The following is a 115,343-nucleotide window of genomic DNA, read 5'->3' on the forward strand; positions in this document are numbered from 1 at the left end:
AACGCCGTGCCTTGGCCGGTCAGCACGACCGCGCGCGTCGATCCGTTACTGGCCTTCTCGAGCGCTTCCCGCAGTTCTTCGACCAGCTGGGAATTCAACGCGTTGCGTCGCTCGGGGCGCTGCAACTCGATGGTCATCACGGCTTCGGTCTGAGTGATACCGATCATGGGGGCCAGGATATATAGCCTCACTCCTGTGAGCCGTATCACGACCGACGAACTGCGGGAAGCGGTGCTCGACGAAGGATCCTTCGTCAGCTGGGACAACGACCCGGTGACGCTGCCGATTCCACCCTCGTATGCCCGCGAGTTGGCCGCCGCCCGGGAGGCCACCGGACGGGATGAATCGGTCTCAACCGGTGAGGGTCGCATCCACGGCCGCCGGGTCGCCGTGGTGGTCTGCGACTTCAAATTCCTGGCCGGCTCGATCGGGGTGGCGGCCGCCGAACGGATCACCGCCGCCGTCGAACGCGCGACCGCCGAGCGGCTGCCGTTGCTGGCCTCACCCAGCTCCGGCGGCACCCGCATGCAGGAGGGCACTGTCGCGTTCCTGCAGATGGTCAAGATCGCCGCGGCCGTCAAGCTGCACCGACAGGCACGTCTGCCTTACCTGGTCTACCTGCGCAACCCCACCACCGGCGGCGTGTTCGCGTCGTGGGGTTCGCTGGGCCACGTCACCGTTGCCGAACCGGGTGCCCTGATCGGATTTCTGGGACCACGGGTCTATGAGTTGCTCTACGGCGAGCCGTTCCCGGCGGGCGTGCAGACCGCCGAGAACCTGCAGCGCTACGGGGTGATCGACGGCGTCATCCCGCTCGAGGAGTTGCGCGCGACGCTGGAACGCGCGCTGACGGTCATCGCCGACGCCCCCGCACCGCCGCCGGACGCCCCGCACGCCGAGCCCGTCCCGGACGTGCCCGCCTGGGACTCGGTGATCGCCTCGCGGCGCCCCGACCGGCCCGATGTACGCCAGTTGTTGCGCCATGGCGCGACCCATCGGGTGCTGCTCTCGGGCACCGGTCAGGGCGAGGCGGCGACCACGCTGCTCGCGTTGGCACGCTTCTACGGCCAACCGGTCGTCGTGCTCGGTCAACAACGAATCGAGCCAGGCGGCGGCAACGCCGTCGGACCTGGTGCGCTGCGCGAGGCCCGTCGGGGTATGGCCCTGGCCGCCGAACTGCGGTTGCCGCTGGTACTGGTGATCGACACCGCCGGCCCCGCGCTGACCGCCGAGGCCGAGCAGGGCGGATTCGCCGGACAGATAGCCCAATGCCTGGCCGAGCTCGTCACGCTGGACACCCCGACAGTCTCGGTGCTGCTGGGCCAGGGCAGCGGGGGGCCTGCGCTGGCGATGGTGCCCGCGGACCGGGTGTTGGCCGCGCTGCACGGCTGGCTGGCACCACTGCCGCCCGAAGGGGCCAGCGCGATCGTGTTCCGGGATATCGCTCATGCGGCTGAACTCGCTGTGGCACAGGGAATTCGGTCGGCCGACCTGCTCGCGTCGGGGATCGTCGACGCTATCGTGCCCGAGCATCCCGACGCCGCCGACGAGCCGGTGGAATTCTGCCGTCGGCTTTCGGCTGCCATCGCCACCGAAGTTCACGGCTTGCGGACAATACCCGACCCGCAGCGCCTGGCCGCGCGGCTGCGGCGCTACCGCCGCATCGGCCTTCCGTCCGGCTAGCTGTACTGACCATCCAGATACCGCTGGATCGTCGGCCCGACCCACTCCACCACCTCGGCACGGCTCATTCCGACGACCGGCGGCAGCCGCAACACATAGCGGCACAGCGCCAACCCCAGGATCTGCGTCGCGATCAGCCCGGCCCGCTTCGGGGCCTGACCTGCCGGCGCCCAGTTCGCGACCAACGGCCGCAGCTGCTTTCCGAAGATCTCCCGCATTCGTTGCGCCGCTTCGGCATTCGTCGCACCTGAGCGCAATAGGATAATAAGCGCGTCGTCATCACCCTCCCAGCGCCGCAGGAAGTGCTCGACGAGTAGCCAGCCCAGCCGGTGTGGGTCGGCGTCGGCGAAATCGGGGAACCGCAGATCGAACTCTGCGGCCGCGGCGAAGAGTTGATCCTTATTGCCGAAGTATCGCATCACCATCGCGGGATCCACCCCGGCGTCGGCGGCGATCCCGCGGATCGTGGCGGCCTGAAACCCGGCCGTGCGGAACCGTTCCCGGGCCGCGGCCAGGATGACGGCTTTGGTGTCCTCCGACGATCGCCTCATGTCAACAATTGTAGGCCAACAAGTGTTGACATACGAGGCCGCCACGCGCATGCTGGTGCTATGCCAACAAGCGTTGACTAAGTGGCTATCAGAGAGGAAAAGCCATGAACGACACCGATGTCCTGGTCGTAGGGGCCGGCCCCACCGGGCTCACGCTTGCCGCTTCGCTGCACACACGCGGCATCAACGCACTGGTGGTCGACAGATTGCCCGCGGGCGCCAACACCTCGCGCGCGGCCGCGATGAACGCCCGCAGCCTCGAGGTGCTCGAAGAACTCGACGTGTCCTGGCGCCTGGTGAAAGCCGGGTTGATCGCGCCACGATTCACGATGCGCCAGGGGTCTCGGCTGCTGATTCCGGTCGACTTCAGCGGCTTGCCGACCCGTTATCAATACACGCTGATGATCTCACAAGCCGAGACCGAACGGGTGCTGGAGCAACGATTGAACGAGTTGGGCGCCAAAGTGATCCGGCCCAAGACGTTGACCGGCCTCAGCCAGGACGATGACGGCGTCACCGCGGTGTTCGAAGACGGCCAAACCATTCGGGCGGCCTATGTCGTGGGCGCCGACGGCATGCACAGCACTGTGCGACAGCAAGCCGGAATAGGTTTTGCCGGTGGGGAATTCGCCGAATCCTTCGCGCTGGCAGATGTGCGGGTGGTAGGCGAGGCTCCGGTTGACGAGGTGATTTTGTTCTACGGCAATGAAGGCCTGAACGTCCTGGCGCCGTTGCCCGACGGGGTCTACCGGATCGTGGCCCCGGCGACCGACATTCCCAAAGTCCCGACGATGGAGTTTGCCCAAATGTTGTTGGATACCCGGGGATTCGGCCCCGGCCGCACACTGGTTACCGAACTGCTCTGGGGATCACGTTTCCGGATCCAGCACCGCGTTGCCGTCAGTTACCGGGACGGGCGGTTCCTGCTAGCCGGTGACGCCGCGCACGTACACAGTCCCGCGGGCGGCCAGGGCATGAACCTGGGCATCACCGATGCGATTGCGTTGTCCGGTGCGCTCAGCGAAGCGCTGGGCGGCGGCTCCGACGCCGCGCTCGACGCCTACAGCGCGAAGCAACGGGCCCGGGCGCTGGAGGTACTGAAACTCACCGGTCGCCTGACCAAGGTGTCGACGTTGCCGCGTCCGTTGCGGCCGATCCGCAACTCGGCCCTGCAACTTGCCGCCCACCTGCCCGCGGCGCGACGACAATTCGCGTGGCGACTCAGCGGCCTGGTTTACCGCTGAAACAGGTGCGGTGTAGCGGCCCGATCACACACCGATCCGGGGAATCACGCTGGGCCGCGATTGCACGACGTGTGAACCCCCACCGCCGCCCATCATGCGCCCAGACGGCTGGCCTGCTCCGGCTCCCGTCGGCATCGGCATCATCGGCATTCCCGCCCCGGCTGCCGCCGCCGACTCGCCGCCGGCCAGCGCGGCGGCGGTGGGCAGGCCCACGCTTCCCGACCCCGTCAGCGCCGAATTGCCAAGCGCGGCGGGGGTCGAGCCGGTCCAACTCTGCGGCACCGACAGCCCTCCGATCGTGCGCGCTTGTCCAAGTCCGGCCGAAGCACCCAAACCCGCTCCGCCCAAGGACCTTAACGCCGCCGATGCACCCGCGCCGGGCAGCTCCGCCGGTGCGGCGACGCTTGCCAATTCCGCGCTGCCCTGCGCCCCGCCGCCCATCGCGCTGCTCAACGGGGACAGGGCCATGCTGACCGGTGTCGACAGCATCTGCACACCCTGAGCCACCGCATCCAGGGGAAAGGACTGCACGGCCGACACCACCTGCGGAGCCGCCGCCGCCACGGCGGTTCCGGCCGACTCGGCCCAGCCCACCGCCTGCGTCGCGATACCCGCGAAATCCAGGGGCAGCGTGCTGAACGGAATCAGCATGGATGCCACCGCGATCGCGCCGGCGTGATAGGTCAGCATCGCGGCCACATCCTGGGCCCACATCTCGATGTACTCGAATTCCGAGGCGGCGATCGCCGGTGCGTTCAACCCGAGGAAATTGGTTGCCACCAACGTGAGCAGGTGCGTGCGGTTGGCGGTGACCTCCGCTGGATGCACGGTCGCGGTACGCGCCGCCTCGAAGGCCGTCGCCGCCGCGCGAGCTTGCACCGCGGAACTCTCGGCGAGTCCCGCTGACGCGGTCAGCCAAGCCACATAGCCACCGGCGATGCCGGCCATCGCAGTGGCCGCCGGACCCGCCCATGACCCATTGGCCAATCCGGAGATCACCGAGTCGAACGACGAAGCTGAGGCACGCAGGTCCGCGCCCAGGCCATCCCAGAACGATGCGGCAGAGAACAGTGGAGCGGATCCCGCACCGCTGTACATCCGCGCCGAATTGAGTTCTGGCGGAAGCATTTCGAAGCTCCACATGTCCAATCCCGCCTTTCCGATTCTGCGCTGGGAACTCGCAGCCGATCACCGCACTACCGCGGCCTGCCGAACTAAAGATACATATATGTATTCGATGCGAACACCCATCCGATGTGTGCTCTACATCTCATTCGTATCAGCATCTTATGTATTGACGCATCCGATACATATTCGTATTGTTCTTCGCGTAACACACGGCGAAGCGTCGACGGATCAGCGGCGGTTTCCCCAGCTCCCCGGCTTAAGAAAGGCACTGGCATGTCATTTGTCATCACGTCCCCGGAGATGGTGTCGGCGGCAGCTTCAGACTTGGCCCGCATCGGGTCGGCGATCAGCGAAGCCAACCTGGCCGCCGCATTTCCCACCTCGGCGCTGCTGCCGGCCGCTGAAGACGAGATCTCGGCGGCGATCGCGGCCCTGTTCGGCAACCACGCGCAGCAATACCAGTCGATCAGCGCTCAGGTGGCGGCCTTTCACACCCAGTTCGTCGAGAGCATCAGCGCCGGCAGCAAGGCCTACGCCAGCGCGGAATCCGTCAACGTGCTGCAGGCAATGGAGCAGGGCGTTCTCGGGGTGGTGAACGCGCCGACGCAGGCCCTGCTGGGTCGCCCGCTCATCGGTGACGGTGCCAATGGCGCAGCAGGCACTGGACAGGCCGGCGGCGCCGGGGGTCTGCTGATCGGCAACGGCGGCGCCGGTGGTTCCGGGGCGGCCGGCCGAAGCGGTGGCGCGGGCGGAGCCGCCGGCTTGATCGGCAACGGCGGCGCAGGTGGCGTCGGCGGCGCCGCGATCGCCGGCGGAATTGGCGGCAGCGGCGGCGCGGGTGGCCAGGGCGGTTGGCTCTACGGCAACGGCGGGACCGGCGGCGCGGGGACTGCGGGCGGTGCCGGCGGGATCGGCGGCAATGCCGGACTGTGGGGCACCGGGGGTGCGGGCGGAACCGGCGGACTCAGCACCGCGCGAGCGATCACCGGCGGCGCCGGGGGTGCCGGCGGCGCGGGCGGCCTGCTCTACGGCAACGGCGGCGCGGGCGGTGCCGGTGGTAACGGCGCTGCGGGCATTGCCGGCGGCGCCGGAGTCGACGGTACGTCCGGTGGCGACGGCGGGGTCGGCGGCGCGGGCGGGCAAGCGTCACGGTTGTTCGGCACGGGCGGCGTCGGCGGCGCGGGCGGCCAGGGCGGGCAGGGCGGCGCCGGCGGCAGCGGTCTGGGCGACCTCGGCGCAGGTGTGAACGGACAGGCGGGCGGCAACGGCGGAAATGGCGGCGTCGGCGGGTCCGGCGGCGCCGGCGGCACCGGCGGTCTGCTCAACAGCCTCTTCACCCCGACCGGCGGTCAGGGCGCCGGTGGTGCCGGCGGTAACGGCGGCACCGGCGGCGTTGCGGGCAATGGCGGCAACGGCGGCGCCGGAAACTGGGCGGCGAACAACGGAGTCGGCGGCGCTGGCGGTAACGGCGGCAACCCGGGAGTCGGCGGAGCGGGCGGCGCCGGCGGTTTCGGCGGCAAAGCCGGCAACGGTGCCTACGGTGCGACCGGACTGACCCCGCACGGCGGAAACGGTGGCGACGGCGGCGCAGGTGCCGACGCGTTCTGGACGGGCGGCAGCGGGGCCCGCGGTGGCGCCGGCGGCAACGGCGGGACGCACGGCGATGGTGGCGCCGGGGGCCGGGGTGGCAACGGGTACCAGGGCAGCCCGGCCTTCTCCAGCACGATTCCGGGTAATGGCGGCGACGGAGGTGCCGGCGGTGCAGGCGGTGCCGGCGGCAACGGTGGTGCCATTGCCGGAGACGGTGGTGCCGGCGGTGCCGGCGGTGCCGGCGGCAAGGGCGCCGACGGCGGCAACGCATTTGCCGCTTCCAACGGCAACACACAGCATCTTGATGGTTACGACGGGGCGAAAGGCGGCAACGGCGGAGCCGGTGGGGCTGGCGGTGACGGCGGCGTCGGTGGCAGTGCGACAGCCGGCCAGGCCGGCGCCCACGGCGCCGGCGGTAGGGGTGGCGACGGCGGCAACGCCGGCGCAGGCGGCAACGGTGGCAACGGCGCCGACGGCAGCTGGGACGTCAAGAACGGCGTCGGCGGCAAGGGCGGCAACGGCGGCGATGTCGGCAATGTCGGGACCGGTGGCAAGGGCGGCTCCAGCGGCGGCAATTCCTACGCCGCCGACGGGTGGGACGGCGTTCGGCCCACCACCGGCGGCAACGGCGGCAACGGCGGTCGAGGAGCGGACGCCTTCGCACCCCACGGCACCGGCGCCTCCGGCGGCGACGGGGGCAACGGCGGAAACTTCGGCAACGGCGGCAACGGTGGGGCCGGCGGCAACGGGGCTGGTGGCGGCGACCCCACCCGATCCGGCGGCGACGGCGGCGCCGGCGGCAACGGCGGCAACGCCGGAGCGTACGGCAAAGGCGGAAATGGCGGGACCGGCGGCAACGGGGCGATCGGCACCAACGGATCGGTGCCCCGGACTGGCGGCGGCGATGGTGGCACCGGCGGCTCCGGCGGCAGGGGCGGGTCCGGTGGAATCGGCGGAAATGGTGGATCCGTTAAGGGCGACGCCGGCAACGGCGGCGCCGGCGGCACCGGTGGCGACGGCGGCAACGGGGGTAACGGCACCCGCGGCGACCACGGGTCCTCTATGGGGCCGAACGGTCGTGACGGCGGCGACGGCGGTGCCGGCGGTAAGGGCGGAGACGGCGGCAACGGCGGAAAGGGCGGCACCGCGCACGTGGGCAAGGCGGGAACTCAGGGCGCGGGCGGCGCCGGTGGCAATGGCGGTGACGGGGGCTATGCCGGAGACGGTGGCGATGGCGCCAACGGCTCGTTCGACAAGGGTGGAAACGGCAACGGCGGCAACGGCGGCAACGGCGGGAGCCGCGGCGCCGGCGGGCAGGGCGGCGCGGGCGGCGAGGGCCCCAACGGCACCCGCGGCGCCCAGGGCGCCTGGGGTGAGACCCCGACCAGCGGTGGCAACGGCGGCAACGGCGGCCACGGCGCGGACGCGACCACACCCAACACGGTTGGCGGTAGGGGCGGTAACGGAGGCAATGGGGGCCTCGACGGCAACGGCGGCAACGGCGGCAACGGCGGCAAAGGCGGCATAGGCACCACCGGCTCCAACAGCAACAACCCCAGCGGTACGGGGGGCACCGGCGGCACCGGCGCGACCGGAGGTGCCGGCGGTGCCGGCGGCGACAGCGGCCTCTTCCACGGCAACGGGGGCAATGGGGGCAAGGGCGGCACGGGCGGGACCGGCGGCAACGGCGGTACCGGTGGCAATGGCTTCAACGGCACCCCGGGCAACGGAAACGGGACCGGTGGCGACGGCAGTACCGGCGGCACCGGCGGGACGGGCGGCGCCGGCGGTAAGGGCGGTGATGGTGGCGCCGCCGGCCAGGCGCGGAACCTCAACGGCGGCAAGAACGGAACCCAAGGCGCCGGGGGCACTGGCGGGGTCGGCGGCAACGGCGGCACCGGTGGCACCGGCGGAAACGGCGGCAACGGCGCCGAAGCGACCGCTGGCAAGCCCCAAGCAGGTTACGGCGGCAACGGCGGCACGGGCGGCACGGGCGGCAAGGCTGGTGTCGGAGGCCAGGGCGGTGCGGGCGCCGGTACCAGCTCGTCCGGCGCGAACGGGATGCAGGGAGCCGGTGGAAACGGCGGTCGAGGCGGCAACGGTGGCAACGGTGACGTCGGAGGCGTGATCCACCCTGCCGGCGGCGCGGGTGGCCGAGGCGGCAGCGGCGGCGAAGGGAGCACCGGCGGACACGGTGGGGCTGGCGGCAACGGAGGCAACGGAGGCGTCGGCAACAATGCCAACGGCGCGGCGGGCGGCTTCGGCGGTGTCGGCGGGAAGGGCCTGCAAGGCGCCGGTGGCAACGGCGGCAATGGCGGTAACGGCGGTGACGGCGCCGACGCATCCGTCCTGTTCAGCCCGGGCAGGGGTGGTCACGCCGGCGGCGGCGGCGGTGGCGGCGAAGGCAACGGCGGTCCGGGGGGCGACGGCGGGAACGGCGGTCGCGGCGGTGCCGGTGGGGACGGCATCGCGCCGCCATTCGGCTCCGGCACCGGCGCGGCGGGTGGCACCGGCGGCACCGGCGGCAAGGGCGGCACGGGAAGGTACGGGACTATCAGCATCTCCGGCCAGTCCGGTAACAACGGTAGCGGCGGCACCAACCCGAACGGCACCACCGGCGGTGGCGGCGGTGGCGGCGGAAAGGGCGGTGACGGCGGCGGCATCTAGGACCCGGCCCAACACAGCAACCCCGGCAGCTAACTCAGCGCCGGGGTTTCTGGGTGTCGGTCACGATCAGGCTCCGAGGCTGGCACCGAGGTAGCCATCGCGTATCCGATGTGGCAATGTATCGGTTTATAAGGGGAATGGGAGGAACAGCATGCCACCGTCTACGACACCTACGGCAGAAAAGCCGGTGCGAGTCACCAAACGCCGCGCGGAGACGCGCGCCAGGCTGATCACGGCCGCCTTTCAGGTATTCGCCGAGAAGGGCTACGGGCACGTGACGATCGAGGATGTGTGCGAAGCGGCCGGGTACACGCGGGGCGCCTTTTACTCCCAGTTCGAAAGCCTGGAGGAATTGTTCTTCCTGCTCTATGACGAGTGGGCTGTGCGAACCGCCGATCAAGTCCGGACGGCGATGGAAAACAGCGATCCCGCGACCGACCTCACCGGCGCCGTCGAGCGGATAGTGGACACCCTGCTGCTCGAACGCGACTGGCTGTTGATCAAGTTCGACTTCCTGCTGTACGCCGCGCGCAAACCCGAACTGGCGCACCGCTGGGAAATCCACCGCGCGCAGTTGCGCAAAGTCATCGAGGAGCGGCTGACCGCGAGCGGCATCGACTTTCACCCCGCAGTGGGAAGTGTCACCGACACCGCCCGTGCCATCATCGCCGCCTACGACGGGGTCAGCGTCCAGTTGCTCCTCGACAGCGATCAGGTTGCCGCACGCGCCTGGCTCACCCAACTGATGAGTGTGGTGCTGACCCGCTGAACCAGTGATCGCCACGGGTCCCGCAATAGGCTTTCAATACGTTCATGTATATGATACGCTGACGTATCGATAGAATGAACTCTCGCAGAGAGGCTGTCACATGGACGCTGACGTCATCGTCATCGGTGCGGGATTGTCCGGCTTGGTCGCCACGCATGAACTGACCCGGAGCGGCAAAAGGGTCGCAGTAATCGATCAGGAGAACGAAGCAAACCTGGGTGGTCAGGCATTCTGGTCGTTCGGCGGACTCTTCCTCGTCGACACCCCCGAACAGCGGCGCCTAGGCATCAAAGACTCTTTCGAGCTGGCCTGGAACGACTGGTCCGGCAGTGCGGGGTTCGACCGGCTCGACGACGAGGACGCTTGGGCCGCGAAATGGGCCCGCTCCTACGTCGAATTCGCCGCCGGCGAGAAGCGCTCCTACCTGACCGACCTCGGCATCAAGCTGATGCCCACCGTCGGGTGGGCCGAGCGCGGGGATCTGCGCGCCGAAGGGCACGGCAACTCGGTCCCGCGGTTCCACATCGCCTGGGGCACCGGCACGGGCGTCGTCGAACCGTTCGTCAACTCAGCCCTACAGGCCGCTAAGGACGGTCTGGTGAAGTTCTATCACCGGCATCGGGTGGACGAGCTGGTCTACACCGACGGCGCGGTCACCGGGGTTAAAGGTGCCGTCCTGGCATCCGATGACGCGGTACGGGGCGCCCCCTCCAATCGCGACGAGGTCGGTGAGTTCGAGCTGTCAGCGCAAGCGGTGATCATCACCAGCGGCGGCATCGGCGCCAATCACGAGATGGTGCGCCGTTACTGGCCGGACCGGTTGGGCACCCCGCCTTCCTCGATGATCACCGGCGTGCCCGCATATGTCGACGGACGCATGCTTGACATCGCGAAAGACAGCGGTGTTCGGCTGGTCAACCGGGACCGGATGTGGCATTACGTCGAAGGCGTCAACAACTGGGATCCGATCTGGCCCAAGCACGCCATCCGAATCATTCCCGGCCCGTCGTCGATGTGGTTCGACGCGCTCGGCCGGCGCCTGCCGGCCCCCTTCCTGCCCGGCTACGACACCCTGGGCACTCTGAAGCATCTGCGCACCGACCCAGACATCGCGAAATACGACTACTCCTGGTTCATCCTGACCCAACGGATCATCAAGAAGGAGTTCGCACTCTCGGGCTCGGAACAAAACCCCGACATCACCGGCAAGAGCCTGATGGCCGTTCTCCAGGAGCGGTTCTTCAACCGGGACGCCACGGGTCCGGTGGAGGCATTCAAGAGCCATGGTGCCGACTTCCTTGTCGCCGACGATCTCGATGACCTCGTCAAGCAAATGAACGCACTGACCGGCGAATCCCTGCTCGATCCCGCGCACATCCGCGCGCAGATCGAAGCCCGGGACCTCCAGGTCGCCAACCCGTTCTGCAAGGACGTGCAGGTGCAAGGCATCCGCAACGCTCGGCGCGCGCTCGGCGACCGGTTGGGCCGGGTCGCCACGCCGCACCGTATCCTGGATCCCAAAGCTGGACCCTTGATTGCGGCCCGGCTGCACATTCTGACGCGGAAAACGTTGGGCGGCATACAGACTGACCTGTCATCGCGGGCGATCGGTAACGACGGTCAGCCCATCCCCGGTCTGTACGCGGCGGGCGAGGTGGCAGGATTCGGCGGCGGAGGCGTGCACGGTTACAACGCGCTGGAGGGAACGTTCCTTGGCGGCTGCATCTTCTCCGGGCGCGCCGCCGGGCGTGGTGCCGCCCAGGACATCTGAGCAGTCAGGCACCTACGTCCTGGTTAAAAACCGCACTGTGGCAATCGAACTCGTGATCGCCAGACCGCTCGAATGGTGAATGCCGCTCTGCGCCATTTGATTTCGATGCGGGAGCGTCGTCAACGGCAGGGCGGTAGCACCACTGCGTCGGACACGTGGCCTTTTCGCACAGGCCCGTTTACCGTGCGCGTATCACCACCGACCTCGCGCCTCCCACCGGCGCCGCCGAGAATCAGGCAAGATAGGCGCATGGACACTGGTGTGAACTCACCTCGGGTCTTGGTTGTCGACGATGACTCCGACGTGCTCGCCTCGCTGGAGCGCGGTCTGCGGCTCTCCGGATTCGAGGTATCAACGGCGGTCGACGGCGCCGAGGCCCTCCGCAGCGCGACCGAGACCAGGCCGGACGCGATTGTGCTGGACATCAACATGCCGGTGCTGGACGGCGTGAGCGTTGTCACGGCACTGCGCGCCATGGACAACGACGTGCCGGTGTGCGTGCTCAGCGCGCGCAGTTCGGTCGACGACCGGGTAGCCGGGTTGGAAGCCGGTGCCGACGATTACCTGGTCAAACCGTTCGTGCTGGCCGAGCTGGTGGCCCGGGTGCGCGCGCTGCTCCGTCGCCGCGGCGCTACCGCGACGTCGTCGTCGGAAACCATCACGGTCGGGCCGCTGGAAGTGGATATTCCGGGGCGCCGCGCGCGGGTCAACGGCGTCGACGTCGACCTGACCAAGCGGGAGTTCGACCTGCTCGCCGTGTTGGCCGAGCACAAGACGGCGGTCTTGTCCCGCGCACAGTTGCTTGAATTGGTGTGGGGCTACGACTTCGCCGCCGACACCAACGTCGTCGACGTCTTCATCGGATATCTGCGGCGCAAGCTGGAGGCCAACGGTGGCCCGCGGCTGCTGCACACCGTCCGGGGAGTCGGGTTCGTGCTCAGAATGCAATGAGTGCGCGGGGTGCCACATGGTGGCGATGAATTTTTTGTCCAGGGTCTTCGCCCGGACGCCCTCGCTGCGGACGCGGGTCGTGGTGGCGACGGTGATCGGTGCCGCGATCCCGGTGCTGATCGTCGGCGTCGTGGTGTGGGTCGGTATCACCAAGGACCGCAAAGAGCGGCTGGACCGCCGGCTGGATGAGGCAGCCGGCTTCGCCATCCCGTTCGTGCCCCGCGGCCTTGATGAGATCCCGCGCTCGCCCAACGACCAGGACGCCCTGATCACGGTCCGCCGCGGCAACGTCATCAAGTCGAATTCGGACATCACGCTTCCCAGGCTGCAAGCCGATTACGCCGATACGTTTATTCACGGCGTGCGGTACCGGGTACGCACGGTGGAAATTCCCGGTCCAGAACCCACCTCGCTTGCCGTCGGCGCGACCTATGACGCAACCTATGCCGAGACCAACAATCTGCATCGACGAGTGCTGTTGATCTGTGGTTTCGCCATCAGCGCGGCGGCAGTGTTCGCATGGTTGCTGGCCGCGTTCGCCGTGCGCCCGTTCAAACAGCTCGCCGAACAGACCCGGTCGATCGACGCCGGCGACGAGGCGCCCCGGGTCGAAGTGCACGGTGCCAGCGAGGCCGTTGAGATCGCCGAGGCGATGCGAGGCATGCTGCAGCGGATCTGGAATGAGCAGAACCGGACCCAGGAGGCGCTGGCGTCGGCGCGGGACTTCGCGGCGGTTTCATCGCACGAGTTGCGCACGCCGCTCACCGCGATGAGGACCAATCTCGAGGTGCTCTCTACCCTCGACATGCCTGATGACCAGCGCAAAGAGGTGCTCAACGACGTGATCCGCACCCAGTCGCGTATCGAGGCCACACTGAGCGCGCTCGAGCGCCTGGCCCAGGGCGAATTGTCGACCTCCGACGACCACGTACCCGTCGACATCACCGACCTGCTCGACCGGGCCGCCCACGACGCCACCCGCATCTACCCCGACCTGGATGTCTCGCTGGTGCCGTCCCCGACCTGCATCATCGTCGGGATGCCAGCCGGGCTGCGCCTGGCGGTGGACAACGCGATCGCCAATGCCGTCAAGCACGGCGGCGCGACCCGGGTCCAGCTGTCGGCCGTCAGTTCGCGCGCGGGCGTGGAGATCGCGATCGACGACGACGGCTCCGGGGTGCCCGAAGAGGAACGGCAGGTGGTCTTCGAGCGATTCTCCCGGGGGTCGACAGCCTCGCACTCGGGCTCCGGGCTGGGGCTGGCGCTAGTGGCCCAACAAGCCCATTTGCACGGCGGGACAGCGTCATTGGAGAACAGCCCGATGGGCGGGGCGCGCCTGGTGCTGCGCCTGCCCGGCCCGAGCTGACGTTTCCGCGGCTAGTTCTTGCGGGTGCTTCTGCTCCACGGTGTGAAGAACGCCCGCTTGGCGAACTCTTCGTTCTCGAACCAGACTTGGGCTTCGATGCTGTCGTAGTCCGGATCTTCGGGCGTGTAGAACAGGCGCGAATCTGTGCGTCCCTTCACCGGCCAATCCTCCGGTCCGCTGCCATCCGGGTTGGCGCGCATGGAGCCAGGGCCGTAGGGCGCGTACGGCATCAGCGGCGGCAATACCGTGGTGGGTGCGTCGTCACCGACCGAAATCTTCTTCGTGGCAGTGCCTTTGGCGCCTGGGACACGCTTGGTCGCGGTGCCTCTCGGTCCTTTCGGCCGCGCCTTGGCGGGGACACCCTTCTTGGCGGGCGCCCTCTTCGCCGGGGGCTTCTTTACCACCGGGATACGTTGCGTCGCAGCATCTTCGGAGATCGGGATGCGTTCGGTCGGCGCATCCCTGATCATCTTGATTCGCTCCGTGACGGCTTCTCCCGAACCGGCTCTCAGCCGCGCATCTCCGGCGGCGGGAGGTCTGCGCCTCTTCGGCGGCGCTTTCGCGACGGCCTTCTTGGCCGGCGGACCCGTCGTGACGACGGGCATCTGCTGTGTCGGCGCCTCGGCCAGGCTGACTTCCGCAACCGACGGCGCGGGCTCGGCGGCCTGCTGCGGACTCGGTCCAGCGGAAACCCACGCGGGCATCTCCGCATTAGCGGGTCGGCTCAGCGTGAACGTCAACACCATTCCCAGCGCGAAGGACAGGGCGGCCAGCCACCAATGCACGTGGGCGCTCACCTTCGCACCCCGATCCCCGGCCATTGTGATGGCGGTCCGGGCCACTGCGGCCGTACCAGCTGGGGCTCGGGCTCCGGGATGGGCTCTGGTTCGGGCTCGGGCTCGGGCTCGGGCTCGGGCTCCGGTTCCGGCTCGACGGCCTCGGGCTCTGGTTCAGGCTCGGGTTCAGGCTCCGGCCTGGCCGCCGCGTGCTCGGGCTCGGGCTGATCCGCGATCGGATCGAATCCGTGCCATTGCGACGGCGGGCCGGGCCACTGGGGTTGCGGCAGGTCCGGCACAACCTCGTCCTCCCCCGCCTCCGCAACCTCCGTTAGCTCTGCCGACGCAGGCTCCGGCTCCGGTTCGGGCTCCGGCTCCGGTTCGGGCTCCGGCTCGGGCGCGGGTGCAGGGTCGGGGATCTGCTCGACCTCGGGCTCGGCGCTGCCGAGATCGAAACCATGCCACTGCGCCGGAGCACCGGGCCACTGGGGCTGCGACGCATCAGCCACCGGCTCGTCCTGGGCCACTGGGGGCTCGGCAGCCTCGGGCTCGACGACGAGCTCGGCGGCCACCGGCTCGGGCTCAATCTCGGGCTCGAGCTTGGGCTCGGGCTCAATCTCGAGCTCGGGCTCGGCGTCGCCAGCAGGCGCGGTCTCGGCTTCGGGTCGCCCAAGATCGAAGCCATGCCACTGAGCCGGAGCACCGGGCCATTGGGGCTCTGACGCGTCAGCCACCGGCTCATCCTCAGCCAATGGTGACTCGGCAAACTCCGGCTCGACTTCGAGCTCACCGGCCGCCGGCTCGGGTTCCGGTTCGGGTTCGGGCTCCGGTTCCGGCTGCGGCTCGGCGGCCACAGGGTCGGGCTCGGCTTCGGGCTCTGGCTGCGCCTCGGCGACCACCAGCTCTGGCTCCGGCTCCGGTTCCGGCTCATCCTCCTCAACGGGCACAACCTCCGGCTCCGGGTCGGCCACCGGCTCTGGTTCGGCCTCTTCAGCGGGCACGACCTTCGGCTCCGCTTCCGCCTGGAGCTCGACGGCCGCCGGTTCAGCTTCGGGCTCAGGCTCTGGCTCGGCCGCCACCGGCTCCGTCAACCCCTGCTCAGACTCCACAACGTCGGGCGCGGTCTCAGACCACTGCGCTGCAGACACCGGCCAGTGCGGTACCTCCGCTTCCGGCTCATCCGCACCCAGCTCGGGAGGGGGCTCCGAAACCTTCAGCTCGGACGCGGGCGACTCGACCGCAGCCAGAGCGGTTCTGTCAGCCCGGCCGTCGACCCTCCGCTTCAGCGCGACGATCCCGTAGGCAGTGGCCGACCCGGCCACGAACGCGGCCAGGTACACCACCCACTGGATCACGAAACCCATGCCCGTCCCCCTAGCTGACCACGATCTCGACGCGGCGGTTCTTGGCGCGACCCTCGACCGTGTCGTTGCTGGCGATCGGGTTGGCAGATCCGAGACCCTTGGCGACGACGTGGTCGCGAGCCACACCGTTGGCGATGAGGTATTCGGCGACCGAGGTTGCTCGCTGGGTAGTGAGTGGCATGTTCATGGCTTCGCTGCTGCTGTTGTCGGAGTACCCGTTGATGGATACCCGCGCGTTGGGGCATGCCTTCAGCTTGTCGGCCACCTTGATCAGGATTTGCTTGTCTTGGGGGGTCAGGGCCACCCCGTCGTTGCCGAAGGCGAGTGGCCCTCCCGTCATGGCGTTGATCGCGGCCTGCAGGTCGTTGCAGGAGGCGGCCGCCGGCGCGGCGGAGGGCGGAGCGCCGGGCGTGATCTGTGCCCGCATGGCGATTTTGCTGTTCACAGCCAGGTCCGGCCAGGCGCTGACCGCCGCGTGCTCAACCGCGGTCTTCTGATCCGGCGAGGGAGCGGTGCCGGTCAAGGTGACGGTGTCCTGCTCGACTCGAAGCGTGAAGTCGGGGATCGGCGCTCCGGCAGCAAAGACGGGTTCTGCGGCGGCGAAATCAAGCGCGCGCACCAGGGGATCGATGCGGATCTGGTCGACGACGACGACGCCTTGCGTCGTCATCGCCCGGAGCGATTTCATCAGCGCCGCCTTGGCGGCCTCGTTGGGGAAGTCACCGATCAACGTGAGGGTGTTGCCGTTGCGGCTGATCGACAGCAGCGATAACGGCCGCATCGCGGCGCTGGGGCCAGCCGTGGGACTCGCCAAAGTCGGCAGGTTACCGGTCGGTTCGTTCACCCCGGTGGGCCGCTCGTAGGCGCCATAGCCGATCATCGCGATCAGGAACGGGATCACCGCCGCCGCGATCAACCAGGTACGGGCGGTCTGCTGTCGATCATTCGCCGGTGCCGGTGGCCCGCTCATTTGCTCGGCAGCGGGCGCGGGTGGTTCCTCCACACCAACATCTGCCCCCACCGTCGCTCCTCACTCTTTGACGCGTTGTTGCGCTTCCAGGCGATATGCAGCCTACCGAGTCCGGGCAGGTGTCCTGGTGATTGTCGGGCACACTGGAGCAATGGGTGACGGCAGGAAATCAGCAGACAACGAGACCTTTGCGCACATCCAGGACCTGGTTGCCCAGGAGAAGGCGCTGCGGGCGGCCCTGCAGGACGGCGAGATCAGTGAGTCTGAAGAACACCAGCAACTGCGCCGCATCGAGGTCGAGCTCGACCAGTGCTGGGACTTGCTGCGGCAGCGACGGGCCCTGCGGGAAACCGGCGGCGACCCGAGTGACGCGGCCGTGCGGCCGGCCGACGAGGTCGAGGGCTACCTCAACTGACGCAGGTCGATCACGACGTGATCGTCGTGGGCGGCGGTCACAACGGCCTGGTCGCTGCCGCTTATTTGGCCCGCGCGGGCCTTCGGGTCCGGTTACTCGAGCGCCTGGGACACATCGGCGGGGCCACGGTCTCGACGCCGCTGTTCGCGGGCGTGGACGTGCGTCTGTCGCGCTATTCGTATCTGGTCAGCCTGCTGCCGTCGCGCATCCTGGCCGACCTGGGAGCCCCGGTGCGTTTGCTGCAGCGGAGCTACTCGTCCTACACCCCCAATCCCGTAACCGCCGGGCGCACCGGCCTGCTGATCGGTGCTTCGAACACATTCGCCGCAGTCGAGGCCGCGCCCGACGAGCAGGGCTTCACCGCGTTCTACCGGCGCTGCCAATCGGTGACCCGTCCGCTGTGGCCCACGCTGCTCGAACCGCTGCGCAGCCGCGAACAGGCGCGTCGACTCGTGGTGGCCAACGCAGATCCGGACGCGGCTGCCGCCTGGCATGCCATGGTCGAGGAGCCGATCGGGCACGCGATCACCAGCGCCGTGCGCAACGACCTGGTTCGCGGGGTAATCGCCACCGATGCGCTGATCGGCACCTTCGCTCGCCTGGACGAGCCGTCACTGATACAGAACAGATGCTTCCTGTACCACGTGCTCGGCGGCGGCACCGGCGACTGGAATGTGCCCGTCGGCGGGATGGGAGCGGTCTCCTCGGCGCTGGCAGCCGCCGCAATCCGACAGGGCGCCGAGATCATCACGGACGCAGACGTTTTCGGCGTCACCCCCGACGGCGAGGTGCGCTACCGCAGCGGGGGTGACGAGCGCCTGGTCCGCGGCCGGTTCGTCCTCGCCGGCGTGGGGCCCGCAGTGCTGGCCGACTTGCTGGGCGAGCCGCCGCCCACGGTGGCCCCCGGCGCCCAGATCAAGGTCAACATGGTGCTGCGCCGGCTCCCCCGCCTCCGGGATGGCAATGTCCGTCCGGAACAAGCGTTCGGCGGGACGTTCCACGTCAACCAGACCTGGTCCCAGCTCGACGCCGGCTACACGCAAGCGGGGGCCGGGCGCATCCCGAATCCGATGCCGTGCGAGGCGTACTGCCACTCACTCACCGACCCGAGCATCGTCGGCGTGCAGGCAGCGGGTGTGCAGACCATGACGGTGTTCGGTTTGCACGCCCCGCACTCCGTATTCGGCACCGCGGATCCCGCCGACTTGCGTCAACGATTCACCGACATGGTGTTTGAGTCGCTGAATTCCGTTCTGGCCGAACCTATTCAAGATGTGCTACTGACCGACGCGGACGGCCGTCCCTGCCGGGAGACGACGACCACCCTGGACCTCGAACGCACGCTGCGGATGACGGCGGGCAACATCTTTCATGGTGCGCTCGCCTGGCCGTTTGTTGACGACGATGAGCCGCTGGACACACCGGCGCGTCAGTGGGGAGTCGCCACTGAGCACCCGCGGATCATGCTGTGCGGCTCCGCCGCCCGCCGCGGGGGCGGCGTGTCGGGCGTCGGCGGCCACAACGCCGCGATGGCGGTGCTCGCCACCCTGCGCGAGCAGACGCAAAAGCCCCCGGATCGGGTCTGATCCAGGGGCTTTTGCGTCTGCTCGCGGAAGGAATCTCGCGTCGGGAAAGTTAGCGACCGTCGATGCCGACGTAATCGCGCTCGGTGTAGCCGGTGTAGATCTGGCGCGGACGGCCGATCTTGCTGTCGCCCTCGTCGTGCATTTCGCGCCAGTGCGCGATCCAGCCCGGCAACCGGCCCAGCGCGAACAGGACGGTGAACATCCGCACCGGGAAGCCCAGCGCCCGGTAGATCAGACCGGTGTAGAAGTCGACGTTCGGGTAGAGCTTGCGCTCCACGAAGTAGTCGTCGGTCAGCGCCGCCTCTTCGAGCTGCTTGGCGATGTCCAGCAGCGGGTCGCCGCCCAGCTTGGCCAGGATCTTGTCGGCCTGTTCTTTGACGATGCGGGCGCGCGGATCGTAGTTCTTGTAGACGCGGTGGCCGAAGCCCATCAGCTTGACGCCCTCTTCGCGGTTCTTCACCTTGCGGACGAATTCGCCGACGTCGTCGCCGCTCTCGCGGATCTGCTCGAGCATTTCCAGCACCGCCTGGTTGGCGCCGCCGTGCAGCGGCCCCCACAGCGCGTTGATGCCGCCGGAGATCGAAGTGAACAGGTTCGCACGCGATGAGCCCACCAGGCGCACGGTGGAGGTCGAACAGTTCTGCTCGTGGTCGGCGTGCAGGATGAACAGCATGTCCAGCGCACGCACCACTTCCGGGTCGGGCTGGTAGGGCTCGGCCGGGAAACCGAACGTCATCCGCAGGAAGTTCTCCACCAGCGAAAGCGAGTTGTCGGGGTAGAGGAACGGCTGGCCGACGGACTTCTTGTATGCGTACGCGGCGATGGTCGGCAGCTTGGCGAGCAGCCGGATGGTCGACAGCTCGACCTGGTTGTTGTCCATCGGGTCCAGGGCGTCCTGGTAGTACGCCGAAAGGGCGTTGACCACACTGGACAGCACCGGCATCGGGTGGGCGTTGCGCGGGAAGCCGTCGAAGAACCGCTTGAGGTCCTCGTGCAGCATGGTGTGGCGCTGGATCCGGCCGGTGAACTCGGCAAGCTGGTCGGTGGTGGGCAGCTCGCCATAGATCAGCAGGTAACTGACCTCGATGAAGGTTGACTTCTCCGCAAGCTGGTCGATCGGGTAGCCGCGGTAGCGCAGAATGCCCGCATCACCGTCGATGTAGGTGATGGCACTCTTGCACGCCGCGGTGTTGACGAAGCCGTTGTCGAAGGTGGTGTGCCCCGTCTTCGACAGCAGCGGACCGAGCGCAATGCCGTCGGCACCTTCGGTGGCGTGCGTGATCTGCAGGTCGATCTCGCCCCCCGGGTACTTCAGAGTTGCGGTGTCGTCGGTGTCGCCCACGAGAACCCCTTTGCGCTCAGGCTTGATATGGCTGCCCGCCCTAGGTGCGACAGAGGTGCACTAGGTACGTATAGGTGAAGGTAGTCGTTATTGCGACGGCGTGCCTGCGCGGGGTCAGGTCTGCGTGCCCGCCGGGCGACCGAGGAGCCGTTACTGGGGTTAACGCACTGGTCATCAGCCTATCCTCGACCGATTGGGGCGGTCGGGACTTCCTCGATCCCGGTAGCCAGGGATGACGCCGTGTGGGGCAGCGGCCCGCCGGGCTGATTGAACGGCGACGAAGTGATGGCGCTGTTGGCGACGGCGTCGGCCGGCACTCGATTAAGTAGTTCGCTACTTACACAAGCGACGCCGCCACGCGTGAGGCTGATTACGCGATGTTCAGCCACCTTGATAGCGGGGGTACTCATGTCCTACCTGATCGCGGCACCGGAGTTGATCAGCGCCGCGGCATCGAATTTGGCGATGCTTGAAGCGGCGATCGCGGCAGCTAGTACCGCAGTCACCGCTCCTACCACGGCAGTGCTGGCCGCTGGGGGCGACGAGGTGTCGGCGGCCATCGCCGCGTTGTTCTCCACGCACGGCAGGGTCTACCAGGTGCTGAGTGCCCAGGCGGCTGCTTTCCACCAACAGTTCGTGCGGGCTTTGGTTGCGGGCGTGGATTCCTACATCGGCGCCGACGCTGCCGCCGCACGATCTCTGCCCGCCGCCAGCCTGCAGGAGACGCTGATGAATCTCGGCCTCGGGAACAGGGGCACGATGAATCTCGGCGGCGGAAACAACGGCAGCGGCAACGTGGGCAACGGGAACATCGGCAATCGGAATTTCGGGGGTGGGAATGCCGGCGACGGAAACGTCGGCAGCGGAAATACCGGCAGCGGCAACGTTGGTTCAGGCAACTACGGCAGCGGCAACATCGGCTTCGGGAACATCGGCAACGGTGCCTTTCAACCGGGCAATAACAATGTCGGCATAGGTAACACCGGTAACGACAACGTCGGGCTCGGCAACACCGGCATCGGCAACCGTGGCGGTGGAAATTCGGGGAGTTTCAACACCGGGGCGGGCAATACCGGCAATGGGAATTTCGGCTTCGGGAACACTGGGAACAACAACATCGGAATCGGGCTCACCGGCAACAACCAGGTGGGCGTGAACCTGCTCGGCCTGCTGAACTCGGGTGATGGCAACATCGGTTTCGGGAACTCCGGGACCAACAATGTCGGCCTCTTCAACTCGGGCACTGGGAATGTCGGCATCTTCAACAGCGGAGTGCACCCCGCGGAACTCCCCGGGATGCACAATAACTTCGGCATCGGCAATTCCGGAGTGGGCAATTTCGGCATCGGCAATGCGGGTGTACTCAACACCGGCGCCGGGAATTCCGGTTCGGTCAACACCGGTTTCGCAAACTCGGGCAGTTACAACACCGGCACGGGTAACGCCGGCTATGTCAACTCCGGTTCCTGGAATGCGGGCTACTACAACACCGGGGACGGCAACTCGGGCGACACAAACACCGGCTGGTGGAACTCAGGCAGCACAAACACCGCGATCGGCTCGTCGACGGATACCGGGCTGGCCAACTCGGGCTTCAACAATTCGGGAAACAAGGTCTCGGGCATCGGGAACACCGGAGAGCAAATATCCGGCCTCTTCAATACCGCCAAAGGCGGCGGGGTGATCAACCACGCCGTCTCGGGAATCTCCAACCTGGCCGTCGGCGGCTCGGGCCTCAACGGTCGCGTCTCGGGCTTCTTCAACACCACCGTCACGGCGCCGATCCTTGGCCAACCAATCGGCTATTACAGTGCGTTCGCCTCAGGGTTCCTGAACATGGCCTCCGGCGTGGCCGGTCTGTTCAACATCGGGCGCCTTTAATCGTCAGAATCGGCCGAGGAGCAATGGTTTTCCACGGCTGCAGTGGCGTTCAATGAATGTGTCTCGGCCGCACCGAACTCAACGACCGACCGTGAGGCCATCGCGGGACGCCCCACGGCGCGGTAGCAGCGCAGCCAACTCTTCGCGAGTCGTTGTTCCGGTCTTTGCCATCGCCCGATAGATGTGGCTTTCCACGGTGCGAACGGACAGAGTGAGCCGCTCAGCGACGGCGCGGTTGGACAGCCCCTCCCCGAGCAGCATGACAATCTCGCGTTCGCGATCCGTGAACGGCACGGGCTCACTGACCTGGCGTAGCGCCGGAGTCGTGATCCCTCCGCATTGCTCGGCCAGCACTCCGGCACGGGTTGCGCATCCCAGGGCCGACCCCCGTAAACCCTGGGAGCGATACACAGTGGCGGCGTGGGCGGCGGCATCAAGGGCCGCGACTATATCGCCCATCGACTCGAATGCCGTTGAGATCTCGTTCAATTGAGCGCCATCACCGTCGGCCAAAGCAGCTGAAAAGCGCGCCGCGAGACCAGCGCGCGGTCCTTCCACGACTCGCTCGAGCTCCCGTAACCTGGCCGTCCCGGACCGGTCACCGAACTGCGCAGCGGTCTGTAGGCACAGCACCTCGGCAGCGAATTGCCCCTTCGCGCGGGCATTTTCAGCGCCGACGGACAAATTCGCGATGGCTTGGCTGACGGCACCCCGTCCAGCGCACACCCACGCCCGGGCCAAAGTCCGTTCATAAGCCAGCGAGCGGAACGGGCGTTGCTGCTCGTCGATGGCATCCAGGATGTCGGTTGCCTCGGCCAGGGAGCCGCGCATTCCGAGCGCCATCGCAAGCGAGATCTGATAGCGGTACCCCCAACCCAGGGCATGCGTAGCGGACAGACCCACCGCTGTCTGTTGGAGCCACTCGCTCGCGGAGTTCAGCTGCCCGCCGGCCAGGGCAGCGCGACCGGCGACCGCAGCGCCGAGCAATTGAGCCGCCCCTGGCAGGTCGGCCGCCTGGCGACGCACCTCCTCGGCGACATCGAAGACCTCGGCAATACGCCCGGACAGCATGAGCGCGGTGACGTGTGAATCGGCGATGTTGAAACCCATGTGCGGCGGATCAAGTGAGCGCGCGACCGCGCGATACCCCGACTCCGCCACCGCGACGGCGTCCGTGGTGCGTCCGGCATCGGCGGCGATGGTGGCAAGTACCCAGGCGATCTCGGCGCCGACGACGGCGGGAAGTTCTTCCAGGACGAGGCTTTTCGACGCTTGCTCCGCGCGCTCCGGCTGATCGGTGGCGAACCAGTAGATGGTGAGAAACGCGTCGACGTAGCGACGGCCCTGCGGCGCGGTGATGTGCGATGCCTCGTCGATGATCACTTTGGCGCCCGTGGGATCGCCGAGTGCCCACAGCAGGTTGCTGGCCCGAAGGAACGCAAGCTGGGCACGCTCGGTCTCCGTCAACATTCCTTGGTCCAGCGCAGCCAGTACTGAGTCGGCTTCGTCCCCCCGGCCCGACCACGACAGTGCATGTGCGCGTATGAAACTCGCCTCGACTCCCGCTCCCGCCCGAACCGCCGCATCGGCAAGACGATCCGCAAGTGGGAGGTTCGCCAGCCACACGGCGCCGTGTGCCGCCCTCACCATAAGTTCCGCGTCCGCGTTCAAATCGGAGTCCAGCATCAGCGTCGCGCGTCGCACTACGAGGTGGATGTCGTCAAGATCGTGGCCGGCAGCGAGTTCGGCAGCGATCAGTCCACGCAACCGGCGCAGGCGGGTGGGTGCGGCGCGCCGTCGCCGCACCTCGCCGTACAGCGGATGCGCCAGGCGCACTTGGACACCACCGTCTGATGGCTCGAGGGTGATCAGGGCACGCGTGTCGGCCTCCTCGATAGCCGCCGGCTCGGCGAGACGTCTCAGACAACCCAATTCGACGGGTTCCGCCACTGCCACCGCGTCGACGACGTCGCTCAGCGCTGTGGGCAGGGCTCCGATACGACACTCGATCAGCTCGACTAGGCCCGGAGGCATTTCGGGATCGCCGATCCACCGCCAATATCCATGGCGCTGCGCGAGTCGGCCGTCGGCGACTGCCTGTTCGACGATGTTCCGCAGGTACAACGTATTGCCCCGAGTGAGTTCCCAAAGCCGTTGGTTTGCACTGGGTTCCACTGGCCCGGCTAAGGCGGCCGAAAGCAGGGCCCCGGATTGGTCGAGGGTCAGCGGTTGCAGGTCTAGCCGGTCGAATTCGCCACGGGTCCATATCTCCTGTGCTGCAGTAGAGATGGGGTCGCCATCGCGGGCGGTGAGTATCACCTTCGTCCCGCCTCGCTGCACGATCTGGTGCAAGACAAAGATCGACAAGTCGTCGAGCAGCTGCACGTCGTCAACGGCCAGCACCACGCTGACACCGGGAGGGGCGGCGGTCACCGCGTCGATCACTCCGCGCAGCAGCGGCAGGGTGCCGCTCACCCCCGCTGGCGCCCACTCGGTGAAAGCCCCCAGCGGTATCGCGCGCGCGGTCGATGTACCGACCACCCAACGGCCTTCGCAGCCCCGGGCGACCGCCGCCGCTAAAGCGTCCCGGGCGATCCGGCTCTTACCCACACCGGCTACACCGAAAATAACGACCCCGGCAACGTCCGAAGCCGCGAGCGCAGCCTCGATGATCTTGATTTCCTTCGAGCGGCCCACCAGTGGCCACGACAAGCGCACGTCCGCAGCGTACTGGCGATCAGCTCACGTGCTGGGCATATCGCAGGAAACGATCAAAGGGCGCTACCCAGGAATCATCCCGATGGCCTCCAAAACGATTGCTGCGAATAGCGCATGCCCGAGCGCACCAAGCAAAGCCAGAAGTATGGGGGCATAGACGTAGGTTCGCAGGGGGCCGGGTACGAACGTTATCCAGGATTCTGACCAGACCAAGTACGCGGTCAATGCGTTGAGAATGGCGTTTTGCCCCTGCTGAAAAAACGCCTCGAAGCCCTGCAGCAACGCGCCGTTGACACTTTCGGCGCTGGCATAGGTCATCGCGCTTGTACTCAGAGTTTGAGCGAATTGCTCCTGATACGCTGCGGCCTGCCGCGCCGTCGCGAAATAGTCCTGGGCGTGGCCGGAGAACAGGTGCGCGATGTTCACCGACACCTCGTCGGCGGCCGCCGGTGCAACTGTAAGAGTCATCGGCGCCGTTGCGAGATGGGCCGCGTCGACCGTATCCGCCAGAGTTTCCAGATCCGCTACCGCGGCGACCACCACATCGGGCACAACTTTCACGTGAGACACATTCGTCCCCTCCCCGCTGTCCAGGCGAAACCGGCAAGTAGCTCGCCGGCACCTTGAGGGTGGCCCGAATCTCGGGATGAGACTGCAGTAAGTGCCTACGTAATCCGATCCGATTTCGCTATGGCCGGGATTATGGCACTTTTACTCGACCTTGACTGTGCGTTGAATCTTTTCCCCGACGATTGCGGACGTGGTTACCCTTCAAGACGTGGAACTGGGGGTTTTGGGACCTCTCCAAGTTCGGCAACGCGGCGCGCCCGTTTCAATACCGGGCGCCAAGCCGCGGGCCCTCCTCACCATGCTCGGCCTGCACGGCGGCTCGGTGGTTTCGGCTGAATCGCTCGCCGAGATGCTCTGGGGTGAAAATCCCCCACGCACCGCCGCGAAGGCCCTGCAGACGCACATCTCCCTGTTGCGCCGCATCTTGGGCGACGGCTTCGTGTTAACCGAAGGGGCGGGATGGATCCTTTTGGGCAGCGAGATCGACGCCGTACGGCACCGAGCGGCCGCACGCAAGGGACGCGAGGCCGTCGCCGCCGGTGACATCCGGCAAGCGGTTACCCACTTCGATGAAGCCGTGGCGCTGTGGCGCGCAATCCCGGAACTGCCCGATAGCCCACGGGGAACGGCCGAGAAGACGCGATGGATCGAGGCCCACGCCGCACTGGTGGAGGACCGTGCCGATGCGCTGCTCGCGACCGGCCGTGCCGCGGAGATCGTCGGCGAGCTCGAGGCCGCGGTGGCGGAAGCACCGCTGCGCGAGAGGCGTTGGGCACATCTGATGTTGGCGCTGTACCGGGCCGGGCGGCAGGGCGAAGCACTAGGCGCCTTCCAGAGAGCGCGCGCGTTGCTGGCCGATGAGTTGGGAGTCGACCCCGGGCCCAACCTCCGGCGCCTCGAAGCTGCGATCGTTGCTCAGGATCCCGCCCTGGAGATCCTCGCGACGCAGCACTCTTCAGCGGTGCCGCGGACGGTGACGTTCCTGCTGACCGACATCGAAGGGTCAACCGCTGCCTGGGAGGCACAACCCGACGCGATGGCACTAGCACTGGCCCGACACGACGAACTGGTCGAACAAGTCGTCACCGCACGCGGCGGACGTTTGATCAAGACGCGCGGCGAGGGCGATGCCACGTTCTCAGTGTTCGACCGCCCATCAGCGGCGGCAGCCGCCGCGATCGAACTGCAGGAAGCTATCGCCCACGAGCCGTGGGCGCTGGCCGAGCCCCTGCGGATCCGGGTGGCATTGCACACCGGAGAAGTCGAACTCCGCGACGGCGACTACTTCGGTCGGGCGGTCAACCGCGCCGCCCGACTGCGGTCGCTGGCGGTAGGTGGGCAGATTCTGTGCTCGGGTGCCAGCGCGGAACTCGTCGTCGACTCACTGCCAGAGGACGTGGCGCTAACCGACCTCGGCATGCGCCAGCTACGCAATCTGGCGCGACCGGAGCACGTTTTCGAACTTCGGCTGGACCTCGATCGCTGCGAGGAAACCATTTCCGACGCGCCGATAGAGCGGCCCGCCCTGCCACCCGTGTTGATCGGACCCGGGCCATTCGTCGGCCGCGGTCCGGAACTGGAACACCTAGTTTCCGCTGGGCAGATTGCTGGTGCGCATGCGGTCCTCATCGCTGGCGAACCGGGCGTCGGCAAGACACGCCTGGCCGGCGAATGGTCCCAACGGGCCTACGCCCAGGGCGCGACCGTGCTCTACGGCCGGTGCGACTAGGACCTCGGCGCGCCCTATCAACCCTTCGCGGAATCCCTGCGTGCCCTGGTGCCGTGCGTCGGCGCGGACCGGCTGCGAGGGTTGCGCGGCGTGGAAGCACTCCTGCCGTTGGTCCCCGGATTGCCGGACGTCGTACCGGATTTGGCCTCGCCTGCCCGCGCCGATCCCGACACCGAACGCTACGCGTTGTTCGACGCGGTCGTCGCGCTGCTCGAAATCGCCTCCGCCGCTTCGCAGGTCGTTCTGGTTCTTGATGACCTGCATTGGGCGGCCAAACCGACGCTGCTCCTCTTGCGGCATCTGCTGCGCTTCGGCGACCGCACCCGGGTGCAGGTCGTCGGTACCTACCGCAGCACTGATCTGGATCGCTCCCACCCACTGGCGGCGATGCTGGCTGATTTGCACCGTGACGGTACGGCCGACCGCGTGCACCTCAACGGACTCGACGCAGACGATGTGACCGCGTACGTCACCGAGGCCGGCTACGACGACGAAGAACTGGCGCATGCGTTGGCTTCGGTTACGGGCGGAAACCCGTTCTTTTTGATCGAGGCCCTGCGCCACGTCGATGAAAGCGGCGGTGTGTGGGATCAGAGCACCCTACCGCAGGGTGTGCGAGAGGCGGTGAGCCGCAGGCTCTCTCGGCTTTCCCCGGAGGCCAACACGGCCCTGTCCGCGGCTGCGGTCGTCGGCAGCCGCTTCGGGCTGCAACTGGTCGAAGAGGTGATCGGCAGCGACCTCGTCGACGCGTTCGACGAGGCCCGCCAAGCCGGACTGGTGCTCGAAGAGCACGGTGGCCGTTACCGATTCAACCACGCTATCGTCCGTCAGTCGCTGTTGGCCGAGCTCGCGTCGGTACGCCGGATGCGGCTACACCAGCGGATCGCCACGACGCTGGAGGCCTTGCCTGGCGCGCAGGACGAGCTACTGGCGGAACTCGCGCACCACTACTTCGAATGCGCCTGGGCCGGCAACGCGGCCAAGGCCGTCGAGCACTGTCGTCGCGCCGCGGACCAGGCGATGGCCCGCCTGGCCTATGAGGGCGCGGCCGACCTGTACGACCGTGCTCTGCACGCGCTGGAAGAGCTCGACGATGAGTTGTCCGATCGGGCGGATCACGCCACGGCATTGCTTGTCGCCCGCTGCGAGGCGCTGCTCGCCGCGGGTGACGTGACGTCGGCCGCCGGAGCCGTCACCCAATTGCACCGGGCAACGATCAATTCGGCCCGACTGCGCGCATGGGCGACGTGTTTCGATGGCCAGCTGTCAATGCTGATTCACCCTGATCGACTCGACGAAATCGAGGTAGCGCTGAGTACGGCCGCCGAGGAACTCGCCGACTTGGATGATGCCGCCGGCGAAGCCAAGGCGCACACCGTCCGCGCCGGATGTCTTGCCCGCCTTGGCCGTATCGGTGACTGTGAGGCGGCACTGGATGAGGCGTTGACGGCGGCGCGGCGTGCACGTGACCACCGCCGGGTGAACGCCGTCCTTGCCAATGCGCCACTGGCGGCGCTCTGGGGACCGAACCCGGTGCCGCGCGCCGGTGGGCGGTGCCTCGATGTCGTACGGCTGCTGCGGATCACGACCGACTCACCCTCGGTAGAGGCCACCTCGACGCGATGTCAGGCCGTGCTGGAGGCCTTCCGTGGTCGCGCGCCCGCGGCCCGGCGGATGATCGATTCGGCCAGGCGCACGGTCACCGAGCTCGGCCTGCGTCACGCGCTGCTCGAGGTCGAGCAGTTCGCAGGCATCGTCGAGCTCGTCGCCGACAATGCCGCCGGCGCCGAGCCGCACCTTCGTCAGGCCTACAACGGTTTCCGGCGAATGCACCTCGACGCGGACACCGCCGAGACGGCGGCGCTGCTCGGACGGACCTGCCTGATGCTCGATCGCGACGCCGAGGCGGACGAATTATGCGCCGAGAGTGAACGTCTCGCGGGTCACGCACTGAAGCCCTCGATCGCATGGCGCACCCTGCGCGGACACCTATTGTCACGCCGTCACGAACACGATGAGGCCCGACGGGTCGCCAAGGACGCGGTCCGCCTCGCCGAACGCACCGACTTGCTCGTCGACCACGCCGACGCATGTCTTGGCCTGGCAACGGTTCTGGACGCCGCCGGTGATGCCGTGGCGGCACGTGCCGCCGGAGCCCAAGCGGCGAGCCTGTACGAACAGAAGGGGGCCGCTGTACTGGCCGAGATGGCCCGCGCGGTTATCGGCGAACGTGCCTTCAGACCGTCAATGACACTGCCGGAACCGCCGAGCGAAGCCTTGGAGAACGCGTGCGTGCAGGTGGGCAAACGCCTCGCGGCTGCGATCCAGTACGAAGACTGGGACGAGTTCGAACGGCTCTTCGCGCCGGGGGTATACGTCGAAAGTCGCCGCAAGATTGTGCGATTCACGCAGGCCGACCTCCCGGCGGCGAACTGGACCGACGTACAGAGACGCATGCTCGAGCGGGGCGCCATACGATTCGACCACCTGGTATTGGCTGTGCGCGGTGAGCGGCTGGCGCTCGCTCGCCTGACGGCGAGGAGTACTGACATCAGCCCCGGAGCACCGACGGACGAATTCCTGTTGGTCTACGGCATCAATAAGGACGGCCGGTTGGCGCTGCAAGTGTCATTCGACCTCGCGGACATCGACGCCGCATACGCCGAACTCGATGCCGCACAAAGCCGTTTCGGGGAGCCTCAGCCGTACAAGCTCGAGAACGCAGCGAGCGTCGTAAGCCGACGCGTCGCGTCGTATTTCGTCGCCGGCGACTGGGCCGCCGTCGCCGAGGCGCTGGCCGACGACATCATCCAGGATGACCGCCGGAAGGTGGTGGGCTCGGGACGTCGACGGGGCCGCAACGCCGTGATGACCGAAATCTCGGTAGTGGCCAGAGCTGGCGTCAAGAGCATGGTTCCCGACACGATGGCGGTCCGCGGAGGAAGGCTCGCCATGAACCGCGTCCAATCCTCGTTCCGCGACGGAGATACAGATGCTTTCGGCATCGATGTGCTGGACGTCGTCGAAGTCGATGCCGCCGAACGAGTCACGGCACGTGTGGTGTTCGACCTTGAGGATTTCGATGCCGCAGTCACCGAACTCGATCGCCGGTACCTGTCCGGCGAAGCCGCCGCCCACGCACACACGTGGGCCGTGATCATTGCCGGTCCCGCCGCGCTCAACCGGGGCGAGACACCTGCGACCATGACAGACTGCGTCAGCGTCGACCACCGCCGGGGTGCGGCGACCTTCGCGCCCGGCGACCTGATCCCGTTCCTCCGCGATGCGGTGAACCACGACCGCAACGTCCGGATCTACCTGGAGACGGTACATCGACTCAGTGGGCGAGGAGCGGTGTGCACCCATGTGGCACAGAGCGTTTCGTCGCAGGGTTTCAACGCCGAGTGGCGCAGCGTCGATCTGCAGCTCGTCGATGGCGACCGCGTCAAGCGCTTCGAGATCTTCGATGAGGCAGAACTCGACGTCGCGCTTGCCATTTTCGATCAGCTCGGGCATCAGTCGCTGCGACTTCACAATGCGGCAAGCCTGGCGGTTGCCCGCTTCTTCGCGCTTTTCCGGCATCGCGATTGGGCCGCGATCGCCGAGATGCTGACCGAGGACAGCTTCATCGACGATCGTCATGACCTCATGAATTCCGGCTTGTGGGTGGGCCGCGATCCCGTGATCGCGAACCTGAAGGCTTTCACGGAGGAAGCGCCGACGACCACGGACGTGATTGCCACCCGCGGGGAACGCCTCGTTCTCACCCGGATCTGTTCTCCCAACCGCGATCCGCGGCAGGGAGGGTTCAGCGTTGAGATGCTCCTCGTGGCCGAAATCGGCGCAGACGGGGGTATTGCGGCGCAGGTAGCGTTCAATCCCGACGACTTCGCCGCGGCTTTGGAAGAACTGGAAGCCCGGTACCTGGCCGGCGAGGCGGCACCGTACGCCGACACCTGGCGGGTCATCGTGGGAAGTTATGCATCTATCGGGCTCGACGAACTCCCCTGTCTGGCAGCCGATCTTGTAGCGGTTGACCATCGCCGGGTGACAGCGTTCGCGCCCGGCGAGATGGTCACGTACATGCGCGCCGGGTGGGATCTAGATCAGCATGTTCGACCCTACGTCGAGACCGTGCACCGGCTGAGCAATCTCGGCGCGGTGGTCGGCTATACAGCCCAGGGAACTTCGCACGACGGCTTCGAGGGCGAGTGGCGGGGAGTCGTCGTTTCAACGGTCGACGGCGAAATGGTGAATCGTTTCGAGCTATTCGACGAGGCAGACCTCGACATCGCTCTGAAGAGATTCGACGAACTGCATCCATGTCGGCCGCAGAACCTGGCAACCCGAGCTGCCAAGCGCTACTTGCAACACATTGCGACAGGCGACTTGGCTGCCATCGCGGAAATCATGACCGACGACATCTCTACCGATGACCAACGCCGTGTCGTAGGCGCTGGCGTCCGACAAGGTAAGTACGCCTTATTCGCTGACATGCGGGCCACACGAATGCCCGCCATGGACGTGACGTCGACCGTCATTGCAACGCGCGGGACACGGCTGGCCCTCTTGCGCGCCACCTACTCAGGCCGCAGTTCCGGGACGGAGACATTTTCGTCAGACGTACTGGGAATCTTCGAACTCAACTCCAATGAACAACTTGTTGCAGCGGTTTCATTTGACCTCGACCACATCGACGCCGCGTTCACCGAACTCGATGCCCGCTACCTCGCGGGTGAAGCCGCCTTGCACGCGCACACCTGGTCGCTCACCACGAATTGCATCGCCGCGCTGAGGCGACACGTGTTGCCATCCACTACGCGAGACTTCACGAGCCTTGACCAACGGCACGGCACCACGTTCGCGCCCGGTGAATTGATCAGCTATCTCCAGTCCGCGTTGAACCTGATGCCTGAGCTCACGTTCTACATCGAGGCCGTGCATCGACTAACGGACTTCGGAGTGGTCCTCACGTATGCAGCGCAAGGACTTCGCGGGAGGGTTTCGACGCCGAGTGGCGGTCCCTCGCCGTCCTCACATTCGACGGTGATCTACTCGGCCACGCAGAGGTCTTCGACGACAACGACATCGGGGCCGCTCTCGCGCGGCTCGACGAATTGCACTTCCCGACAAGGCGGCTGGACAATGCCGCCAGCCGGTTGGCCGAGCGGTTCCGCACCAGCTTCGTTACCCGTGACTGGGCTGCCATGACCGACCTGCTGGACGAAGACATCCGCACCGACGATCGCCGTCAGGTGGTAGGAGCTGGAGGCGAGCGAGGTCGAGATGTGGTGATGCGGCAGATGATGTCTGGATATACCGACCTCGGCAATGGACAGGAATCGGCCGACGTCGCCATTACCGATATGGCCTCCACGGTTATCGCAGCCCGCGGAGATCATCTCGCCCTGAGCCGATCTCGAATGTCGGGCCAGGATCAAGGACCCGGCGCCTTCCACACCGATCTACTGCACATCGTCCAGAGCAACGACGACAACCAGATCACCGCGCTCGCAATATTCGATATCGACGACATCGGCGCCGCCCTAGCGGAACTCGACGCCCGTTACCTGGCCGGCGAGGCGGCGGCTCACGCGCAAACGTGGTTGGTGATCGCTCGGGCATATGCCAATCTCAACCGGCGTGAAATCCCCGTGGTGGCAACCGACTGCTTAGAGGTCGACCATCGCTCACTCAGCATGATCGGGCCCCATGACCTCACGTCATACTTGCAAGCCACGTTTGAGCAATTGACGGATACCACCGTCTACGTAGAGGCCGTTCACCAACTGACCGACATCGGTGCGGTGATAACTCATATTGCCAAAGGGACTTCGCGCGATGGCTTCGATGGCGAGTGGCGGATGCTTGTCGTCTTTACTGTCAACAACGGCCTGATCGCTAGCTGCGAAATGTTCGACGAAACTGACCTCGACACAGCGCTAGCCCGTCTCGCGCGGTTGCAGCCGCAGACACCGCAACTGCAGAACGCGGCAAGTCGGGCGAATGACCGCCTCGCAGCATATTTCGCCGCTCGCGACTGGCCCGCGGCGGCACAGATGATGACCGAAAACATCCGGATGGAGGATCGCCAGCGGGTGGTGAATTCCGGGATCCGGCAGGGTCGTGACACAGCGATCGCGGACATGCAAGCGACCGCGGACCTCGGGACAAGGATTGTCACGACGACCGTCCTTGCCACCCGAGGGCAGCGCCTCATCCTCGGGCGAGCACGCTACACAGGCCGCGATACGGGAACGGACGAGTTCTTCACCGAGGTGCTCGGCGTCTTGGAGATCGACGCGGACGAGCGGGTCGTGGCGGTAGTCACCTTCAGCCCCGACGACATGGACGCCGCGTTCGAAGAGCTGGACGCGCGCTACCTGGCAGGCGAAGCTGCCGCCCACGCGCACGCATGGTCAGTCATCGCCCGCTTGTACGCCGGATTCAACCGACACGAATTGCCCGCAATGACACCGGGCTGGACCTACATCGACCATCGGCGAGTCGTCAGCATCGAAGAGCACGACTTGCCCGCATCCATCAATGCCCTCTGGGAGCAGATGCCCGAAATCAGCATCCATATGGAAGCCGTGCACCGGCTGAACGACTCGGGGGCGGTCGTCACTCACACCGCGCGGGGCACGGACGGTGACGGCTCCGACGTCGAGTGGCGGGCAATCAACGTCTACACCGTCATCGACGAGATGATCAGCCGCAACGAGATGTTCGACGAACCAGACCTCGGCGCAGCGCTCGCCCGCTTCGACGAGCTCACCGCTAGGCAGGCGAGCCCGGTCCCCGATAACGGATGAAAGCCGGCGCAATGAGCGCCGCCACCACCTCCCCGATCACGACCAGCACTCCACCACCGGCCGCGGCCGCCGAGGTACCCACGACGGCAGCGGCGGCACCGTGCAATGTGTCGGCCAGCCGCGGACCGCCGCCGACCACCACGGCAAATACGCCTTGCAACCGTCCGATGACATCGTCGGAGGCTGCCGTCTGCAAGATCGTGGACCGGAACGCAGCGGACACCATGTCCGCTGCACCACCAAATGCCAAGAACGCCAATGCAATCCACAATATTGGGCCCGCGCGACCGTGCGCCATGCCGCTGACCAGTCCAAAACCCACCATCGCCAGACCCCACGCCACGATCGCGACGACGATGGTCAGACCCTGCCGCCGAATTCTGGGGAGCCACCCGGAGAACACCCCGCCGGCTACCGCGCCGACGGCAATGGCCGCCGACAACAGCGCCATCGCCGAGCCACCTTCGATCGGACCACCGAAGCTCTGATGCGCCATCTGGGGGAACAACGCCCGCGGCATGCCCAGAATCATCGCGATTAGATCGACGACGAACGACATCAACACCACCGTGTTGCCGGCCAGGTAGCGGAAGCCCTCCAGCACCGCACCAATCCCCCACCGCCTGCCCTCGTCGGACTCCACAGCAGGCATCGGTGTCAGCCGCACGGTCGCCCAGATCGGCAACAGGCACGTCAGCGCGTCGAGCAGGTACAACGTGGACAGGTCCACCCAGTTCAGCAGCACCCCGGCCAGCAAGGGGCCGGCGATCGCACCGAACTGGCCCACGGTCATGTTCAGCGCGTTAGCGGCCGGCAGTTGTTCGCCGGGCACCATGCGCGGGATCGCCGCGGAGCGCGCGGGTGAGTTGACGGCGAAGAACGCCTGCTGAACCGCCAGCAGGCAGAGCACCACCCACACGTCGTTCACCTTCAGCACGGCCTGCAACCACAACAGCAGGGACGCCAGCGCCAGCCCGCAGGAGGCGATGATCAACAACGTCCGCCGATCCATGGCGTCCGCCCAGGCGCCACCCAGCAGGCCGAACACCACCAGCGGAAGCAGCGAGAACAACCCCGCCAGACCGACATAGCCCGAGTTCTGGGTCAGCGCGTAGATCTGCACGGGAACCGCGAAGATCGTCAGATTGGCACCGATGACGGTCGGAATGCCGGCGATCCAGAGCCTGCGGAAATCGGGTGTGCGCAGCGGAGTGGTATCCGCGAAGAGAGACATCCCCGACGAGGGTAGTGGCCGCCGGTGCGGACCGAGGGTCAGGGCTGCAGGCGCTCTACCTGGCCACCGATCACCCGAATCCGGTTGTGCACCCGGTCTTCCCGGCCCTGCCAGAACTCCACGACCTCGGGGGCGATCATATAGCCACCCCAGTTCGGCGGCACCGGCACCTGCTCGGAGTCGGCGAAGCGAGCGGTCACCTCGGCCAGTTGCTCGAGTAGCGCCGCGCGTGAGGCGATCACCCGGGACTGGTGTGACGCCCAGGCACCCAGCTGCGAGCCCCGCGGACGCTTGGACCAGTAGTCCTCGGTGACCTGACGATCGACCCGGCTGACCGGTCCCCGGATATGTATCTGGCGGCCGAGCAGGTACCACGGAAAGGTCACCGCCGCGTACGGCGTCGCCGCCAGCTCGAGCCCCTTGGCCGAGTCGTAGTTGGTGAAAAACGTGATGCCGGTTTCGTCCGCGTTCTTGCACAACACCGTGCGGCTGACGGGTCTGCCTTCTGCGACGGTGGCCAGCACCATGGCGTTGGGTTCGGCGATGCCGGCCCGCTCGGCGTCGGCCATCCAGGCCCGGAACAGCGCAAGCCAGCCGTGGGCCAGCCAGTCCGCGTCGAGGTCGGGGCTGCCGTCTTTCTCGACGGATCCGTACTCGACCCGCATCCCGGCCAGGTGGCGCGCGTCAGGTCCCGTCACCGTCCCTACGCTACTCGGCGGTCGGTTACCGGCCGGTAGCAGACGCTCCAGGGCCGGGTGCAACAATCTGCCCATGACTGTGGTCCCGGAGGATTTTGTCCCAGGCCTGGAAGGCGTGGTGGCGTTCACCACCAAGATCGCCGAGCCCGACAAGGACGGCGGCGCGCTGCGCTATCGGGGCGTCGACATCGAGGACTTGATAGGTCGCGGCGTCACGTTCGGCGATGTGTGGGCGCTTTTGGTCGACGGTGATTTTGGTCGCGGCTTGCCGCCGGCCGAGCCGTTCCCGTTGCCGATCCACACCGGCGATGTGCGGGTCGACGTGCAGGCCGGCCTGGCCATGCTGGCACCCATCTGGGGTTACAAGCCGTTGCTGGACACCAACGAACCCACTGCCCGCGACCAGCTCGCCCGCGCTTCGGTGATGGCGCTGTCCTATGTCGCGCAGTCCGGACGCGGCATTTACCAGCCCGCCGTCCCGCAGCGCATGATCGACGAGTGTCCCACCGTGACAGCACGTTTCATGACCCGCTGGAAGGGTGAGCCGAACCCCAAGCACATCGAGGCGATCGACGCCTACTGGGTGTCGGCGGCCGAGCACGGGATGAACGCCTCGACCTTCACCGCGCGGGTGATCGCCTCGACCGGTGCCGACGTGGCCGCGGCCCTGTCCGGGGCGATCGGGGCGATGAGCGGCCCGCTGCACGGCGGGGCTCCGGCACGTGTGCTGCCGATGATCGAAGAGGTGGAGCGCACCGACGATGCCCGCGGTCTGGTCAAGGGCATCTTGGACCGTAAAGAGAAGCTGATGGGCTTCGGGCACCGGGTTTATCGCGCCGAAGACCCGCGCGCCCGGGTGCTGCGGGCGACCGCCAAGCGGCTGGGCGCGCCGCGCTACGAGGTCGCTGCCGCCGTCGAGCAGGCCGCCCTGGCCGAGTTGCGGGAGCGACGTCCGGACCGCGCGATCGAGACCAACGTCGAGTTCTGGGCCGCGGTCATCCTGGACTTCGCCGGGGTGCCGGCCAGCATGATGCCGGCCATGTTCACCTGTGGACGCACCGCCGGATGGTGTGCACACATCCTGGAACAGAAGCGCCTCGGCAAGCTGGTGCGCCCATCGGCGATCTACGTCGGCCCGGGTCCGCGTAGCCCGGAGTCCGTTTCGGGCTGGGACCACGTGGTCACTTCTGCGTAACTACCGCCATCGGCCGCTTGTAGGTGCCAAACAGCTTGTCGCCGTAGGTCATTACCACCGATAGGTTAGTGGGCCGCTTCTCGCAGTGGTGCAGTTCGTGACCGGACGCCGCGGGCAGCAGCCAGCGCGGGTAGAGCTTCATGTCGTATCCGCTGTGCGTGATCACCATGGCCGTCGTGTTCAACACCGCGTACGCGACCACCACCAGCGGGTGTGCCCCGACGACCAACGGCGGAACGTAGAGGCACAGCATCACCATCAAACCCTCGACGGGATGCACGACGAAGTTGGTCCAGATGGTCAGTGGCGACTGGACGCGATGATGCATGAAGTGCACCTTCTGGAAAACCCAGCGGCTGCCGTGCTCCAGCCGGTGCCACCAGTAGGTCAGGAACTCACCGATAACCATGAAGCAGACAAGCTGAGTGACGAAGGCGACCAGGGTGGGCGCCGCGATGGGAACCTCGGCGACCCATGGCCGAAACACGCGGTGCAGCACAAAGAACGCGACCGCGGCGCCGACATATGTCGACATGATGCGCAGGCCGAGTTTGGTAGCCACTCTTGCCGAGATCCGTTGATAGACAGCGATGTCGAAGATCGAGTAGATGACGCCGGTCACCAGGACGACCGCGACGACGACGGGCAGGAAATATAACGGGAATTCGAAGAACCCAACCCCGAGGGTATCCCGCATCCAGTCCCAAACCGGTTGCAGCGCTGTTTGATTCATTGTTCCTCCTGGTGGTCCCGGAACGGCAGCAGGCGCGACGCGGCCAGCCGAAGCTCGGTGATGCATTGTTCGACGGTGATGTCGCCGACTCCGAGCAACGCCAGATCGGCGAAGAAAACCCGCCCCAGCACCGTCAGCGCCGGGTCGAGGGACAGCGTCGGCGGCGCGTCGTCGACCGCACCGCCGACGAGGTCCAGGAACATCTGACGCACACCCATGCGGAACTGCTCGGCGACTGGACCCTGGGCCAGGACCGAGGCCATGGTGGCACGGACCATCGCCAGATCCGACGCCGCTTCCCGCACCACCTGCTCGATGGCCACGTCGATGGCCGCCGCTGGCCCCGCTGAGGCGATCGCTTGCGGAATGCGCTGGGCAACCTGCCGCCCCCAGGCCAGGGCCGCTTCGCAGACCACGTGTTCCTTCGAGGCGAAATAGCGGTATGTGGTGGCCCTGGAAACCCCGGCCGCCCCGGCGATCTGCTCCATCCGCACCACCTCGTGACCGTGTTCGCGGATCAGCTGGCGCGCAGCCTCCAGCAGCCGCTCACGCACATCGCGCTGGCGCGCGTCCAGCGTGCGGTGAATCGTCAGCGTCGTCCCACTCACGCGAACTCCTTCACGATCGGTATCGAGACAGTTGATGCGACAGCTGTCTCATCATTAGTCGAGACGACTGTATCAGCCGCCATATCGCTGCACAATGCCCGCCGAGATGAGTGATCTGCCGCCTGTCGGTGGGTGGGTCTACCGTCCCCGGTGTACGGCCGAGTGCCGGTCCGCGATGAGAAATGCGGCCGGCCCCAGTCAGTACTCGTGAGCCCTGGGCGGGCACCACCAACAACAGAGGAGTGATGATGGCCATCAACGTCGAACCCGCACTGTCCCCGCACCTCGTGGTCGACAATGCCGCGGCTGCGATCGACTTCTACGTCAAGGCGTTCGACGCCGTCGAGATGGGCCGGGTGCCCGGCCCGGACGGAAGGCTCATCCATGCCGCGGTGCAAATCAACGGCTTCACGGTGATGCTCAACGACGACTTCCCGGAGATGTGCAACGGCCAGTCGATGACGCCGAAGGCGCTCGGGGGCACGCCGGTCACCATCCACCTCACGGTCACCGACGTCGAGACCAAGTTTCAACGCGCGATCGATGCCGGAGCTACGGTTGTCATGCCGCTGGAGGACCAGTTCTGGGGTGACCGCTACGGCGTGCTCGCCGATCCCTTCGGACACAACTGGTCGCTGGGTCAGCCGGTGCGCGAAGTCAGCATGGAGGAATTGCGCGAGGCGATGTCCGCCCAGGCCGGCTAAACCAGGTCGCGCAGCCGCGCCAGCAGGCGTCGTCCCTTGGGTGGCGCCTGCCGGGCGGTGGCCGCGACGGCAAGCATCTCGGCGGTGTCGCTGAACTTGTTGCGTGGGCGGCCGGCGATAGCGCCGCGCACAACTTCGGCGGAGTCGATGGCGCGCCAGCCCGCGGAATCGACGACGTCGGGTTGGCGGGCGGCGATCAGTTCGGCCAGGTCCGCCGGCTTGGCCACCGGGTCGGTCAGTTTGCCCGTGTTAAAGTCGGCGACCAGCGCTTGAACGGTCTCGAAGGAGCACGACTTGTTGGTGCCGATGAAACCGGTCGGCCCGCGTTTGATCCAGCCGGCGACATAGGCGCCGGTGACCGGTTCGCCGGTGCCGGGGTCGATGACGCGACCGCCATCGTTCGGGACGACGGCTGCCGACTCGTCGAACGGTAGATCACCAATGGCCTTGCCGCGGTAGCCGATCGAGGTCAGCACCAGGCCGGCGTCGATCCGGTGCAACTCGTCGGTGCCGGTGACCGAGAACTCCACGCCGCTGGCCCGATGACCGCCCAGCACCCGCTGCGGTGTCAGTTCGAAGGCCAGCCGGATGCGTGGGCGCGTCACCGGTGCCGAACCGTCGCCCAGCGTGCTGAGGATCTCCAGCTTCTTCTTGCACAACGGGTCCGACACCGTCGCCAGGTTCCGACGCACGCGCTGATGATCTTCGGGATCCAGCACCACGTCGGCGACACCCGTAAGCCCGATCAATTCGGGCAAGGTGAAGGCCGCGTGCACCGGACCACGGCGCGCGGCGATCACCACCTCACGTACCGCCGACTTGTGGAATGCCTTGAGGGCGTGATCGGCAATGTCGCTGCGCGCCAGAGCATCCGGGTCGGCGGTCAGCATGCGTGCGACATCGAGGGCGACGTTGCCGTTGCCGATGACCACGACCCGCTCGTGGCTGAGATCGACCGCCAGCCCGGCATAGTCGGGGTGACCGTTGATCCAGGCGACCAGCTCGGTGGCCGTACCAGTGCCCGGCATTCCCATGCCGTCGACTTCGAGCCGCCGGTCGTCGGGGGCGCCGACCGCGTACAGCACGGCGTGGTGATGAGCCAACAACTCGGCGTGCGTCACGTGCTTGCCGACTTCGACGTTGAGGTAGAACCGGAACCGGCGGTGGCCGATCACCCGATCGAACAGCTGGGTGACCTTCTTGGTGTGCTGGTGATCGGGGGCCACCCCCGCGCGCACCAAACCATAAGGCGTCGGCAGTTTTTCGAAGACATTGACCCACACATCGTGTTGAATGAGCAGCTCGTCGGCGGCGTACATCGCCGCCGGGCCCGAGCCCACAATCGCCACCGTCAGCGGATGGCGGTGCGGACGCAGCTCGGCGGCCGGGATCACCGGTGCAAGTTTCGATGTCGGCGGCAGCTTGGAACCGGCCGGCCGCTCCGGGTAGAAAGACGCATTGATCTCGACGAACGGCAGTTGCCGGATGTCCAGTCGGCTGTCGGGAACGATCGCGCCGACAGGGCAGGCGCTCACGCACGCGCCGCAGTCCACGCACGCGACCGGATCGATATACAGCATCTCCGATGTGGCATAGCCCGGTTCGTCCGGTGACGGATGGATGCAATTGACCGGACACGCGAAGACGCAGGACCCGTCATTGCAGCACGACTGAGTTATCACGTGCGGCATGTGAACTAACCCCTCAAGGCCCGCAGGGGCCGATTGACGTTACGCCGCGCTGACCGGAGCCAGGTGCTGGCGCTGCGGCTCGCTGCGGTAACGCGACGGCTTGCCGTTGATCTTGCACAGCCGCCACATCAGCCGAGCCGAGCGGTTTTCCATCAGCCCGGTGTCGTAGGCCAGCATGCGGACATCGGAAAACATGTCGCGCAGCCACTTTCGTGATTCCGGCGACCGGAAGAACAGCTCCTTCTTAACTGAGCGTGGGATGTCGAACTCGTCCCAGAAAGCTTTGGGCGGGATCAGGATCGCGTTGCACAACATCCGCATCGTCAGCGGGAAGTACAGCGAAACCCAGAATCGCTGCCATTTGGTCAAGTGCGGCAACCGCTTTCGAAGGAACTCGTGGGCAAAGGAGATGTGTCGCGCTTCCTCGGCTACGTGAATGGCCATGACCCGCTCCATGATCGGGTGCAACGACTTGCCTTCGCGCAGAACCTGTTTCTGGGTGTGATCGATCGGCTCCTCACCGGCGAGCACACCGATGAAGAACGCCACCGGCAACGGCCCGGCCACCAGCGGAACCAGCGGCGAGACCCAGCGCAGCCGCCGCGGCATCCCCGGCACGTCGGCCCCCACCCGGTTCACCATCTCCTGGAACATCATGGTGTGGTTGCACTCTTCAACCGATTCGTGCAGGCAGTACCGGTACTCCGGCGACCCGTTGGGCACCCAGAAGGTGTAATTCATCAGTCCGCGGATCAGGATGGACTCGAAATGCAGCCCAACCTTGGCGACGTTGGCCTGCCGCCACATCCCGATCTTGATCTTCTTCTCATCTGATTGCGCCTGGTACCACGGGTGCCGGCCCAGCGGGTCGGTCGCCGGCAGGATCCACCGCGGATCGTCGTCGGTGACCGCAAACTCCGTTGCATCCCAGTCGATGTCGGTGTACGGGTTGAAATTGCGCCGCACCGACCCCTCAGACAGCGTGGCAAGCATCTCCACGTATTCGGTGTCGTCCCGCACTTCCATGTTGCGGCGCCACCGTCGAACCATGCGCGTCCTGGCCATTCAGAGCCTCCCCAGTGAGGTGTACATCGGACGGTTGAGAAATACGGTACCGGCGGTACTGGGAATTATCTAGACCTCCGGCCACGGCTGTGGCCTGCGCAGCATCCAGGCGGCGTGTGTGGTCCAGGTCACAGCACCGGCCCGTTCAGCTATCGCGCAGCGTGGCTCACTACCCTGATCACCATGGCTGACCAGCTCCAGATCCCCGCCGACCTGAAACCTCGTGATGGCCGCTTCGGCTGCGGTCCCTCGAAGGTCCGACCCGAACAGCTGCAGGCGCTGACCACCACCGCTGCCGAGCTGTTCGGCACCTCGCATCGGCAAGCGCCGGTGAAGAACCTGGTAGGACGGGTTCGCTCGGGGCTTGCTGAGCTGTTTTCGACGCCGGACGGCTACGAGGTGGTACTGGGCAACGGCGGGGCGACCGCCTTCTGGGACGCGGCCGCCTTCGGCTTGATCGACAAGCGATCGCTGCACCTGACCTACGGCGAATTCAGCTCGAAGTTCGCTTCGGGCGTCGCCAAGAACCCCTTCGTCGGCGACCCGATCATCGTCAAGGCGGACCCCGGCAGCGCGCCCGAACCGCAGTCGGACCCGTCGGTCGACGTGATCGCGTGGGCGCACAACGAGACGTCGACCGGGGTCGCCGTTCCGGTGCGCCGCCCCGCCGACTCCGGCGATGCGTTGGTCGTCATCGACGCCACGTCGGGCGCGGGCGGCTTGCCGGTCGACATCACCGACGTCGACGCGTATTACTTCGCCCCGCAGAAGAACTTCGCCAGTGACGGCGGGCTGTGGCTGGCCGTCATGAGCCCGGCGGCGCTGGCCCGCGTCGAGGCCATCGCGGCCTCGGGACGTTGGGTGCCCGACTTTTTGTCGCTCCCGATCGCGATCGAGAACAGCGTGAAGAACCAGACGTACAACACGCCGGCGATCGCCACGCTGGCGCTGATGGCCGAGCAGGTCGACTGGCTGCTCAGCAACGGCGGCCTGGACTGGGCGGTCAAGCGGACGGCGGATTCGTCGCAGCGGTTGTATTCGTGGGCCGAGGAGCGGTCCTACACCACGCCGTTCGTCGCCGACCCGGCGCTGCGCTCGCAGGTGGTGGGCACCATCGACTTCGTCGACGACGTCGACGCCGGCGCCGTCGCCAAGACGCTGCGGGCAAACGGCATCGTCGACACCGAGCCCTACCGAAAGCTGGGCCGCAACCAGTTGCGGATCGCCATGTTCCCGGCCGTCGACCCCGATGACATCAGTGCGCTCATCGCTTGCATCGACTGGGTGGTCGAGCGGCTTTAACCGGCCCGTTATCAGCCCGCAACCATCCAGCGTGTCAGCACGGGTTGCGGGGGTTTGCTGCATTAAAGTGCGCACGTAATGGGTCCGGCGCTGATTGCTCGGAGCCTGCGAGGAGAAGCCATGCGGGAACTCAAAGTGGTTGGGCTCGACCCCGACGGCAAATACGTCCTCTGCGAGGGTGCCAGCTCGGCCGAAAAGTTCCGGTTACCGAACGACGATCGGTTGCGGGCCGTGCTGGCCGGCGAGCCGATCCCGCCGGAGCAACCGGCGCTGGACATCGTCGTCACGAATATGCTCAGCCCCAAAGAGATCCAAGCCAAGATCCGGGCCGGCGCTTCGGTCGAACAGGTGGCGGCCGCATCGGGATCGGATGTGGCCCGCATCCAGCGGTTCGCCAACCCGGTACTGCTCGAACGTTTTCGGGCTGCCGAGCTCGCGACCGCCGCGCACCCCGTCCTGGCGGACGGTCCGGCGGTGCTGACCCTGCTGGAAACGGTCACCGCGGCGCTGGTGGCGCGCGGTCTGAGCGGCGACAAGCTCAGTTGGGACGCCTGGCGCAACGAGGACAGCCGGTGGACGGTGCAGCTGGGATGGCAGGCCGGACGCTCGGACAACGTCGCGCATTTCCGGTTCACCCCGGGCGCGCACGGCGGCACGGTCACCGCGATCGACGACGCCGCCACCGAACTGATCGACCCCGACTTCAAGCCCCGGCAACTGGCACCGGTGGCACGGCTGGCCTTCGAAACCCCGCACGACGTCGCGGAACCCGCACCGCCGGCCGCGGCCCCGGCACCGGCCGCTGCCACCCCGCCTCCCCCGCCGGCCCAGCCCGAGCAGCCCGCCGGCCGGCGCGGCAAGCCCGCCATCCCCGCGTGGGAGGACGTGCTGCTCGGGGTGCGCTCAAGCGGTCAGCGTTAACCGCCCACCAGCGTCAACGAGAGCAGGGCCAGCCACGCCCCGGCGACGCCGACCCCGGCGCCCAGCACAAACCACCGCAGCACCAATTTGCGTCGCCAGCCCCAGAAAGTAGGCGCCAACCCTCCGACCGCCACGACGTTGAGGCCCACCGCCAGCAGCGGGTGCACTCGGATCAGGCCGAGACTCAACACCACGATCGCCGCGCCGGTGACCGCGGCGACGAAGGCGGCCACCGCCAAACCCGTTGCCCAAGGGACGGACTCGTCGTTCACCACACCCGACCCTAACCCGCCATCAGCGAGCGGGCCCGCTCGTAGAACGCGACCGCGGCCGCGGTCGCGACATTGAGCGAGTCGGTGCCACGTGACATCGGGATGCGTACCCGCATGTCGCTGATCCGCAGCGCGGCCCGGCTCAAGCCTGGGCCCTCCGCGCCGACCAACAACGCGATGGGCTCATCCCGGACGGCGGCCACCGCCTGCGAGAGATCCCGGGCGTCGCCCTGCGGGGTCATCGCCAGGAGCCGAAACCCCCGGTCTTTCAGCAGCACCAGATCAGCGGGCCAGTCGCCGGCCCGGGCGTAGGGCACCAGCAAAGCGTGACCCATGGACACCCGTACGGCACGGCGGTACAGCGGATCGGCGCAGCCGCTGCCGAACACCACGGCGTCCACCCCGAGGCCCGCGGCGTTGCGGAAGATCGAACCCAGATTCTCGTGGTCGTTGACGCCCTCGAGCACGGCGACGGTGCGGGCACCCTCGATCACTTCGGCGACGCTGGGCTCCGGCACCCGACTCGCGGCGGCCAACACACCCCTGTTGAGGTGGAATCCCACCGCCTGCGCCATCACCTCGGCCGAGGTCCGGTAGTAGGGCAGCGGTGTGCCGGCCAGGTCGTCCCTGAGCTCTTGCAGCCTGCGATCGGTTCCCAACAGCGCGCGCGGGGTGAACCTCGACGCCAGCATGCGCTGCACCACCAGCACACCCTCGGCAATCACCAGCCCCTTGCCGGTCGGCAGGTCGGGCCGACGGTCGACGCTGTTCAGGTCTCGGAAATCGTCGAGGCGTGGGTCGTCGGGATCGGTGACGTCCTGAACGTCGAGGTCGGGAGTAGGTGCGGTCACGGGCTTTCGTCGACCAGGGCCGAGATCAGGTCGGCCGCATTGCGCAGGATGTCGCGCTGCTCGTCGTTCAAGGTCCCCAGCCGTTCGGCCAGCCACTCCTGCCGGGCCCGGCGGGCGGCTTTGACCAACTCGGCTCCCGCTTCGGACACCGAGACCAGCACCTGCCGGCCATCGACGGGGTGCGGGGCGCGATCGACCAAACCCTCGTCGGCCAGCGAGGCGATCACTCGCGTCATCGACGGCGGTCGCACCCGCTCGCGGATCGCCAGCGCGCCGGGGGTCATGGCGCCTTCGTTGGCCAGCGTCGTCAACGCCGACAACTGCGACAACGACACGGGCGCCGAGGGGTTGCGGAACCGGAGTTGGCGGGCCAACCGCATGACCGCCAACGACAAATCGGCAGCTAACCGCGCATCGCTGTCAGGCACAGCGCGAATCTACAACGGAAATTCGGAAACTTGGCTAAGAAACGGCGAACACCGCCGCTGTCGGCGCTGCCGGGCATCAGCTCGCTGCGTTGCGGCGGCGGGCTATGTTGAAACGCGATGAGTGACCAGCCCGCGCCCGAACCACCGCCACTGCCGCCCGCCCTGCTGGCGGTGTGGCCGGTCATCGCGGTCGGTGCGCTGGGTTGGTTGGTCGCCGTGGCCGCCGCGTTCCTGATCCCGAGCTTGCAGACGTGGCGACCGGTGTCGATCGCCGGACTCGGGGTGGGCGTGCTGGGTACCAGCATCTTCGTCTGGCAGCTCGCCGCCGCCCGGCGCGGAGCCCGCGGCGCGCAGTCCGGACTGGAAACGTATCTCGACAAGAAATGACATCCAGCAACGCGTAGGAGGACGCATGGCAGCCCCGCTGCTTCAGGCTTCGATCGATATCGACGCACCACCCGCGAAGGTCTGGGAGTTGATATCGGACCTGCAGCGCATGCCGGAGTGGAGCCCGCAGTGCCGCTGGCTGCGCCAGTTCGGCCCGCTGCGCACCGGCACGCGGACGCTGAACATGAACCGGCGCAACCGGTTGTTCTGGCCCACCACCAGCACCGTCGTGGAGGTGATCCCCGAGCAAAGGCTGGCGTTCCGGGTGGACATCAACCGGACCATCTGGAGCTATGACCTCGAACCTCACGGCGAGGGCACCCGGGTGACCGAGAGCCGTCATGCCGAGAACGGAGTGAGCGCCTTCTCCAGCATGTCGGTCAATGCGCTGATGGGCGGGACCGAAAGCTTTGAGCGCGAATTGGTCGAGGGTATGAACGCGTCGCTGGCGCGGATCAAGGCCGCCGCCGAGCGGAGTTAGTCGCCGGAGTCGGCGGCGTCGGCGGAGTCGACGGCCTCAGCCGAGTCGACAGCCTCAGCCGAGTCGACGGCCTCAGCCGATTCGCCGACGTCAGCCGAGTCGACGACGTCAACAGCCGGTTCGACAGCCTCAACAGTCTCGGCCGATTCACCGGCGTTAGCCGGCTCGGCCGGCTTGGCGACCGGCTCCGCCACGACGTCGAGAACGCCATCGTCGTACGGCTCGTACATCGGCGATCCGGTGCCCGCCGGGGCCGGGGTATCGGAGTGCGCACCGCAGCCGTAGTGCTTGTCGACGACATGGCCGTCCGCGGACAGCTCATTGCCGCAGACCCCGAACATCGCACCCAGCGATCCGGCCAGCGGAAGGAAGAACCCGCAATCGCGGCACACCCGCTTGGTCGAGCGCGACATCGCCGAGTGAGGGCCGAAATCGCCTTCGTGCCAGCGCTCGGCCGCATCGGCGCGGCCCCAGGCGCTCATCACCCAACGACGGCCCAGCCCAAGCTCGGCCGCGACGTCATCGACCGCCGGGTCACCGCTGGCGGTGTAACCGGGCACCAGTCGCGGGTCGTCCTTCACGGGAGCCAACAGGTCGCCCGGGCTGAGGTCCCCGGCCCGCACCCGCTGCTCCCACGGCACCCATTCGGGCGCCAACAGCGCGGTCGGTCCCGGGATCAGCACCACCTCACTGATCGTGGCGTGGTCAGCGCCGGCGTACCCGGCAACGACGACGGCCCATTGCCAGCCCTGGTAGCCCGGCACATGCGCCAGGAACCGATGGGTGGCGGCGTTCGGATCCTCATAGGTGACGCCCAGGTAGTCACCAACGGCGTCGGCCCCACTGAACTCCGCCACGGCGGCGCGGGCCTGCTCGGCCGCACCGGTCAGCACGCCCGCCAACTCCTCAGGCCACTCGGCCACCGTCACGGTGCCGCCCTCCTGGGCGGTCTCGTCACTGGGTCCGGTCACGGTCACAGCTTAACGTCACCACACTCGCTGCCTTTCCCTGATGCACCGGTCTTCCGAGAGACACGGAGGTCGAGCCACACCCGGTTTCCTCCGCAGCGAGGCGGCATAGGACAGAATTGAATGGTGTCCGCACGGCGAGGTGACCATCCGGGCCGAATGGCCCCACCGCCGGGCCGCCGACCCCCCAAGGGACCACCGAGGTCCCACCAAGAGCATCCGGGTATGGCGAACTACCCGGCCCACGACGATCGCGACGGCGACTATCGGCGCCGCCGGCCCCCACCGATGCCCAGCGCCAACCGCTACCTGCCCCCGCTGGGTGAGGAGCCGCCGCCGGAGCGCTCCAGCGAGCCGCCACCGCAGCGTGCTTACACCAACGGTGAGCGGATCACCGTCACCCGGGCTGCCGCCATGCGCAGCCGCGAAATGGGATCGCGGATGTACTGGATGGTGCAGCGCGCCGCCACCGCCGACGGCGCCGACAAGTCGGGGCTCACGGCCCTGACCTGGCCGGTGATGGCCAACTTCGCCGTCGACTCCGCGATGGCGGTGGCCCTGGCCAACACACTGTTCTTCGCGGCGGCCAGCGGCGAAAGCAAATCCAAAGTCGCGCTCTACCTGTTGATCACCATCGCACCGTTCGCCATCATCGCCCCGCTGATCGGGCCGGCGCTGGACAAACTGCAGCATGGCCGGCGGGTGGCGCTCGCCTTGTCCTTCGCTCTGCGCACGGCGTTGGCCTTGATCCTGGTCATGAATTACGACGGTGCCAGCGGCAGCTTCCCGCCCTGGGTGCTGTATCCCTGCGCCCTGGCCATGATGGTTTTCTCGAAGTCATTCAGCGTGCTGCGCAGCGCGGTGACGCCGCGGGTCATGCCGCCGAGCATCGACCTGGTCCGGGTCAATTCGCGGCTGACCGTCTTCGGCCTGCTCGGTGGGACCATCGCCGGCGGAGCCATCGCCGCCGGTGTCGAGTTCGCCTGCACCCATCTGTTCAAGCTGCCCGGCGCCCTGTTCGTCGTCGTCGGCATCACCATCGTCGGCGCCCTGCTGTCCATGCGGATCCCGAGCTGGGTGGAGGTGACCGCGGGCGAAGTGCCGGCAACATTGAGCTATCACCGCCACAGCGACGCGCTCCACCTCAGCTGGCAGGAGGAACCCAAGCAGGTCGGCGGCAAGCTGCGGCAGCCGTTGGGCCGCAACATCATCACCTCGTTGTGGGGCAACTGCACCATCAAGGTGATGGTCGGCTTCCTGTTCCTGTATCCGGCATTCGTCGCCAAGGCCCACGACGCCGACGGCTGGGTGCAGTTGGCCATGCTCGGGATCATCGGCGCCGCCGCGGCGATCGGTAACTTCGCCGGTAACTTCGCCAGCGCCCGGCTCAAACTGGGCCGCCCGGCCGTGCTGGTGGTCCGCTGCACCGTGGTGGTCACGGCTTTCGCGCTGGCCGCCGCGGTGGCCGGCAATTTGGTCCTCACCGCGGTGGCCACCCTGATCACGTCTGGATCGAGCGCCATCGCCAAGGCATCGCTGGATGCCTCGCTGCAGCACGATCTGCCCGAGGAGTCCCGCGCCTCCGGTTTCGGGCGGTCGGAATCCACCCTGCAGCTGGCCTGGGTACTGGGCGGCGCGGTCGGGGTGTTGGTGTACACCGAGTTGTGGGTTGGGTTCACCGCGGTCAGCGCGCTGTTGATTCTCGGCCTGGCCCAGACGATCGTCAGTTTCCGGGGTGACTCGCTCATTCCTGGCCTCGGCGGCAACCGGCCGGTGATGGTCGAGCAGGAGGGCCAGCGCCGCGGCGCTTCGACGAGCGCGATGCCACGGTGAAACGCTCTGGGGCCGTGCTGCTTACGGTCGTCGTGCTGGTGCTGACCATCGGGGCGGGGATCGCGACGTGGCTGGTGCTGCGGCCCTCAGGTCCGCACTGGCCGACGATCAGCGCCTACTCACACGGCCACTCCACCCGGGTGGGCCCCTACATGTACTGCAACGTGCTCAACCTCAACGACTGCCAAACCCCGCAGTCACAGGGCGAACTCCGGATCAGCGAGCGTTATCCCGTGCAGCTGTCGGTGCCCGACGCCATCGGCCGGGCACCCTGGCGGTTGCTGCAGATCTACGACGATCCCACCAACACCGCGACGACATTCTTTCGCCCCAATTCCCGCTTGGCTCTTACCGTTCCGACCGTCGACCCGCATCGGGGACGGCTGGCGGGGCTGGTGGTGCAGTTGCTGACGCTGGTTGTCGACAACGGCGAACTCCGCGAGGCTCCGCATGCGGAATGGTCGGTGCGCCTGACGTTTTGACGCCGGGCCAAGGCACGCCTACGCGCCCTGTCCGGGCGGTACCCGTTCCCCTTCGCGAGTGGGCCCGGGCGGGGTGCCGTCGCCGAACGGCCTGCCACCCAGTTCCTCTCGACCGTGCGGAGTCCGCCAGCCCGCCAGGTCCGGCCCGTTGGGCACGATGCCGGTCGGGTTGATGTCGGCGTGCACGATGTAGTAGTGCTGCTTGATCTGCACGAAATCGATGGTGTCGCCGAAACCCGGAGTTTGGAACAGATCCCGGGCATAGGCCCACAGCACCGGCATCTCCGTCAGCTTGGTGCGATTGCACTTGAAGTGACCGTGATACACCGGGTCGAAGCGCGCCAGCGTGGTGAACAGGCGCACGTCCGCCTCGGTAATGGTGTCTCCCACCAGGAACCGCTGGCGGGCCAGCCGGTCACTCACCCAGTCCAGCGCGGTGAACAATCGGTCGTAGGCCTTGCCGTAGGCGTCCTGTGAGCCGGCGAAGCCACACCGGTAGACACCGTTGTTGATCTCGGTGTAGATCCGGGTGCTCACCTCGTCGATCTCGTCCCGCAACTCCTCCGGATACAACTGCGGCGCACCGTCGCGGTGGTACGCGGTCCACTCGGTGGAGAAGTCGAGGGTCATCTGCGCGAAGTCGTTGGTGACCACCGCCCCGGTCGGGATGTCGACGATCGCCGGCACCGTGATCCCCTTCTCGTAGTTGGGGATCCGCTTGAAGAAGGCGTCCTGCAACCGCGGAATCTTGAGCACCGGATCCACGCCACCTGGGTCGAGATCGAATGTCCAGCTCCGCTCGTCGTGGGTGGGTCCGCAAAACCCAATGGAGAGCACGGATTCCAGACCCAACAGTCGGCGAACGATGATGGTGCGATTGGCCCACGGGCAAGCCCGGGCGACCACCAGCCGGTAGCGGTCCGGCTCCACCGGGTAGCCGTCGCGGCCGTCGGCCGTGATGCGGGTGGTGATGTAGTTGGTGTCACGGTTGAATTCGCCGGTACCGGCAACGTAGCTACCCATCAAGCCGCCTTACACGCTCGCCGCGGTCGGTTCTGAGCCGCTGGTGAATCGCCGGGCCAGATTCGTTTCGGTCGACGGGCCCGGCTCCCACGCTGCAATCCATGGCCCTGTCCCCTCCGATTGGTCGAGGATGCCGTCTTCCAGCCAGCTGTAGCGACCCTCCAGTACATCGTTGGTCAACCGTACATCGCCGCTGTCGGTGTTGCTCCACAAGGCTTCGAACAGCGCTTCAACCCGTAAAGTCGCTTGTTCGCAGAACAATTCGGCCAACTCGTAGGCCTGCTCACCGACCACCGGATCCGCTGCCCGCTGCGCTTCCGCGCGGACGCACACTGCAGCCATCGCGAACAACTCGGCACCGACGTCGACGATGCGACCCAGGAAACCCTGCTTCTGCTCCAGCTTGGCCTGCCAGCGTGCCATTCCGTAGAAGGTGTTGCGGGCCAGTTTCCGGCTGGAACGTTCGATGAACCGTAGGTGTGACGCCAACGGTCCGAATTCGCCGTACGCCGTGGGTCGCTGGCCCTCACCGAATACCAACTTGGGCAACCACTTTGCGTAGAACCCGCTCGCACCAACGGCGGCCGCGGCCTTCTGGCGCAGGTCGGCGTCGGGCTTGGCCAGGTCACCGGCTGCGGCCAGGTGCGCATCGACGGCTTCGCGGGCGATGAGCAGCCGCATGATCTCACTGGCGCCTTCGAATATGCGGTTGATCCGCAGGTCGCGCAGGGACTGCTCCACCGGCGCGGCACGCTCGCCGCGCGCCGCGAGCGACTCGGCCGTCTCATACCCGCGCCCGCCGCGGACCTGCATCAGGTCATCGGCGATGACACAGGCCATTTCGCTGCACCACAGCTTCGCCAGTGCCGCCTCGATCCGAATGTCGTTGCGTCCTTCGTCGGCCATCTGACCGGACAGCTCCACCACCGCGTCGAGGGCATAGGTGGTCGCCGCCATGAACGCGATCTTGCGGGCCACCGCTTCGTGTTTGCCGACCGGCTTGCCCCACTGCACGCGCTCGCGCGACCATTCGCGCGCAATTTTCAACGACCACTTGGCCGAACCGGTCACCATGGCGGGCAACGCCAGCCGCCCGACGTTGAGGGTGGTCAACGCGATCCGCAACCCGTCGCCTTCCCGGCCGATCAGATTCTCGGCCGGAACACGCACCTTGTGCATCCGGGTCACGCCGTTCTCGATGCCGCGCAGACCCATGAACTGGTTACGCCGCTCGACGGTGATTCCGGGTGAATCGGCCTCCACCACAAAGGCACTGATGCCGCCGCGATGCCCGTCGCTCTTGGGCACGCGAGCCATCACCACGAGCAGATCGGCGACCACCCCGTTGGTGGTCCACAGTTTCACGCCTTCGAGTTCGTAGGCCCGACCGTCGTCCACCGGTGTCGCCGTGGAACCCAACCGGGCGGGGTCGGAACCCACGTCCGGTTCGGTGAGCAGGAACGCCGACACCGCGCCGGCGGCGCACCGCGGCAGGAACTTTCGCTTCTGCTCTTCACTCCCGGCCAGCTTGAGCGGCTCGGGCACACCGATCGACTGGTGCGCCGACAGCAACGCCCCCAGGCTGGGGTGCACGGTCGTCACCAGCATCAGCGCGCGGTTGTAAGCAACCTGCGACATGCCGAGACCGCCGTACTCGTTCGGGATCTTCATGCCGAAGCAGCCCAGATCGGCCAGGCCCTTGACGTATTCGTCGGGAATCCGTGCCTCGCGCTCGATGACGCTACCCTCGATGCCGCTAAGAAACTCCTTGAGCTTGCCCAGGAACTCCTTGGTGCTTGCCTCCTCGTCGGCTGCTGGCATGGGGAACGGGTGAATGAGCTCCAGCGGGAAGCGTCCCAGGAACAACTCTTTGGCAAAAGATGGCTTGTCCCAACCACTTTCGCGGGATTCCTCGGCGACGGCTCGCGCTTGTTCCTCGGTGACCTCTTGCTGTGCCATTGCCGCCTCCTCGCCGATACATCCCGACTAAACCGGGATACCCGCTTCGGGTGAGGATACGCCGAGCCAGGCGCGCTACGCCTCGAACTCCCGGGCGACCGCCTTCACCACTTCGGAGACCTGGCGCGCGGTTTTGCGGTCCGGGTAGCGGCCCTTGCGCAACTCGGGCTGCACCTTGTCCTCGAGGAAGGTGATCAGATCCGCGAGCATGCCGTGCAGTTCGTCGGGGCTGTGCTTGTGTTCGGCCGGCGCCTGACGCGCTGCCTCGCGACGGGTCCTGGTGAGGCTCGGCGGCGGGTCGATCAGCTTGAGGCTGAGCGCCTGCGGTCCGCGCCGACCGGACGCGATGCCGAACTCGACGCGCTGACCAGCTTTGAGGCCTTCGACACCTTCGGGCAACGCCGAAGAGCGGACGTAAACGTCTTCGCCGTCCTCCTGCGACAGGAAGCCGAACCCCTTTTCGGGGTCGTACCACTTCACTTTGCCGGTCGGCACTGCTCTCACCTGCTTGTCTGACGGATCACTGGGTATGCAACATAAAACGCGTCCCGCATGCACAGGACGCGATGACGATCTCAGATCCTACTCGCGCGGTTCACCACCGAGCACCCCGGTTTACCCGCCACTCGGTACGCTGGTCTTACCGCTGGAGGAGATATGCGCCTGATCCTGAATGTCATCTGGTTGGTTTTCGGTGGCCTCTGGTTGGCCCTCGGATACCTGCTCGCTGCGCTTGTCTGCTTCCTGCTCATCGTCACCATCCCGTTCGGCTTCGCGTCGCTGCGCATCGCGTCCTATGCGCTGTGGCCGTTCGGCCGGACGATCGTTGAGAAGCCGCGCGCTGGGGCGGGCGCGTTGATCGGCAACGTCATCTGGGTGCTGCTGTTCGGAATCTGGCTGGCGATCGGGCATCTGGCGAGCGCGCTGGCGATGGCCATCACGATCATCGGGATTCCCTTGGCGCTGGCGAACCTCAAACTGATCCCGGTGTCGCTGGTGCCGCTGGGCAAGGAAATCGTTCCCGCCGATGCGCCGGGTCGGTACGGGGTATCGGCATGACCATGACCGCACTGGGCCTGCCCACAGTGCCGGGTCCGCGTTCAAGTGGGTCGGCGCAGGGTGCCCCCGCGGAAGGCCCGTTGATAGATACCTACGGCCGGGTCGCGACCGATCTGCGGGTGTCCCTCACCGACCGCTGCAATCTGCGGTGCACGTACTGCATGCCCGAGCAGGGTCTGGATTGGTTGCCCGGCGACGAGCTGCTCACCCCCGAGGAACTGACCCGGCTGATGCGCATCGCTGTGACCCGGCTGGGCGTCACCAGCGTGCGGTTCACCGGCGGTGAGCCGCTACTGGTGCGCCACCTCGAAGAGGTCATTGCCGGAGCCGCGAGCCTGGATCCCCGCCCGGAGATCTCCCTGACCACCAACGGGGTGGGGCTTGCGCGACGTGCGGCGGCATTGGCCGCGTCCGGTCTGGACCGGGTCAACGTGTCGCTGGACAGCATCAACCCCGACCACTTCGCCGCCATCACCCGCCGCAATCGCCTCGACGACGTGCTGGCGGGGCTGACGGCCGCCAGGGCGGCCGGCCTCGGACCGGTCAAGGTGAACGCGGTGCTGGACCCCGCCACCGGCCGCGAGGACGTCGTCGAACTATTGCGGTACTGCCTCGAGCTGGGCTATCAGTTGCGCGTCATCGAGCAGATGCCGCTCGACGCCGGTCATCAGTGGCGCCGTGGTGCCGGGCTGAGCGCCGACGATGTCCTAGCAGCCTTGCGACCGCATTTCCGGCTCCGGCCCGACCCGGCGCCGCGGGGTTCGGCGCCCGCCGAGCTGTGGCTGGTCGACACTGGCCCGAACACCCCGTCCGGAAAGTTCGGCGTCATCGCCTCGGTGTCGCACGCGTTCTGTTCGGCTTGTGACCGCACCCGGCTGACCGCCGACGGACAGATTCGCAGCTGCCTGTTCGCCACCGAAGAGACCGACCTCCGCGGGCTGCTGCGCGGCGGCGCCGACGATCACGCTATCGAGGCGACTTGGCGCGCGGCGATGTGGGGAAAGCCCGCCGGCCACGGCATCAACGACCCCGACTTCGTTCAGCCCGACCGACCGATGAGTGCGATCGGTGGCTGAGACATTGGGCGCGGATCAGATCGCGGTGACCGTTCGCTATTTCGCGGCTGCCCGCGCGGCGGCAGGTATCGAGTCGGAAACGCTGGCGTTGCGGACAGGTACCACGGTGGCCGAGTTGATTAAGGAACTTGCGAATCGGGGTACTCCGCTCGCGACGGTGTTGGGCCGCTGCTCGTATCTCCTGGACGGAATTGCCGTTCGAGATGAGACGTCGACGTTATCCGCCGGAAACACGGTTGACGTACTTCCGCCCTTCGCCGGCGGTTAAAACTGTGACATATCTCACGTAACAGAAAGATAACAACGCGGCCACGCTCCGATATCGGGTGCTATGAGCTGGGCAAACGTCGACTGTTCCTGGCGTTTTGCGGGGCGGCTATGACCAAAACGCCCGTTTTTCCCAGACGTGACGAGATCGCTTGAACCCGCTAGCGTCTCGGGGGGTTCGTCAAACCAACCCGAATGACGAGCTCTCCCTTATCTATAACGCGCCTAGCTCCATCCAGTAGGTGAGGGATTCCGACCCGCGGATGGAGGCGGGGGACCCACCAGGTCCGCCGAGATCGGACCGGGCCGTAGGGCCCTAGGGGTGAAGCCGACGTTGCGTCAACGGTGACCGATGCGGCCGGGTGACCTCTCCCACCCGAACCCGACAGCTGACCTCGCAGGCGTGCACACGAGAGGAATTTCCGAGCGTATGAGTGGACGGCACCGTAAGCCCACTACCTCTAGCGTCAGCGTCGCCAAAGTCGCCTTCACCGGCGCCGTGCTGGGCGGCGGCAGCATCGCCATGGCCGCCCAGGCAGCAGCCGCGACCGACCAGGAATGGGATCGGGTCGCTGCTTGCGAGTCCGGCGGCAACTGGTCGATCAACACCGGTAACGGCTTCTACGGCGGCGTCCAGTTCGCGGCCGGCACCTGGGCCTCGCACGGCGGCAGTGAGTTCGCACCGTCGGCTCAGCTGGCCACCAAGGACCAGCAGATCGCCATCGCCGAGCGCGTGCTGGCCAGCCAGGGCCGCGGCGCCTGGCCGGTGTGTGGCACCGGCCTGTCGGCTCCATCGCCCCGCAACGTGCTTCCCCAGCCGGCCGGCCTCGACCAGCCGCTGGACGCCCCTGGCCTGAACGGCGAACTAGCCCCTCCGCCGGGAGACGTGCCCCCGCCCGCAGAGGCGCCCGCCCCCGAGGTGCAGCTGGCCGGCAACGACCTGCCCGCTCCCGTCCAGGTGACCCCCGCGTCGGTCGAACTGGCACCGGCCCCGGCCGAACTGCCGCCAGCGCCTGCCGAACTCCCGCCCGCGCCCGCCGAACTCGCGCCGGCTCCCGCCGAGCTGCCGCCCGCGCCCGCCGAGGAGCTTCCGCCGGCGCCTGCCGAGCTGCCGCCGGCCCCCGAGGAATTCGCACCGGCGCCCGGCGACGTGCCCCCCGCCCCGGAGGTCGCTCCCCCGGTCATCGAGGCCGGCTTCCAGCCCGCCGAGGTGCCGCCGGCGCCCGCCGAGGCCCCGGCGCCCGTCACGATCCACGAGGTCTCGACCGTCGGCTACACCCAGCAGCTGTGGCAGGCGATCGTTGACCAGGGCGTTGCCGGGAACGACGCGCTCGACGCGTTCGCCGCGGGCCCGATCAGCTGAGGTGGCGGCCTGAGCCCAGCCGGTTCAGGCCGAACCCACCCACTCCTCGCCGCCGTCATCGAAGAACTGGTGCTTCCACACCGGTAGTCGTTCCTTGATGGTGTCCACCAGCTCCGCGCAGGTGCTGAAGGCCGCCTTTCGATGGTCTGCGGCGACCGCGGCCACCAACGCGGCCTCCCCGATGTGCAGCACCCCGATACGGTGGCTGGCCGCGACCGCGCGCACACCGCTGGCACGCTCGGCAACGTCGGCGACCACCTCGGCGAACACTTGCTGAGCCGACGGGTGCGCGGAGTACTCGAGCCGCACCACCTGCCGTCCGTCGTCGTGGTCGCGGATCATGCCGACGAAGCCGACGACGGCACCCGCGGACTGGTGGCCGACCAGGGCCTCATGTTCGGCGAGCGAGATCGGCTGCTCGGTCACTGCGGCGCGCAGGACCAGCGTCATCGTCGGTGATCTTTGCCGGCGAGCTGATCCAGCGCGTGGTGGAGCACCTCGGCGAGCACCCCGAGGCCGTCCCGAACGCCGCCGGGTGAACCCGGCAGGTTGATGATCAACGTTTGGCCCGCCACCCCGCACACCCCGCGCGACAACGCGGACGTCGGCACCTTCGACTCGCCCGCGCGCCGGATGGCATCGGCCAGCCCGGGAATGACGAAATCCAGCACGGCCACAGTCTGTTCCGGGGTGCTGTCGGTGGGCGAGATGCCGGTGCCGCCGGAGGTGATCACCAACTCGACACCGTCGTCGAGGGCGTCGTTCAACGCCTCGCCGACCGGGTTGCCGTCGGCGACCACCTGAGGCTGAACGGGCAGAAATCCCTGCTGCTCCAGCCATGCCGCGATGATCGGCCCGGTTTCGTCGGCGTAGGTACCACTGGCGGCTCGGGTGCTGGCGATGATGACCCGCGCGGTGCGGCTCACGGCCGCGCCCAGCTTCCGCTGCGGCCGCCTTCTTTGCGGAGCACCCGGATTTCGTCGATACGCGCGGCCGGGTCGACCGCCTTGATCATGTCGTACAGGGTCAGGGCCGCCACACTCACCGCGGTCAACGCCTCCATCTCCACCCCCGTTCGGTCGGTGCTGCGCACCATAGCAGTGATGTCGATCTCCGCTTTGCCGACGGTGAAATCTACATCTACACCGGTGAGGGCCAGCTGATGGCACAAGGGGATCAGGTCACTGGTGCGCTTGGCGGCCAGAATGCCCGCTACCCGGGCGGTGGCCAGCGCATCGCCCTTGGGCAGACCACCACTGGAGATCAGGCCCACCACCTCCGCAGAGGTGCGCAAGACCCCGGCCGCCACGGCGGTACGTCGCGTCGTTCCCTTTTCGGTGACGTCGACCATGTGCGCTGCCCCTCGCTCGTCGAGGTGAGACAGCGCGTTCACCGGGGCTTCAGACGGCCCCGCCGCCCCGGACATGCCGATGACCTACCAGGTCGCGTCGGTCACCGGATGGACATAGGGCAGCTCGTCGACGGGCACCGGGAACACCACTTCACCAAAGGGTGAGAGCGCACCGGTGCGGTCTGTGACGAGTTCGCTCACCGCGTGGTCGTCCGGGTCGGTGGTCGGCCAGCCGTTGTCCACGTACTTTGCTTTGCCTCTGTCAGCCACGCGCTCCATTCTGACAGGTCGTCGCACCGTCTGCGGCGGAAGGCTGCCCCTCGCGCCTAGGCTTGATCAGCAATGACCGAACATTCCCCGGATATTCCGCTGGGGTCCTGGCTGGCCGACTTGCCCGACGAGCGGCTGATCCTGCTGCTGGAGCTGCGACCGGACCTCGCTCAGCCGCCGCCCGGCAGCATCGCGGCGCTGGCCGCGCGCGCTCAGGCGCGTCAGTCGGTCAAGGCTGCCACCGACGATCTCGATTTCCTGCGGCTGGCTGTGCTCGACGCGCTACTGGTTCTGCAGGCCGACGCCGAACCGGTGCCGGTCTCGAAGTTGCTGACGTTGCTCGGGGATCACGCAGCCGAAGACGACGTGGCCGCGGCGCTGGACGACCTTCGGGACCGTGCGCTGGCGTGGGGCGAGAACACCGTGCGCGTGGCCGCCGACGCGGGTACGGCCCTGCCGTGGCACCCCGGCCAGGTCACGCTCGAGGACCGCACCCATACCGGGGATGAGATCGCCGCCCTGATCGCATCGGTCGACGATGCGCAACGCGAGGTCCTCGAGAAGCTGCTCGAAGGGTCGCCGATGGGACGCACCCGCGATGCGGCGCCTGGGGCTCCGCCGGACCGGCCGGTACCCCGGTTGCTGGCGACGGGCCTGCTGCGACGCATCGATGCCGAGACGGTGATCCTGCCGCGCCACGTGGCGCAGGTGTTGCGCGGTGAGAGTCCGGGCCCGATGCGGCTCACCCAGCCAGACCCGACCGTCTCGAAAACCAAAGTCGCCGACGTCGACGCGGCGGCCGCCGGAGCGGTCATCGATCTGCTGCGCGAGGTCGACGTGCTGCTCGAAAACCTGGGTACCGCACCGGTTGCCGAGCTGCGCAGCGGCGGCTTGGGGGTTCGCGATCTCAAACGACTCGCGAAGACGACCGGAATCGACGAGCCACGCCTCGGGCTGGTGCTGGAACTCTCGGCCGCGGCGGGACTGATCGCCAGCGGCCTCCCGGACCCCGAACCCTCGCACGGTGACGGGCCGTACTGGGCGCCGACGACCACGGCCGACCGGTTCACCACGCTCGGCGCCGCCGACCGCTGGTACCTGCTGGCCAGCACCTGGCTGGAGCTGCCGGGCCGGCCCGCGCTGATCGGAAGCAGAGGCCCCGACGCCAAACCGTATGGCGCCCTGTCGGATTCGCTGTTCTCCACCGCCGCACCGTTGGACCGGCGGCTGTTGCTGGGCATGCTGGCCGCACTGCCGCCGGGCGCCGGGGTCGACGCGAACAGCGCGTCGGCAGCTTTGATCTGGCGCCGCCCGCGCTGGGCCCGTCGGCTGCAGCCCGACCCGATGGCCGATCTGCTCGCCGAAAGCCACGCGCTGGGCCTGGTGGGGCGCGGAGCGATCAGCACGCCCGGTCGCGCCCTGCTCGCAGACGACGCCAATCCCGGTGCCGTCGTCGACGCGATGACGCGTGCGTTGCCCGAACCGATCGACCACTTCCTGGTCCAAGCCGACCTCACCGTTGTGGTGCCGGGGCCGCTGGAGCGTGACCTCGCCGATGAATTGGCAGCCGTCGCCACCGTCGAATCCGCCGGCGCGGCAATGGTTTACCGGGTCAGCGAGCAGTCGATCCGGCATGCACTCGACATCGGCAAGACCCGCGATTGGATGCACGCGTTCTTTGCCCATCACTCGAAAACTCCAGTGCCGCAAGGACTCACCTACCTGATTGACGACGTGGCCCGCCGCCACGGCCAGCTGCGCATCGGCATGGCCGCATCGTTTGTGCGCTGTGAGGATCCGGCGCTGCTGGCTCAGGCGATAGCGGCACCGGCGGCCGAAGGGCTGCATTTGCGGGCGCTGGCGCCGACCGTGGCGGTCTCGCCGGCCCCGATCGCCGATGTATTGGTGGCGTTGCGTTCGGCGGGGTTCGCGCCCGCCGCCGAGGATTCCACCGGAGCGATCGTGGACATGCGCAGCCGCGGCGCCCGGGTGCCCGTGCCTCAGCAACGCCGGCCGTACCGGCCCGCGCAGCGGCCCAGCGCCGAGACGCTGCACGCCGTGGTCGCGGTGTTGCGCAAGGTGACCGCGGCGCCGTTCGGGAATAACCGCGTGGACCCGGCGGTTGCAATGTCGTTGCTGCAGCGAGCCGCCCAGGACCAGGAGACGGTGCTGATCGGATATCTGGACGCCGCGGGGGTGGCCACCCAGCGGGTGGTGGCTCCAGTCGTCGTCAAGGGCGGTCAGCTGGTGGCGTTTGATTCGGCTTCGGGGCGGATGCGTGATTTCGCGATCCACCGCATCACGTCGGTAATGGCGGCCGAGGACTAGTGGAGAGGAGTTGCAGGTGCCTGACGGGCCGTTGATCGTGCAGTCGGACAAGACCGTGCTGCTCGAGGTGGACCATGAACTGGCCGGTGCCGCGCGCGCCGCCATCGCGCCGTTCGCCGAGCTGGAGCGCGCGCCCGAGCATGTCCACACCTACCGCATCACGCCGCTGGCGCTGTGGAATGCGCGCGCCGCGGGCCACGACGCCGAACAGGTTGTGGACGCGCTGGTCAGCTTCTCCCGCTACGCTGTCCCGCAGCCGTTGCTGGTCGACATCGTCGACACCATGGCCCGTTACGGCCGCCTGCAATTGGTCAAGCATCCCGCGCACGGGCTGACATTGGTGAGCCTGGACCGCGCGGTGCTCGAGGAAGTGCTGCGCAACAAGAAGATCGCTCCGATGCTGGGTGCCCGCATTGACGACGACACCGTCGTGGTCCATCCCAGCGAGCGGGGCCGGGTCAAGCAGATGCTGCTCAAAATCAGTTGGCCCGCTGAGGACCTCGCCGGCTACGTGGACGGCGAGGCGCACCCGATCAGTCTGCAGCCCGACGGCTGGGAACTACGCGACTACCAGCAGCTGGCCACCGAGTCGTTCTGGGCGGGTGGTTCGGGCGTGGTGGTGCTCCCCTGCGGCGCCGGCAAGACGCTGGTCGGCGCGGCCGCGATGGCCAAAGCTCAAGCCACCACGCTGATCCTGGTCACCAACATCGTCGCCGCGCGGCAGTGGAAGCGTGAACTGGTGGCGCGTACTTCGCTGACCGAGGACGAGATCGGCGAATACTCCGGAGAGCGCAAGGAGATTCGACCCGTCACCATCTCGACGTACCAGATGGTCACTCGGCGCACCAAGGGCGAATACCGCCACCTGGAGCTCTTCGACAGCCGCGACTGGGGCCTGATCATCTACGACGAGGTTCACCTGTTGCCGGCGCCGGTGTTCCGGATGACCGCCGACCTGCAATCCAAACGGCGACTTGGGCTGACCGCCACGCTGATCCGCGAAGACGGCCGCGAGGGCGACGTCTTTTCGTTGATCGGACCGAAACGCTATGACGCGCCGTGGAAGGACATCGAGGCGCAGGGCTGGATCGCCCCGGCCGAGTGTGTGGAAGTACGCGTCACGATGACCGACAACGAGCGGATGATGTACGCCACCGCCGAGCCGGAGGAACGCTACCGGCTGTGCTCGACCGTGCACACCAAAATCGCTGTGGTCAAATCGATTCTGAAGAATCACCCGGGTGAACAGACGTTGGTGATCGGCGCGTACCTCGACCAGCTCGACGAGCTCGGCGCCGAGCTGGACGCGCCGGTGATTCAGGGCGCCACCAAGACCAAGGAACGCGAAGCGCTGTTCGATGCCTTCCGTCGGGGTGAGATCTCCACCCTGGTGGTCTCGAAGGTGGCCAACTTCTCCATTGACCTTCCGGAAGCCTCTGTAGCAGTTCAGGTTTCAGGAACCTTCGGCTCCCGGCAGGAGGAGGCCCAGCGGTTGGGCCGGCTATTGCGGCCCAAAGCCGACGGTGGCGGCGCCATCTTCTATTCGGTGGTGGCGCGCGACAGCCTCGACGCCGAATACGCCGCGCACCGCCAGCGCTTCCTCGCCGAACAAGGCTACGGTTACATCATCCGCGACGCCGACGACCTACTGGGCCCGGCCATCTGATTGTGGCGAGCAGGAACTAGAGGGACAAGATCGTCGCCGACGCGGTGCCAGGTGCACCGTAGACCTGCGCCAAGCCGACCCGTGGGTTGCCCGGCACCTGACGTTCGCCGGCCTCGCCCCGCAGTTGCCGCACCAGCTCATGCATCTGCCGCAATCCGGAGGCGCCGATCGGCTCGCCATTGGCGATCAAACCACCGTCGGTGTTGACCGGCAGCGAGCCGTGAATCTCAGTGGCGCCGTCGGCAAGCAGCTTTTCCTGCTCACCGTCGGCACACAGGCCAGTCTCGGCCATGTGGATCACCTCGTTGCCGGCGTCGGTGTCCTGCAACTGCGCGACATCGACGTCCTCTGGCCCGATGCCCGCCGCCTCGTAGGCCGCCTTCGCGGCATAGACGGTCGGCGAGACGTCCTCGTCCAGTGGGGCGAAGGTGGCATGCACTTCGTAGGCGCCGTAACGGCGGGTGCGGATCTCGCAGGCACGCACGTACACCGGCTTGTCGGTGAACTTGTGCGCCATGTCGGCCCGGCACATGACGACCGCCGCGGCCCCTTCGTCGGGCGCACAGAACATGTACTGCGTCAGGGGATAGTTCAGCACGGCTGAGTTTAGGATCTCTTCCTCGGAAATCGCTTTGCGCCGGAAGGCATTCGGGTTCAGCGCACCATTGCGGAAGTTCTTGGCCGCCACCTTGGCCAGGGTGGCCTGGGAGATGTTGTGGTCGTGCAGATACTTGTTGGCCTTCATGCCGAAGAACTTGGTCGTGACGAACTGGCCGTTCTCGGCATACCACTGCGGCAGCGCCAACTTGGCGGGGTCGTCGGTGAACGCACCGCGCGGGTGCTTGTCCAGACCGATCGCAATGCCGAGATCGTACTTGCCCAGCCGGATCGTGTCCGCCGTCTGCTGGATGGCGCTGGCGGCGGTGGCACAGGCATTGAACACGTTGGTGAACGTGATGCCCGTCAACCCGACCAGGCGGGTCACGGCGTCGGGGTTGGACACCTCGTGGCTGCCGCCGAAGCCGAACTGGATGTCCTTCCACTGGACTCCGGCGTCGGTCAGCGCGGCCTGGATCGCCTCTGCGCCCATTTGCATCGCGGTCTTTTCGAACCGACCGAACGGGTGCAGTCCGACGCCGATGATCGCCACATCATTGGTCATCTCACGCCCCCTCGGAGACCGGTTCGAAGGCGAAGGTCAAGATCTCGTTGCCTTCTTCGTCGGTGGTCAGCGGGATGAACGTCAGGTCCACCTGTTGGCCGAATTGCAGCTTGGCCGGGTCGTTCTCGGTAAGGCGGCCTTCGACGCGGATGATGTCACCCAGCTGGACCAGGCCGACCCCGAACGGGACGAAGGCCTTGCCCGTCGGGCCGGCATAGGGGGCGCCCGGCGGAAATCCCTGGGTTGTCCATGCCACCAGACTGCCGCGCCGCGGCAATAGCACCTCACTCATCTCTCCGAGGCTGCAGCGCGGACACCACTGCTGTACCGGGAACGTCGTGGCCCCACAACTGCCGCAGCGACTACCGATGAGCTGCGGGTTCTCGTCCGGCCAGGTCGAGATATCGGGGGCAAGTACCTTCTGCATCGAGGTCCTCCATCGGGCACGAGAAAAGTGCGACTCACCAAACGGTACAACAGCGTTCCAGAAAAGCGGAAATTGCATTCTCGCTCCTGATTGCGGGTCCGTGACGTACATAGGGTCCTGCCCTATTGAGAGCAATTACGATTTGGCCATGTCCCTCAAGGTTGGCCAGGTGTTCGCCGGATACACGATCCTGCGGATACTGGGTGCCGGCGGCATGGGCCGGGTGTATTTGGCGACGCACCCACGGCTGCCGCGTGACGACGCACTGAAGGTGCTGCCCGCGGAGTTCACCGACGATCCCGAATACCGGGCCCGGTTCGCCCGCGAAGCCGACCTGGCGGCGGGCCTTTCCCACCCGCATATCGTGCGCATCTACGACCGCGGTGAGAATGACAGCCTGCTGTGGATTTCGATGGACTACGTGGCCGGCACCGACGTCGCCAATCTGCTGGCCGAGCGTTATCAGGGCGGCATGCCCGTCGACGAAGTGGTTTCGACCATCAGCGCCGTCGCCTCGGCGCTGGATTACGCCCATCACCGTGGCCTGCTGCACCGCGACGTCAAACCTGCCAACATCCTGCTCACCCATCCAGACGGCGGGCAGGACCGACGCATCTATCTGGCCGATTTCGGCATCGCGCGACGCATGGACGACGGGACGGGTATCACTGCAGCCGATGTGGCCGTGGGCACGGTTGCCTACGCCGCTCCCGAGCAACTCAAGGGCGGGCCGATCGATGGGCGCGCTGACCAATACGCGTTGGCCTGCACCGCTTTTCACCTGCTGACCGGCGCTCCGCCATTCGACCACACCAATCCCACAGTGGTGATCACCCAGCACATCGGCACCCCGCCGCCCTCGATCGGCGACCGTCGCCCCGAACTCGCCGGACTGAACCCCGTGTTTGCCAGAGCATTGGCAAAGGAACCGTCCGACCGGTTCGCGAACTGCGGCGAGTTCGCGTTGGCACTGAGCAAGCACCTCACCCCATATCAGTACGACACTCCAATTGCGTTGCACGCCCAGCACACTCAGCCCTCAATCCCCCTGCCGGAGCCGACCCACGAGCCCCGGAGGGGCTGGGCTCAGCGGCCCGCGGTTCTGATCGGCGCACTCGTCGCCGTAGCGTTGCTGCTGGTCGGCGCGGTATTCGCCGGCGTCAAACTCACCCAATCCTCGCGCCAGCCCACCAGCCCCGCCGCGCCCCAACCGGCCACCCCCGGGCCGTCCAAATCGTCGGCCGCGCCGGCGGGTCCGTTCACCGGTACCTATCGCGCCGACTTCGGGCCCCTCACCGATCTAGACGGCAACCAGGCTCCCGATGCCGAGCCGTCTACCGGCACCTACGCCGTGCGGTCGGTGTGCGGAGGGACTGGGTGCGTGGCGACGGCATCGCGACTGAAGGGTGAACCGCACTTCGCCTCGACCATGGTGTTCGACCAGGTCGGCGGAATCTGGCTGGCAGTGGCGCTTTCGGCGAGTCCGTGCAGGAACAGCACCGGGGAGATCTGGGAGGTGTTCCGGCTGCAAGCCCGTCCGGACGGCACGCTGAGCGGCGAGCAAACGCGCACCGCCCGCAACAACTGCCAGGAAAAGCGGACCGTGACATTCACCCGGACGGGCGACGTCGCCCCCGGTCTCCCTGATCCGGCCACCCTGCCACCGCGGGTGATATCGGTGGCGGAGGGACTGCGGGGTCATTACCAGCTGACGCGGAAATTCGTCGGCGGCGACCCCCAGCAGATGGGCAGCTCCGAGATCATCACGAATTGTCTGCGCACCGGCGATCGATGCATGAGCTACTTCCACGTCAAAACCGGCGACGTGCCACTGATTTTCGCCGCTGGTATGTGGACATGGGTCGACACGAACAGCGGCAAGTGCCCGGACGGCAGTCCCGCCACGCTCAAAGCCAACGCCCAGTTTCCGCTGCCGCAACCGGTGCAGGACCCGGTACCGACTCTTAACGGGAACGGGCACTGGACGCAGACGGGGTCGTGTGCGGTGGATATCGACTTCAGCGAAGTGTTCACGCGCACCGGCGATTAACTCAGTGCGGGAATCACTTCCCGTTCAAACAACTCGATACCGGAGCGGTCGTAGGCGGCCTCGGGGAAGTAGCAGATCGCGTATTCGCAGCCAAGCTCGCGGATCTTGGTCAGCCGTTGGATGACCTGCTCCGGAGTGCCTGTCGCCGAGTCCGGGATACCCGCGACCATGGATTCCGCCACAGCCTCGGGCACATAACCGGACATCCGGTCGCGCACCCGCTGCTGCCGGTCCTTGACCTCCGCTTCCGACGTACCCACGATGGCGGTGAAGTTGGCTGACCGCACGATGGCGTCGAAGTCGGTGCCGACGTTGCGGCAGTGCTCGGCAAGCACTTCGGATTTGTGGGCGAATGCCTCGGGTTCAGGGGTGAAGTTGGTGCACTGCGCGTACTGCGCGGCGATCCGCAACGTGACCTTCTCGCCGCCACCGGCGATCCACAGCGGAATGCCGTTTTCTTGCAACGGCTTCGGGGACACGATCGCGCCATCGACCTGGTAGTGCTTGCCGTCGAAGCTGACTTTGCCGTCGCGCCAGGCGTCCCGCATGATCTGTACGCCTTCGTCGAGCCGGGCCAGCCGCACACCTGCGGACGGGAATCCGTAGCCGTAGGCCCGCCATTCGTGTTCGTACCAGCCGCCGCCGATGCCCATCTGCACGCGGCCGCCGGAGATGATGTCGGTGGTGGCCGCGACCTTGGCCAGATAGACCGGGTTGCGGTAGCTCATGGCGGTGCACATCTGGCCCAGCTTGATCCGCGAGGTGACGGCGGCATAGGCCGCCATCAACGACCACGCCTCGTGCGTCGCTTCGTCGCTCGGCAGCGGCACGGTGTGGAAGTGGTCGTAGACCCAGAGGGAATCCCAGGCGCCGCCATCGGCGTACGTGGCCAGATCGCGCATCACCGCCCAGTGCCGCTCGGGTTCGATGCCGACGAGGTCCATTCGCCAGCCTTGCGGGATGAAGAGACCAAAGCGCATGCGGTGACTTTAGCCCGGCGACGATGCGGGCCGGTACGGGCCGCTGAGGAGCCGGGCAGCCGGGCAACGACGCACCGGCCAACACCTATCCTTGACAGACGCGAAGTAAGGGGTCGCAGTGCGCGTTCTGATCTCCGGGGCCAGCATCTCCGGGCCAGTGCTCGCCTACTGGCTCAACCGGTACGGCTTCGAGGTCACCGTCGTGGAGCGCGCGCCGACACTGCGCAAGACCGGCGGCCACGCGGTCGACCTGTTTCGGCCGGCGATGGAAATCTCGGAGAAGATGGGCGTGCTCCCCCAGATCGAGACGTTGGCCACGGGCACATCGCGCTTGACCATCCACCCCCAGGGCGCCAAGCGCCCCGTCGCCGTCGACGTCTCGAAGCTCGTCGCGGCCGCCTCGGATCGGCACGTCGAGATCATGCGCGACGACCTCAGCGAGGCGTACTACGGCGCCGGGCGGGACCACGTCGAGTACCTGTTCGGAGACTCGATCACCGCCATCTCTCCCGACGGCGAGGTGACATTCCAACATGAGGCCCGGCGGAGCTTCGATGTCATCGTTGGTGCCGACGGATTGCACTCCAATGTGCGACGACTTGTCTTCGGCACAGACGTGGGTCGCACTCGATTCCTCGGTGGCTACCTGGCCGTCCACTCGGCGCCGAAAGACCTCGCGCAAGACGGAGAATCGACCGCGCATTTCGGACCGGGGCGCATGGCGATGATCTACACAGCCAAACCGCTGGACGATGCGCGGGTGGTTTATCTGTTCGGCAGCAAGGCCGAACTTCAATACCACTATCGAGATGTGCTGCGGCAGAAGGACTTGCTGCGGCAGCGATTCGCCGGGATGCACCCCGAAGTGGGCGTTTGGCTGGGCGAAGTCGACCGCACCCCGGCTTTCTACTTCGACTCGATCACCCAGTTACAACTAGACACCTGGTCGCGTGGCCGGGTGACGCTGGTCGGGGACGCAGGATATTGCCCGGGGCCCGCCGTCGGCGGCAGCACCAGCTTGTCGGTCTTCGGCGCCTACGTCCTCGCCGGTGAAATGGCTCAGGCCCGCGGCGATTACACGCGTGCATTCGCCGAATACGAGCGGCAGCTGGCCGATCCGGTGCGGCGTAGCCGGGCCTTCGCGCGAGTCACTGCCAAACGTCTGATTCCAGACTCGACAAGAGGCATGTGGGTTCTGACGCGCGCGGCACAGTTGATGTCGGTGCTACCCACCGGCGTCACCCGGGCAATCACCAGGTTGAACTCCAAGGGCGTGCGGGTATTCGACTCGATGCAGTTCAAGGATTACTCGCGCGACTGACGGCGTTTCGCAAAGTGGTCCCAAAGCATCGAACGAGAGGAAAGATCTGCATGGAGCTCACTGGTATCGGCGTGTGGAGTGGCCAGCTACGCTACAACGACGCATCCGAAGCCGCCGATGCCGCAGCCGAATTGGACGAACTCGGTTACACCGCCCTGTGGATTCCCGATGTGGGTGGGCGGTCGGTGCTCGACGCCGTGGGCAACCTGCTCGGCGCGACGAAGCGTGCCGTTATCGCCACCGGCATCCTGAACCTCTGGATGCACGAACCGCAGGACGTGGCGGCCGAGTTCGCCGCACTGACCGATCGGCACGGTGATCGATTCCTGCTCGGCATCGGAGTCAGCCATGCACCGCTGATCGACTCCCGCGAGCCCGGCCGGTACCGCAAACCGCTCGCGGCCACGGCGTCATTTCTGGACGGATTGGACGCCGCCGAGCGGCCGGTACCGACCGAGAGCCGGGTGCTGGCGGCGCTGGGCCCAAAGATGTTGCAACTGTCGGCGACCCGCGCCCGCGGCGCCCACCCCTACCTCGTCACCACGGAGCACACCGCCTCGGCCCGAGAGACATTGGGCGAGGGCCCATTGCTGCTGCCCGAGCAGACCGCCATCCTCACCGATGACGCCGACGAAGCGCGCCGCATCGGAACTGACTGGCTGCGTTCTTATTTGGCCTTGCCCAACTACGCCAACAACCTGTTGCGCAGCGGTTTCACCGAAGACGATGTGCAGCAGGTGAGCCAGCGTCTCTTCGACGCGATCATCGCATGGGGCGACGAGGGCGCGATCCTGCGCAGGGTCGCCGAGCATCACGAAGCCGGCGCCGACCATGTCTGCGTTCAGGTGCTCACCGAGGACCCGAAACAGTTTCCGCGCGAGCAATGGCGGCGCATCGCCGCCGCTTGGTAACCGGGGATTGGCAACAGGCAACGCAAAAGCCCCCGAAACCACGCTGTTTCGGGGGCTATTGCGTAACGCCGAACAGACGCGTACGCACCTCATTTCGGCACGAAATGGGGGCTTTCGCGTCTGCTCGCGCTCGCTACGTGAGTGAGTCCGGGGGCAGGAATCGGTCGCCGTACTTCTCGGCCAGCTCCTGGGCCCGGGCCACGAAGGCTTCCTTACCCCTGCCGAGCGGTCCCTCGTAGCCCACGATGAACTGCGCGCTACCTCCGGTCCACGGCGGGAAACCGATGCCCATGATGGAACCGATATTGGCGTCGGCCGTCGACGTGAGTACGCCTTCGTCCAGGCACTTCTGCGTCTCGAGCGCCTCGGCGAACAGCATCCGGTCGATCATGTCCTGCAACGGCGGCTCGGACGAACCGGACTTGAACGCCTCCCGCAGGCCCGGCCACAACCCGGACCGCTTGCCGTCGGGGTATTCGTAGAAGCCGGCGCCCTTCAAGCGTCCTGACCGGCCGAGCTCAATCATCTTCTCCACCACGGCTTCTGCCGGATGCGGCTCGTAGGTTCCGCCGGCCTCCTCGACACCCTTGCGGGTAGCGACGGCGATCTTGTGCATCAGCTCCAGGTTGAGCTCATCGGACAGCTGCAGCGGCGGTGCGGGGTAACCGGCCTGCGAACCGGCCTGCTCGATGCTGGCCGGTTCCACACCCTCGCCGAGCATCGCCAGCGCTTCGTTGACGAAGGTGCCGATGACCCGCGAGGTGAAGAAACCGCGGCTGTCGTTGACCACGATCGGGGTCTTGCCGATGGCCAGGGTGTAGTCGAACACCCGGGCCAGCGCCTCGTCAGATGTCTTCTCGCCCTTGATGATTTCCACTAGCGGCATCTTGTCGACCGGGGAGAAGAAGTGGATCCCGATGAAGTCCTCCTGCCGCTTGACCCCGGTCGCCAGACCGGTGATCGGCAAGGTGGAAGTGTTGGATCCCAGCACCGCGTTGGGCTCGACGACGTCCTCGATCTCCTGGAACACCTTGTGCTTGAGTTCCTGGTTCTCGAACACCGCCTCGATGACGAAGTCGACGCCCTTGAGGTCAGCCGGATCAGCCGTCGGGGTGATACGCCCCAGCAGGGCGTCACTCTTCTCCTGCGTGGTGCGACCCCGCTCCAGCGCTTTGGCTTCGAGCTTTTCGGAGTAGCCCTTGCCCTTCTGAGCCGCTTCGATCGAAACATCCTTGAGCACCACGTCGTAACCCGCCTTGGCGGAGACGTACGCGATGCCCGCGCCCATCATGCCGGCGCCGAGCACACCGATCTTGTTGATCTTCACCGGCTCGATGCCCTCGGGCCGCGATCCACCGTTGTTGATGGTCTGCAGGTCGAAGAAGAACGCCTGGATCATGTTCTTCGAGACCTGGCCGGTGACCAGCGTGGTGAAGTAACGGCTTTCGATGCGGCTGGCAGTGTCGAAGTCGACCTGTGCGCCCTCCACCGCAGCCGACAGGATGGCCTTCGGCGCCGGCATCGGCGCGCCCTTGATCTGCTTGCGCAGCAAGGCGGGGAACGACGGCAGGATCGACGCCAGAGCCGGCGACGACGGGGTCCCGCCAGGCATCTTGTAGCCCTTCTTGTCCCACGGCTGCTCGTGCGCGTCCGGGTTGGCCTTGATCCAAGCCTTGGCGGCGGGAACCAATTCCTCAACGGTGGGCAGCAATTCGTCGATCAGGCCCAGTTCCTTGGCCTTGGCCGGCTTGAACCGGGTGCCCTGCGACAGGATGTTTACGAACGCGTTCTGGATGCCGAACATGCGCACCGAGCGGGTGACCCCACCGGCGCCGGGCAGCAGGCCCAGCGTCGCCTCGGGGAAGCCGAACTGCGACCCCTTCACGTCGGCGGCGATGCGGTGATGGCACGCCAGCGCGATCTCTAGGCCACCACCGAGCGCGGCGCCGTTGAGGGCGGCCACCACCGGCTTGCCCAGAGTCTCTAGGGTGCGCAGCTGCTTCTTGACGTTCTCGACCAGATCGAATGCCTCACCAGCGTTTTCCGGCCCGATCTGGATCATGCTCTTGACGTCACCGCCGGCGAAGAAGGTCTTCTTGGCGCTGGTGATCACCACACCGGTGATCGAATCCTTCTCGGCGACAAGACGATCGACGGCCTTGCCCATCGACTCGATATAGGCCTCGTTCATGACGTTCGCCGACCCGGACGGGTCGTCCAACGTCAGCGTGACGATACCGTCGTCGTCCTTGTCCCACTGAATGGTGTTGTCGGCCATTATTTAAACCCTCTCGATGATCGTCGCGACACCCATGCCGCCGCCAATACACAGCGTCACCAACGCGCGCCGGGCGTTGCGCCGCTCCAGCTCGTCGACCATGGTGCCCAGAATCATGGCACCGGTCGCACCCAGCGGGTGGCCCATGGCGATCGCGCCGCCGTTGACGTTCAGCTTCTCGTCCGGGATGTTCAGATCCTTCTGGAACTTGAGCACCACCGACGCGAAGGCCTCGTTGAGCTCGAACAGGTCGATGTCGTCAACGGTCAGGCCCGCACGGTCCAGCACCTTCTTGGTGGCCGGAGTCGGGCCCGTCAGCATGATCACCGGGTCGGCACCGCTGGTAGCGGTGGCGACGATGCGAGCCCGCGGGGTGGCGTTGATGGCCGCGCCCGCCTTTTCCGACCCGATCATCACCAGCGCCGCGCCGTCGACGATCCCGGAGGAGTTACCACCGGTGTGGACGTGGTTGATCTTCTCGACGTAGTGGTACTTCTGCAGCGCCACGTCGTCGAAGCCACCCATCGCGGCGAGGGCCTCGAACGCCGGCTTCAGCTTGCCCAGGCCTTCCTTGGTGGTGTCGGGCCGCATGTGCTCGTCGTGGTCGAGGATCAGCAGACCGTTCTGGTCACGGACCGGCACCACGGACTTGGCGAAGTAGCCGCCCGACCACGCCTCGGCCGCCTTCTCCTGGCTGCGCAGCGCGTAGTTGTCCACGTCGTCACGCGAGAAGCCCTCGATGGTGGCGATCAGGTCGGCGCCGATGCCCTGCGGGACGAACATCACGTCGTAGTTGGTCGCCGGGTCAAGACCCATCGCGCCGCCGTCGGATCCCATCGGTACCCGGCTCATGGACTCAACGCCGCCGGCCAGCACCAGGTCGTCCCAACCCGAGCGCACCTTCTGGGCTGCGGTGTTGACGGCCTCGAGGCCCGACGCGCAGAACCGGTTGAGCTGCACGCCGCCGGAGGTGACCGGCATACCCGAAGCCAGCACCGCAGCCCGGGCGATGTCGCCGCCCTGGTCACCGACCGGCGAGACGCAGCCCAGGATGACATCGCTGATCAGGTTCTCGTCGAGATCGGGGTTGCGCCGCCGGAGCTCGTCTATCAAGCCCACGACCAGGCTCAATGGCTTGACTTCGTTCAGGGAGCCGTTGCGTTGCTTACCGCGGGGCGTACGGATGGCCTCATAGATGAAGGCTTCTTCGGACATGTCGATTTCCTGTTCCAGAAGGGAGGGTTTGGATCCGTCTTACAGACTAGGTCCAGTACAGGCACACTAACAGGGCGCTCGGCCAACCTGTTGGTTGGGAGGGATTTCGCAGGTCAGCCCCCGGTTGGGGCGAATTGTCCGCGAGCGGGTTAGGCCAGATGGCTGTTCTATGGGCAAGGTTTCTCTCGCATACCGCCGTCGAGCGTCACACCAGTGTTGCCCTCGGCGTCCAGCGTCACACCAGCGTGACGTTCGGCGTCCAAGCGGCGCTGCACGGTCCAATACTCAGCAAGTAGTAGGAATCAGCGAACCACCGCCTTAGCCCTAAGCTCGTCCACCATGACGGTGCCGAGGCTGCAGCCCTACGCGACCACGGTGTTCGCCGAGATGTCGGCGCTGGCCGCGCGCATCGGCGCGGTGAACCTCGGGCAGGGTTTTCCCGACGAGGACGGCCCGCCGGAAATGCTCCGCGCCGCCCAGGACGCCATCGCCGAAGGCGTCAACCAGTACCCACCCGGTTTGGGCATCGCTCCGCTGCGCCAGGCCATCGCCGCCCAGCGCCGACGACACTTCGGCATCGACTACGACCCCGACACCGAAGTGCTGGTCACCGTCGGGGCTACCGAGGCCATCGCCAGCGCCGTCCTGGGCTTGGTGGAGCCCGGCTCCGAGGTATTGCTGATCGAGCCGTTCTACGACTCTTACTCACCGGTGGTCGCGATGGCCGGCGCGCACCGGGTCGCGGTGCCCCTGGTCCCGGACGGGCGGGGCTTCGCCCTGGACGCTGACGCACTGCGGCGCGCTGTGACACCCCGAACCAGGGCGCTGATCGTGAACTCGCCGCATAATCCCACCGGGGCGGTGCTCAGCACGCCTGAGCTCCAAGCGATCGCCGACATCGCTATCGAAGCGGACCTGCTGGTGATCACCGACGAGGTGTATGAGCACCTGGTGTATGACGGCCACACCCACCAGCCGCTGGCGGGCTTCGCCGGCATGGCCGAGCGCACCCTGACCATCTCGAGCGCGGCGAAGATGTTCAACTGCACCGGCTGGAAAATCGGATGGGCTTGCGGCCCTGCGGAATTGATTACCGGGGTGCGTGCGGCCAAACAGTACCTGAGCTATGTCGGCGGCGCCCCGTTCCAGCCCGCGGTCGCCCTGGCACTGGACACCCAGGAGAAGTGGGTGTCCGACTTGCGCAACTCGTTGCAGGCACGGCGCGATCGGTTGGCATCCGGCCTCGCCGAGATCGGCTTCTCGGTACACGACAGTCGCGGCACCTACTTCCTGTGCGCCGATCCCCGTCCATTGGGCTACGACGACAGCACCGCCTTCTGTGCGGCTCTGCCGGAGCAGGTCGGTGTGGCCGCCATCCCGATGTCAGCCTTGTGTGACCCGGCCGCCCCCCACGCCGATCTCTGGAATCATCTGGTGCGCTTCACATTCTGCAAACGCGACGACACCCTGGACGAGGCGCTGCGGCGGCTCGCCGCATTGCGCTAATCGCCCATCACGCGCTTACGTAAACCCTCCAGCGCGGAATTGAGTATCTTCTTTCGAGCTAGTTTGACCCAGAATTCGGGCAACGGCGCCGAAGGTTCCACGGTGATGGTGAATCGCACCCGGGTCTTGTTCTCGCCCTCGCGGATGAGGTTGTACTCGCCATGCTGTCCGTGTTGCTGGGCCGTCCTTTTCGCGTCCCACACCATCCAATCGGGACCCCAGTGGTATTCCAACAGCTCGGTGTCGACGATCCCGGTCACCCTGATCCAGACCTTCACATGATGCGGGCGGCCATCGGGGTAGGTGTCGATCACCTCGGCGCGTTTGTGCACCGAGGACCACGAAGGTACCGAGTCCATATCGGCAAGCGCGTCGATTATGACCTCGGGAGAAGCGTCGATGACGATTTCGGACGATGCTTGGACGGCCATTGCTACCAAATTATCAATCCAATGCCGTCCCGGACTATGGCGAAACGCCACGCGCCGAAGCTAAAGCAGACTTGCGGGCACCGCCATGAACAGCACGGCAAGCATCAGTGCCAAAAGGAACCAGCCGATGCCCTGCCAGACCCACCACCGTCCTCGCACCAGCCAGACCCGGTAGGCGCGCACGAATGCGGCGAGACCGCCCAGCAACAAGATCAGCGGTGACCCGAACGCTAAGGCGTTGCGCCGCAACGCGCCGCACTGCTCCAGCGCTTGGTCCCCGGAGCCGGATTTGCAGCCACTGGCCCACATGACGGTCAGGAACAGTACGAGCAGTGCGACCACCACCACCGCACCGGCGAACCGGGCGGCGTTAGCGACTGTCCGCTGATCCCGAGGCCCGGGCGGGCCGGCCGTCGTCGGAGAATCGCTCATCGCCAAGTCGGCTACCCGGCGGCGGCCGAACTAATCGTGGCTAATCCGATGGATCGGAGCGGTCGGCGTCCTCGACCAGCTTGCGCAAGCCTTCGGTAGCCGCCGCCAGTACCGCCTTGCTGGTCCGTTTGACGAGAAAAGCGGGAATGGGTCCGGCCGGTTCGACGGTGATGTCGAACCGCACCCGGGATTTGTCGACGCCTTCGGGCTTTACGGTGTATTCGATGTGTTGCCCGTGCTGCTGGAAGGTCTCTTTGGCGTCCCAGACCACCCAGTCCGGTCCCCAGTGATATTCCAGGATCTCGTTGTCGACGATGCCCAGAATCTTGACCGTCGCCTTTACGTGATGCGGACTGCCGTCGGGATAGCAGTCGAGAACCTCGACCTTCTTGTGCAACGGCGACAGCTGTGGCAGGGCATCGACATCTCGCAGCGCTGCCATGATCTTCTCCGGCGGCGCGTCAATGACGATTTCCCGCGACGCTTGTACGGCCATCCAGGCCAAGCTAGCAACGCTGCCGCGGTTGCGGGCGGTGTTGCGTCAATTATTCGTTACCAGCCGATTTCGGTCAGCGGCGTGGTGGTACCCGGCGGCGGCCCTACAGGATCGGCCGGGGTGCGGGAGAACCGGGGCGCGGGCGCGGCCTGATCGACACCGTGTGCGGTGATCACGGTGGATCGCCCCCGCAGGTGCGCGTCGACGGCCGCCTCCGTCCAGGTCAGCACCGGCGTCACGCATGCGTCCGTACCGGCGAACACCTCGGTCCACTCGTCGCGCGTGCGGCTGGCGAACTTGGCCGTGAACAGCTCGCGCATCCGCGGGAACGCCGCCACGTCAAGCTGATTCGGCACTTCTTCGGTCGACAAGCCGAGACCGGCCAGCAACGCCGCGAAGAACTGCGGTTCGATGGCGCCGACGGCCATGTATTTGCCGTCAGAGGTTTCGTAGCAGCGGTAGAACGGAGCGCCGCCGTCAAGCAGAAACGATTCGCGCTCATCGCGCAGTGCCCCGGTCGATTTCATCGTCCACATCATCTGGGCCAGCACGCTGACCCCGTCAACCATCGCGGCGTCGACGACCTGACCCCGCCCCGAACGCTCGCGCTCGTACAACGCGGTGACAATGCCCAGCAACACCAGCATCGACCCGCCGCCGAAGTCGGCGACCAGGTTCAACGGCGGCGTCGGGGGCCGGTCGCGGTAGCCGAGCGAAGACATCGCGCCGGTCTGCGACAGGTAGTTGATGTCGTGTCCGGCAGTCGACGCGAGCGGTCCGTGCTGTCCCCAACCGGTGATACGGGCATAGATCAGGCTGGGGTTGACGGCCGCGCAGTCCTCCGGGCCAATGCCCAGGCGCTCGCAGGTTCCCGGGCGGAAGCAGTCCAGCAGCACGTCGGCCTTGCCCGCCAACCCCAGCAGCACGCCGGGTTGCGACTTGACATCCAGATCTACGATCCGCTTCCCGCGGTGCAACAGATCGCGATCCTCGGCCGGCATCGTCAGTCCGCCGGGCCGGCGCACCCGCACCACGTCGGCGCCCAGGTCGGCCAGCACCATGCCGGCATGCGGTCCCGGTCCGATACCGCCGAGTTCGATGACCTTGACCCCGGCCAGTGGTCCCCCGCGAACCACGTGAACTACTTGCCCTTCTTGACCTTCAGCACCCGGTTGCGCAGTTCCTTGGTCGCCGAATCGATGGTGCCCTTGACGGCCCGCTTGAGCACGAACCCCGGCAGCGGGACGTTCGGGTCGACGGTGATCTCCATCTTCACCAGCGTCGCCTCTCCGTCCTTGCCGCCCTGCGGCGTTAAGGAGTACTTGCCGTCCTGCGACTTCTGCTGGCCGGAACTGACCAGCGTCCAGGTGACCTCGTTGCCGCTCCAGGTGTAGGCCACCACCTGCTCGTCGGTGATGCCCGCAGTCTTGACCTTCATCTTCACTTTGCTGGGACGCCCGTCGGCTCCCGTCTCGAGGATCTCGGCGCTCTGGTGCGGTTCAGACCACTCCGGCATCGCCTCGAAGTCAGCGATGACATCCAGGATCTCCTCGGGACTGGCTTCGATGACGATGTCGCGGGATTCTTTGATTGCCATGGCCCGCACCATATCGAAACAGTGCCTCGGCGGGAATAGTCTTGTTGCCGAAGCGCCCTTAGCGGGGCGTACCGTCGTTTCCGTGGCTGATCCCGTTTACACCGTCGGTGACTACCTGCTGGACCGCCTCGCCGAACTTGGCGTCTCGGAAATCTTCGGCGTGCCTGGCGACTACAACCTGGCGTTCCTCGACCACATCGTGGCCCACCCGAAGCTCCGGTGGGTCGGAAACGCCAATGAACTCAACGCCGGCTATGCCGCCGACGGCTACGGCCGGTTGCGCGGATTGTCGGCTGTGGTAACGACATTCGGGGTGGGTGAGCTCTCCGCCGCCAACGCGATCGCGGGCAGCTACGCCGAACACGTGCCCGTCGTCCACATCGTCGGCGGCCCATCCAAGGACGCTCAGGCTACCCGCCGGGCCTTGCATCACTCGCTCGGCGACGGCGACTTCGAGCACTTCTACCGCATCAGTCGCGAAATCACCTGTGCCCAAGCCAATCTCATGCCTGCCACGGCATGCCGGGAAATCGACCGGGTGCTCGAGGAGGTGCGGGAGCAGAAGCGCCCGGGATATATCCTGATGTCGACCGACGTGGCACGCTTTCCCACCGAACCGCCGGTCGCGCCCCTGCGCAGCTACTCCGGCGGCACCAGTCCCCGGGCCCTGACGCTGTTCACCGAGGCAGCTGCCAAACTGATCGCCGACCACCAGTTGACGGTGCTCGCCGACCTGTTGGTCCATCGCCTGCAAGCCGTCGAGGAGCTCGAATCGTTGCTGTCGGCCGATGTGGTGCCGCACGCCACGCTGGTGTGGGGCAAGAGTCTGCTCGACGAGAGCTCACCCAACTTCCTGGGTATCTACGCCGGAGCGGCCAGCGCCGAACGGGTCCGCACGGCCATCGAGCAGGCACCGGTACTGGTTACCGCCGGGGTGGTGTTCACCGACATGGTCAGCGGGTTCTTCAGCCAACGGATCGACCCCGCCCGCACCATCGACATCGGGCAGTACCAAAGCAGCGTCGGCGACGAGGTGTTCGCCCCGCTCGAGATGGGTGCCGCCCTCAAGGCTTTGGCCGCGATCCTCACCGAGCGCGGAATCAAGTCGCCGGCGGTGGCGCCGCCACCCACGACGCCGCCACCTCCCACTCCCGCTCGGGACGAGCCGCTCACGCAACGGATGTTGTGGGACCGGTTGTGCTCGGCGCTCACCCCCGGAAATGTCGTGCTGGCCGACCAGGGAACATCGTTCTACGGCATGGCCGACCACGTGCTACCTCAGGGAGTCACCTTTATCGGCCAACCCCTCTGGGGCTCAATCGGTTACACACTGCCCGCCGCTTTCGGCGCCGCGGTGGCACATCCGGAACGCAGGACCGTCCTGCTGATCGGCGACGGAGCAGCGCAACTCACTGTGCAGGAACTGGGCAGCTTTTCCCGGGAAGGGCTGTCACCGGTGATCGTGGTGGTCAACAACGACGGCTATACCGTGGAACGGGCCATCCACGGTGAAACGGCCCCTTACAACGACATTGTGGCCTGGCGATGGACCGACGTTCCCAATACGTTGGGGGTTGACAACCATTTGGCGTTCCGCGCACAAACCTATGGCGAACTCGACGACGCGCTGACGGCTGCCGCCGAACACAAGGACCGGATGGTGTTCGTCGAAGTAGTGTTGCCCCGACTGGAAATCCCGTACCTGCTAGGGCAATTGGTGGGATCCATGTCGCCGCCGCAGGACGCGCACCGGAGCTAGCCGCTCGACACCCGTCCGGTCGACGAGATGATCGCCCGCACCGTGCGCCGGCATCGCCCGCAATCGTCGCCGGCCCCGCACGCGGCGGCAACCTGGTTGCAGGTGGTGGCTCCGGCCGCGACGGCATCGGCCACGGCCTGGCTGGTGATGCCGTTACACAGGCACACGAACATCGGCTGGTCCGGCTATTCCGCGTCGATCCGCATCATGTCGAAGTAACGGCCCACGAATAGCGGCGGATAGGCGCCCGTGCCTGCCCCGCCCGTCATCCACTCGGCGGTGGCATCGGGATGGTCGATCCACCGGCGCGCACCCTCCTCGTCCGGAAACTCCTGCAGGATCAGCACCTCCTGCGAGTCGTCAAAAGCTTGGAACACCCAGGTCTTTCGGATCCCGGCCGCGGCGAACCTGTCCATGGCGAACCCAACCTCCGCGGTGAGTGTGGACACGTCCTCCACCGACGCGAAGGCGGCGAGTACCACGCCCGGCGCCTTGGGCGCGGCGGGCTGGGTGGTGACGAATCGCTCGACGATCTCGCCGGCGAATACCGCCGGAATGTCGTCCACCCCAGCCTCATCGAACCAGTCGAAGAAGACCCGCGATTGCAGCAGTTCGACAATCGGCTCGCGACTGTGCACTCCGATCATCACCAGCACGCGACCGTAATCGTGCGTCGACAGGTAGACCAGGACGTGATGGGCGCCGATGTCGGCCAGGGCCGCCTTGTTGCGCTCGAGCAGCGGCCATACCCGGGTCGGGTCCGGGATCCGGTAGTCCGATGCGATCACCATCGAGTGCAGGTCACCGTTCGTCATTGGCGCCGCTCTCCCCCGCAAGCGGGAGGTGCCCCCACCCCATCGCTGCACTCTGCATCGTCGCCGGCGCAGTCATTGGCGCCGCTCCTTCCCATCGCTGCACTCTGCATCGTCGCCGGCGCAGTCATTGGCGCCGCTCCCTAGGCCGGGTTGAACTGCGAAATCAGCCACTTTCCATCAGCTTTCGTCAGCGTGACCAGCACCGTGCTGGATTTCGTCGCCGGCTCGGGCCGGTCCTGGCTCTGGGTGCTCTGATTGGCGAACACCAACACGGTGGCCGAGTCGGGGTGGAACTCGGTGAGCGCTCCACGCAGTACCACCGCACTCGTCTTCACCTGATTCACCGTGGCGGCCGGTGCGACGACCTGCTTACTGAAATTGTCGTAGTAAGTGAGGAACTCACCGGTCAAATGCGATCTGGCGGTAGTGAAGTCGCGGTCGAGCGTGTCGGGTGAATACGAAAGGATGGCAACCGTTCCCTCGCTGGCCGCGGTGATCGCCGCCTTCGCCGCTTCGCTGTTGACGTCGCGATCCGGTTTGTAGGTGGACCTGTACAGTGCGGCCAACACCGACAAAGAGGTGACCACCAGCAGCATCAGTAGGGCGGCGCCGATTTTGCCCGACCATTTTCCCCGCTTCGGGCCCGCCTTTCGCGCGGTTCTCTCCGGCGTAGCTGATTCAGTGGTCACGGAATGAACTCCACTTTCGACATTTTGAGCTGCCCGCCCTCGCGGGTGACGGTAACGATGAGCCGGTACTTGCGTGGATCCTGTTTGGCGCCGTCAGCATTCGTGACTTCCGAGGAGCTGGCAACCAAAACCACCGCAGACTTGTCCGTCACCGAATCCAGCTCGACCGCCGCGGCCTGAACGGTGCCCTGCAGAATTACCTTTGACTCCCGAACGGTGATGGTGAAGTCTTCCGCCGTCTTCAGGAAGTCGTCCTTGAAAGTGCCGGTGGAGACTTGAAGTATTTGCTGCACGTCCTCGTTGGCGTGTTCGTAGTCCAGTGATGTCAGGGTCACCACGCCGTGCCGCGCGGCCGCGGCATATTCCGCGATCCGCTGACGCTCCCGGACCGCGTTCTTGTGCAACACCATCATCTCCACACCGGCGCCAAGCGCGGCAAGAATCACGATGACGGCGAGCGCTGCGGCAACCGAACCTAGTCTCCGTCGGCTCAGCAGTCCGGGCCCCAGCAGGTCGGGCTCGCCGGTGCGCAAAAAGGTGTCATCGTCGGCCAACTCGCTCGCATCGACGACGACTTCCGGCTCGCCCGTGTCGAGTTCTACTGACTCCGAATACGCCTTCGCTTCCACGGTGACCGGATCGTGGATAACCGGCTCTCCGGTCTTCTTCTCAGCGTCCACAGTTGCGGCTCGGTGGCGTAATCGGATGGCGCGGGCCCGGGCGCGCGCCGCGGTGGCGAGAGCTTCGGCTTCGGTGGCCTCATCCTCGGCCTGATCCGCCAGCGACCGGAATTCGGCCGCCGTCTGGGGCGCGTCGTCCCTTTTCAACGGGAATGATTCCGTCTCGGAAGCATCGAACGAGGCTTATCGTCGCCCAAACCAAACTCCTCTACCACCGCTTGCCCGCCGGTGATGAAGATCGCGCTGGCCGCCTCTTCCAGCGCGGTTTGTGATGCGACGGGCGTCGCCGTTGGCTCACCCTACTCGGCGCGGGCAACGGGGCGCGACTGCTCATCCGGAGACTCCCCCGCTAACGGAGCAGGTCTTTGACCACTTTGCCGGTCGCATTCAGCGGCAGGGCCTCGAGAAACTCCACCGAACGCGGCACCTTGAAGCCCGCCATCCGCTGCCGGCACCAGTCGATCAACTCCTGCTCCTCAACGGGACCCTTCCGGACGACGAATGCCTTGCCCACCTGCCCGAGCCGCTCGTCGGGAACACCGATGACGGCGGCCTGCGCCACGGCCGCGTGGCCGATCAACAGACCCTCGATCTCGGCGGGATACGCATTGAATCCGCCGACGATGAACATGTCCTTCTTGCGGCCCACGATGCGCAGCCGGCCGGCGTCATCGATGTTGCCCAGATCCCCGGTGTGCAGCCAGCCGTCGCTGTCGATCGCCTCTGCCGTGGCCACGGGGTCGTCGAGATATCCCTGCATCACGCCGTAACCCCGGACCAACACCTCGCCGTCGTCGGCGATGCACACCTCGACGCCGGCACAGGGCAGTCCCGCCGTCGTGGCGACGTCTTCGAAGGAGTCGCCGGGTCTGGACAGAGTCACGTTGCCGGCCTCGGTGAGCCCGTACCCGGTCATCAGCGTCTTGAACGGCAACTCGCCATGAATCCGCCGAACCAGCTCGACAGGGATGTCGGCGGCGCCGGTGACCCCGGCCCGCAACGTCAACAGCTTCGACTTGTCGGCGACCGTCAGCAGCGAGTGATACAGCGTCGGCGGTCCCGGCAGCATCGTGATGCGTTCGTGCTCAATTAGATTCACCACGGTGTCGATATCGAACACCGCCACCGGAACCATCGTCGCCCCGCGCAAGAAGGAGGTCACCAGCCCCGCCTTCAGCCCGAATGTATGGAAGTACGGATTGATCTGCAGGTAGCGGTCACCCGGACGCAGGTCGGCCAGGGTCGCCCACTCCTCGTACATCCGCAGCGTCTGACGATGGTTCATCATCGCGCCTTTCGGGCGCCCCGTGGTGCCTGAGGTGAAGATGATGTCGGAGATGTCATCACCGTCCACCCGGCGCTCGAATGGTGAACCGCTGGACAGAAAGTCGGATTTGAAGTCGATGACCGGGATCCCCGCGGGCACCGAGTAGTCCTGATCCAAAAACCCCGACTGGACCAGGACGGCCTTCACCCCGCTGCGGCGCAAAATGTCGCCGGCCTCGGCGGTCTTGAACCGGGTATTGACCGGAACCAGAACGCCGCCCGCCGTGAGCAACCCGAAGGCGGCGACGATCCACTCGGCGCAGTTGGGCGCCCAAATGGCGACCCGGTCGCCCCGGTCGATCCCGAGGTCAGCGAAAGATCCTGCAGCGCAACGTATCCGATCGATAAGCTCACCGAAGGTGCAGCGCAGCGGACCGTCCACGACCGCCTCTGCGTCGCCGAACCGGTCCGCCGCTCTCAAGACCATCTCGGGGATGGTCTGCCATGGCGGCTCGCTCCGATTGGGCGGGGGTCGGGTCACACCGTGACGAGTCGACCGAGGTTGCCGCCCATGATCTTGGCCTGGTCCTCGACGGACAGGTGCGAGAGCGCGTTGACGTAGAAGGTCGGCTCCGCCAGCCCTTCCGGATGCGGCCAGTCCGATCCGTACAAGACCTGGTCCACCCCGACGAGGTTGATCAGGTCGTCGATGCCGTCTTCAAAGAAGGGGCTGACGTGGATACGGTTCTTGACCATCTCAACGGGGTCGCTCGGGAAAGCTTCCGGCGCCTTGCGGAATACCTCGGCCAGTCCGTCCAGCAACGGGGTCATCCACTTCGACCCGGCCTCGACGATCGCGACTTTCAGTTTCGGGTGGCGGTACAGCGCGCCGTGGATGACCCACGAACCCACGGCGTCCTGGATCGGCCGCCACTCGTTGAGGATGCCCATCGCATTGGTCTGGAACGGCAGCATTTCCTGTTCGGCGCCGTCCCACTCGGACGTGTACCGCGAGTAACCGCTGTCGCTGGAGTGCATGCCGACCAACAGGTCGTACTCGACGACCCGCTCCCAGAACGGGTCGAACTCCGGCACCGCGAACGACCGGGGGCCACGGAACCCGGGAACCGGAGCCGGGCGGATCAGGATGGCGCGGGCGCCACGCTTGACCGCCCATTCCAGCTCTTCGATCGCCTTCTCGACGATTGGCAGGGTGATGACCGGGGTGGTAAAGATGCGGTTCTCGTAGTTGAACCCCCAGACCTCATCCAGCCACTCGTTGAGCGCATGGATCAGGACGTGGATGGCGACCGGGTCATCACGCAGCCGTTCCTCGAGCAGGCTGGCCAAGGTTGGGAACATCAGGGTGCGGTCCAGACCCAGCTCGTTCATCTTCTCCAGCCGCGGCCCGGGCTCGAAGAACGCCGGAATCGCGCGCATCGGCTCACCGAACAGCTCGCGCTTGCTCTTGCCGTCCGGATTGCCGAACTTGAAGTACTCCTCCCAGGCACCCGGCCGAGCTACGACCTCGAAGGTGGGGTTGGGAATGTAGTTGCTGATCTGGCCGCGGATGGCGATCTTGGTGCGCCCGTTGACCTGCACGTACTGGATGTGGTTCTTGTACTCCTTTGGCAGGTACTTGGTGAGCGCCTCCGGCGGCTCGTAGAGGTGGTTATCCGCGTCAAAGATCGGGAACGGAACGTCCTCCCGATGCGACAACTGCCCCATGAAATCCTCCTTCGCAATTTGTGAGAATACTATTCTCTTACGCTGACATTAGCAATGAGTGCTGGGGCCCGACGGCGCGGCCCGGTCAGCGCAACGAGCAGCGCGCCGCAGCCGGTCCGTGTGTCGCGGTCAGACCAAAGCCAGCCGGAAGGTCAGCATTTTGCGCTTATCTTGAACTCCGCAGTCGCCGGTTCGGTCGGATTCGCGGTACTGGAGCCTGCCGCCACGCCAGTGATGAGGTAGGTGCTGCCGTCGAAGCGGGTTTCTGCCGCGTCGCCGCCGCCTTGCGAATACATGCCGGTGAAGCCGCCCACATTGTTTATGCGGGCGGACTCGGCGACTGCTTTGGCCGCGCGCCCGTCCACGACGACGGTGGCCCCGGAAAGTTTGTGGCCAATGTGGATCGTTCGGTACCACTGCACCTGGGTGCACGTCACGACATCGAAAGTCGCCTTGACCCCGTTGACCGTGACAGATGCCGTGCTGGCGAGCGGGGTCTGCGGTGGTGATGTGCAAGCGGCCAGTGCGGCGCCACCGAACACCGCAACAGCGGCCACGGTATGGCGACGCATCGAACCCCCCATCCTTGTTTGGAAGCGATTCGGCCTGCGGCGATGATGTTATTCTCCCATTTAGAGAATGCCAATATCAACTGTCTTCGTCCAAGGAGCAATGAGCATGGTGGGCCTGGAGGTCGACGAGTCCGGCGTCGCAATCCTGACCATCGATCGCCCCCACGCGCGCAACGCAATTGCGCTGGACACCATGCAGCAGCTGGAAGAAGCGCTCGATGCGGCCGCGGGTGCCCGGACGCTGGTCATCACGGGCGCCGGTGACCGGGCTTTCGTATCGGGCGGCGACCTGAAAGAGCTCAGCGCACTTCGGACCGAGGAGGACGCCTCGGCGATGGCCAAACGGATGCGGTCAATTTGCGATCAGCTTGCCGACTTCCCGGCTCCGGTGATCGCCGCGCTGAACGGCCACGCCTTCGGGGGCGGCGCCGAAGTCGCCGTCGCCGCCGACATTCGGGTGGCCGCCGACGACATCAAGATTGCTTTCAATCAGGTGGCGCTGGAAATCATGCCGGCCTGGGGCGGAGCCGAACGACTGGCCGCGCTCGTGGGAAAGGGCCGGGCGCTGCTCCTGGCGGGTAGTGGGACTGCCCTGAACGCCGGCGAGGCCGAGCGGATCGGTCTGGTGGATCGAGTGCTGCCCCGTTCATCATTCGACGAGGGCTGGCGATCGATCGCGAGGTCGCTGGCCCGTCAACCGGCAACTGAAATAAAGCGCGTAATCAGGGGAGTCTCGCCCGATGAGGCGATAGCATCCTTTGCGCGGCTCTGGGTTGCCGACGCACACTGGCGGGCCGCAGAGCAGGTAACGAACCGCACGGCCAGTCCGCGCCCTGAGGCTCAAGGAGCGACGTGATGCACAGGTTGGTGGGCGCAGGCTCGGCCATCTTGGTCGCGGCCTTGGTAGGTGGGGCGGGCTCGTCGGTAGGCACCGGACGGGCACACGCCGATGACCCGATCATGCATCACGTCAAATACACCATCACCGCGAAGAATCCGATCTACGCCAACATCTATTACATCGATCAAGAACCGACGATTTTCGCCGATTACAGCCACGATCCCTACCGCTTCACACCCAACGTCCAGGCCGACATCGCCCCGGGCAAACCGTGGAGCTACGAACTGAATCTAGCGAGACCCGAGTACTGGGCGATGGTCGTCGTCAACACCGGCACCGAACCCGGCACGCCGGAGTTTCACTGCGACCTGTCGGTGGATGGGGCTGTCGTCGTGTCCAAGGATGGACCCAGGGGCGTGCTCTGCTCCATCCGGAACTGGTGAACCACCCAGGTCGGCGGGATGTCCGCAATCGGCTGCGGTTCTCCCTCCAGCCGGCGCAACTGGCTCTCGACGAACTCCAGCGTCTCCGGGTGACCGCCGGATACACCCAAAGCCTGCTCAAGCACCAGGAACCGGGACAAACTGGTCATCAGCACGGTGAACACCACCGGCGGGATGAAGTCGGTGTCCACCTGATAACGACGCAGGGCCGTCGCCACCACCTGGCGTTGTTCCTCGCGGAAACGCTCGGCATAGTGGGCAATTTCGGCGCGCATCTCCTTGCGGTGATTGGCCAGCGCCATGAATTCCATCGAGATGCGGGCGAAGGCGGGATCGGTGCCAAATCTCCACAGCGCCCACAACGGCTGCGGCGACTGCAGCAGCTGGGCCTGCGCAAGCAACCCCTCCTCGGCCCGCCGCCGAAAGACCGCGAGGAAAAGCTCCTCCATTTTTCGGAAGTAGTAATGCACCAGCTGAGGCTTGAGTCCGGCCTTCTGGGCCAGCCGGCGCGACGTCACCGCGGCGTAGCCCTCTTCGATCATCAGCTGTTCGGCCGCGTCGAGCAGCAAGCCGCGATTCTTCGCGTCCGGCGCCCCGATCCTGCGGGCCGATGTCATTCCATACCCCGTGCTCTCTGCGTTCCCCTAGCGGTCAGGCCGATCGTAGCCACTGGCCTCGGTCCGGCCGCGTGATCTTGACCACGACAATACCGCCATGCTAAGCAGGTGCTCAGCAGACTTTCTATTTTCAGGCGACGCCAGCTCTCGTCGCCGATTGACCATTTGGCGAACGATTCTGGGGCCGGCTTCGGGAGGAATGCACGATGAGCAGCACCTACGACACCATTGACTTCTTCACCGACGCGTCGCTGGTACCCGACCCCTATGAGTACTTCGACTATTTGCGCGACAAGGGTCCGGTCCTGCGGCTGCCCCACTACGGCGTCGTTGCAGTCACCGGTTACGAGGAGGCGACGGCGGTCTACAAGGACACCGACTCCTTCTCGAACTGCGTGGCGCTCGGCGGCCCCTTCCCGCCGCTGCCGTTTCAGCCCGATGGCGATGACATCAACCACCAGATCGACGAGCACCGACACTGTTTCCCGATGTTCGAGCACATGGTCACGATGGATCCGCCCGACCACAGCCGGGCGCGATCGATCCTGAGCAGGCTGCTGACGCCGAGCCGGCTCAAGCAGAACGAGGAGTTCATGTGGCGCCTCGCCGACCGCCAGCTCGACGAGTTCCTGGTCAATGGCAAGTGCGAGTTCATCAGCGAGTATTCAAAGCCGTTCGCCACGTTGGTGATTGCCGACCTGCTCGGCGTCCCGGAGGAGGACCACAAGGAGTTCCGGGTCGTATTAGGTGCCGACCGCCCAGGGCGCGTCGGGGCGCTGGACCACGAGTCGGTGGGCGTGAATCCACTGGAATGGCTTGACGATAAGTTCAGCTCCTACATCGAGGATCGCCGCGCCCACCCGCGCGAGGATGTCCTGACCGCACTAGCGACGGCCAAGTACCCGGACGGGTCGACGCCGGAGGTCATCGACGTGGTCCGATCGGCGACGTTCCTATTCGCCGCCGGCCAGGAGACAACGGCCAAGCTGCTCAGTGCCGCGCTGCAGGTGATCGGCGACCGCCCCGACATCCAGCAACAGCTCCGCGACGACCGAAGCCTCATTCCCGGGTTCATCGAGGAATCGCTGCGCATGGAGAGTCCCGTCAAGAGCGATTCGCGCCTGGCCCGCCGCAGCACTCAAGTTGGCGGAGTGGACATTCCGGCCGGAACCGTGGTGATGGTGCTTCCGGGCGCAGCCAACCGCGACCCCCGCCGCTTCGAGAACCCGCATGAATTCCGGCTCGACCGCAAAAACGTGCGCGAACACATGGCTTTTGCGCGGGGCGTGCACTCCTGCCCGGGTGGGCCGCTCGCCCGCGTGGAAGGCCGCGTCTCCATCGAGCGCATCCTGGACCGAATGGCCGACATCGCAGCCGACGAGACCGAACACGGTCCGGCCGGCGCACGCCGCTGGTTGTATGAGCCCACCTATATTCTGCGCGGGCTCAACAACTTGCACCTAACGTTCACGCCCCAGGACCCCCCGCCCGGACGCCCTCTCAGTTGATCGCCAGGCCGATAAAGTAGCTGCCAAACAAGCCGGCCGCGATCAACAGCACCCAGGCGTCGGTGAGCCGGCACAGCAGCGCGGGCGCTTGCCGGACTTCCATGAATTCGCGAAAGATGATGCGCACCTTGATGAGTGCGATGACGATCACGCTTGATGTCACTATCGCACTGGCGCTGGTCGCCGACCGGTCGATCACCAGGTAACCGACCGTGAGGGTGGCCAGCACCACCCAGGCAACCAGTAGCCTTTTGTTGAACTTCACTGTCACCTCACCGCGTACAGCAACGCAAAGATGAGCACCCAGAGGAAATCGACTGTGTGCCAATATGTTGCGCAGGTTTCTACGAGCACCTGGGATTCCTGAGACCCACGCCGTGCCCCTTGGAGTCGATACACGATGATGCCGAGGACAACGAAACCGATCAGCAGGTGAATGAAATGTATGCCGGTGAGGAAGAAGTAATACGCGAAGAAGTCGTCGCTGTCCGGCCCATGTCCCGCACCGACCAACCGAACCCACTCAAACACTTTGCAGCACAGAAATACTGCGGCGAATGCGGCGGTGATGAGTACATCCCTGCGGGCTTGCCGATAGGCGCCGGCGCGGGACGACTGAACGCACCGCGCCACCGACCAGGAACTCAACAGCAAGACGAGGGTGTTGACGACGCCGATACGCAGGTCCAACTGCGCCTGCGAGTGCAGGAACAGCTCGGGGCTTCGGGTGCGGTAGAACAGGTAGAAGCCGAAATAGCCGGTGAAGATCAACGTTTCGAACAAGACGAAGGCCCACATGTCCGGCTGACCCGGCACGAAAGGTGCATCCTTATTCTTGTTGGCGAGGTCGGTCATGACGCGGTCATTCCTTTTGACGCCCGTTTGGCAGGGCCGTCGGGCAGTATCCCGGTACCGAAGTCTTCCCGCCGGATCATCTTGAAGAGCATGACAACGAATGTGACCTGGTAGATGCCGAACACGACCATGTCCAGCCACCAGGCGATCTGACCGTTCCAGGCCAGTACGCCACGGCGGAAGATCCAGCAGGGCGCCACGACGACCTCGGTCAGCGCATTGCACAAGTTCAGATAGCCGAACCACTTTGGGAAGACTCTATTCTTGTCGATCAGGATCGCGACCATCCACAGCAACGACCCGATCAGGAACACGCCCATGGTTCCGTCGAAAGACAGGAAGGCGAAGTCGTAGAGCCAACCCATCACCCGAGGATCTCGCTCGGGCCGCAGCGTCCCGACCACCAACGCGATGCACAGCAACAGGAGGCCGGGCACCGCGCTGAACGAGTAGATGAGTAGATACGAATATCCAAAGATGGGGCTGACCGACATGCGCCGCATCGAATACGCAATGAGGGCATTGTTCACCGCGGTCATACCGGTGATTGCGAACACGACGCCCAAGCCGATCGGTATCCCGAGTTGACGTTCGGCGAACCAGTGCGTCTGCGTCGCGAGGTCCCAGGTCGGTTGCGGCGGCGGCTGGGCTCGCGCCAATATGAAGACCATCGGAAAGAACAGGTTGTAGAAGACGACGAGCGTCCACCAGGCCAGCCACAACTCACGTTTGGGGTTGTGCCGCAGGTGCCAGGCGACCCGGCGATGCAATCCACCGGCGGGAGGCCCTGAGACAGGCCCTGAATCGAGTGGGGCCCCGGAATCCGGCGGGGTCGTCAGCGTGCTCATGCGCCGCCCAGTTGTGCTGTGGAACTGTGGATCTCGGCGCGTTCTCGATAAACCGCCCGGCCCAGTACGGCGCCCATTACGACGACCCAGAGACCGATGGCGATGTTTTTCAACCAGAACGACAACACGCCGTCCCACGCCAGCGGGCCGGTCAACGAGACGCCGACGAAAGCCGCCGGCACAAGCGCTGCGGCAACCAGCAGGTTGAAATGGGCCACCCAGCGGCTGAATATCGGTCGCGGCTGATCGTCGAAATAGATTGCCGCAGCCAGAATCACGCTCTGCCCGATTAGAAAGGGAACCACGACGGTGAAGGTGACCCAGGCGAAATCGTTGAGCAGCTGCGTCAGCTCAGCGCTGCGTTCCGGGCGGAACGCGGCCAGCAGCCAGCAGACATCGGCGATCAGAAACAGGGTGGGTCCCCCCGCCGCGCAACCCAGCATCGCGTAGGAGAAGATCGGCGTGCGATGCGCCATCCTGCGGATCTGCACCGCGATGAGGGCCAGGATCGGAATCAGGCACACGCCGAACCAGTTGAAAAGCACCATGCTGTAGCGGATTTGGGGGGTGTGCGCCGGATCGCGATAGAACGCCGCAACCTGCTCCGCGGTCATGGTGGGCGACATGGGCGGGCTGAATCCCGGGAACAAGAAAAATGCGGCGATCCAAATGACCACGGTCACTGGCAGTGTCCACAGCAGGATCAGCTCGCCGTCGATTCGTCTCGGTGAATCGCGCGCGACAGCGGCCTCGGACATCAGCAACTCCCTCCGGTGGCGTGCTCGCTCAGCCCGTGAGCCGAAAGTAGCCGATCGGCTAGGGACGGTCAATAGCCGATCGGCTAGGCTCTCGGTGTGTCGTCAAAGCAGGCTGGCAGTCAGACCCGCAGCCGGTTCCGTTTCATCACGCGTAGCGCCGCGCAGACGCGTGTCCTGGACGCGGCGCTGAAATTGATCGCGGAGCACGGTGTCGGCGGAACCTCGCTGCAGATGATCGCCGATGCGATCGGAGTCACGAAGGCGGCCGTCTACCACCAGTTCAAGACAAAAGAACAGATCGTCGTTGCCCTCACGGAACGTGAACTCGGCGGTCTCGAGGAAGCGTTGGAGGCCGCCGAGGCTCACGACGAATTTCCGCGGGCGCGAGAGGTGCTGCTGGGTCGGGTCATTGACCTGGCTATTGAGCGTCGCGGTGCGGCGAGCACCCTTCAATTCGATCCGGTCATCGTGCGGCTGCTCGCCGAGCAGGAAGAGTTTCAGCAGTTCATCGCCCGGCTCTACGGCGTGCTGGTCGACGACACGTCCGAGGACGCGCGGGTGTCAGCAGCGGTGCTTTCGGGCGCCATCGCGGTCGGTGTCATGCACCCGTTGGTCGCAGATGTCGACGACGACACGCTGCGTGTGCAACTGCGTCGCGTCATCCATCGGCTGATCGGTGCGACGGAGGCGAGCGATGGGGTGCGGCCGTGACTTACGTGTCGGCGCGCACCCAGGTCGTCACAGTGTCGTGGGCTATGCAGATCAGGAACAGACCGTCGGGCGCCTGCGCGACGTAGTTCAGCCATTGGTGGCACTCGGCGCCCTCTTCCTTGACGCCGGCCATCGGAGGTGACCGGAACCATCGCGGTTCGTACCTTCTCGGCGAGCCGCAGAACATCAGCCGACCAGATTCCGGAGAGGTGGGCATACTGTCGGTCCCAAATGCGTAATAGGTGGTGTTCTCACAGGGCGTGCCCAGAACCTGATGCCCCATGATGCCGGGGGTGCACTCGGGATAGTCGCAGACCGTCGGCCCAGCGAAGGACGGTGGCGCGGCCACCAAGCCGACACCAAGCAACGCAGCAAACAACGCCACGATGGATCGCACGCCATAACTTTGCCACACCCGAAAGCTTCTGAAAAGCGAATTCTCCTGGTCGAAGTACATCGCGACCCAGCCCAGCCGCTGACGCCGGGCCGGCCCGAGACGCCACTCCGCCGGCTGTCCAATGCCGGCGTATTTCCGCATTGTGGACCGCGAAGGCAGCTGCCCGATAAGGACGTTCAGGCTATGCCAGAGTGATAGGCTCGTTCTCCGTGCACGATCCGGACGGGCCTGACGCCAACCATGGTGGAGCCCCCGACGGCGCGATCCGCCCCGACGAGCCACGCGCTGGTTCAGTGATCGACGCTGATGCTGAGACCCTCTCGGAGGCGGACCTAGCAGACGAAGTGGCGAAGGCGGAAGCACAGGCCGAGGAAGCTCGTGCACGCCTCGCCCGGCTGCGCCAGGTCGCGGAAATCGAGGCTTCCCATGACGCCGACGAGGCCTCCCAAGACGCCGAGGCGGACGACGCAGACGACGACGCGACCCCCCAAGGCGCCGACGCATCCCGAGAAGTTAAGCGGCGCCGCCCGCAATGGGCACGGTCGTTGGGGCTGCGGCGCTCCCGGCGATCAGAGCGGCGTCGCCGCCCGTGGCGGAAGGCGGTAGCAATCGGCGTGGGCGTCGCGCTTGCCGCGACCTCGCTCGGCGCCATCGGTTACATGGTGCAGCAGCACCACACCATCGCGCACAAACGGCAGCTCTCCCAGGACTATGCCGCGGCGGCCGCGCAGGCAGTCACCACGCTCATGTCGATTGACGCTAACCACGCCAAGGACGACGTCCAGCGAATCATCGATGCCTCCGCCAGCCCGCTCAAAGAGCAGATCTCTGCGATGTCACGCCTTATGGTCGAGCAGGCCCAGGAGTCGAAAACCATCACCAAAGTGAACGTTGAGGCGGTTGCCGTCCAATCGGCGACCGACAGTTCCGCGGTCGCGCTCATCGTGGCGAAATCCGAAGTGACCGAAGCCGATAACAAGAAACGGCCACCGCAACTGTGGCGGCTCAGCATGGACATCGTGCGTGAAGGCGGTCAGTTCAAGATGTCGAAAGTCGAGTTCCTGCAATGAATGTTGAGCAGGACTCGTCGGTCGACACCGCTGGGGAGCACGACGACGGCACGGACGACAGCCTGGAAGCCCCGGCTCGTGACGAGACGGACGCACCCCTCGCGCCACGACGACGGGCACGCGCCACCCGACCAAAGGCCGTCGGCCGATGGACTCGCCGGTGCTTGGCCAGGTGGCGTTCAATACTGGCGACGGCGTTGGTGGTTGTCACCATCGGCGCTGCCGTCGGCTTGTTCTTCGTTCAGTACCGTCCGGATCAGCAGATGAGCGACGCCGCTGCGCGCCAAGCGATCCAGGTGGCTTCGGACGGCGCCGTGGCGCTGCTCTCCTACTCCTTCGACACTCTTGACCGCGATTTCGCCGCGGCGAAGTCACGGCTGACCGGCAATTTCTTGGCTTACTACAGTAAGTTCAGCGAACAGATCGCTGCGGGGGCCATGCAGGGACAACTGACAACCACCGCCAAGGTGATTAGGGCCGCAATTTCGGATTTGCATCCCGATTCGGCGGTCGTGCTGGTGTTCGTCAATCAGACCACCACAAGCAAGCGAAAACCGGAACCCATTGAGGCCCATAGCAGCATCCTGGTCAGGCTGACGAAGATCAACGGTTCTTGGCTGATCGCAAACTTCGACCCCGTCGGGTGAGTGCGCCAATCTTTAGCTCCAATCGGCATTTTTTCGGGACTGCAACGGTGTTAATCTCGTTTCAGAAGCCGAAAATGGGCCGAACTATGTCGGTCGATAATTGCGCGTCGAGGAGCACCTGATGCGTCCAGCTCGAATACTTGCCGCCGCAACCCTGATGGCTGCCACCGTATTCGGCGGTTTGGGCACAGCGGCCACCGCCGGGGCAACCACCAAGGAAGAAGTGGCCATCAACGGCACATTTCGCGTTACCTCAATCGGCGATTGGGCCCAGACCAATGATCAATACCATGGCGAGCCGACGGTCTACCAGACCTGGACCATCAGCTCGTCATGCGTCACCTTCCAGGAATGCCACGGCACGGTGACCAGCGACCAGGGCTGGAGCGCGCCGTTATACATGAACGACGGGACGATGTGGAAGGTCAGACGCAATGTGCCGAATTGGGAGCACTGCGAGGACGGCACCGCGTTCACCGGCGAGCAGACCTACTACTTTTATCCGGTAGACACCAATGGCGAATACAAGCTCGGGTCGCCGGTCATGGCCGGGAAGGACAAGACGTACGGCCCGAGCGGCGCCTGCGGGCAGAACCAGTGGCTCGACATCGCGATGCCACTGCGGTTGGACCGGCTAGCCTGATCGCGCACTCTTAGTCAGTCACGGCGGCGACCCACGCGCCGCCCTCAAATGTTGCGATCGCCACCTAACTGGGGATCATGTCCCGCCATGTCTTGGGCGCCTTCGCGGGCGCGAGATCCGCTTGCTCGTACAGCTTTCCGTCCGGACCGACATATCGGCCCGTATGCGGGTCGTAGTGGGCAATCGCGATCGACGGCGTCCACTTGCCGGCGCCATTACCGAACGAGCTTGGCGCCATTTGTCCGCCGGCACCGGCACCCGCATCGGCTGGGGCGACTTCCGACGGAGGCGTCGGCGCCAAAGGGGCGGGCGGTGACGGAAGCTCCCCCGGCAACGGGACGTCGAGTGGCGCTATCGGCGGAAGGTCAAACGACATCTGCGATGAAGGCGCCCACATCGGTCTTGACGACGGTTCCGGAGGAACAGCGGCACCCACTGTGCCTGGTGGCGCGGTTTCTCCCCGCGGCCCCGGCGGCGTGCCACGCGGCACCGCGCCCGGCGGCAGCGGTGTTCCCTCGACCGGGGCGAAGATCCTGGCGTTGGGGTTGACCCGGTCATCGGGCGGGACGCCCTGGGCGATCAGGTTTGGATCGATCGGGGAAGGACCGAGAACGTGCTGGCGCATTGACAGCGGCATAAACGGCTGGTCGCTGTTGCAGATCTCGACGGTAGGCGCGCGCTTGCCCGGATGACCCATGCACGGATAGTTGCGGGCACCGCGAACCGAGAGCGGGGAGTCTTGCGGCAGTTTGCAATACAACCCGTCCGGTGTGTCGATGTCGGTGAGATCGTCGGGGGATCGCCACTGGCTCTGCGGTATGAAACCGACCGTGCAGATTGGTGGATCGTCGATCGTCAGCGCGAAGTCGCCTTGCGCCGAACCTTCCGGGTGGGATGCCGGTCCAGCCGCCTGCTCGATAGCCACCGCCGATGGCAGCAACACCAGCAACTGCTCCAGTGACGGGTGGTAGGTGACGCCGATCTGCCCGATGGTGGTCAGATTGGCCAGCAACACCGGCAGCGTCGGTTTGAGTTGAGTGAGGAGCCGGGACGCCTCGTTGGCCGCGTCAGGACCGTCCCGCAGCAGGGTGCGAAACTTTGCATCGTCGTTGGCCAGAACGTCCGAAATCCCGGCGAGGCCACGCGCCCACTGCCGGATCGAATCGGTGGTGCGTGCTTGCGAATCCAGCAGCGGCCCACTGTCTTCGGTGAGGGTCTTGGTGCGATCGACGACGCCGTTGGCATCGCGCGACAGAGTCGTTGTGGAGTCGAACAGCGATCCGAGATCGTAGCCGGACCCATTGAAACCCCGGAAGGTCTCGTCGAGCAATTGGCCGAGTTTGGTCTTCGGGATGCTGGTGACCAATGCATTGACCTGCTCCAGCATCGGCCCCACCGGTTGCGGAATCGTCGTGTCGCGCACCGCAATCACCGACCCGTCGTGCAGGTACGGCCCCGAATCGGTTCTGGGCCTTAGGTCCACGTACTGTTCGCCCACCGCGGAGACGCTGAGCACATGCGCACCGCACTGATTTGGCGGGCCAGGGCGCTCTGGACACGGCGACAGGTCCGCCGGGACCTTGGGTGAAGTCGCAAGCGACAGCGTCGCTTTCGCACCTTTCGGCGTCAACTCCACCGCCGTGACCTTGCCCAGTTGAACCCCGCGGTAGGTGACGTTGGAGAACCGGTACAGGCCCCCGGCCGCCGGCAACTCCAGCGTCACCGTGATCCGACCGATGCCCAGCAACATCGGCGCTTGGATGTAGTAGAGCACCATCGCGATCACGCCAACGGTCCCGACGATCGAGAAGATCGCCAGCTGAATCCGAACGAAGCGGGTCAGCATCTATCCGTCACCTTCCGCCGGCAATGGACCGGGACCTGGATTTGGCACCGGTGCCGCAGGTGCAGGCCCGGGCAACTGCGCGGCACCCGGTGCAGGCCCGGGCAACTGCGCGGCACCCGGCGGAGGTCCAGGCAACTGCGCCGCACCCGGAAGTGGCCCAGGCAACGATGCCTGATATGGCGCCGGTCCCGGCAGCGGAGGCAGCGGAAGGGCATCGGGATCGATCCACGGCGGCCGCACCGGGGAATGCAACGGATCGAGCGTGTACCTCAAGTAGTACGGCTCCCCGGGCGTCGGCACCAGCGGCTGGTCCAGCTGCCCGAAGCGGGTTCCCAACAGCAACCCCCGCTTGAGCCGTGGGATCGTGAGGTCCAGCTGCACATGCAGATTGAAGTAATCGCCGCGCACCGCACGGTCGACGAAGTTTTGGGTGAACGGGAACACGAAACCCGCAGCGATCGCCGTGCCGAGCTCCGGCCCGACGTCGGCGAGCGCACGGATGGTCGGCTCCAGGTTCTGCAGATTCTTCACCAGGTCGGCCTGGCTGTCGTTGATCAGCCGGGTGGCGGTGTTGCTGAAGGCGCGCAACTTGTCCAGCGCGGTCGTCAGGCGTGGCCGCTCTCTGATCAGCACGTCGAGCGCGGGAGGTACCTTGCGCAGGGCCTCGGCGAGAACGTCCCGTTGCCCGGCGAATGTGGCGGTGAGCCGGTTCAGCGCTTCGATGGAGTCCACGATGTTGTTGCGCTGTTGGTCGAGTGTTCCGACGAACGTGTCGAGGCGGGTAAGGAGGTCGCGCAGGGTGCCGGCACGCCCAGACACGGCGACGGAGAAATTGTGGATGACCTCCCCGATCTGTCCCAGCCCCCCGCCGTTGACAACAGCGCCCAGCGACGACAGCGTCTGCTCGGTCGACGGGTAGGCAGATGACCGGGCAAGCGGGATGGTGGCTCCCGGCTGCAGCCGTCCACTTCCCGTTTGGCCGAGCGGTGGATTCAGCTCGAGATGCATTGACCCCAACAGGCTGGTCTGACCGACGCTCGCCACCACATTGGCCGGGACCACGACGTCGCGGTTCACGGAAATCTCGACGTCGGCGTGCCAGCCCTTCACCTTCATCGCGCCGACGCTGCCGACTACCACGTCGTTGATCATCACCGGCGAATTCGACTCCATCGTGCCGACATTCGGGACTTCGACGTGGTAGATGACGCCCCCGGGCCCGCGTCCGACCGCGCCGGGCAGCGGTAGCGAGTTCAGGCCGTGGAATGCGCACCCGGTCGCCGTCAACACCACGCATCCACCGATGGCGAACACCCGGCGAGCTCGAGCCCGGGCCATCATTGGCCCGGCCCTTCGGCAGGCAGCAGCATGCCCGACACACCCGGCGGTGGCGGTGGCGCTTGCATCGGTGTCGACGGCGGAGGGGGGAACGGCATCGCCAAGCCCGGTATCCGCGGTGGTGGCTCGGCCCCCGGCGCTCCGACGGGATCACCCGGCAGGCCGGTGTAGGCCGATACCGCGGGGGGGATCTCCGGTGGTCCGGGCTTCGGGCCCTCGCCGCCGGGCGCCAGGCGCGGTTCGGTGTAAAGGATCTTCGAGGGGTCCACCGACTTCTGGATGAAGATGTTGATCGGGATGGGCAGACTGTTGAAGTTGAGCAGCCGCAACCCGGGACCCAGAAACAGCGAGCAGAGCTTGCCCGACTCGGTGGAGGTGACGTTCTCGAGGGCGCCGATTTGAGTGCAGCCTGGAATCGGCAGCGGAATCATCAGGCCCGAAAATGTGGGATTGGCGAAGTTCATGATTCCGAACCCGCCCACGATGGTTCCGGTGTCGGCGTTGTAGTCGTTGAAGAAGTTGCCCAGCGCGTTCGGCGCACCGTGCAGAATATTCTCCAGGGCCATGTGCTGATCCACCAGGACCTGCGTGACGTCGGCCAACCGGGCGACCTGCTCGCTGGTCTGGTCGCGGGAGCCGGCGATGAACCGCTGCACCTCGCCGACCGCCGTCGACAGGTCCGTCAGCGCCGCGTCCAACTCGGACTTGCTGTCGTTGACCACGCTGCTCAGCGTGGCCAGGCGGTCATTGAACTGCACGATCTGGGTGTTGCTGTCGCGCAGCGCGGTGACAAAGGTCTGCAGGTTCTTGATGATGTCGACGATGTTCCCGCTGCCGTTGGCGAGTATCCGACCCACACCGGACAACTGGCCCAGCGCCTGCCGCAGCTTGTCGCCATTGCCCTCGAGCGCATTGGCGGCACTATCGATGAACCGGCCCACCGAAGTGCCCGATACCCCGCTGCGGGGTCCCAAATCCGTTGCCAGCCGCATCAACTGAGTTTTGACTTCGTCCCACTCGACGGGTACCGCGGTGCGGTTGACCGGGATCACCTCGCCGTCCGCCATGACCGGACCGCTGGTCCGGTAGGCGGGGGTGAGCTGCACGTAACGGGCGGCCACCAGGTTGGAGGCGACAATGACCGCTTTCGCATCCGCCGGAATCGGCACGCCGTGGTTGATCTCGAGGGTCATCTTGGTCTGTTGGCCCTGCGGGACTATCGACTTGATGGTGCCGACTTTGACCCCCGACACCCGCACCTCGTCACTGGGGTAGATCGCCGTGGCGGTAGTGAAATACGCCGTAATCGTCTTCGGGGCAAAGAACGTATTCCGGATGACCATGCCCGCACCGGCAACGATGAGGCCGACCAGGACAACCGCGACGACGACCACGAGCCTCTTGCGCCCGACGCGCGAGATCCGAGAAATCACTGCGATCCTCCGACCCTGCCGCCCAGCGTGCAATTGGGGCACTCCGGCATGCCGTTGTACGGCCAGGGGAACAGCGACCGGGGAACAGTCGACGGGAATCCGGGACCGCGACCCGTGTCGAAGTTGCGGAATCCCCAGAGGTAGTCGAGGAACGGCTGGAACAGCGGCGGCTGAAGGAGGTTCGGGACGAACGCCGAGTAGGCATACATGCTCGAGATTGCCTCACCGACGGTGATCTGGAACTTGGCGAGACCCGGCAGGGCCTTGCTGATGTTGTCGCGGTTCCTTTGCAGCATCGCGGTCACCGAATTCAGCCGTTCCAGCGTCGGCGCCAATTTGCTTTCGTTCTCGTGCACCAGCGCCGTCAGCTGCTTCGCCACCGCCGACGTGTTGGCCAGCAGGTCCACGATCTCTTGTCGGCGCGCCACCAAGACTTGCAACAGATCGTCGGCGTTGAGAATCAGCTTGTTGACCTGCTGGCTGCGTTCGGATAGGACCCCGGTGACGTCGCTGGCACTCTTGAACAACTCAGCGAGGCTTTTGTTGCGACCGTTGAGGGTTCGCGATACCCGGGTGAGCGAGTCGAACGCCGGCCCCAACTTGGGTGCGATCTGGTCGAGCGTCGCCGCCAACGTGTCCAACGACTGATTGAGTGTCGCGGTGCTGGTTTCACCTGTGTTCGTGGTTAATTCGCTGACCGCTTCCGTCAACGAGTACGGCGAGGACGTGCGAGAAGTGGGGATGACAGCATTCGGACGCATATTGCCGCTGCCGGCGGAATCCAGCGCCAGCATCCGCGCACCCAGCAACGTGTCGGTACGAATGTGCGCGGTGGTCTCCGACCCGAGCAGGATATTGCCCTTTACCGCGAAGGTCACCAGGGCATCGCCGTTTTGCAACGACACATCCGACACCGTGCCAACCTTGATCCCGGACACTGTCACGGGGTTCCCCGCCGCGAGGCCGCCGGCTTCGGTGAACACCGCCTTGTATCGCACGGCGGTCGCCCACGAGGTCAACCGATCTGGTGCCAGGCCCACCAGGATGACCAGCACGATCAAGATCGCGCCGATGAATCCGGCCTTGACGAGCTCAGCTCCGCGATACTTCAGCATCAGGGTTCAGTGCACCTTCCAGCTTCTGACCTGAAGAACGGCGATATCACCGTCTTGCCCTGAAGATCCGTGCCGCGAATCTCCAACTGACAGAGGTAGTAGGGGATGGTGGCGCCCGCCACTCCGAGTCGCACCAGTTTGCGATAGTTCTTGGGCGCCCTTCCGATTGCGGCGTCGAGGCGGTCCTTGTCGTCATCGAGTATCGGCGCCAGCCGGCTCAACTGGTCAATGGTGCCGGACAGCGACGGTCGCGCACTGCTCAGCAGATCGGCCAGCGAGGCGGTTCCGTTGTCCAACGCCTCGATGGCGGCGCCGATGGTGTTTCGGTCGTCCGAGAGCCCGCTGACAAGCCGCTCCAGGCGATCGACCGCGCCGGAGAACTGCTTGCCGTCCCGGGAGATCGTGGTGACCACGGTGTTGAGGTTGTCGATCAGTTGCTGCACGGTTTCGTCGTTGTCGGCCAACGCGTTTGAGAACGATGTCGTCTTGGCGAACAGCGAGTCGAGCGTTCCGCCCTGACCCTGGAAGACCTGCAGCAACGCCGAGGTCAGCGTGTTGACGTCCTGCGCATTGAGACCTTGGATGACGGGTTTCAGTCCGCCGAGCAGGAGATCGAGATCAAGCGCCGGCGCGGTGCGGTCGACCGGGATTTGCGCGCCGGCCGCCAGACGCTTGGTCGGCCCTGGGCCGTCGACGAGCTCCAGGTAGCGATCACCGACGAGATTGAGGTAGCGGACCGCCGCCCTGGTGCCCTCGGTGAGGACGATGTCGCGGTCGGCGTCGAATTCCACCACGACTTTCTTGTCCGGGCGCAGCGTGATGTCGCTGACGGTGCCCACCCGGATCCCGGCGACCCGCACCGTCTGCCCAACTTTGAGACGCGACACGTCGTTGAACACAGCCGAATACCCGGTCGTCGAGCCGGTCTGGTACTGGCCGAAGATAAAAAACAGACAGGCGGTGAGCACCGTCATCACGGCCGCGAAGATCGCGAACTTGATCAGGGTAGCGCGCGTTCTCATCCGGGCATTCCTATTTGGGCGGAGTTGCGCGGGGGGCCCTGGATCGGGCCGTACAACAGTTGCTTGAGCAGATCGGAGTTGATCAGCAGCTGCTGATTTCCGTACACCACCGGGTTGGCGCCGATATCTGTGATCAATTGCGGCGGAGGGGTGTTGAACGGCAGTTGCGGCAGGCCCAGGCACCGCGGACCGCCCGTCGCCGCCACCTTGGGCAAGTTCGCCGGGTACCGATAGCGTTCGCCGCCCCACGTGAGACTCGCAGTGATATTGATGCTCGGTTCCGACAACGGCGGACCGTGCGCTATCCGGATGAGTCCGCCGAGTGCGCACGTGAACACCTCGTGGTACTCGCTGGTCAGATCGGTCGTCGGCACCAGCAGGTGCAATACATTCGTCAGCGGCTGACGGTTCGTCGACAAGACGTCGTTGCCGATGTCGGCAAGACCAATTGCACTGATCAGCAATGCATCCAGGTTGTGCTGCTCGTCGACGATCGTCTTGCTGATCCGGTTTGCGTTGGACACGGTCCGCACGAGATCCGGCGACGCATCGGCGTAGGCGTTGGACACCACTGGTAACACTGCGAGGTCATGATTCAACGCGGGAAGGCTCGGTTCCAGCCTGGCCAGAAATGAATCCAGGTCACTCAACGACTGACCGAGTTGTGGGCCCCGTCCACTGAATGCTTTTGCCAGCGCGCCCAGTGACTCGTTGAGCTTCGCCGGGTCGATCTGGTCCAGCACCGAAACCAGTTGCTGGAAAACCGTGTTGATCTCGACCATGACGTGCTGGCCCGTCAGCCGCTGGCCCGCATGTAGCCGCTGCGCCGAGGGCTCGGCGGGTTCGATCAGTTGGACGGACTTGGCTCCGAAAACGGTCGAGGACGCGATATCGACGAGCACGTTGGCGGGAATGTATTTCAGCGCCGACGGGAACATCGCCAAGTGGATCGCGGCCTTACCGTCCGGCAGCGGCTCTATCGAGTCAACCTTGCCCACCGGTACGCCGCGTAAGGTGACCCGCGCGTCCGGGTTCATGACCAGGCCCGCGCGTTGCGACACCACCGTCACCGGTACCGATTCGGTGAGTCCACCCTGGAATAGCGTTATGGCGAGAGTGACGATTGCGGTAACCACCAAGATGGTGACCACACCCAGTAACGGACGGACATAGGTACGTGGCTTTGGCCGGCCCGAACCGTGCGCCCGCCCGCGCGCGCTCGGCGCGCCGCGTCCGCTCGGTACCCGCGTGGTCACCTCTTCACCTCCCCACCATTGCTATCCAGACAGATTGAAGTTGCCGTTGGCGCCGTAGACCGACAGTGACACCAGCAGGGTCACGGACACCACGACGATCAAAGAGGTGCGGACCGCGTTGCCGGTTGCGATACCGACACCGGATGGTCCACCCGAGGCGAAGTATCCGTAGTAGGTATGGATCAACAGGATGGTCAGCGCCATCAGAGTGGCCTGCAGGAACGACCACAACAGGTCGTACGGGTTCAAGAAGGTGTCGAAGTAGTGGTTATACAAGCCCGCTGACTGGCCGAGCAGAAACACGGTGGTGAACTGGCTGGCAACAAACGACAACGCCACCGCAATGGCGTACAACGGCGTGATCGCCATCATGCCGGCCAAGATCCTGGTGCTCACCAGGTACGCGACCGGCCGGATCGCCATGGATTCCAGCGCATCCACCTCTTCGTTGATCCGCATGGCACCCAATTGCGCCGTCACCCCGGCGCCGAACGTTGCCGCCAGACCGATTCCCGCAACCACCGGCGCAGCGATACGCACATTGATGAAAGCAGACAGGAAGCCGGTCAGCGCCTCGATGCCGATGTTGCCAAGCGAGCTGTACCCTTGGACGGCCAGCGTGCCGCCGGTCGCCAGCGTCAGGAACCCGACGATCACGACAGTTCCGCCGATCATCGCCAACGTTCCTGCGCCCATGCTGATTTCGGCGATGAGACGGATCACTTCGCGCCGATAACGAGTGGCGGCAAAAGGAATGGCAGCCAGCGCCTTGCCGTAGAACATGGTGTGGTCGCCGAGACGCCCCATCAAAGCGACTGGCTTGTCCAGTTGCCTTGATAATCGCGGGTATACGGCCCTTAGCGCCACCTCTGTGTGCCCCTACTTCCCTGACACCTTGATGCCTATGGCGGTGACGACCACGTTCACGACGAACAGGGACATGAACGCGTACACGACGGTTTCGTTGACGGCGTTGCCGACGGCCTTGGCGCCCCCACCGGTGATCGACAGCCCCCGGTAACAAGCCACGACACCTGCGATCAGACCGAAAAGTGTTGCCTTGACACACGAAATGATGACTTCGGGTACACCGGTCAACAGCGTGATGCCCGCGGCGAATGCACCGGGATTGACGTCTTGGACGAAGACCGAAAAGATGTAGCCGCCCAAGACGCCGATGATGACCACCAGACTGTTCAGCAGCAACGCGACCAGCCCCGAGGCCAGCATCCGCGGCGTCACCAACCGTTGCACCGGGTTGATGCCCAGCACTTCCATCGCGTCAATCTCTTCGCGGATGGTCCGTGAACCCAGGTCCGCACACATCGCCGTAGCACCCGCACCGGCGACGATCAGCACCGTGACCAGTGGCCCCACCTGGGTGACGGCACCGAAAGCCGCACCGGCACCGGACAAGTCCGCGGCGCCCAGTTCGCGCAACAGAATGTTGAGGATGAAGCTGACCAGGACGGTGAACGGGATAGCCACCAACAACGTCGGCGCCAGCGAAACGCGGGCGACAAACCACGACTGTTCAATGAACTCTCGGCCCTGAAAGGGCCGGCGGAACAGGAACCTCACCGCGTCCCGCGTCATCGCGAACAACGCGCCGACGGCCTGCATCGGCCCAGCCAGGCTGCTGGGCAACGCTACGCCCGGCGACCACCGGTCGTTGCCCCCTTTGGGCATCGGCGTCAACCCCTGTCGGCTTCGTGAGCGCTAGACATCTCGCAGCCAGTTATACGAACTGCTTAAACCATTGCCGTAGCTCGGTTTCCAAATGATCTTCCTACTCACGCCACTCCTCCATTCTGTTGCGTGAGTTGGCGCCTCCAGCCACGTCGGCTCCCGAACCTCCATGCCTTGGAGCGCTTGGCGATTATGACTCATATCACGTCCGGTGGGAATGGAAAACGAACAACCGTTATCCGAGAACAGGGGTCTCAAAAGTCGCGGCGAGTGACGCGGGAAACCAGCAGAGGGATGGAGCATCTGGGGCATCGCTAGGTAACCGCACCAGCAGTCTTCAGTTCGATGATGCGATCCCAGTCGAGTCCGAGTTCCAACAGGATCTCATCGGTCTGCTCGGCAAATCCAGGCGCCGGACCGGTCTGCGGTGCGGCGACGTCGAATTGCACCGGGTTGGCCACCAGTTCGAGTTCGCCTGCGCGCACGATGTATTCGTTCGCCCGGATCTGCGGGTCGGCGGCGGCTTGCAGCGTGTCCTGCACTGGGGCCCAGGGACCGGCGAGCGTCGCGAAGCGTTCGCTCCACTCGGCAAGGGTGCGGGTGGCGATGACTTTGGTCAAGATCTCAACCGCTTCAGCCGTATTCGCGGCGATCTTCTCGGCATCGGCAAAGCGCGGGTCATCTGCCAGTTCCGGGCGGTCGATGTGTCGGCATACGTCGGCCCAGAACTTGGTGGGCTGCATCATGACCAGGGATATGTAGCGGTTGTCGGCGGTCGGGTACACGCCCACCAACGGGTTGACCGGCGAGCCGTGGATGCCGGGCGGCGGCGACATCATCAGCTGGCCGAGATGATTCGTCAGCGCGACGGTGTGCCCCAGCGACCACAGCCCGCTGCCCAGCAGCGACACATCGACTACCGAGGGTTCACCGGTGCGCTCGCGTTTGAGCAGTGCCGCCGCGATGCCGCCGGCGAGGTTGGTGCCCGAGATGGTGTCGCCATAAGCCGGCCCGGGCGGATTGATCATGCCGTCGTAGCCCATCGGGGTGATGGTGGCGGCGGTCCCGGCCCGGCACCAGAAGGCGGTCATGTCATAGCCACCCTTGACGGACTCTGCGCCCCGCGGACCGAGTGCGCTACCGCGGGCGTAGATGATGGTCGGGTTGACCGCGCGAATGTGCTCGACGTCGATGCCGAACTTCTGCCGATGCTCGGGTAGGAAGCTGGTCAGAAATACATCGGAGCGGCGGGCAAGCTCATAGAGCACTTCCTTGCCTTCCGGCACCGACATGTCCAGGCCGATGCTGCGCTTGCCGCGATTGGCGTGCTCGATGTTGGGGTTGGGGTCACCCTCGACACGCAGCATTCCGGTCTGGCGCAGTCCGCGCTGCGGGTCCCCAGTGACCGCGTGCTCGACCTTGACCACGTCGGCGCCCCACTCGGCAAGGACCGCGCCGGCTGACGGAACGAAGCCGTACATGGCCACTTCCAGCACCCGCATGCCTTCCAGCGGTTTCATGCGGTCGCCGTCTGCTGCGCTGACATGGTGAGCCCCTCGGGTGTCGAACTGGCTGATTCCGGCGTGGCGTCGGTCACGATAATTTCATTCTCATCCTCGGCGAATCTTACATTCGAATAGCAAGAACTCAAGAAAGTACCCGAACCCGATTGACCCATGGAACAGTTGGGCGGTCGCTTAGCTCGACGCTCGACACACGTCAAAAACCTGGTAGACAGGGTATTCTGATCCGCTTGCAGCCGCCTTCGGCGTGAGAGTACGATTCTCATAAATGCAAGGGAGATTCTTTGTGGCCGAGACGGCGGCGGATCAAGAGCATTTCAAGCTGCTGCGCGAGGGCGCACAGTGAAGACCGCGGTGGTGACGGGTGGCGGATCCGGTATCGGACTGGCCATCGTCAAACGCCTGCGCGCCGACGGCCTCAACGTCGCAGCCATCGATCTCAAACCATCCGAGGATGAGTTGGGTTTCACCGCCGACGTCACCCAACGCTCGCAGGTGGACGACGCGCTCTCGGCAATCCGCGACCGACTGGGCCCGGTGACGATCCTCGTCAACGCCGCCGGCCTGGACGGATTCAAACGCTTCACCAACATCACCTTCGAGGACTGGCAGAAGGTCATCAACGTCAACCTTCATGGCGTGTTCCACACCATCCAGGCGGTACTGCCGGACATGTTGGAAGCCGGGTGGGGACGGATCGTCAATATCTCGTCGTCGAGCACCCATTCGGGCACCGCATATATGTCGCACTACGTGGCGGCGAAATCCGCCGTCAACGGACTCACCAAATCGTTGGCACTCGAGTACGGACCAAGCGGCATCACCGTCAACGCGATACCACCAGGCTTCATCGACACGCCGATGCTGCGCAGCGCGGAGGCGAACGGGTTCCTCGGCGACGTCGAGCAGAACATCGCCAGGACGCCGGTACGCCGCATCGGCAAGCCGGAAGACATCGCCGCCGCTTGTGCCTTTCTGATCTCCGAGGAGGCCGGCTACATCACCGGCCAGATCCTGGGGGTCAACGGTGGCCGGAACACCTGAGCAAGGAGAAGCGATGAAAGTCTGGGTCGATCCCGCACGCTGCCAGGGTCACACGTTGTGCTCGATGATCGCGCCGGACTCGTTTGAACTCAGCGAACTCGACGGCAGCGCGTCGGCAGTCAGTGAAGAGGTACCCGAGGATCAACTTGACCAGGTACGGGAAGCCGCCCAGTCCTGCCCGGAGCAGGCCATCATCCTGACCGACTGAACGCCAAGGGAGACAGCACTTTGAGTGTGGACGACAGCGTGGATGACATGGCCACCACCGAAGATGATCGCAAGAAAAACCGCTATCACTTCGATCGGCACGCCGCTGAGTACCGGTCGCAATTCAAGTCGATCACCGAAGAGATGCACGCCAGGTGCCCGGTGGCATGGACCGACACCTACGGCGGGCACTGGGTAGCTGCCGGCAGCAACGATGTATTCGAACTCGCTCGCTGCCCGGCGGTCTCCAACGACCATGACATTCACGGCGAACGGCGTGGCTACAAAGGCATTTCGATTCCGACGGCAAGCCGCGTGAGCGCGGTGCGGGGCGGCATCCTGGAAATGGACGATCCCGAACACCGCATCTACCGCACCGTGTTGAATCCTTATCTGTCCCCGGCCGCGGTCAAGCGCTGGGCGCCCTTCGTCGACGACGTCACCCGCGCCTGCCTGGATGAGAAGATCGAGTCCGGGCACATCGACTTCGTCGACGATCTGGCCAACATCGTGCCTGCCGTCCTGACCCTGGCGATGCTGGGCATTCCGCTCAAGAAGTGGAAGATGTACAGCGAGCCCGTGCATGCCGCCGTCTACACACCCGAGCACTCCCCAGACATCGAACGCGTCACCGCAATGCACCGGGAGATGGGACTCGACATGGTCAACACCATGCTCGAGATCCGCGAAAACCCGCGCCCCGGCATCGTCAACGGACTGCTGCAGATGCGGATCGACGACCAGCCGGCACCGGATCTGGAGATTCTCGGCAACCTCGGCCTGGTTATCGGCGGCGGCTTCGACACAACGACGGCTTTGACCGCCCATTCACTGGAATGGCTCTCGGAAAACCCCGACGAGCGAAAACGCCTGCGCGACAACCTCGATACGCTGCTCGACCCAGCGACCGAGGAGTTCCTGCGCTTCTTCACCCCGGCCGCCGGTGACGGCCGGACATTCTCCGACGATGTCGAAGTCAACGGACACGAGTTCAAAGAGGGCGAGCGATTGTGGATCTCGTGGGCCATGGCCAATCGTGACCCTGCCGTGTTTGCCGATCCCGACGAGGTCATCCTGGATCGTAAAGGCAACCGCCACTTCAGCTTCGGCATAGGGGTGCACCGCTGCGTCGGATCCAACGTGGCGCGCACGGTGTTCAAGTCGATGCTCACCGCGGTCTTGGACCGGATGCCGGACTACCACTGCGACCCCGACGGTGCGGTCCACTACGAAAGCATCGGTGTCATCCAGGGCATGCGGCACCTGCCGGCCACCTTCACCCCCGGCCGCAAGGTCGGCGCCGGCTTGGACGAGACACTGGACAAGCTGCAACGCATCTGCGAAGAGCAGGAATTGGCCAGGCCGGTCACCGAACGCAAAGAAGCCGCGGTCATCGATTGAGCTGTCTCAGCGTCCGGCATCTCGCTGTCCAGCTGAAAGCGGGACCGTTGACGGGCGCGATTTTTCAGAGTAGGCCTGTGCAGCGTGACCGCGCTCTATATTCAGGTCGAGCGCGTGTACTAGAGATGGGAGAGGATCGGTGAAGACTCCCGCAGCGACCCTTGCGCTCGCCCTGCTGATCGCCGTGGCCGGGTTGACTGGTACACCGACCGCCCATGCGGACATGCAGGTTGGCAACTACATGGCGAATACGGACCGGGATCGCGGCCACAACTGGCTTTGGGCGATTCGGCCGTGCATATCACGCCAACCGGGATGCGTGACCGTCCAATCGGTACCGCAACCCAACGGGCAAGCGGCGTGGTGGCAGGCAGACGCCCACCTCGCCAATGGCCGCTACACCATGGCGGTCGATGTGCCGGATGGCGTGCGGTGTGTGGTCCAGTTCTTCCCCTCACATGACGTCTATTCGTGGGATGCAGTCTCGCTGAGCGGTGAATTGGTCACCACCTACGACACCGGCTGCGGAGGTGGCCCGGGGGGAACCGACTCTTATCCCTTTACGCTCATGCGATGGGGGTAGCCGCGAACACCTTGGTCTGCGGGAACGCTATCCCGTGCTGACTCGCGGCGCGTGCACGCGCCGGCTGGGCCGCTCCGTCGATGCGCACTTTTCGACAGGCGATGCTGATGCAGGAATGGCCAACACCAGTGACACCGGGGTTCAGACGATGATGATGGTGACGGGTAGGAAGCGCGATGAGTGAGACGAAACCACCGCCGGATGATTCGGCCACCTCGAAAGCCGACGCGATGGCGTTGCTGGAAGAAGCCGAGGCGGAGGCCGCCGAAGCCGAGGCGTTAGCTGCTGCGGCTCGGGCGCGGGCCCGCGCCGCCCGGCTCCGACGCGAGATGCTGGCAAAGGCTGAGGTCGAGGCCGAGGCCGCGGAGGCCGAAACAGCCGAGGCTGAGGTCGAGGCCGATGAGGCCATTGATGCCGAGGCCGAAACCACCGAGGCCGAGGTTGAGGCCACTGATGCCGAAGCCGAAACCACCGAGGCTGACGTTGAGGCGACTGACGCCGAGAGCGAGGCCGACCGGGACGCCGATGACGTCGACCAGGACGCGGACGAGGTCGATGAGTCCGAGTCGCTGAGCGACGAGGAGACAGTCGAAGCCGCAGCGCTGCCATCCCGGTCAGCCCGCCGGCGACGCTGGTTGCCGTCCCTGTCCACCACTCTCAAAGTGGCCGCGCTAATCCTCACCTGCGCGTTTGTCGCCGCGAGCGGATACATGCTGTGGTACGAACACAACGCCAACGAGCGACACCAGCGCGCCGCGAACTTCGTCGCCGGTGCCAAGCAGGGCGTCATCAACATGACCTCCTTGGACTTCAACAGGGCCAAGGAAGACGTCCAGCGCTTGCTCGAGAGCTCCACCGGCGAATTCAGGGACGACTTCCAGCAGCGTGCGAAGGATTTCGTGACGGTCGTCGAGCAGTCCAAGGTGGTCACCCAGGGAACGATCACCGCGACCGCCGTCGAATCCATGAACGACAACTCCGCATCGGTATTGGTCACGGCGACATCGCGGATCACCAATGCCGCGGGCGCCAAGGATGAACCACGCGTGTGGCGGCTCCGGGTGACGGTGACCGAAGAAGGCGGACAGTACAAGATGTCGAAGTTGGAGTTCGTAGCGTGACCAAGGAAAGCCGCGTATCCGACGACATCGAAACCGCCGAGACGGCAGATGTTGTCGAGGTTGTCGACGACGATCCGGACGCCGCCGAGGATGAGGTCACCGATTCGGTGACCGAGGCTCCCGCGGCGGATGACTCCGAAGAACCACGTAAGCGCGAGCGTCGTAACCGGTCTCCCAGGCTGGCCAAGGTGAACGTCGTTACCGTAGCCCTGGTCCTGCTGCTGCTGACGTCCGCTGGTGTGGCGACGTGGTTGTACTTTGCGCGCTATCAGCCCAACCGACAGACCGACCCCGGTGTCGCCCAGACCGTCGTCCGCGCGGCATCCGAAGGAACGGTCGCGCTGCTCTCCTACTCACCCGAGTCGCTTGACAAGGACTTTGCCAATGCCAAGCTGCACCTGTCCGGGGATTTCCTGTCGTACTACAACCAGTTCACCGAGCAGATCGTGGCCCCGGCGGCCAAGCAGAAATCGCTGAAAACCACCGCCCACGTGATCCGGGCCGCCGTGTCGGAGTTACACCCGGATTCGGCGGTGGTTCTGGTGTACGTCGACCAGAGCACGACGAGCAAGGACAAGCCGGAGCCCGCCATGACGGCCAGCAGCGTCCTGGTGAGCATGATCCGGTCCGACGGCAACTGGCTGATAACCAAGTTCGACCCGGTCTAGGAGTCAGCGCGAGCAGACGCGAAAGCCCCCGCGCGCACGGCGCGTCGGGGGCTTTCGCGTCTGCTCGCGGGGGGACGGGACGGCCTAGCGGGGCAGGCCGAGCACACGCTGAGCGATGATGTTGCGCTGGATCTCCGACGTGCCGCCGGCGATCGTGCCCGAGAAGCTTCGCGCATAGCGCTCGAACCAGCTGCCGTAGTAGTGGTCCAGGTTCATCGGCTCGTACGGTCCGGTCAGGGCGGGGCTGATCAGACCGTCACCGCCGGCGGACTCCAGCGCGAGTTCGAACGCGCGCAGCTCCGCCTCCGAACCCAACAGCTTGAGCACCGAGATCGCCGCCACATCGTCCTCACCGCGGGCCGCGCGGGCCAGCGCCACCGAACCCAGCAGCCGCAGCGCCTGCTTGTCCATGATGGTGCTGGCGTAGCGATCGCGCTCGAGCTCATTGCTGGGACGAAAATCGGCGATGGCGTTGTCCAGCCGATCGGCGAATCCGAGCCACATCATGGTGCGCTCGTGGCCCAGCGAGCCGTTGGCCACCCGCCAGCCCTGGTTCAACTCGCCGACCAGGTTCTCCGCCGGCACCCGCACGTCGGTGAAGAACACCTCGTTGAAGTCCAGGTCATCGGCCGAACAGATCGACGGAAAGGGCCGCCGCACAACACCTTCGGTGTCGGTCGGGATCACCAGCACGCTGATGCCCTTGTGCTTGGGGGCGTCGGGGTCGGTCCGCACGAACGTCAACAACACATCGGCGTCGTGCGCGCCCGAGGTCCACACCTTCTGCCCGTTGACAACGAAATGGTCACCCTCCAGCACGGCGCGGGTGCGCAACGAGGCCAGGTCGGAGCCCGCGCTCGGCTCGCTCATGCCCAGCGACGCGGTGATCTCGGCGCGCAGGATCGGCACCGCCCACCGGTGCTTCTGCTCCTCGCTTCCGAACGACAGCAGCGATGCCGCAACGATATTCACGCCCTGCGGGTTGAAGCTGTGATAGATGCGCCGGCGGCCCAGCTCAGCCAGGTAGACGAACTGCTGCAGCACCGTCGCATTGCGGCCGCCGAACTCCGGTGGCTGACTCGGCAGCAGCCAGCCGTTGTCGAACAGCAGCCGCTGCCATCGCCGCGCCCACTGCGGCATGTGCGACACCGAGCGCGGACGCTCCTGCAATTCGCTTGCGGAGGGCAGGTTCTCGTCGAGAAATGCCGAGAACTCCGCCCGGAACTCCTCGACGTCGGAATCAAAAGTCAGCTGCACGGTACTCCTCGGCGATCTGCGCCCGGTGCTCCGATGCGCCGCCCAGCATCAACTCCCCCGCCTTGGCCCGCTTCAGCGCGAACTGCAGATCGTTCTCCCAGGTGAATCCCATTGCCCCGTGCAACTGCAGCCCGTGCCGGAACACTAGTGACTGGCACTCACCCGCCGACGCCTTGGCCATCGCGGCGGCCAGCCGGCGTCGAGGATCGTCGGCGGAGATGGTCAGCGCGGCGAAGTAGGCCAGCGCCCGCGCGCGCTGGATCGCGACGTGCATGTCGGCGGCCTTGTGCTGAACGGCCTGGAACGAACCGATCGGTACCCCGAACTGGTGACGACTTCGGACATGCTCGAGCACCAGATCCAGGATGCGCTGGCAAGCGCCCACCATCGTCACGGCCATCCCGGTCAGCGCGATATGGCGGGCGCGCTCGGGATCCACTGCCAAGCGGTCACTTTCGGGCACCCGGACGCCGCCGAAAGACAGGTCCGCCACGTGCAGCACCGGATCGAACACCGATTCCCGACGAGCGGTCAGCGCACTGGTGTCAGTGAGGAACACTCCCGCTGCGGTGACCACCGCGACGCGATCGACGCGATCGCCGTCGAGCACGTGGCGGGCGGTGCCGTCGAGCACCCAGCCGTCGACATCACGACGCGCGGAGACCCCGCCATACACGGCGGTGCCGGACTGGTTCGGGTCGAACCGCTCCCCGACCAGCGGCGCGAACTGACTCATCGTCGCCAAAAACGGCGTCGGGTCGGTGGCGTGGCCGAGTTCCTCGAGCACGATCGCCAGCTCCACCGCACTGGCCGGGTCGTTCAGCTCGGTCCAGCCAAGTTCCACGTACAGCTTCCACAGCGGCTCGGTGTCGGCGCCTTGTTCGGCAACGCTGCGCACCAGCGATGGCGGGCATTGCTTGGTGACGACATCGCGCACCGTGTCCTGCCACAGCCGCTGATCAGCATCGAACTCCAAAAGCATCCGGGGCCGCCTCCCGTCGGGGATTATCAGGCGAGAATAACATTCTCTTTGGCGGAAGTTGTAATCTCAAAACCGGCTATGACTTTATACCGAAGGGGCCACGATGCTGGATACCGCAGCCGCGCTGTGGGAGATCGAGGCGATCAAACAATTGAAGGCCCGATACTGCCGCTACCTGGACACCAAGCAATGGGATGACTGGCGGCAACTGTTCACCGACGACTTCGTCAGCGACACCTCGGGGTCGGGCGGCAAGGTGATCCACGGCGCCGACGAGTTCGTGGCGTTCGTCCGCGGCGCGCTGGGCAAGCCGTCCCAGCCCACGGCGCATCAGGTGCACGCACCGGAGATCACCCTCACCTCCGACACCACCGCGACCGGGATCTGGGCGTTGCAGGACGTCGTGCGCCTGGCGCCCGGCCTCAACCTCGACGGGCGGGGGCACTATCACGAGACCTACGAAAAACTCGACGGCCGATGGTTGATCAAGACCTCCACCCTGACCCGGCTCCGTGAGGATTTCTTCAATCCGCTGTTCTCCGTGCGTATCTCCCCCCGGTTGCGGGACGCCGGGTCCGCGCTTGCACGCAGGTTCACCCGGTGAACACCACCCTGGTCACCGGCGCCTTCGGGCAGGTCGGCAAGCGGTGCGCGGAAATCCTGCTCAGCCGTGGCCACACCGTGGTAGCCATGGACCTGGCCAACGAGGCTTCCGTCGCGGGGGCCGCGGTCCTGTCCGCGGCCGCCGGCCCCGGCACCCTTTTCCCGGAATACACCGACCTGCTGGACGCTGACGCGGTCGCCGCGGTGCTGGCGCGCCACCAACCCGCCGCGATCGTGCACCTGGCGGCCCTCGTCTCGCCGCCTTCGTATCGCAACCCGGCGCTGGCGCGCCGAGTCAACGTCGACGGCACCCGTCACCTGGTGACGGCGGCCCGGGCGTTGCGCGAACCACCGTTGTTCGTATTCGCTTCCAGCGCCGCGGTTTACGGATCCCGCAACCCCTACCGGTACCCGGAGCGCATCACCGGAGACACCCCGGTCAGGCCGGTCGACCAGTACGGGGAGGACAAGGTGCTCGCCGAGGCGGTCATCACCGAGAGCGGGCTTCCCTATGCCATCCTGCGACTGGCCGCGATCGTCTCGCCCGACGGTGCCGCCAACTTCGACGGCGACTACCTCATGCTGGTGCGCGCCACTCCGGTCGATAACCGCATGCACATGACCGACGCCCGAGATGTCGCCCTGGCGTTCGCCAACGCGGTGGATCGGCGCGACCGCGTCGACGGGAAGGTGCTGGTGATCGCCGGCGACGAGACGAACGTCCACCTGATGAGTGATGTGCAGGACGACATGATGGCCGCGGCAGGGCTGGGCCGGCTCGGCCCGTCGATCGGCCTGCCCGGTGATCCCGACGACGACCTCGGGTGGAGCTTCACCGGCTGGTTCGACACCACCGAATCACAAGCGCTGCTTGAGTATCAGGAACACGACTGGGCGCAGACCGTTGCCTGGGTCGGCGACTCGATGGGCCGGCGCCGCCTACTACTGCGCGCCCTCGGGCCGGTGGTCCGCCCGCTGCTGCGGACGGTCCTTGCGTTGCAGCGCCGCATCGAACGCCGCGGCCCGTACGCCGACCCGTGGGCGTTCCTGCGGGCCAAGTACGGTCCCGGCATGCTCGCCGAGGGGGCGCAAGCATGAAGAAACTGGTCATCGGCGCCAGCGGGTTTGTGGGCTCGCACGTCACTCGCCAATTGGTGGCAGCCGGCGAAGACGTGCGGGTGATGATCCGCAAGACCAGCGCGACAAGAGGATTCGATGACCTACCCGTCGAACGCTGCTATGGCGACATCTTCGACGTCGCGGCGTTGCGCGCAGCGATGACCGGTTGTGACGTCGTGTATTACTGCGTGGTCGACGCGCGGATGTGGCTACGTGACCCGGCACCGTTGTTCCGCACCAACGTCGAGGGTCTGCGGCACGTGCTCGACGCCGCGCTCGGCGCGGACTTGCGGAAATTCGTATTCACCAGCAGCACCGGGACACTGGCGATCAACGACCGCCGGCCGGTCACCGAGGACGATCCGCACAACTGGAATGACGGCGGCGCCTACATCGAATCGCGCATCGCCGCCGAAGACCTCGTCCTGCGGTACGCACGCGAGCACGGGCTGCCGGCGGTCGCGATGTGCATCTCGACAACCTATGGCCCGCTGGACTGGGCGCCGACACCGCACGGCGGCCTGCTCGCCCGCGTCGCCAACGGCCGGTTCCCGTTCTACCTGGGCTTCTCCTCCGAGGTCGTCGGGATCGAGGATGCCGCGCGCGCAATGCTTCTGGCGGCAGACAAGGGACGCGCCGGCGAGCGTTACATCGTCTCCGACCGATACATGAGCACCAAGGAGTTGCACGAGATCGCCGCCCGCGCGGTCGGACGGCGTCCACCGCGCATCCCAATCCCGATGGCTGTCCTCCGCGGTGCGGCGCGGGCGAACGACTTCGCCGCCGGTGTGCTGAATCGCGACCTACCCTTCGCCTACGTCGGGGCGCGCATGGCCGAACTGATGTCCCCGTTGGACCATGGCAAGGCCCAACGCGAACTTGGCTGGAAACCCGAGCCTGTCGAGGAATCGATCCGCAAGGCGGCGCGGTTTTTCACCGGCCAGTCAGCTGAGTAGCTCGGTGGCAAGCCGGTCCCAGCGGTCGAGGTTGACCGCCTCGGCGAGGGGACGACGCCGGACCGGCCCGTAATTGCCCTTGGGCCAGCCGACGACGATGTGGCCTGCCAGCATCCAATCGTCCGGCACGCCAACGGCTTCCCGCAGCAGTGGCTCGCCGCCGTAGGACGCCCAGCTGGTCATGCACGCACCCAGCCCCTGGGCGCGCGCCGCCAGCAGAAAGTTCTGCATGGCCGGGAAGATCGACCCGCCCAGGGTCATCACGCTCCTTCCCCAGCGTGACAATATTCGCCAAATATGTAAAGTCAATGGCCACGCAGCAGCCCGTCGTCAGCCAGGATGAATCGTTATGAAAAAGCACCTCATGCAAGCCCTTTCGGTCGCCCGACTGGCCGCGCACCTGGGCCGCGGGGTGGGCCGGGTGGC

Annotated in this window: 106 protein-coding genes, 5 pseudogenes and 1 riboswitch (1 of these 112 running past the window's edge); of the genes and pseudogenes, 48 read left to right on the forward strand and 63 right to left on the reverse strand. The window is 65.9% G+C overall.

Annotated features, from left to right (window positions below; all coding sequences use genetic code 11):
* On the reverse strand, positions 1-167 hold a 167-nt coding region (locus A5645_RS02655), incomplete at its 3' end, for an enoyl-CoA hydratase-related protein (protein ID WP_231122940.1).
* A gap of 28 nt (positions 168-195) precedes the next feature.
* On the opposite strand from A5645_RS02655, the gene A5645_RS02660 reads away from it, so the two are divergent.
* Positions 196-1,683, forward strand: coding sequence for a carboxyl transferase domain-containing protein (locus A5645_RS02660; RefSeq protein WP_065128390.1), 1,488 nt, complete (start codon positions 196-198; stop codon positions 1,681-1,683).
* Here the strand turns inward: A5645_RS02660 and A5645_RS02665 are convergent.
* Positions 1,680-2,234, reverse strand: coding sequence for a TetR/AcrR family transcriptional regulator (locus tag A5645_RS02665; protein ID WP_065128391.1), 555 nt, complete (start codon positions 2,232-2,234; stop codon positions 1,680-1,682). The two genes, A5645_RS02660 and A5645_RS02665, sit on opposite strands and share 4 nt — an antisense overlap.
* A 104-nt stretch (positions 2,235-2,338) precedes the next feature.
* On the opposite strand from A5645_RS02665, the gene A5645_RS02670 reads away from it, so the two are divergent.
* Entirely contained in the window at positions 2,339-3,478 is a 1,140-nt protein-coding gene (locus A5645_RS02670) for an FAD-dependent oxidoreductase (protein WP_065128392.1), read from the forward strand.
* A gap of 24 nt (positions 3,479-3,502) precedes the next feature.
* Here A5645_RS02670 and A5645_RS02675 read toward each other — a convergent pair whose 3' ends face one another.
* Positions 3,503-4,621: a PPE family protein gene (locus A5645_RS02675; RefSeq protein ID WP_065128393.1), complete on the reverse strand. Its 1,119-nt coding sequence runs from the start codon at positions 4,619-4,621 to the stop codon at positions 3,503-3,505.
* Positions 4,622-4,879: 258 nt separating this feature from the next.
* Between A5645_RS02675 and A5645_RS02680 the strand changes: the two genes are divergently transcribed.
* The 5 genes from A5645_RS02680 to prrB all read left to right on the forward strand — a co-directional run bounded on the left by A5645_RS02680 (position 4,880) and on the right by prrB (position 13,720).
* Positions 4,880-8,863, forward strand: coding sequence for a PE family protein (locus tag A5645_RS02680; protein ID WP_065128394.1), 3,984 nt, complete (start codon positions 4,880-4,882; stop codon positions 8,861-8,863).
* Between the two features lie 151 nt (positions 8,864-9,014).
* The gene (locus tag A5645_RS02685) at positions 9,015-9,632 is read left to right on the forward strand and encodes a TetR/AcrR family transcriptional regulator (protein WP_065038377.1); all 618 of its coding nucleotides are present in this window, start codon (positions 9,015-9,017) and stop codon (positions 9,630-9,632) included.
* 100 nt (positions 9,633-9,732) lie between these two features.
* Positions 9,733-11,403 (forward strand): FAD-binding dehydrogenase, encoded by a 1,671-nt coding sequence (locus tag A5645_RS02690; RefSeq protein WP_065128395.1) that lies wholly within the window; start codon positions 9,733-9,735, stop codon positions 11,401-11,403.
* 249 nt (positions 11,404-11,652) lie between these two features.
* Complete coding sequence (prrA, locus tag A5645_RS02695; protein WP_036364553.1) at positions 11,653-12,354, forward strand: two-component system response regulator PrrA; 702 nt, start codon at positions 11,653-11,655, stop codon at positions 12,352-12,354.
* Positions 12,355-12,379: 25 nt separating this feature from the next.
* On the forward strand, positions 12,380-13,720 hold the full coding sequence (gene prrB, locus A5645_RS02700) for a two-component system sensor histidine kinase PrrB (RefSeq protein ID WP_065038383.1): 1,341 nt from the start codon (positions 12,380-12,382) through the stop codon (positions 13,718-13,720).
* Positions 13,721-13,731: 11 nt separating this feature from the next.
* Here prrB and arfC (A5645_RS29365) read toward each other — a convergent pair whose 3' ends face one another.
* The 4 genes and pseudogenes from arfC (A5645_RS29365) to arfA form a co-directional block, all read right to left on the reverse strand.
* Positions 13,732-14,424 (reverse strand): channel accessory protein ArfC, sunset domain variant, encoded by a 693-nt coding sequence (arfC, locus tag A5645_RS29365; RefSeq protein ID WP_436405459.1) that lies wholly within the window; start codon positions 14,422-14,424, stop codon positions 13,732-13,734.
* 3 nt (positions 14,425-14,427) lie between these two features.
* Positions 14,428-14,541, reverse strand: a pseudogene (gene arfC / locus A5645_RS29370) (channel accessory protein ArfC); the annotation flags it as partial.
* Positions 14,514-15,860 (reverse strand): hypothetical protein, encoded by a 1,347-nt coding sequence (locus A5645_RS28030; RefSeq protein ID WP_065128396.1) that lies wholly within the window; start codon positions 15,858-15,860, stop codon positions 14,514-14,516. The pseudogene arfC (A5645_RS29370) and the gene A5645_RS28030, both read right to left, overlap by 28 nt.
* Before the next feature lie 10 nt (positions 15,861-15,870).
* Entirely contained in the window at positions 15,871-16,830 is a 960-nt protein-coding gene (gene arfA, locus A5645_RS02715) for a channel-forming protein ArfA/OmpATb (RefSeq protein ID WP_081288119.1), read from the reverse strand.
* A 151-nt stretch (positions 16,831-16,981) separates the two neighbouring features.
* On the opposite strand from arfA, the gene A5645_RS02720 reads away from it, so the two are divergent.
* Entirely contained in the window at positions 16,982-17,245 is a 264-nt protein-coding gene (locus A5645_RS02720; protein WP_065038381.1) for a DUF2630 family protein, read from the forward strand.
* Positions 17,246-17,265: 20 nt separating this feature from the next.
* A complete protein-coding gene (locus tag A5645_RS02725; RefSeq protein ID WP_065128457.1) occupies positions 17,266-18,831 on the forward strand; it encodes a phytoene desaturase family protein in 1,566 nt (521 codons plus the stop codon).
* A 49-nt stretch (positions 18,832-18,880) separates the two neighbouring features.
* Here the strand turns inward: A5645_RS02725 and A5645_RS02730 are convergent, their stop codons facing one another.
* Entirely contained in the window at positions 18,881-20,173 is a 1,293-nt protein-coding gene (locus A5645_RS02730) for a citrate synthase (protein WP_065038382.1), read from the reverse strand.
* A 408-nt stretch (positions 20,174-20,581) separates the two neighbouring features.
* Between A5645_RS02730 and A5645_RS02735 the strand changes: the two genes are divergently transcribed.
* Positions 20,582-22,054 carry a PE family protein gene (locus tag A5645_RS02735; protein ID WP_065128398.1) on the forward strand — a complete coding sequence of 491 codons (1,473 nt, stop codon included), beginning with the start codon at positions 20,582-20,584 and terminating at the stop codon, positions 22,052-22,054.
* Positions 22,055-22,132: 78 nt separating this feature from the next.
* On the opposite strand, the gene A5645_RS02740 is transcribed toward A5645_RS02735, so the two are convergent.
* Both A5645_RS02740 and A5645_RS02745 read right to left on the reverse strand, forming a co-directional pair.
* Positions 22,133-24,772 carry a helix-turn-helix transcriptional regulator gene (locus tag A5645_RS02740; RefSeq protein WP_065128399.1) on the reverse strand — a complete coding sequence of 880 codons (2,640 nt, stop codon included), beginning with the start codon at positions 24,770-24,772 and terminating at the stop codon, positions 22,133-22,135.
* A gap of 63 nt (positions 24,773-24,835) precedes the next feature.
* The gene (locus A5645_RS02745; protein ID WP_065128400.1) at positions 24,836-25,333 is read right to left on the reverse strand and encodes a PE family protein; all 498 of its coding nucleotides are present in this window, start codon (positions 25,331-25,333) and stop codon (positions 24,836-24,838) included.
* Positions 25,334-25,550: 217 nt separating this feature from the next.
* Between A5645_RS02745 and A5645_RS29375 the strand changes: the two are divergent.
* Both A5645_RS29375 and A5645_RS29380 read left to right on the forward strand, forming a co-directional pair.
* A pseudogene (locus tag A5645_RS29375) lies at positions 25,551-29,996 on the forward strand (ATP-binding protein); the annotation flags it as partial.
* A gap of 2,282 nt (positions 29,997-32,278) precedes the next feature.
* The gene (locus A5645_RS29380) at positions 32,279-33,886 is read left to right on the forward strand and encodes a hypothetical protein (RefSeq protein WP_065128403.1); all 1,608 of its coding nucleotides are present in this window, start codon (positions 32,279-32,281) and stop codon (positions 33,884-33,886) included.
* Here the strand turns inward: A5645_RS29380 and A5645_RS02765 are convergent.
* Both A5645_RS02765 and pdxH read right to left on the reverse strand, forming a co-directional pair.
* Positions 33,852-35,120, reverse strand: coding sequence for an MFS transporter (locus tag A5645_RS02765; protein WP_065128404.1), 1,269 nt, complete (start codon positions 35,118-35,120; stop codon positions 33,852-33,854). The genes A5645_RS29380 and A5645_RS02765 overlap by 35 nt on opposite strands.
* Before the next feature lie 38 nt (positions 35,121-35,158).
* Complete coding sequence (gene pdxH / locus A5645_RS02770) at positions 35,159-35,785, reverse strand: pyridoxamine 5'-phosphate oxidase (protein ID WP_065128458.1); 627 nt, start codon at positions 35,783-35,785, stop codon at positions 35,159-35,161.
* Positions 35,786-35,891: 106 nt separating this feature from the next.
* On the opposite strand from pdxH, the gene A5645_RS02775 reads away from it, so the two are divergent.
* Complete coding sequence (locus A5645_RS02775; RefSeq protein ID WP_065035054.1) at positions 35,892-37,013, forward strand: citrate synthase 2; 1,122 nt, start codon at positions 35,892-35,894, stop codon at positions 37,011-37,013.
* Here the strand turns inward: A5645_RS02775 and A5645_RS02780 are convergent.
* Together A5645_RS02780 and A5645_RS02785 are read right to left on the reverse strand one after the other, a co-directional pair.
* Entirely contained in the window at positions 37,000-37,746 is a 747-nt protein-coding gene (locus tag A5645_RS02780; protein WP_065128405.1) for a sterol desaturase family protein, read from the reverse strand. The genes A5645_RS02775 and A5645_RS02780 overlap by 14 nt on opposite strands.
* The gene (locus A5645_RS02785; protein ID WP_065128406.1) at positions 37,743-38,354 is read right to left on the reverse strand and encodes a TetR/AcrR family transcriptional regulator; all 612 of its coding nucleotides are present in this window, start codon (positions 38,352-38,354) and stop codon (positions 37,743-37,745) included. The genes A5645_RS02780 and A5645_RS02785 overlap by 4 nt, the downstream gene beginning before the upstream one ends.
* 248 nt (positions 38,355-38,602) lie before the next feature.
* Between A5645_RS02785 and A5645_RS02790 the strand changes: the two genes are divergently transcribed.
* Positions 38,603-39,058: a VOC family protein gene (locus tag A5645_RS02790; protein WP_065035051.1), complete on the forward strand. Its 456-nt coding sequence runs from the start codon at positions 38,603-38,605 to the stop codon at positions 39,056-39,058.
* Here A5645_RS02790 and A5645_RS02795 read toward each other — a convergent pair.
* Both A5645_RS02795 and A5645_RS02800 read right to left on the reverse strand, forming a co-directional pair.
* Positions 39,055-40,749: an FAD-dependent oxidoreductase gene (locus tag A5645_RS02795; RefSeq protein ID WP_065128407.1), complete on the reverse strand. Its 1,695-nt coding sequence runs from the start codon at positions 40,747-40,749 to the stop codon at positions 39,055-39,057. The genes A5645_RS02790 and A5645_RS02795 overlap by 4 nt on opposite strands.
* A gap of 39 nt (positions 40,750-40,788) precedes the next feature.
* Positions 40,789-41,814 carry an AurF N-oxygenase family protein gene (locus tag A5645_RS02800; protein WP_065128408.1) on the reverse strand — a complete coding sequence of 342 codons (1,026 nt, stop codon included), beginning with the start codon at positions 41,812-41,814 and terminating at the stop codon, positions 40,789-40,791.
* A 183-nt stretch (positions 41,815-41,997) separates the two neighbouring features.
* Here A5645_RS02800 and serC point away from each other — a divergent pair, with 183 nt between their 5' ends.
* Complete coding sequence (gene serC / locus A5645_RS02805) at positions 41,998-43,116, forward strand: phosphoserine transaminase (RefSeq protein ID WP_065035068.1); 1,119 nt, start codon at positions 41,998-42,000, stop codon at positions 43,114-43,116.
* 120 nt (positions 43,117-43,236) lie between these two features.
* Complete coding sequence (gene sepH, locus A5645_RS02810) at positions 43,237-44,037, forward strand: septation protein SepH (RefSeq protein ID WP_065128409.1); 801 nt, start codon at positions 43,237-43,239, stop codon at positions 44,035-44,037.
* Here sepH and A5645_RS02815 read toward each other — a convergent pair.
* From A5645_RS02815 to A5645_RS02825, 3 genes are read right to left on the reverse strand one after another with little or no spacing between them, the layout of a single operon-like run.
* A complete protein-coding gene (locus tag A5645_RS02815) occupies positions 44,034-44,309 on the reverse strand; it encodes a DUF2537 domain-containing protein (protein ID WP_065035232.1) in 276 nt (91 codons plus the stop codon). The genes sepH and A5645_RS02815 overlap by 4 nt on opposite strands.
* A gap of 11 nt (positions 44,310-44,320) precedes the next feature.
* On the reverse strand, positions 44,321-45,160 hold the full coding sequence (locus A5645_RS02820; RefSeq protein ID WP_065128410.1) for a TrmH family RNA methyltransferase: 840 nt from the start codon (positions 45,158-45,160) through the stop codon (positions 44,321-44,323).
* Positions 45,157-45,588 (reverse strand): Rv0880 family HTH-type transcriptional regulator, encoded by a 432-nt coding sequence (locus A5645_RS02825; RefSeq protein WP_065128411.1) that lies wholly within the window; start codon positions 45,586-45,588, stop codon positions 45,157-45,159. Before A5645_RS02825 ends, A5645_RS02820 begins: the two co-directional genes overlap by 4 nt.
* Positions 45,589-45,705: 117 nt before the next feature.
* Between A5645_RS02825 and A5645_RS02830 the strand changes: the two genes are divergently transcribed.
* Both A5645_RS02830 and A5645_RS02835 read left to right on the forward strand, forming a co-directional pair.
* The gene (locus A5645_RS02830) at positions 45,706-45,975 is read left to right on the forward strand and encodes a DUF2530 domain-containing protein (protein WP_065035223.1); all 270 of its coding nucleotides are present in this window, start codon (positions 45,706-45,708) and stop codon (positions 45,973-45,975) included.
* A 25-nt stretch (positions 45,976-46,000) separates the two neighbouring features.
* Complete coding sequence (locus tag A5645_RS02835; protein ID WP_065128412.1) at positions 46,001-46,456, forward strand: SRPBCC family protein; 456 nt, start codon at positions 46,001-46,003, stop codon at positions 46,454-46,456.
* A 182-nt stretch (positions 46,457-46,638) separates the two neighbouring features.
* On the opposite strand, the pseudogene A5645_RS02840 reads toward A5645_RS02835, so the two are convergent.
* Positions 46,639-47,427, reverse strand: a pseudogene (locus A5645_RS02840) (DUF3027 domain-containing protein); the annotation flags it as partial.
* A 156-nt stretch (positions 47,428-47,583) separates the two neighbouring features.
* On the opposite strand from A5645_RS02840, the gene A5645_RS02845 reads away from it, so the two are divergent.
* On the forward strand, positions 47,584-49,257 hold the full coding sequence (locus tag A5645_RS02845; RefSeq protein ID WP_065035225.1) for an MFS transporter: 1,674 nt from the start codon (positions 47,584-47,586) through the stop codon (positions 49,255-49,257).
* Positions 49,254-49,739, forward strand: coding sequence for a DUF2771 domain-containing protein (locus A5645_RS02850; RefSeq protein WP_065128413.1), 486 nt, complete (start codon positions 49,254-49,256; stop codon positions 49,737-49,739). Before A5645_RS02845 ends, A5645_RS02850 begins: the two co-directional genes overlap by 4 nt.
* A gap of 18 nt (positions 49,740-49,757) precedes the next feature.
* Here A5645_RS02850 and A5645_RS02855 read toward each other — a convergent pair whose 3' ends face one another.
* From A5645_RS02855 to A5645_RS02865, 3 genes are all read right to left on the reverse strand, one after another.
* Positions 49,758-50,762, reverse strand: a complete 1,005-nt coding sequence (locus tag A5645_RS02855) for a glutathione S-transferase family protein (protein WP_065035227.1) — start codon at positions 50,760-50,762, stop codon at positions 49,758-49,760.
* 9 nt (positions 50,763-50,771) lie between these two features.
* A complete protein-coding gene (locus A5645_RS02860; RefSeq protein WP_065128414.1) occupies positions 50,772-52,721 on the reverse strand; it encodes an acyl-CoA dehydrogenase family protein in 1,950 nt (649 codons plus the stop codon).
* A 75-nt stretch (positions 52,722-52,796) separates the two neighbouring features.
* The gene (locus tag A5645_RS02865) at positions 52,797-53,216 is read right to left on the reverse strand and encodes a cold-shock protein (protein ID WP_036364984.1); all 420 of its coding nucleotides are present in this window, start codon (positions 53,214-53,216) and stop codon (positions 52,797-52,799) included.
* Between the two features lie 162 nt (positions 53,217-53,378).
* On the opposite strand from A5645_RS02865, the gene A5645_RS02870 reads away from it, so the two are divergent.
* The 4 genes from A5645_RS02870 to A5645_RS02885 all read left to right on the forward strand — a co-directional run bounded on the left by A5645_RS02870 (position 53,379) and on the right by A5645_RS02885 (position 56,486).
* Positions 53,379-53,780, forward strand: coding sequence for a YccF domain-containing protein (locus A5645_RS02870; protein WP_065035229.1), 402 nt, complete (start codon positions 53,379-53,381; stop codon positions 53,778-53,780).
* Entirely contained in the window at positions 53,777-54,856 is a 1,080-nt protein-coding gene (moaA, locus tag A5645_RS02875) for a GTP 3',8-cyclase MoaA (RefSeq protein WP_065128415.1), read from the forward strand. The genes A5645_RS02870 and moaA overlap by 4 nt, the downstream gene beginning before the upstream one ends.
* Positions 54,849-55,124: a MoaD/ThiS family protein gene (locus A5645_RS02880; protein ID WP_172830446.1), complete on the forward strand. Its 276-nt coding sequence runs from the start codon at positions 54,849-54,851 to the stop codon at positions 55,122-55,124. The genes moaA and A5645_RS02880 overlap by 8 nt, the downstream gene beginning before the upstream one ends.
* Before the next feature lie 239 nt (positions 55,125-55,363).
* Positions 55,364-55,544, forward strand: a riboswitch (cyclic di-AMP (ydaO/yuaA leader).
* A gap of 9 nt (positions 55,545-55,553) precedes the next feature.
* Entirely contained in the window at positions 55,554-56,486 is a 933-nt protein-coding gene (locus A5645_RS02885) for a transglycosylase family protein (RefSeq protein ID WP_065128416.1), read from the forward strand.
* A 24-nt stretch (positions 56,487-56,510) separates the two neighbouring features.
* Here A5645_RS02885 and A5645_RS02890 read toward each other — a convergent pair whose 3' ends face one another.
* The 4 genes from A5645_RS02890 to A5645_RS02905 are packed head-to-tail and all read right to left on the reverse strand — an operon-like array spanning position 56,511 to position 58,116.
* Complete coding sequence (locus A5645_RS02890; RefSeq protein ID WP_065128417.1) at positions 56,511-56,936, reverse strand: molybdenum cofactor biosynthesis protein MoaE; 426 nt, start codon at positions 56,934-56,936, stop codon at positions 56,511-56,513.
* A complete protein-coding gene (locus A5645_RS02895) occupies positions 56,933-57,424 on the reverse strand; it encodes a MogA/MoaB family molybdenum cofactor biosynthesis protein (RefSeq protein ID WP_065128459.1) in 492 nt (163 codons plus the stop codon). Before A5645_RS02895 ends, A5645_RS02890 begins: the two co-directional genes overlap by 4 nt.
* Positions 57,409-57,912 carry a cyclic pyranopterin monophosphate synthase MoaC gene (gene moaC, locus A5645_RS02900; RefSeq protein ID WP_065128418.1) on the reverse strand — a complete coding sequence of 168 codons (504 nt, stop codon included), beginning with the start codon at positions 57,910-57,912 and terminating at the stop codon, positions 57,409-57,411. Before moaC ends, A5645_RS02895 begins: the two co-directional genes overlap by 16 nt.
* A 9-nt stretch (positions 57,913-57,921) precedes the next feature.
* Positions 57,922-58,116 carry a hypothetical protein gene (locus A5645_RS02905; RefSeq protein WP_065037435.1) on the reverse strand — a complete coding sequence of 65 codons (195 nt, stop codon included), beginning with the start codon at positions 58,114-58,116 and terminating at the stop codon, positions 57,922-57,924.
* A gap of 63 nt (positions 58,117-58,179) precedes the next feature.
* On the opposite strand from A5645_RS02905, the gene A5645_RS02910 reads away from it, so the two are divergent.
* Positions 58,180-60,435: a helicase-associated domain-containing protein gene (locus A5645_RS02910; RefSeq protein WP_065128419.1), complete on the forward strand. Its 2,256-nt coding sequence runs from the start codon at positions 58,180-58,182 to the stop codon at positions 60,433-60,435.
* A gap of 16 nt (positions 60,436-60,451) precedes the next feature.
* Positions 60,452-62,101, forward strand: a complete 1,650-nt coding sequence (locus A5645_RS02915) for a DNA repair helicase XPB (protein WP_065128460.1) — start codon at positions 60,452-60,454, stop codon at positions 62,099-62,101.
* Positions 62,102-62,117: 16 nt separating this feature from the next.
* Here A5645_RS02915 and A5645_RS02920 read toward each other — a convergent pair whose 3' ends face one another.
* Both A5645_RS02920 and A5645_RS02925 read right to left on the reverse strand, forming a co-directional pair.
* Complete coding sequence (locus A5645_RS02920) at positions 62,118-63,263, reverse strand: thiolase family protein (RefSeq protein WP_065128420.1); 1,146 nt, start codon at positions 63,261-63,263, stop codon at positions 62,118-62,120.
* Between the two features lies 1 nt (position 63,264).
* Positions 63,265-63,690, reverse strand: coding sequence for a Zn-ribbon domain-containing OB-fold protein (locus A5645_RS02925; RefSeq protein ID WP_065037432.1), 426 nt, complete (start codon positions 63,688-63,690; stop codon positions 63,265-63,267).
* A gap of 148 nt (positions 63,691-63,838) precedes the next feature.
* Between A5645_RS02925 and A5645_RS29015 the strand changes: the two genes are divergently transcribed.
* On the forward strand, positions 63,839-65,740 hold the full coding sequence (locus tag A5645_RS29015; protein WP_065128421.1) for a serine/threonine-protein kinase: 1,902 nt from the start codon (positions 63,839-63,841) through the stop codon (positions 65,738-65,740).
* Here A5645_RS29015 and A5645_RS02935 read toward each other — a convergent pair.
* Positions 65,737-66,720, reverse strand: a complete 984-nt coding sequence (locus A5645_RS02935) for an LLM class F420-dependent oxidoreductase (RefSeq protein ID WP_065128422.1) — start codon at positions 66,718-66,720, stop codon at positions 65,737-65,739. The genes A5645_RS29015 and A5645_RS02935 overlap by 4 nt on opposite strands.
* Positions 66,721-66,838: 118 nt before the next feature.
* Here A5645_RS02935 and A5645_RS02940 point away from each other — a divergent pair, with 118 nt between their 5' ends.
* Complete coding sequence (locus A5645_RS02940) at positions 66,839-68,041, forward strand: FAD-dependent monooxygenase (RefSeq protein ID WP_065128423.1); 1,203 nt, start codon at positions 66,839-66,841, stop codon at positions 68,039-68,041.
* Positions 68,042-68,091: 50 nt separating this feature from the next.
* Positions 68,092-68,952 carry an LLM class F420-dependent oxidoreductase gene (locus tag A5645_RS02945; protein ID WP_065128424.1) on the forward strand — a complete coding sequence of 287 codons (861 nt, stop codon included), beginning with the start codon at positions 68,092-68,094 and terminating at the stop codon, positions 68,950-68,952.
* Positions 68,953-69,085: 133 nt separating this feature from the next.
* Here A5645_RS02945 and A5645_RS02950 read toward each other — a convergent pair whose 3' ends face one another.
* Both A5645_RS02950 and A5645_RS02955 read right to left on the reverse strand, forming a co-directional pair.
* Positions 69,086-71,230 carry a 3-hydroxyacyl-CoA dehydrogenase NAD-binding domain-containing protein gene (locus tag A5645_RS02950; protein ID WP_065128425.1) on the reverse strand — a complete coding sequence of 715 codons (2,145 nt, stop codon included), beginning with the start codon at positions 71,228-71,230 and terminating at the stop codon, positions 69,086-69,088.
* A gap of 3 nt (positions 71,231-71,233) precedes the next feature.
* Positions 71,234-72,445 (reverse strand): acetyl-CoA C-acetyltransferase, encoded by a 1,212-nt coding sequence (locus tag A5645_RS02955; protein ID WP_065037426.1) that lies wholly within the window; start codon positions 72,443-72,445, stop codon positions 71,234-71,236.
* A gap of 339 nt (positions 72,446-72,784) precedes the next feature.
* Between A5645_RS02955 and A5645_RS02960 the strand changes: the two genes are divergently transcribed.
* Positions 72,785-73,951 carry a pyridoxal phosphate-dependent aminotransferase gene (locus A5645_RS02960; protein WP_065128426.1) on the forward strand — a complete coding sequence of 389 codons (1,167 nt, stop codon included), beginning with the start codon at positions 72,785-72,787 and terminating at the stop codon, positions 73,949-73,951.
* Here the strand turns inward: A5645_RS02960 and A5645_RS02965 are convergent.
* Genes A5645_RS02965 through A5645_RS02985 form a run of 5 tightly spaced genes read right to left on the reverse strand, consistent with a single transcriptional unit; the run spans position 73,948 to position 76,907 of the window.
* Entirely contained in the window at positions 73,948-74,382 is a 435-nt protein-coding gene (locus A5645_RS02965; RefSeq protein WP_065037424.1) for an SRPBCC family protein, read from the reverse strand. The two genes, A5645_RS02960 and A5645_RS02965, sit on opposite strands and share 4 nt — an antisense overlap.
* A 60-nt stretch (positions 74,383-74,442) precedes the next feature.
* Positions 74,443-74,814 (reverse strand): hypothetical protein, encoded by a 372-nt coding sequence (locus tag A5645_RS02970; RefSeq protein WP_065128427.1) that lies wholly within the window; start codon positions 74,812-74,814, stop codon positions 74,443-74,445.
* A 40-nt stretch (positions 74,815-74,854) separates the two neighbouring features.
* On the reverse strand, positions 74,855-75,310 hold the full coding sequence (locus A5645_RS02975; RefSeq protein WP_065128428.1) for an SRPBCC family protein: 456 nt from the start codon (positions 75,308-75,310) through the stop codon (positions 74,855-74,857).
* A 56-nt stretch (positions 75,311-75,366) separates the two neighbouring features.
* Complete coding sequence (locus tag A5645_RS02980) at positions 75,367-76,446, reverse strand: CaiB/BaiF CoA transferase family protein (protein ID WP_065037421.1); 1,080 nt, start codon at positions 76,444-76,446, stop codon at positions 75,367-75,369.
* A gap of 5 nt (positions 76,447-76,451) precedes the next feature.
* Positions 76,452-76,907: an SRPBCC family protein gene (locus A5645_RS02985; protein WP_065037447.1), complete on the reverse strand. Its 456-nt coding sequence runs from the start codon at positions 76,905-76,907 to the stop codon at positions 76,452-76,454.
* A gap of 82 nt (positions 76,908-76,989) precedes the next feature.
* Here A5645_RS02985 and A5645_RS02990 point away from each other — a divergent pair, with 82 nt between their 5' ends.
* Positions 76,990-78,666, forward strand: coding sequence for an alpha-keto acid decarboxylase family protein (locus A5645_RS02990; RefSeq protein WP_065128429.1), 1,677 nt, complete (start codon positions 76,990-76,992; stop codon positions 78,664-78,666).
* Here the strand turns inward: A5645_RS02990 and A5645_RS02995 are convergent.
* From A5645_RS02995 to A5645_RS03025, 8 genes and pseudogenes are all read right to left on the reverse strand, one after another.
* Complete coding sequence (locus A5645_RS02995; RefSeq protein WP_065037419.1) at positions 78,663-78,839, reverse strand: (2Fe-2S)-binding protein; 177 nt, start codon at positions 78,837-78,839, stop codon at positions 78,663-78,665. The two genes, A5645_RS02990 and A5645_RS02995, sit on opposite strands and share 4 nt — an antisense overlap.
* Positions 78,840-78,851: 12 nt before the next feature.
* Positions 78,852-79,481 carry a fatty-acid--CoA ligase gene (locus A5645_RS03000; protein WP_065037418.1) on the reverse strand — a complete coding sequence of 210 codons (630 nt, stop codon included), beginning with the start codon at positions 79,479-79,481 and terminating at the stop codon, positions 78,852-78,854.
* A 4-nt stretch (positions 79,482-79,485) separates the two neighbouring features.
* Positions 79,486-79,609, reverse strand: a pseudogene (locus A5645_RS27505) (sirohydrochlorin chelatase); the annotation flags it as partial.
* Positions 79,610-79,621: 12 nt separating this feature from the next.
* Positions 79,622-80,170, reverse strand: a complete 549-nt coding sequence (locus A5645_RS03005; protein ID WP_065037417.1) for a twin-arginine translocation pathway signal — start codon at positions 80,168-80,170, stop codon at positions 79,622-79,624.
* Positions 80,167-80,997, reverse strand: a complete 831-nt coding sequence (locus tag A5645_RS03010; protein ID WP_065128430.1) for an Rv1363c family protein — start codon at positions 80,995-80,997, stop codon at positions 80,167-80,169. The genes A5645_RS03005 and A5645_RS03010 overlap by 4 nt, the downstream gene beginning before the upstream one ends.
* Positions 80,998-81,199: 202 nt before the next feature.
* Positions 81,200-82,657, reverse strand: a complete 1,458-nt coding sequence (locus A5645_RS03015; protein ID WP_301336976.1) for a FadD3 family acyl-CoA ligase — start codon at positions 82,655-82,657, stop codon at positions 81,200-81,202.
* Entirely contained in the window at positions 82,654-83,844 is a 1,191-nt protein-coding gene (locus tag A5645_RS03020; RefSeq protein ID WP_065037414.1) for an amidohydrolase family protein, read from the reverse strand. Before A5645_RS03020 ends, A5645_RS03015 begins: the two co-directional genes overlap by 4 nt.
* 152 nt (positions 83,845-83,996) lie before the next feature.
* Positions 83,997-84,416, reverse strand: a complete 420-nt coding sequence (locus tag A5645_RS03025; RefSeq protein ID WP_065128462.1) for a lipoprotein LpqH — start codon at positions 84,414-84,416, stop codon at positions 83,997-83,999.
* Between the two features lie 106 nt (positions 84,417-84,522).
* Between A5645_RS03025 and A5645_RS03030 the strand changes: the two genes are divergently transcribed.
* Both A5645_RS03030 and A5645_RS03035 read left to right on the forward strand, forming a co-directional pair.
* Positions 84,523-85,272 (forward strand): enoyl-CoA hydratase/isomerase family protein, encoded by a 750-nt coding sequence (locus A5645_RS03030; RefSeq protein ID WP_065037445.1) that lies wholly within the window; start codon positions 84,523-84,525, stop codon positions 85,270-85,272.
* Positions 85,272-85,700 (forward strand): Rv2576c family protein, encoded by a 429-nt coding sequence (locus A5645_RS03035; RefSeq protein WP_065037413.1) that lies wholly within the window; start codon positions 85,272-85,274, stop codon positions 85,698-85,700. Before A5645_RS03030 ends, A5645_RS03035 begins: the two co-directional genes overlap by 1 nt.
* Here A5645_RS03035 and A5645_RS03040 read toward each other — a convergent pair.
* Positions 85,616-86,317 (reverse strand): TetR/AcrR family transcriptional regulator, encoded by a 702-nt coding sequence (locus A5645_RS03040; protein WP_065037412.1) that lies wholly within the window; start codon positions 86,315-86,317, stop codon positions 85,616-85,618. The genes A5645_RS03035 and A5645_RS03040 overlap by 85 nt on opposite strands.
* Positions 86,318-86,523: 206 nt before the next feature.
* On the opposite strand from A5645_RS03040, the gene A5645_RS03045 reads away from it, so the two are divergent.
* On the forward strand, positions 86,524-87,825 hold the full coding sequence (locus tag A5645_RS03045) for a cytochrome P450 (protein WP_065037411.1): 1,302 nt from the start codon (positions 86,524-86,526) through the stop codon (positions 87,823-87,825).
* Here A5645_RS03045 and A5645_RS03050 read toward each other — a convergent pair.
* The 4 genes from A5645_RS03050 to A5645_RS03065 are packed head-to-tail and all read right to left on the reverse strand — an operon-like array spanning position 87,818 to position 90,286.
* Positions 87,818-88,096, reverse strand: a complete 279-nt coding sequence (locus A5645_RS03050) for a cytochrome C oxidase subunit IV family protein (protein ID WP_065128432.1) — start codon at positions 88,094-88,096, stop codon at positions 87,818-87,820. The two genes, A5645_RS03045 and A5645_RS03050, sit on opposite strands and share 8 nt — an antisense overlap.
* Positions 88,093-88,680: a cytochrome c oxidase subunit 3 family protein gene (locus A5645_RS03055; RefSeq protein ID WP_065037409.1), complete on the reverse strand. Its 588-nt coding sequence runs from the start codon at positions 88,678-88,680 to the stop codon at positions 88,093-88,095. The genes A5645_RS03050 and A5645_RS03055 overlap by 4 nt, the downstream gene beginning before the upstream one ends.
* Positions 88,677-89,528 carry a hypothetical protein gene (locus A5645_RS03060; RefSeq protein ID WP_065128433.1) on the reverse strand — a complete coding sequence of 284 codons (852 nt, stop codon included), beginning with the start codon at positions 89,526-89,528 and terminating at the stop codon, positions 88,677-88,679. Before A5645_RS03060 ends, A5645_RS03055 begins: the two co-directional genes overlap by 4 nt.
* A complete protein-coding gene (locus A5645_RS03065; RefSeq protein ID WP_065128464.1) occupies positions 89,525-90,286 on the reverse strand; it encodes a hypothetical protein in 762 nt (253 codons plus the stop codon). The genes A5645_RS03060 and A5645_RS03065 overlap by 4 nt, the downstream gene beginning before the upstream one ends.
* Before the next feature lie 174 nt (positions 90,287-90,460).
* Between A5645_RS03065 and A5645_RS03070 the strand changes: the two genes are divergently transcribed.
* On the forward strand, positions 90,461-90,997 hold the full coding sequence (locus A5645_RS03070; RefSeq protein ID WP_065037443.1) for a TetR/AcrR family transcriptional regulator: 537 nt from the start codon (positions 90,461-90,463) through the stop codon (positions 90,995-90,997).
* A gap of 1 nt (position 90,998) precedes the next feature.
* Here the strand turns inward: A5645_RS03070 and A5645_RS03075 are convergent, their stop codons facing one another.
* Positions 90,999-91,382 carry a hypothetical protein gene (locus A5645_RS03075; protein WP_065128465.1) on the reverse strand — a complete coding sequence of 128 codons (384 nt, stop codon included), beginning with the start codon at positions 91,380-91,382 and terminating at the stop codon, positions 90,999-91,001.
* A 221-nt stretch (positions 91,383-91,603) separates the two neighbouring features.
* Here A5645_RS03075 and A5645_RS03080 point away from each other — a divergent pair, with 221 nt between their 5' ends.
* The 3 genes from A5645_RS03080 to A5645_RS03090 all read left to right on the forward strand — a co-directional run bounded on the left by A5645_RS03080 (position 91,604) and on the right by A5645_RS03090 (position 93,754).
* Complete coding sequence (locus A5645_RS03080) at positions 91,604-92,464, forward strand: Rv1363c family protein (RefSeq protein ID WP_065128434.1); 861 nt, start codon at positions 91,604-91,606, stop codon at positions 92,462-92,464.
* Complete coding sequence (locus tag A5645_RS03085; protein WP_253866837.1) at positions 92,461-93,111, forward strand: Rv1363c family protein; 651 nt, start codon at positions 92,461-92,463, stop codon at positions 93,109-93,111. The genes A5645_RS03080 and A5645_RS03085 overlap by 4 nt, the downstream gene beginning before the upstream one ends.
* Positions 93,112-93,232: 121 nt before the next feature.
* A complete protein-coding gene (locus A5645_RS03090) occupies positions 93,233-93,754 on the forward strand; it encodes an Rv2253/PknI dimerization domain-containing protein (protein WP_065037441.1) in 522 nt (173 codons plus the stop codon).
* Between the two features lie 64 nt (positions 93,755-93,818).
* Here A5645_RS03090 and A5645_RS03095 read toward each other — a convergent pair whose 3' ends face one another.
* The 9 genes from A5645_RS03095 to A5645_RS03135 form a co-directional block, all read right to left on the reverse strand.
* On the reverse strand, positions 93,819-95,600 hold the full coding sequence (locus tag A5645_RS03095) for an MCE family protein (protein ID WP_065037405.1): 1,782 nt from the start codon (positions 95,598-95,600) through the stop codon (positions 93,819-93,821).
* Positions 95,601-96,941: an MCE family protein gene (locus A5645_RS03100; protein WP_065037404.1), complete on the reverse strand. Its 1,341-nt coding sequence runs from the start codon at positions 96,939-96,941 to the stop codon at positions 95,601-95,603.
* Positions 96,938-98,371: an MCE family protein gene (locus A5645_RS03105; RefSeq protein ID WP_065037403.1), complete on the reverse strand. Its 1,434-nt coding sequence runs from the start codon at positions 98,369-98,371 to the stop codon at positions 96,938-96,940. The genes A5645_RS03100 and A5645_RS03105 overlap by 4 nt, the downstream gene beginning before the upstream one ends.
* A complete protein-coding gene (locus A5645_RS03110; RefSeq protein ID WP_065037402.1) occupies positions 98,368-99,486 on the reverse strand; it encodes an MCE family protein in 1,119 nt (372 codons plus the stop codon). The genes A5645_RS03105 and A5645_RS03110 overlap by 4 nt, the downstream gene beginning before the upstream one ends.
* The gene (locus A5645_RS03115) at positions 99,486-100,508 is read right to left on the reverse strand and encodes an MCE family protein (RefSeq protein ID WP_065037401.1); all 1,023 of its coding nucleotides are present in this window, start codon (positions 100,506-100,508) and stop codon (positions 99,486-99,488) included. Before A5645_RS03115 ends, A5645_RS03110 begins: the two co-directional genes overlap by 1 nt.
* The gene (locus A5645_RS03120) at positions 100,505-101,764 is read right to left on the reverse strand and encodes an MCE family protein (protein ID WP_065037400.1); all 1,260 of its coding nucleotides are present in this window, start codon (positions 101,762-101,764) and stop codon (positions 100,505-100,507) included. Before A5645_RS03120 ends, A5645_RS03115 begins: the two co-directional genes overlap by 4 nt.
* A gap of 21 nt (positions 101,765-101,785) precedes the next feature.
* Positions 101,786-102,631: an MlaE family ABC transporter permease gene (locus A5645_RS03125; protein WP_065037399.1), complete on the reverse strand. Its 846-nt coding sequence runs from the start codon at positions 102,629-102,631 to the stop codon at positions 101,786-101,788.
* Positions 102,632-102,643: 12 nt separating this feature from the next.
* Positions 102,644-103,453, reverse strand: a complete 810-nt coding sequence (locus A5645_RS03130; protein WP_065037398.1) for an MlaE family ABC transporter permease — start codon at positions 103,451-103,453, stop codon at positions 102,644-102,646.
* A gap of 314 nt (positions 103,454-103,767) precedes the next feature.
* Positions 103,768-104,973 (reverse strand): CaiB/BaiF CoA transferase family protein, encoded by a 1,206-nt coding sequence (locus A5645_RS03135; protein WP_065037397.1) that lies wholly within the window; start codon positions 104,971-104,973, stop codon positions 103,768-103,770.
* Positions 104,974-105,318: 345 nt separating this feature from the next.
* On the opposite strand from A5645_RS03135, the gene A5645_RS03140 reads away from it, so the two are divergent.
* The 6 genes from A5645_RS03140 (at position 105,319) to A5645_RS03165 (ending at position 110,000) form a co-directional block, all read left to right on the forward strand.
* A complete protein-coding gene (locus A5645_RS03140; RefSeq protein WP_065037396.1) occupies positions 105,319-106,020 on the forward strand; it encodes an SDR family NAD(P)-dependent oxidoreductase in 702 nt (233 codons plus the stop codon).
* Between the two features lie 13 nt (positions 106,021-106,033).
* Positions 106,034-106,228: a ferredoxin gene (locus tag A5645_RS03145; RefSeq protein WP_065037395.1), complete on the forward strand. Its 195-nt coding sequence runs from the start codon at positions 106,034-106,036 to the stop codon at positions 106,226-106,228.
* Positions 106,229-106,248: 20 nt separating this feature from the next.
* A complete protein-coding gene (locus A5645_RS03150) occupies positions 106,249-107,628 on the forward strand; it encodes a cytochrome P450 (RefSeq protein WP_065128435.1) in 1,380 nt (459 codons plus the stop codon).
* A 184-nt stretch (positions 107,629-107,812) separates the two neighbouring features.
* The gene (locus A5645_RS03155) at positions 107,813-108,211 is read left to right on the forward strand and encodes a hypothetical protein (protein ID WP_065037440.1); all 399 of its coding nucleotides are present in this window, start codon (positions 107,813-107,815) and stop codon (positions 108,209-108,211) included.
* Positions 108,212-108,387: 176 nt separating this feature from the next.
* A complete protein-coding gene (locus A5645_RS03160; protein WP_065128436.1) occupies positions 108,388-109,332 on the forward strand; it encodes an Rv1363c family protein in 945 nt (314 codons plus the stop codon).
* Entirely contained in the window at positions 109,329-110,000 is a 672-nt protein-coding gene (locus A5645_RS03165) for a hypothetical protein (protein WP_436405458.1), read from the forward strand. The genes A5645_RS03160 and A5645_RS03165 overlap by 4 nt, the downstream gene beginning before the upstream one ends.
* 84 nt (positions 110,001-110,084) lie before the next feature.
* Here the strand turns inward: A5645_RS03165 and A5645_RS03170 are convergent, their stop codons facing one another.
* On the reverse strand, positions 110,085-111,257 hold the full coding sequence (locus A5645_RS03170) for an acyl-CoA dehydrogenase family protein (RefSeq protein WP_065036405.1): 1,173 nt from the start codon (positions 111,255-111,257) through the stop codon (positions 110,085-110,087).
* Positions 111,241-112,239 (reverse strand): acyl-CoA dehydrogenase family protein, encoded by a 999-nt coding sequence (locus tag A5645_RS03175; protein ID WP_065036406.1) that lies wholly within the window; start codon positions 112,237-112,239, stop codon positions 111,241-111,243. The genes A5645_RS03170 and A5645_RS03175 overlap by 17 nt, the downstream gene beginning before the upstream one ends.
* 103 nt (positions 112,240-112,342) lie before the next feature.
* Between A5645_RS03175 and A5645_RS03180 the strand changes: the two genes are divergently transcribed.
* From A5645_RS03180 to A5645_RS03190, 3 genes are read left to right on the forward strand one after another with little or no spacing between them, the layout of a single operon-like run.
* Entirely contained in the window at positions 112,343-112,843 is a 501-nt protein-coding gene (locus A5645_RS03180; protein ID WP_065036407.1) for a nuclear transport factor 2 family protein, read from the forward strand.
* Positions 112,840-113,940, forward strand: a complete 1,101-nt coding sequence (locus tag A5645_RS03185) for an NAD-dependent epimerase/dehydratase family protein (protein ID WP_065128437.1) — start codon at positions 112,840-112,842, stop codon at positions 113,938-113,940. Before A5645_RS03180 ends, A5645_RS03185 begins: the two co-directional genes overlap by 4 nt.
* Positions 113,937-114,917 (forward strand): NAD-dependent epimerase/dehydratase family protein, encoded by a 981-nt coding sequence (locus A5645_RS03190; RefSeq protein ID WP_065036409.1) that lies wholly within the window; start codon positions 113,937-113,939, stop codon positions 114,915-114,917. Before A5645_RS03185 ends, A5645_RS03190 begins: the two co-directional genes overlap by 4 nt.
* Here A5645_RS03190 and A5645_RS03195 read toward each other — a convergent pair.
* A pseudogene (locus A5645_RS03195) lies at positions 114,906-115,184 on the reverse strand (nitroreductase family protein); the annotation flags it as partial. The gene A5645_RS03190 and the pseudogene A5645_RS03195 overlap by 12 nt on opposite strands.
* An 82-nt stretch (positions 115,185-115,266) precedes the next feature.
* Here A5645_RS03195 and A5645_RS03200 point away from each other — a divergent pair.
* Positions 115,267-115,343: the 5' end (the start) of a phosphotransferase gene (locus A5645_RS03200; RefSeq protein ID WP_065128438.1), read on the forward strand. It continues 1,063 nt past the right edge of the window; the window shows 77 of its 1,140 coding nt (coding positions 1-77); its start codon is at positions 115,267-115,269; its stop codon lies off the right edge, out of view.

Source organism: Mycobacterium asiaticum (assembly GCF_001673635.1).
In the GTDB taxonomy this organism is placed as follows: Bacteria; Actinomycetota; Actinomycetes; order Mycobacteriales; family Mycobacteriaceae; genus Mycobacterium; species Mycobacterium asiaticum_C.

Bases quoted from the DNA above. Each gene is read 5' to 3' on its own strand.
- A5645_RS03090 (WP_065037441.1), top strand. From the start codon at position 93,233: ATGCGTCCAGCTCGAATACTTGCCGCCGCAACCCTGATGGCTGCCACC.
- moaA (WP_065128415.1), top strand. From the start codon at position 53,777: ATGACCATGACCGCACTGGGCCTGCCCACAGTGCCGGGTCCGCGTTCA.
- A5645_RS03095 (WP_065037405.1), bottom strand. From the start codon at position 95,600: ATGCTGACCCGCTTCGTTCGGATTCAGCTGGCGATCTTCTCGATCGTC.
- A5645_RS03030 (WP_065037445.1), top strand. From the start codon at position 84,523: ATGGTGGGCCTGGAGGTCGACGAGTCCGGCGTCGCAATCCTGACCATC.
- A5645_RS02955 (WP_065037426.1), bottom strand. From the start codon at position 72,445: ATGTCCGAAGAAGCCTTCATCTATGAGGCCATCCGTACGCCCCGCGGT.
- A5645_RS02910 (WP_065128419.1), top strand. From the start codon at position 58,180: ATGACCGAACATTCCCCGGATATTCCGCTGGGGTCCTGGCTGGCCGAC.
- A5645_RS03180 (WP_065036407.1), top strand. From the start codon at position 112,343: ATGCTGGATACCGCAGCCGCGCTGTGGGAGATCGAGGCGATCAAACAA.
- A5645_RS03045 (WP_065037411.1), top strand. From the start codon at position 86,524: ATGAGCAGCACCTACGACACCATTGACTTCTTCACCGACGCGTCGCTG.
- A5645_RS02845 (WP_065035225.1), top strand. From the start codon at position 47,584: ATGGCCCCACCGCCGGGCCGCCGACCCCCCAAGGGACCACCGAGGTCC.
- A5645_RS03145 (WP_065037395.1), top strand. From the start codon at position 106,034: ATGAAAGTCTGGGTCGATCCCGCACGCTGCCAGGGTCACACGTTGTGC.
- A5645_RS03060 (WP_065128433.1), bottom strand. From the start codon at position 89,528: ATGAGCACGCTGACGACCCCGCCGGATTCCGGGGCCCCACTCGATTCA.
- A5645_RS02775 (WP_065035054.1), top strand. From the start codon at position 35,892: ATGACTGTGGTCCCGGAGGATTTTGTCCCAGGCCTGGAAGGCGTGGTG.
- A5645_RS03175 (WP_065036406.1), bottom strand. From the start codon at position 112,239: ATGCTTTTGGAGTTCGATGCTGATCAGCGGCTGTGGCAGGACACGGTG.
- A5645_RS02920 (WP_065128420.1), bottom strand. From the start codon at position 63,263: ATGACCAATGATGTGGCGATCATCGGCGTCGGACTGCACCCGTTCGGT.
- A5645_RS02890 (WP_065128417.1), bottom strand. From the start codon at position 56,936: ATGACGCTGGTCCTGCGCGCCGCAGTGACCGAGCAGCCGATCTCGCTC.
- A5645_RS02960 (WP_065128426.1), top strand. From the start codon at position 72,785: ATGACGGTGCCGAGGCTGCAGCCCTACGCGACCACGGTGTTCGCCGAG.
- pdxH (WP_065128458.1), bottom strand. From the start codon at position 35,785: ATGCGGGTCGAGTACGGATCCGTCGAGAAAGACGGCAGCCCCGACCTC.
- A5645_RS03025 (WP_065128462.1), bottom strand. From the start codon at position 84,416: ATGCGTCGCCATACCGTGGCCGCTGTTGCGGTGTTCGGTGGCGCCGCA.
- A5645_RS03085 (WP_253866837.1), top strand. From the start codon at position 92,461: ATGAATGTTGAGCAGGACTCGTCGGTCGACACCGCTGGGGAGCACGAC.
- A5645_RS02685 (WP_065038377.1), top strand. From the start codon at position 9,015: ATGCCACCGTCTACGACACCTACGGCAGAAAAGCCGGTGCGAGTCACC.
- A5645_RS02720 (WP_065038381.1), top strand. From the start codon at position 16,982: ATGGGTGACGGCAGGAAATCAGCAGACAACGAGACCTTTGCGCACATC.
- A5645_RS28030 (WP_065128396.1), bottom strand. From the start codon at position 15,860: ATGGGTTTCGTGATCCAGTGGGTGGTGTACCTGGCCGCGTTCGTGGCC.
- A5645_RS02860 (WP_065128414.1), bottom strand. From the start codon at position 52,721: ATGGCACAGCAAGAGGTCACCGAGGAACAAGCGCGAGCCGTCGCCGAG.
- A5645_RS02675 (WP_065128393.1), bottom strand. From the start codon at position 4,621: ATGTGGAGCTTCGAAATGCTTCCGCCAGAACTCAATTCGGCGCGGATG.
- A5645_RS02800 (WP_065128408.1), bottom strand. From the start codon at position 41,814: ATGGCCAGGACGCGCATGGTTCGACGGTGGCGCCGCAACATGGAAGTG.
- A5645_RS03130 (WP_065037398.1), bottom strand. From the start codon at position 103,453: ATGCCCAAAGGGGGCAACGACCGGTGGTCGCCGGGCGTAGCGTTGCCC.
- A5645_RS03065 (WP_065128464.1), bottom strand. From the start codon at position 90,286: ATGTCCGAGGCCGCTGTCGCGCGCGATTCACCGAGACGAATCGACGGC.
- A5645_RS03135 (WP_065037397.1), bottom strand. From the start codon at position 104,973: ATGAAACCGCTGGAAGGCATGCGGGTGCTGGAAGTGGCCATGTACGGC.
- arfC (WP_436405459.1), bottom strand. From the start codon at position 14,424: ATGCCCGCGTGGGTTTCCGCTGGACCGAGTCCGCAGCAGGCCGCCGAG.
- A5645_RS02795 (WP_065128407.1), bottom strand. From the start codon at position 40,749: ATGCCGCACGTGATAACTCAGTCGTGCTGCAATGACGGGTCCTGCGTC.
- A5645_RS03115 (WP_065037401.1), bottom strand. From the start codon at position 100,508: ATGAGAACGCGCGCTACCCTGATCAAGTTCGCGATCTTCGCGGCCGTG.
- A5645_RS02995 (WP_065037419.1), bottom strand. From the start codon at position 78,839: ATGTTCGTGTGCCTGTGTAACGGCATCACCAGCCAGGCCGTGGCCGAT.
- prrA (WP_036364553.1), top strand. From the start codon at position 11,653: ATGGACACTGGTGTGAACTCACCTCGGGTCTTGGTTGTCGACGATGAC.
- A5645_RS02830 (WP_065035223.1), top strand. From the start codon at position 45,706: ATGAGTGACCAGCCCGCGCCCGAACCACCGCCACTGCCGCCCGCCCTG.
- A5645_RS02835 (WP_065128412.1), top strand. From the start codon at position 46,001: ATGGCAGCCCCGCTGCTTCAGGCTTCGATCGATATCGACGCACCACCC.
- A5645_RS02950 (WP_065128425.1), bottom strand. From the start codon at position 71,230: ATGGCCGACAACACCATTCAGTGGGACAAGGACGACGACGGTATCGTC.
- A5645_RS03110 (WP_065037402.1), bottom strand. From the start codon at position 99,486: ATGCTGAAGTATCGCGGAGCTGAGCTCGTCAAGGCCGGATTCATCGGC.
- A5645_RS02870 (WP_065035229.1), top strand. From the start codon at position 53,379: ATGCGCCTGATCCTGAATGTCATCTGGTTGGTTTTCGGTGGCCTCTGG.
- A5645_RS02670 (WP_065128392.1), top strand. From the start codon at position 2,339: ATGAACGACACCGATGTCCTGGTCGTAGGGGCCGGCCCCACCGGGCTC.
- A5645_RS02855 (WP_065035227.1), bottom strand. From the start codon at position 50,762: ATGGGTAGCTACGTTGCCGGTACCGGCGAATTCAACCGTGACACCAAC.
- serC (WP_065035068.1), top strand. From the start codon at position 41,998: ATGGCTGACCAGCTCCAGATCCCCGCCGACCTGAAACCTCGTGATGGC.
- A5645_RS03160 (WP_065128436.1), top strand. From the start codon at position 108,388: ATGAGTGAGACGAAACCACCGCCGGATGATTCGGCCACCTCGAAAGCC.
- A5645_RS02965 (WP_065037424.1), bottom strand. From the start codon at position 74,382: ATGGCCGTCCAAGCATCGTCCGAAATCGTCATCGACGCTTCTCCCGAG.
- A5645_RS29015 (WP_065128421.1), top strand. From the start codon at position 63,839: ATGTCCCTCAAGGTTGGCCAGGTGTTCGCCGGATACACGATCCTGCGG.
- A5645_RS02885 (WP_065128416.1), top strand. From the start codon at position 55,554: ATGAGTGGACGGCACCGTAAGCCCACTACCTCTAGCGTCAGCGTCGCC.
- sepH (WP_065128409.1), top strand. From the start codon at position 43,237: ATGCGGGAACTCAAAGTGGTTGGGCTCGACCCCGACGGCAAATACGTC.
- A5645_RS03000 (WP_065037418.1), bottom strand. From the start codon at position 79,481: ATGACGAACGGTGACCTGCACTCGATGGTGATCGCATCGGACTACCGG.
- A5645_RS03040 (WP_065037412.1), bottom strand. From the start codon at position 86,317: ATGACATCGGCCCGCAGGATCGGGGCGCCGGACGCGAAGAATCGCGGC.
- A5645_RS02790 (WP_065035051.1), top strand. From the start codon at position 38,603: ATGGCCATCAACGTCGAACCCGCACTGTCCCCGCACCTCGTGGTCGAC.
- A5645_RS02945 (WP_065128424.1), top strand. From the start codon at position 68,092: ATGGAGCTCACTGGTATCGGCGTGTGGAGTGGCCAGCTACGCTACAAC.
- A5645_RS02680 (WP_065128394.1), top strand. From the start codon at position 4,880: ATGTCATTTGTCATCACGTCCCCGGAGATGGTGTCGGCGGCAGCTTCA.
- A5645_RS02765 (WP_065128404.1), bottom strand. From the start codon at position 35,120: ATGTCTCTCTTCGCGGATACCACTCCGCTGCGCACACCCGATTTCCGC.
- A5645_RS02735 (WP_065128398.1), top strand. From the start codon at position 20,582: ATGTCCTACCTGATCGCGGCACCGGAGTTGATCAGCGCCGCGGCATCG.
- A5645_RS29380 (WP_065128403.1), top strand. From the start codon at position 32,279: ATGACCGACCTGCTGGACGAAGACATCCGCACCGACGATCGCCGTCAG.
- A5645_RS02970 (WP_065128427.1), bottom strand. From the start codon at position 74,814: ATGAGCGATTCTCCGACGACGGCCGGCCCGCCCGGGCCTCGGGATCAG.
- A5645_RS03190 (WP_065036409.1), top strand. From the start codon at position 113,937: ATGAAGAAACTGGTCATCGGCGCCAGCGGGTTTGTGGGCTCGCACGTC.
- arfA (WP_081288119.1), bottom strand. From the start codon at position 16,830: ATGAGCGGGCCACCGGCACCGGCGAATGATCGACAGCAGACCGCCCGT.
- A5645_RS03100 (WP_065037404.1), bottom strand. From the start codon at position 96,941: ATGATGGCCCGGGCTCGAGCTCGCCGGGTGTTCGCCATCGGTGGATGC.
- A5645_RS02665 (WP_065128391.1), bottom strand. From the start codon at position 2,234: ATGAGGCGATCGTCGGAGGACACCAAAGCCGTCATCCTGGCCGCGGCC.
- A5645_RS02985 (WP_065037447.1), bottom strand. From the start codon at position 76,907: ATGGCAATCAAAGAATCCCGCGACATCGTCATCGAAGCCAGTCCCGAG.
- A5645_RS02780 (WP_065128405.1), bottom strand. From the start codon at position 37,746: ATGAATCAAACAGCGCTGCAACCGGTTTGGGACTGGATGCGGGATACC.
- A5645_RS02905 (WP_065037435.1), bottom strand. From the start codon at position 58,116: ATGGAGCGCGTGGCTGACAGAGGCAAAGCAAAGTACGTGGACAACGGC.
- A5645_RS02925 (WP_065037432.1), bottom strand. From the start codon at position 63,690: ATGCAGAAGGTACTTGCCCCCGATATCTCGACCTGGCCGGACGAGAAC.
- A5645_RS03035 (WP_065037413.1), top strand. From the start codon at position 85,272: ATGCACAGGTTGGTGGGCGCAGGCTCGGCCATCTTGGTCGCGGCCTTG.
- A5645_RS03055 (WP_065037409.1), bottom strand. From the start codon at position 88,680: ATGACCGACCTCGCCAACAAGAATAAGGATGCACCTTTCGTGCCGGGT.
- A5645_RS03020 (WP_065037414.1), bottom strand. From the start codon at position 83,844: ATGGGGCAGTTGTCGCATCGGGAGGACGTTCCGTTCCCGATCTTTGAC.
- prrB (WP_065038383.1), top strand. From the start codon at position 12,380: ATGAATTTTTTGTCCAGGGTCTTCGCCCGGACGCCCTCGCTGCGGACG.
- moaC (WP_065128418.1), bottom strand. From the start codon at position 57,912: ATGTCCGGGGCGGCGGGGCCGTCTGAAGCCCCGGTGAACGCGCTGTCT.
- A5645_RS02690 (WP_065128395.1), top strand. From the start codon at position 9,733: ATGGACGCTGACGTCATCGTCATCGGTGCGGGATTGTCCGGCTTGGTC.
- A5645_RS02935 (WP_065128422.1), bottom strand. From the start codon at position 66,720: ATGCGCTTTGGTCTCTTCATCCCGCAAGGCTGGCGAATGGACCTCGTC.
- A5645_RS02975 (WP_065128428.1), bottom strand. From the start codon at position 75,310: ATGGCCGTACAAGCGTCGCGGGAAATCGTCATTGACGCGCCGCCGGAG.